Consider the following 115,343-nt stretch of genomic DNA (forward strand, 5'->3'; position numbering starts at 1 on the left):
GCCAGATGTCATTTGATTCCTATTCCTTTCCCACAACGCAAAAAACTCCTGAAGTCATCAGGAGTTTTTTTGTATGCCGTCAGTTATTAAAAATCAAAGTTATCCGGGTCTGGACCAACTCGGTGATTTTGGTTCAACGCATGAATCATTTCCATGTCCTCTTTCGACAGTTCGAAATCAAATACGGATGCATTCTCGACGATTCGATGCTCTTTGGTCGACTTTGGAATAGTTACGACGCCATTTTGCAAATCCCAGCGAATAATGATTTGGGCAATGGACTTCCCGTATTTTTCTGCAATTCCTTTTAGTACTGGATTCTCCAATAGTTGGCCTTGCATAAGCGGAGACCATGCTTCAAATTGAATCCCTTGATCCTTGCAGAAAGCACGCAGTTCATCTTGGGACAAGCGCGGATGGAATTCCACTTGGTTGACCATCGGCTTAATTTCAGCGTCTTTAAGCAGTTCCTCTAAATGATGAACGTGGAAATTACTTACCCCGATTGCTTTTACCAACCCTTTTTTGTACAGCGCCTCTAATGCTCTCCATGCTTCTTTGAACTTTCCTTCTACCGGCCAGTGAATGAGGTACAAGTCCAAGTATTCCAGTCCGAGTTTTTTCAGGCTTGTCTCATATGCTTGCAACGTGGATTCATACCCCAAATCCGCATTCCATACTTTCGAGGTAACAAAAAGATCTTCTCGAGTGATGCCCGCTTCCTGCAAACCTGCACGGATTCCACGGCCAACACCTTCTTCATTATTATAAATAGCAGCTGTATCGATACTGCGGTAGCCATGCTTGATTGCTGTTTTTACCGCTTGCTCGAGCTCCTGGCCTTCCTCTACTTTAAAAACACCTAGACCCAACCAAGGCATTTTTACTCCGTTGTACAGTGTAGTCGTATCTTGCAAATTTTTAGGCATAACTTGTCTCCTCCATTCTTGGACTCTATGTTAGTATGACTGTTTCCAGTCACCTAATGTGCTTCATGTCGTTTGACAAGTGTTATTATGAGATAGACTAACGAAAAGGAAAAGTACGCACTTTTTTGTGTGATAGGCACTAATAAGTACCTATCATTCAGGGGGAAATCAACAATGAAGAAGAAGTATAACATTTCAGTGGAAGCTACACTTGAGGTCATCGGCGGTAAATGGAAATGCGTTATTTTGTGTCACCTGACTCACGGAAAAAAACGTACAAGTGAATTGAAACGACTAATGCCAGGCATTACGCAGAAGATGCTGACGCAGCAACTTAGAGAGCTTGAAGAGGATGGCATCATCAACCGGATCATTTACAATCAAGTTCCGCCAAAAGTGGAATATGAGCTCAGCGAGTACGGCTGGACCTTGAAAAGTATTCTCGATTCGCTCTGCTTATGGGGCGAAAAGCATATCATTAAGGAATACGGAGACAAGTATGCTGTATTGGAAGAAAGTATCTTAAATCGATAATCGAACGGGAGTAGGTGGAGTGCCTTGGGAGCAATCGAAACGCCTGTCTTGCGAAAATTGGGAAGCTCAGACCTGATGCTTTCTCCTCTCGGCCTCGGCTGCTGGCAGTTCAGCAATGGACACGGAATGGTGGGGAAGTTTTGGCCTGTCATTGGACCTGACGATGTTTTAAAAATTGTGCAGACGAGTTTGCATGGGGGCATTAACTGGTTTGATACGGCAGAAGTATACGGCAAAGGTCAATCAGAACAGATGCTGGCAAAAGCCTTAAACGACGCCGGCCCACTAGCCGATTTCGCTCATATTGCGACGAAATGGTGGCCTGTACTGCGCACCGCCAAAAGCATCGGGAACACAATCGACGAGCGCATTCGTTTGCTCGACAACCGTACCATCCATTTGCATCAAGTCCACCAGCCCTACTCCTTGTCCTCGGTTGCAAGCGAAATGAATGAAATGGCCAAGCTCGTCAAGCAAGGCAAGATTCAGAACGTGGGCGTCAGTAATTTTTCCGCCAAAAGCATGCGAGAAGCCGATCGCGTATTGCGCGAGCATGGTCTGCGTCTCATCTCCAATCAAGTGAAATACAGCCTGCTGGACAGACGAATCGAACAAAACGGGATTCTGGATACAGCAAAAGAGTTGGGTATTGCAATTATCGCGTATTCTCCGCTTGAGCAAGGGATTCTAAGCGGCAAGTTTCATAAAAATCCTGCCCTTGTCCAGTCCATTACAGGACCCCGAAAATGGACAGCCCCCTTTCGTTCCACCGGACTCAAAAAATCCCAGCCGCTTATCACGGTCTTGGAGGAGCTTGCACGCAAATACGATGCATCCGCTACACAAATTGCTTTGAACTGGTTGATCCACGCTCATGACGAAACGGTCTTTGCGATTCCAGGCGCGTCCAAAGTCCATCATGCAAAGGAAAATGTCAAAGCCATGCGATTTTCTTTGACCTCGTCAGAATTGCAAGAGATCGATGAGGTTTCCAAACAAGTTCTGTCCTTCAACAAGTAAAAAAGCTGCCGATCTAATCGACAGCCAAAATGGTGTAGTCATACACAGCTCTTCCCAGTAATCCTAGTGTGTTCAGAGCGGATTGAGCGGTTACATCTTTGGATAAGGCCGTAATGGAAAAGCAGCGATTGTTCGTATACAGCAAGCCTACATCATGCTGTCTTCCGGTATCCCAGCCCGATTTACACGGCATTTCCCATGCAGGATAATTGGATTCTTCCTCATTTGGCAATTGGGACGGCAGACCATTACGGACTTGCTGCTTTTTCATAATGGCAATCATCTCTTTGCAGGCACGCTGAGACAGATAACTACCCGTTGCCAAATGACCTAGCATACTCGCAACATCCCCAGCGGTTATCTTATTGTTTTCTGTGATATCAAGTGGATAAATCATAAGTTTTCGTGAATAGCAGCTTTGGCGCATGTCCAAATCAATCATGGTCTGATCAATCTGCGCTTTTCCTACTAAATTAATCAGCATGTTTGTCGCCGTATTGTCGCTCTGAATAATCATGAGGGTCACCAAGTCGCGAATCGAAAGCTTCAAGCCTGGAGATAGCGCGTACAACACCCCTGATCCCCCCACCAGATCCTCTTGGCGTAAAACAAGCTGATCATCCAATTGAAAATGCCCCTGCTCACTTGCTGCGTAAACGGCAGCCATGATCGGCACTTTAATGACACTCTCCGCAATAAACAGCTCGTCCGGTGCATATTCAAAACGGATTCCTTTAGCTGAACCCTGTTCCTCCACAACGACGCCCCAAGTACCCTCCGCTTGTCTGATAATGGCCGACAACCTTTTTTCCAGCTCCACAGCTTTTCTTCCCTTCTCCCGTTGCTCGTAGTTTCTTGACGCTTCCTTATTATCATACTATTGCGAAAACAATTCAAACAAGAGACGGTACCAGCTTACGGTTCGTTTATCCATCCTGAACTTGGAAATAATACGTAAGATAAACCTACGGACAAGGTGAGGCATCATGCAGAACTCCGATAAGATTGGCAGCCGTCAATTTGTCATTCTCGTCACATTCATCACCATAGGCGACTCCATCTTGATCTTGCCTTCCGTACCTGCGACTGAAGCGAGTCACGATGGATGGCTATCAGGATTGATCGGCATGGTGCTGGGGCTGGCCATCGTATACTTGTTTTGTGTAGTCGGTCGCATCTACCCCGAACAAACGCTAATTGAAAAGAACAAGCTCATATTTGGACGGTGGATCGGCGCGTTCTTTTCTCTCTTCTTTTTGGGAGCTATATTAATAAACGGCGCTGTCTATATACGGACGATCGGAGAATTCATGACCACACACATAATGAAAGCAACACCCATCCACGCTGTCATGTTTTTACTCGTTGCCTGCGCCATATACGCCGTTCGATTAGGTCTTGAAGCTTTTGCGCGTACCAGCGAAATCTTTTTCCTCTGGTTTGTCCTTACGTTCGTTACATTTTTTCTTTTGTTAAGCCCTCAGTTTCAATTCGAGAATCTTTTCCCCTTCTTGGAAAATGGCTTTAAGCCCGTTATAAGAGGTGTATTATCCGTGACCGCTTTTCCCTTCTCGGAGCTGGTTATTATCCTCATGATTACTCCACTCCTGGATGCAAAGCAAAAGCTCACGTCTGCTTTTTTGCGAGGAGCTATATACGGTGGAGTTTGTCTGCTTGCCGTCATCTTCTTATCACTATTGGTACTCGGCCCGGAATTGGTTTCTCGTGAGACTTTTCCGAGCTACTCCCTCGCCAAACGAGTCCAAGTAGGAGAGTTCTTTCAAAGGCAGGAAGCGATGATGGCTCTCATGTGGTGGTTTGTCTCCATTTATTTCAAAGTCGTACTGTATATGTATGGTTTCTGTGTAGGTATAAAGCAGCTTCTCCATTTAAAGGAGCATCAGCCGCTCACCTTGCCCATATGCATCTTATTTGTCGCCATCGCGATTATCGTCGTTCCAAACGAAGCTTTTTTATACGAAACGTATACGTACTGGCCGTTCTTTGATTTAACAATAGGGTTCTTGTATCCGCTGATTCTCCTCGTCGGTTACTGGATACGAAAGCAAATGAACAACAAGCCGACTCCCCTCCAGAAGTAAGGTGTCGGCTTGTTTTATGCTTACAGTAGTTGTTTGATGGCTGCCACCCGCTCTGCATCGACGTATCGGAGAGCCTGTCCTTCTTCTCGTACTGCCGATCCAAAATGAACCTCTTTGACACCCGTACGTTTCACGAGGTCTCCCACGTTAGCCAGCGACAATCCGCTTCCTGCCAAAATCGTGAGCTGTGTGTTCTCTGTCAGCTTGACGAGCTGCTCGATGCAATCAGCTCCCTCAACAGCCGTTTTTTTGCCCCCAGAAGTAAGAATGGTACGGACCTGGGGATATTCCATGAGAATACGCGCTGCTTCCATTTGATCCACCGCATCATCAAACGCACGATGGAACGTCACATTCAACGCACCTGACTCTCCAAGCAACAGCTCCAACCCCCGCTGATCGAGCTTATTTTCTGGAGTCAGCATGCCGAATACGACACCTGTAGCGCCAAGTTCACGGATGATACGTACATCCTGTCGCATGACCGCAAGTTCTTCTGCTGTATAGCAAAACGATTGGCTATGCGGTCGTACCATGACGTTTACCGGGATAGAAACCGCCTTGACCACTGCCTCAATCAATCCCCAGCTCGGAGTAATACCTCCCTCCAAGATTCCCGAGATGAGCTCCAATCTGTCAGCCCCGCCTTGCTCTGCACGCTTTGCATCCTCAACTGAAGTCGCAATCACTTCCACTAGCATGATTCTTCGCCTCCGTTTTTAGCATTTGTTCAAAACAAAAACTGGTCGTTTCTCCCCAACCACCAACTGATTGTCGTTTTTAATGGCTTTTGGAGCCAGCGCATGCAGTCGGTCGATGGTTTCCAGATTTTCATACTGAATCTGCTCCAAGATCGATGCGATAATAAGCGGCCATACTAATTCAGAGCCATTCAGTACCTTAAGCGAGAAGCTGAGTCTCTCTTTTTTCAAAGCAAAGCCGTATACGCCCATCGCTCCGCCTTTGGCGATTATATTTTCATCCATTAAAAGCGCTGTACAGACGAAGTTGTGACTGGCTATGATCTCGGGACTGCTAGTCATCCAGCCCGTGACTCTCTCTACTGCCTCACGCGTCTCGTGATCCTCGATCAGATCCGGGCACGCCAGCTTTAGATATGCGATCGCCAGGTTCTTGAGCGGCAGCGCAAAAACCGGGAAGCCACAGCCGTCGACGCTTAGCTGAACCTGCTCTTTTGAATAGTCAGCCAGGTCGGCAAACACCTTCAATGCCTCCTGTTGCGCTGGATGCTCTGCCTTGAAGTAATCATGAGTGGAATATCCTTGATCCTTCGACAATGCCAAGTACCCCAAATGCTTTCCCGCACAGTTATGAAAGAGCCTACGCTTTTCTATGCCTTGGGACAAGCAAGCAGACTTCGGCTCCTCGTTGAGCGGATATGTCGGGCAAGTTAGCAATTCGTCTTCCTGAATGCCGGTCTTTCGTAAAATCGACTCCAAGCCTTCCATATGATAGACTTCACCACGATGTGAGGCCGCAAAGAGTGCTGCTTCGCTGTTATTCAGTCCGAATTTTTCATCAATTTTACGTTTGGCGATGGGAATGGCTTGAAAGGGCTTAGCTGCTGAGCGCAATAAGGTGATATGATTCACGTCGCCCGCCCGATAAGCCACCTCTCCTTTTTCATTCACGCCACACACGATGCCGTTATGTACGTTCTCCAGAATGCCACCGCGATATTCTTCCACTAATGGGACGTCTCTCATCAAAATTACCCGCTCCACTCCATGTTGATCGATTATGAAAAAAACACTAGCAGTAGCACCCTCCATCCGTCAATCTTTTTCCAAGCGATAATCCCCCACTTCGGCGCTGATTGTTGTATAATGTCTCAAGGCGCCCACTTGGGCTGCACAAATAAGAAATCCGTGCATCTGCACGGGAGAGGTTCGCGAACTCCCTCTATAAAAAACTAAGCCGGATAACAGTACCTTTCTTTGGTATTGTTATTGTTTTTTTGCAGGAAAGTTCAAGAACTCTCTTTCTTCGATACTTCAAAAGGAGATGGAGAGCAATGATGAAAAAGGAAAAAGCCGTTGTCGTCTTTAGCGGAGGTCAGGACAGCACTACCTGCCTGTTTTGGGCGAAAGAGCAATTCGGCGAAGTAGAAACCCTCACGTTTGACTACGGGCAGCGACACAAGCTGGAGATCGAGTGCGCCCAGCAAATTGCCGCAGAACTCGGCGTCAAAAACTCCGTATTGGACATGAGCCTGTTAAACCAGCTCGCGCCCAATGCACTCACCCGCACAGATATTGACATTACCCAGGAAGAAGGCCAATTGCCATCCACGTTCGTTGACGGACGCAACTTGTTGTTCCTTTCCTTTGCGGGCGTTTTCGCCAAGCAACGAGGAGCACGTCACTTGATTACCGGTGTATGCGAAACGGATTTTAGCGGTTATCCCGACTGCCGTGACGCCTTTATCAAATCACTCAATGTGACATTGAATTTGTCGATGGACTATCCGTTTGTGATTCATACGCCGCTGATGTGGCTGAACAAAGCACAAACGTGGAAACTGGCGGACGATCTGGGTGCCTTCTCTTATATTCGCGAAAATACCCTCACCTGCTATAACGGCATCAAAGGAGACGGCTGCGGCGAATGCCCTGCCTGCCACCTGCGAAAAGCCGGACTAGACACGTATCTTTCCGAGAAAAATCAACCTGGAGAACAAGCCTGATGAGCGCGAACTTTGATTTTCGTATCGTCGATCGCATGCAGGCACTGGGTACCCATATTCAAAAATCACAGCTTCGCTACCATAATAAACGCGTTTTGGTAAGCAAGGAATTTACTTTTGACGCTGCACATCATCTGCACGCCTATGAAGGAAAGTGTAAAAATCTCCACGGCCATACGTACACGGTCGTCTTCGGCATTAGCGGTTTTCCGGATGAGATTGGACTCGTGATCGACTTCGGTGACATCAAGCAAATCTGGAAAGAGCACATCGAAATCTATTTGGATCACCGCTATCTGAATGAAATGCTCCCACCGATGAATACCACTGCCGAAAACATGGTCGTGTGGATTTTTGAAGAGATGGAAAAGCAATTGCAGTCAGATGCCTACCGCGACCGCTACAATGGCGCTCGTGTGGAGTTCGTTCGCCTGTTTGAGACACCGACCAGCTATGCTGAGGCAAGACGGGAGTGGATGACGGAATGATCCCGGTCTTGGAAATATTCGGCCCTACGATTCAGGGCGAAGGAATGGTTATCGGACAAAAAACGATGTTTGTGCGAACAGCTGGCTGTGACTATCGTTGCAACTGGTGCGACTCCGCTTTTACATGGGATGGATCTGCCCGTGATGAAATCAGGCAAATGACGCCCGAGGCGATCTGGGAGGAGCTCACTCGCTTAGGCGGGGACCGTTTTTCTCATGTCACGATCTCCGGGGGAAATCCTGCGCTTTTGGCTGGCATTGGCGACTTAATTGCCCTGTTGAAGGAGCATGGCATTCGCACAGCAGTCGAAACACAAGGCAGCAAGTGGCAAGCATGGCTTCCACAGATTGACGACATTACAATTTCACCGAAGCCGCCAAGTTCCGGGATGGAAACAGATTTTCAAGCGCTTGATCGAATTGTACACGAGCTTTTGGAACAAAAACATCCAGGACTTAGCCTGAAAGTGGTTGTTTTCGACGACGCCGACTTTGCCTATGCACGCACCATCCATCAGCGTTTTCCAGAGGTTCCTTTCTACTTACAGCCAGGAAACAGTGATCTGTCTGACGCTGATACACCTCGGCTTCGGGATAAGCTTTTGGAGAGCTTTGAATGGCTGATCGATCAAGCGATGGCGACACCTGACATGAATGACGCGAAGGTTCTGCCCCAACTACATGCGCTTGTCTGGGGCAATAAACGAGGCGTTTAAACGATATTTTACTCTCATGGAAGAAAAGAGGATGTACTCATATGGCACATCAACAAGAACGCGATTTATCCTCCCTCACTCTTTTGGGGAATCAAGGCACAACATACAACTACTCCTATGACCCGAGCGTATTGGAGTCTTTTGACAACAAGCATCCGTACCGCGATTATTTCGTAAAGTTCAACTGCCCGGAATTCACCAGCCTGTGCCCGATTACCGGACAACCAGACTTTGCGACAATCTATATCAGCTACATTCCTGACATCAAAATGGTAGAGAGCAAATCGCTCAAGCTGTACCTTTTCAGCTTCCGCAATCACGGTGATTTTCACGAGGATTGCGTCAACGTCATCATGAACGACTTGATCAAGCTGATGGACCCGCGCTACATCGAGGTATGGGGCAAGTTCACTCCGCGCGGCGGCATCTCGATCGATCCGTATTGCAACTACGGGAAACCGGGGACGAAGTACGAGGAGATGGCGAGCCATCGGATGATGAATCATGATATGTATCCGGAGAAAGTCGACAATCGGTAGAGCGAATAGACTATGAAAAAGGAAAAGCCCTTATTTATTAAGGGTTTTTCTTATTTTTTCTTCGGATTCAAAGTAGTTACTTCCTCAACCAATTCGTAAAAAAGACTTGCTTTTAACCAAACAGGTGTTGTGTAAAAGAATGGTCCCTCCGCGGTATTTTCAAATCCGCAAATATAATGTCGGTCTGACTCGGTATCGTGTTCCTCCTTTATGGTAACGATACATTTTAGCTGATTGATAATAGGAGGAGATTCATACGACTGAGAAACATCGCATGTCCGTTAATGGCCTGCCTCCGAATGCGCATATTTCATTTCGTGAAAATGTGACGCAAACCGAACTACGTCAGGCCGCTGAGCGCTCTATTGCCACACTCATCGCAAGCTTCGAAAAGAAAATTGAACAAACCCTTGCCACTGATACATCGAAGTCGAAAGTACAGACAAGTGTCTATGCACAAGGTGATCGATCTAACCTACAGTCTATAGACCTGAACATTCCTGATACTGCCCACATTCGGACGCTGGCTATTGTCCCCCCTTTTGATTTCACATGGAGCTGGTTTCTCCCAGATGGAAGTCCTCCCACTTTCCAGAACCTCAATAACGAAACAGGTGAAGTCGGTTTAATCGCCAGATCAGGAGCTGTATCAGGAGAAGGTGGAATGGGTGCCCCAGGCTTCATAGCGGCACATGCGGGTTTTGGCATAATGCTCTCCACAGATCGCGAAGTGACCGCAACTGGATACGCCTCTCGACGTTTTGTGCCCAAGTGGCACCTGTCTAGCATTGAATCTGCGGATAGTGTTATGGTTGAGGCAGGCACAGAGCTGACCGTACTGAAGGACGGGCAACTGGTCAACAGTGCGAGTGGGAAGCTGTTCAGCGAAAGTGTACATGGAAACGGTGGCGGTCGTTACGAATCATCCGGTTACGTTGATGTGACCAATCCACCAAGCCTCAGCTTCGCAATGTCTCCCGGGCACCAGTACACCTTTAACGTTGGCATTTGGGTATTCTCGAATAAATCGGGTAGCCAACACGCTTTTGCGGAATCATGGTTAAGTGGAGCAGTGCTCTCGATGAGCGTCGTACGATGAGTACACCAGAACCCTTATTGTAAATAAGGGTTTTTTCCTTTTCCAATTGGAAATCAAAGTCTTGATCGTTGGTGTGATTCTACTCCTTCTGCTACGTTTTAGTGCGGAAGGAGGTGATTACCATGACCAAGCATCTGTATTTCTATGCAAGTTTCGAAGATGCGGCACGACTCAATCGGGAGTTGATTCAGCTCGGCTACAGGAATTACTATCTGGAGCCACATGAACATCTGGTTGCTTTTGTTTTTGAACCAGTGACCGACGTGAGTCATGCGATCTTGAGACACTTGTTTCATGCAGATGGTCCATCGCACCTAGACAACTAGCTTTGCAGTACTGGTGCTCCTCATGTGAGGGGCATCGGTACCTCCATCTACACGGTCGTTCATCTTATGTTCATGTTCAACGATTACACTTACAAGCGTAGTCAAAAGAAATGAACAGGAGATGATCTTACTTGTTAGCAGCAGCCGTGATTTTTATAAATCTTGCTCTCATTGCCTATACGATTGGGGTATGGAGCGAAAAACGTTCAGGAGAGCTAAAGAGGAAACACCTTATCTTTTTTGGTCTTGGCTTGGCATTTGATACTATCGGAACTACGTTTATGAAATTACTTGCTGACAACTCCAGTTTAAATTTGCATGGCATTACTGGGCTGATCGCTCTGATCTTGATGTTTCTCCATACAGTGTGGGCCTGTGTCGTCCTATGGAAAAAGAATGGACATCAAATCAAGCAGTTCCATAAATTTAGCTTGATCGTATGGATTTTATGGCTTGTACCTTATTCCATTGGCGTCGCTTTAAGCTTTATGAAATAGGATCCCACCTTACCTTAACCCTCTCAACCGATGAGAGGGTCATTTGCTTTTCTCGCGGCTGTTCAACCTATCGTCAACTTTGCCTAGCATTCGACAATATCTCCTAAAGTAATCAGAACAATAATCGTATAAAATGTAATAAATTAGTATTTTTAGAAATATACAACTTTCGACTGACTCGATGATCGTTTCCAAACAACTTTTATCATGAAAGGTTGATGCTCATGTTTAAAAAAACACTTATTATCCTGTCATTAAGTTCAGTCGTCGTTGTACCCTCTCTAGCCACACAAGTCCAAGCGGCAGCGCTCCCTACACAGGAAAAGGCAACCACCTACGCTTCCAATAAAAAAATCAGAAATGCCATGTCTGGTGAAGAAATCTGGGTATCACTTACCTCACCTATTCCAGCCGGATGGGTTATCGTTAGAACTTTAGGAACGCAGAACCTGATCAGGAATGTGAACGGTGCTTCTTATGGCACGGAGGTAGAGGTGCTGCTAGCTTCGCCCATCCCAACCGGATGGGTCATGGTTCGAGCCTTTAGAGGATCGAATGTAATCAAGAATATGAACGGTGCTTCTTATGGCACGGAGGTAGAGGTGATGCTCGCCTCGCCTATTCCTGAAGGATGGGTCATGGTTCGAGCCTTTGGAGGATCGAATGTAATCAGAAATGTTGATGGTGCTTCGTACGGCACAGAGGTAGAAGTAATGCTCGCTTCTCCTATCCCAAAAGGATGGATCATGGTTCGAACCTATGGGGGATCGAATGTGATCAGAAATGTCAATGGTGCTCCTAACGGAACACAGATTGAGGTAATACAAGCCTCGCCTATTCCTGAAGGATGGATCATTGTCAGTTCAGGTGGAAATTCGAAAGTGATCAGGAAAGTTGGCTAAAACAAAGCCCACATAGCACGCATCTAGTCCGCAGGCTGACGTCGAAACGCAATCGGCATCAGCTTGCGGGCTTTTCTTTAATAGGTTTCCAACAATGGAGGAATATATAAGAGAAGCAAACGTCCTAAGGAGGCCAATAATGAGCACGTTTTACGAGAAATATGGTGGCGAAGATACGGTCGCGAAAGTAGTGGACTACTTTTATGATTTAGTTTTAGCTGATGACACCGTGAACCACTTTTTCAAAAACACCGATATGGAAAAACAGCGTAAACACCAAACAAAGTTCATCAGCTATGCCCTTGGTGGTCCGAATCAATATTCTGGCCAGTCCATGGCAAAGGCTCACGAAGGAATGAATCTGCAACCCGTTCATTTTGATGCTATCGTTGGGCATCTGCGTGAGGCCTTGACTCACTTTGGTGTAAGCGAAGAAGATATTGCCGATGCTCTCGGCAAAGTAGGATCACTACGGGATGATATTTTGTATAAATAACCGCGTATCAAAGCGCCTGATGCAATGGTTCAGGGACCCCCTTCCGTTCCCGGATCAGTTCCTCTCAGTGGCCCTCGTTTTCGAGTGGCCATTTTTAGTTTGTTCATACACATTTTGTAAAACTCTTAGCAACTCTATATAATAGGAGCAATATTTCAACAATGGAGGCAGATTCGCAAATGGAAGATCAATATTTTGTTGGTTGGGGTACATTGGCCCTCATCAACGCTGGACTAGCTCAAGGAAAAAACCGTAGCGGTCTTAACTGGTTTTTTCTCTCTTTATTTATTGGCCCTATCGCAACGTTAATCATTGTAGTCTGGGAAAAACTGCCTGAGCAGAAAGACTTGTCTCAGTGAGGCATATTGATAAGGAGGCAATCATGTTGCAAATTCGAAATGTGCAAGAGCAAGACTACCTCAAAGTTATTACGGTCCTCAACGATTGGTGGGGTGGGCGACAAATGTCTGATATGTTACCCAAGCTGTTTTTTATCCATTTCCAGTCAACGAGCTTTATTGTTGAAGAGAATGGAGAAGTCATCGCTTTCCTCATTGGCTTCTTGTCCCAGACGTTGCCCGGCGAAGCTTACATTCACTTCGTTGGGGTACATCCGGACAAACGAAAGGATGGATGGGGCCGCGAATTATACCATCATTTCTTTCAAACCGTAAAACAAAAAGGATGCGATACGATTCGATGTATTACTTCTCCTGTTAATAAAGGCTCAATCTCCTTCCACACGAAGCTAGGTTTTGCCGTTGAAAAAGGGGATAAAATGGTGGATGGAATCCATGTGACTTCTAATTATGATGGAAAAGGAAACGACCGGGTTATTTTTGTAAAACAGATTTAAACTTACAGCCGTCTACTATTGGCTGATATTTGAGATTTTGAAACGTTTCGTCCCTTTACACGTAATTACAGTTAAAATATCCCAAAAGTAGGTAGTTACATGCTCAGAGCACTTGGTTTTGGCGTTGCTTTGCAGATTCTCTGTATGATCATAGCGATAACGACTGGGAACATCGATCAAGCTGGCAATTATGCTGAGTATCTTGCGTTTGGTCTCCTTACACTGGCTGGATTAATGGTCTATAACGCCCTTAGCAGTCCCTCAGCCTATTACAAAGAACATGAAGTGCAAGATTATAAAAGCAGATGGAAATGGACCTTTTATTTCCTGCTCGCCTCTGTTCCCAGTGGCATTTTTGCTGTCATCTTTTTCAGCTTTTTTGCTTAATTCCTTTTGTTTCACAAGCTTCTCTCTTCAATTACGTAACCAAAAAGCACCGTTTCACGTACTAACCAATAGCCACACCAAAGTAATCTTTCACGTGGAAGGATGCGGTCTGATTTGAAAAGCGCAAAAGAAATATGGGGCTGGACCAAAACATTGGGTATCTCCCTTTCACTCGCGATGCTAGTTAACATATTTGTCCTCCAACCTTTTAAAGTGAATGGACAATCGATGGAGCCTACACTGCAAAACGACGAACGCATCTACGTGTCGAAATTGTCCCACACATTCTCTTATCTCCCTGAGTACAACGACATTGTCGTGATCGACAGTCGTGTAAACCGAGATCGTACGTTAAAAGATGACGTTCTTGAAAATCCTCTGCTCATGCTCGCCATGGGGAAAAGCGAAGCCAAAACATTCTGGGTAAAAAGGGTCATCGGCAAACCTGGTGATACTTTGGAGTTTAAGAACGAGAGCCTATATCGGAATGGACAGCCGTTAAACGAGCCGTACATAAAAGAAAAAATGGTCGATGTACCTGATGCCAAAATCGTCATACCAGAAAACCATGTGTTTGTGATGGGAGATAATCGTAACAATAGCGATGATAGTAGAGTCATTGGCGTGATCCCACTCGATCATATCATGGGAAAAAAACTGTTCTAATCAGACGAGAGCCTTTTTCAATGAGGAAGGCTCTCGTTCTTTTTCAACGCATAGACGAATGTCCGTTTCGAAACGCCTGACAAACGCATTTACTAGTAATAAATGCATACAAAGGGGCGTTTCCTGATGAGCTCTCGGCACTCTCATTCATTACGCTTTATTCGATTTGCCGATCGGCCCGGGCATTTTCACGGGTATGACACACTGACAAGCATTTCGGATCGTCATCGTCACCGAATACGTGGCAGGACATCGCCTCCAGAAGGAATGAGAGATCGGCACGTCCATTACTACGAAGGTACCACCACGTTTGATGATGGACATGTGCATCACTACAGGGGATGGACGAGTCCGCCTATTCCGTTGCCAGACGGAAGTCATTACCACGAGTTTTCAGGGCAAACCACTTATGATGACGGGCACACTCACTATTACCGGGGTGTAACCAGTGAGGCCCTATCTTAAGCGAAAAAGGCTGTCCTTCTCCGGAACAGCCTCTCTTCCTCTTCTTATTTTTCCAACACGGACGCCAATGGACAGTCCAATGTATACAGGTTGCGATACCTTGGATTGTCCTCATATAACTGCTCATGTGTCCCTCGCATCGAGATGAGTCCCTGCTCCATAAAAATGACCTCGTCCATTTCCTCTACACCGCTCAAGTGGTGAGTCACCCAAATCAAGGTTTTCCCTTGTAAGACACGGAAGATCGTTGCCATCAAATCGCGTTCAGTCAACGGATCTAAACCCACTGTCGGTTCATCAAGGAGAACAATCGGTTTGTTTTGCAGCAAAATACGGGCGAGGGCTATGCGCTGCCTTTCTCCGCCAGAAAAGCGAAGACCGGTTTCCTGCATCCGTGTTTGATAACTGTCCGGCAGGGATTCAATTAGCTGATCCAAACCGACTTGAGCTGTCACAGAACGCACTTCTTCATCGGACGCATTAGGTCGACCGAGCCTGATGTTATTGGCTACCGTTGTGTCAAATAAATACGGCTGCTGATTCAATACGGAAAACAAACCAGCAGAAGCCTCCTCTGACTGGACAGGCTGCCCATTTACGGTCACCTGACCTGCCTCCGGCTGTATGGCACCTCGAATCAAGTTCAGTATCGTCGATTTACCCGCTCCGCTGCGACCGAGCAACGCAATTTTTCCCCCTTGAGGCACCTCAAAAGACACGTCCTGCACACTCCAATTGCTGGCTTGTGGGTAGCGAAAACGAACATGATCGAGCTTCAAACTGCCCCCAGCTTGATCTGCCACCGTTTCCTTCTGCGCTTCCACAATGGCTGGACGACTGCCCTCGATCTCCCGAAGCCGCCCCAGAGACTCCTTGTATTCTGGCATTCGCACAACAGCGTCAGAAATACGGGCAAACGCATCCATCAACGGAAATGCGACCAGCCCAATCGCAGCAATCAACGTAACGGGAATCTGATTCGCAGCGGCAAGTCCGCCCGCCCAGATGACCAGTAAGACTATGGCTCCACCGATTGCACACTGCGACATCCACTGTATTCGCCATTCTCCGCGGCGAATGGCGTTTTCGATCTGGGAAGCTGTCATTTGCCGTCTTGTAAACGACTGGAGAAACTCCTGCGTACGACCACTGAGAATCCAGTCACTCATGCCAAAAACAGCATCAGTCAGCTCTCGGTATGCGGCCTGTCTCTCCTGCTTGAACCGACGACTCTTGGCAATGGTTGACCACAAGACTACTGCCGGTGCAACAAACAGCAGAAAACCACAGTACAACGCCATCAAGAGCGCGAACATCCCGTCCATTCTCCCCAATGCCACAATACCTGCCCCGTAGAGGAGGACCGCCGAGACGGCTGGCAGCACTAAGCGCAGATAAACATTCTGTAGTTGTTCGATGTCATCCGCCAGTACGCCAAGCAAATCTCCCGTACGAAAACGAGTGCGGAGAAGCTGCACTTGCGGTTCGATGGCCTGGTACAATCGCACACGCATACGCGATAACACACGCAAAGCTGCATCGTGTCCGACCAGACGCTCCAGGTACTGAATGACTGCTTTGCTAAAGCCAAAAGCCCGGACAAGTACGATGGGAACATAGACCATTAAGACGTTTTCGGGCTTGAGTGCGGAGCGAGAAATTAGATACCCGGACGTATACAGCAGAGCACCCGCACATACCACTGCCAAGGTTCCCAGCAAAGCCGCTGCGGCAAACTGCCAGAAAAACTGGCGAAAGTATGGAAAAAACCACCCCTGATTGCCTTCTCGCGCTTCCTTCATCCTTTCTCCCCCTTGGCACCAGCTGTCAACAACCGATAAAATACGCTTTTTTGTGCAACGAGCTGTTCAAAGGTGCCCGCTTCTACCAGTCGACCCTGATCGATTACCCAAATCCAATCCATGTCTCGCATCCAATGCAAACGATGCGTGGCCAAAAATACGCGCCTGTCCCCCAACACCGACAACATGGTCTGTTTGAGCTCCCATTCCGTTTCAATATCCAAGTGAGCGGTCGGCTCGTCGAGCAAAATCACTGGTCGATTGCCAAGCAGCGCACGTCCCAACGCAACCCGCTGTGCCTGTCCGCCGCTTAACGTGCGCCCCCCTTCGCCAATGATTTCGTCACAGCCATTTGGCAAGCTGTCCACCAGCTCTCCCAGACCGACAGCACGAATCACCTGCTCCACCTGTTCCTGGGTCGCTTCCGGTTCATAGAAACGAATGTTATCCGCCAACGATTGATTGAATAAATACGGATGCTGCGGAATGTAAGCGATTTGCCGCTGCCACTCCCGCTTCGCATCCCCCGTAATGGGTTGCCCATCTACGTGTATCACGCCAGCTTCGGGATCAGAAAAACCGCCTAGCACTCCGAGAAGGGTTGATTTTCCTGCCCCGCTCGCCCCTACAATGCCCACTCTTCTCATGTTGCTGCCCAGTTCCGCAGATATCTCACCCAGTACCTGTCTGCCATCCTCACCGACGACCCGAATATCGGACAAGGTAATCGTTCCATTCCATACATCTTTCAGAGACGTCTGACTATCTGATGCTTGTGGTTCCGCCTTATGATCATCAGTGGCGGCATGATCGATAATGGAACGAATCGTCCCCAGCGCTTCCTTTCCATCCAATGAGGCGTGGTAATCCGATCCAAGCATCCGTACTGGCAAAAAGTACTCCGGTGCAAGAATCAGGATGACCAATGCCGTTTCAAAGCCAAAGCTCCCTTCAATCAGCCGCAATCCAAGACCAACCGCCACAAACGCGACAGACAGCATGCTAAAGAAGTCGAGTGCCAAAGAAGACAAGAAGGCCACGCGCAACGTACGCATCGTAGCGGATCGATATTGATCGCTCACTCTTCCGACAGTCTCCCCATGGTCTTTGCTGCGTCCCAAAAACCGGAGCGTCGCAAGCCCGCGAAGTGAATCGGTGAAATGATGGGACAGCATTCGATACGAACGCCATTGCTTGTCTGCCTGTTTACGCGCCGCCAGACCGAGAACGATAAAAAATCCGATGAGAACAGGCATCGTCACCGTCAGGATCAGTCCAGAAATAACATCTTGCGTGTAGACAAATGCCAGAAGCGGAAACGTAACAAAAACCATATCCAGCGTACGCGGAACAGACAACTCCAGGTAGGTACGTACACGATCTACACCTTCCAAGACAAGCGTAACAAGCTTTCCGCTTCCTTCACTGGCTGCAAAACGTGGACCACGCTCGAACAATCGGGATAAAACTCGCCCTTGCAAAGACTCACTGGAGGCTTCAGCAAAACGACCAGCGATTTTCTTTTGCAGCCAAACGATGGTATGACGAGCGGCTATCATGACCAAAAACAGGGCAAGCGACTGATACGCCATATGAACCGCTTGACCTTCAAACAAGATCGAGATCGACTTCGCCAAAAACACTGCCTGACCGATAATCGCCGCACTTTGCAGGAGGGAAAGACCGGCTAGCAGCAGCATAACCGGTCGGATTCCTTGTAATCGGAACAATTCCTTGTCCATTAATACTCCAAATGATCCTTTTCAGTGACTCGTTTGTGGAAAACGAAGTAGCTCCAAGCCTGATAGGCTAGCACGAACGGTAAAAGCACTGCTGCAACAATGGTCATTGCTTTTAACGTGTATGGACTCGAAGCTGCATTATAAAGGGTCAAATCAAACGCGCTATCAATCGTGCTGACCATCACCCGTGGGAACAAACCGATAAACATCGAGACGAATGTCAACAGGATCATCGCGCCTGTCATCCCGAAAGCCCAACCTTCCCTGCCTTGTCTCAGGTAGTGACGAGCCAGTACAAAGGCGATAACACCTAAGAGTGTGGCTGCTGTCAACAATACACCCTGACGTTCAAACAGATCGGTTACCATGAATGTCCACCCTACAAGCACTGCCATGAGAACCGCTTGCACAGGCAACAACTTTGCTGCCAGTACACGTGATTTTTCACGTAGCTCGCCTACTGTGCGCAGCGAGATAAAGTTCAGACCGTGTAGCAAGCATAATCCCGTGACTGTCACACCTGCCCACAACGAGTATCCATTCACAATATCAGAGAAGCCCGCAGTCATTTCCATATTTTGATCAATCGGCACACCCTTCACCAGGCTGGCAAACACCATTCCAAACAACATCGGCGGTACAAAGCTTCCAATCAGAATCGCTGCGTCCCACGTCTTTTTCCAAGCCTCGCCTTTCCCTTTGCCTCTAAATTCAAATGCTACCCCTCGCCCAATCAACGCAAGCAGAATTAGCGTAAGCACGAGATAATAGCCGCTAAACATCGTGGAATACCACTCTGGGAACGCTGCGAACATCGCACCAGCGGCTGTAATCAGCCACACTTCATTGGCATCCCAGAACGGGCCAATCGTATTGATCAGAACCCGGGTTTGCAAATCATTTCGTGAGAGCAGGCGCGTCGCCATGCCGACACCAAAGTCGAAGCCTTCGAGAAAGAAAAATCCGGTAAACAGAACGGCAATGAGCAGGAACCACAGTTCATTAAGCCCCATAACGTTCACTCCTTACACGATCAAATGGATCTTGAAGCTGTACATTCTCTACTTCCTCATGACTATCCAATTCCGGCCCTTTTTTGGCCACACGAGCAAACAGATAAGCCAAGAGGCACAGCAGGATAAGATAAATCGTCGTGAAGGCGATGAGAGAGAACCATACCGCTCCTGTGCTAATGCTTGGGGAAACCGAATCTTCAACACGCAACAGCCCGAATACCGTCCATGGCTGACGACCTACCTCCGTCATGATCCACCCAGCCGAGTTTGCGATGAATGGCAACGAGATACCCGCAACCATCAACTGCATGAACCGCTTGTTTGGCTGTTCCAGCTTTTTGCGCAAAGCGAGATATGCCCCGTACAAAGCCAGCAAAATCATGGCACTACCGCCCGCTACCATGATGCGGAAGCTCCAGAAGGTCGTCCGAACTGGGGGAATATAGTTTCCTGGACCGTAAGTTTTCTCATACTCCGCCTGCAACTCCAACATGCCCGGGACAGAACCTGAAAGTGAGTTGTACGTCAGAACACTAAGCAAATATGGAATTTTTATTTCAAAGCCGTTTTCTTGTTTTTCTGGATCAATCGTTGCAAAAACCGTCCAAGGAGCCGGGTCCGCGCTTGTTTCCCACAGCCCTTCGCTCGCTGCCATTTTCATCGGTTGGGTAGCAACCAAATATTGTGCCTGACCATGACCGAATTGAGCAATCGCAAGCGAGGAAATCAATGCTACCACGATCGCAATTTTGAAAGATTGCGCAAAGAATGTAACGTCTTGTTTTTTCAATAGCTTCCAAGCACTGATACCTGCTACCAGAAAGGCTCCTGTCGCAAATGCCGCAAATACGGTATGCGGGAATTCATATAGTAATTGTCCATTGGTAAGAAGAGCGAAGAAATCGACCATCTCTGCTCGTCCGTTATTGATTGCGAAGCCGACTGGCTGCTGCATGAACGAGTTGGCTGCAAGAATCCAAAGAGCCGAAAGAATCGTTCCAATGGATACGAGCCAAATACATGCGAGATGCACACCTTTGGACAAGCGATCCCAACCGAATACCCATAGTCCAATAAAAGTCGATTCGAGGAAGAATGCCAAGAGAGCCTCAATCGCTAGCGGTGTTCCAAATACGTCGCCGACGAATCGTGAGAAATCTGACCAGTTCATCCCAAATTGGAACTCCTGCATAATCCCTGTCACAATCCCGACAGCAAAATTTATGAGCAAAAAGGTTCCCCAAAACTTGGCCATTTTTTTGTACAAGTCATTCTTTTTTACCACATACATCGTTTCCATAATGGCTACTAATAAGGACAGCCCGATGGAAATCGGCACAAAAACAAAATGAAAGATCGTTGTTATCGCAAATTGAAGTCGTCCCAAATCCACTATATCCATGTACAAGATCCCTTTCTATTCGCGTTTTGGCCTTTATGTACCGGAATTATACCAGTGGGGAAATCCGCATTTATTACGACTTTGTGAAAAATATCACAAATATATGTGAAACAATTCACAAATAATTCTCTCTCCTGTAACCCCCTTTTCGCATTCACCTTCGTGAGAGAGTTTTTTGTTTTACCCTGTATATTTCCGGTCATGTGTAATTGTAGCAGGACTTTTGACCCTAGAGGGTGTCCGATTCGTTACATGATTTTTAACACTCTGTGACGGCACATACAAAAATGGGCCCCGTTACAAGGCCCATCTTGAGTTGAATACCCAGATGATCCCCGACCTCGAAAAATCGAAGTCGGTGTGCCTGGGTACGTGGTTAAGTGACAACTGCTTATTTTTTGACGGATTTCGTTGACAAGGATTCGATGATGTTGCCGATAGTCGCAGCATCGAAGCTCTTCTCTGCCATCTGGTACAACTCGTACGTGAATCCTTCATGTTCCCAAATCACGATCCCGTTGGCGAAATACACCTTTTTCCCGCCAATGGTTTCGATCTTGACACCCTCTGTCGTGCTGATGCCGTTTTCGCCACCGGTTGAAATCAGCAAGGAAATAAACTCTTTCTCTTTTTTATACTGAACTTCTACCATATGCTCGCCTTGAACGACCGCGTTCACATAGGAATAATGCTCTGATAACCATGTCGGTGCGGGAAAGTCCATTTTGCTGGCTGCGCGTGCTTCTTCCAATGTCATCTGTGGGGGGGCCTTGGGTTCTACAGGTATCTCGATTACTTGGGAATTGGACTGAGTAGCAGGCTGTTCTTTATCGTATTGGGTAATTTCCATGTTCCCGACCTGAAAGCGTGCCAAGATCGTCTGGAGCATTTCTTGGGCAAACGATGTAGTCGAAAATGCGCCTAAAAGGCAAACAACAGCAACAGCACTAACTGAGACAGCTTTCCATTTATTCGTTTTCATAGAGATCCCGTCCTTTTTCCTATCATGTAATTGTATGTTTCCTGATTCCAATTTGAATTTCAGCCGATTGTATATGCTGGCTTTTGGAGTGGCGTCATCTAATTCCAGATCAGTAAGCAAGTCGGTGAGTTCACGAAAATCGTTTAGATCTTGCTCACTCTTCATAGCGGAAGCCCCCTTTTTGCAATTCCATTTGCAGCTTTTTCAAGCATCTGTAGAGAACGACGCCAATATTTGAACCACTGACGCCAAGAAGTTCTGCAATTTCCGCGTTTTTAAGACCAGCCGCATATTTCATGGCGATGATATTGCGTTCCTTGTCACTCAGCTTGGCCAGTGCTTGAAATAAGGCTTGATGATTATCGTCGCGGATCACAATGTCCTCCGGTGACGACTTCGGCAAGACCAGATTCAGAATCGAATCCAATGAAAAGCTGATCCTTTTCTTCTGTAAGCGAAAGTAATCTGTTACTGCATTTCTGGCGATCGCAAACAACCAGACCTCAAAGTTTGATTTATCCGGCGAGAAGCTGCTGTATTTTGAAATCACCATTTCAAACACATGACTGCATATTTCTTCCGCTGTGTAGTGATTATTGATACGATAGCAAATATATTTGTAGACGCGCTTATAGTACGCACCATAAATTTGAGTAAAAGTTTCGGTCGACATGCTTTCCGCTTGCTTTTCGTGTTCTTCTTTATGGCAGATGCCTGTGTTCACTTGGGCAATCTCCAATTACTTCCCCTCCCTTCTGGATGGAATAAACAAATTGCGCAATTTGTTTGGTTGTGAGCCTCACGCTAGTTAATACGGCAAAAGTAGAATTGTATTAACAACCATTTTTAAAGAACGGAGGAAATGACATGTGGACACCCTATGAAGAAATAAGGAAGCATCCCGCTGATTTTCGAGTAAAATATCGATTTTACTCGGAAAATGAAGGCGGCAGAAAGGTGACACCGTTTCAAGGCTATCGAAGTGATTTTTCTTACGAGGGAGATGACATAAGCCTAACAGGCATCTTTGCCATCCATCCTGAATTTGAAGATGATCACGGAGAAATCATTTTAGATAACACAAGCCCTGTTCCTACAGAAGGAACTGCACGCATGTGGATTCTTTTCCCCCAGATGCGTAAAGAGGTCCACACAAAAAGAATGGAGCTTGGGGTGATCGGATATTTTATGGAAGGTTCGAGAAGAGTAGGAGTAGTCGAAGTAATAGAAATAGTTGGGTTGCATTCCAATCCAGACTCGTAATCTTGGAGGGAACCATATAACTTGAGAAAAAGCAGGCTGTCAACGAATGACACCCTGCTTTTGATTCTTTTATTTAGCCCAGTGCGGCGGACGCGTAAACAACGGTGGCAGCTTGGTGCTGGCATCACCCTTCGCCGCGTTGAGCTGAACCTGCGTGAGAAACAACGTTTCCGTCAAGTTCGCTCCGCTCACATCTGTATCGCGAAAATCTGCACCAATGAGGTCGGCTCCCCGCAAATCCGCTCCTCTCAGATCAGCAGCAATCAAATAAGCCCCGCGTAATTGGGTGCCTCGTAAATCAGCGCCTTTGAGCTTGGCACCAATGAGATCAGCTCCTCGACCATAGGATTTTCCTTGCTTGCCCCCTTTGTACTTGGTAACCGCGTCCTTGCGTACCAATTCACTTGTCTGTAGCAATAGTTCATTTACTTTTGCTCGATGAAGTGCGATGTCCAGCTTCAGGATATCCTCAGGACTCTGATCCGTCAGGCGCTGCGTCTCCTCCATTGCTTCCTTCAATGCAGGATGGAGCGGCTCGGCAGCTTGCTTGGTCAACGCATCCGTTATATACCAGAGCAGCTCGTGAAGCTGCCACATGATCGGAAATACTTCGTACATTTGCTTCGCTGATCCGGGTTCTTTCCGCCAATCTTGGCCGCCATAAGTGACTTGAGACACCTTTTGACCAGCTCCAAAGCAATCGTAGACCGTACAACCGCGAAAGCCGATGTCTCTCAGCTTTGTGTGAACACCGCACCGGAAGTCTGCCTGTAAGTTACTACAGGGCTTGCCTGCGTCTTTATTGATGGCAAAGTCAGAGGAAGCAGCAAAAGGCAATGCCACACAGCACAAGCCAAAGCAGCTTTCACAGTCACCTTGAAGATGACTGCGACTGTTATCGTAAGTCGATTGTATGTGTTCTTGATGCGTAGCCATATAAATGATCCTCCCGGAAAAAAACACGATTCTCTCGCGCGTGGCGATAAGAATCGTGCTACTTTTATTAACCGTTTAATTGAATGCGATTTGAGATTCGATCAGGTAATTCCCGAAAACTTCGGCAAAGGCTTCTGCTGTATTATAGCCTTCTTCCAAGGTGTTGTTCGTACCGCCGAATTCCAAAAGCAGGGCGCCCTCGGAAATGGACTGATTGTACACCCCGTTTCCTTGATTTGAACCTTTCAGGATAATCCCCCGCGACAATCCGGGATAAGAGGCTTCCAGACGGGCGTTCAGCTCTTCCGCCAGCTTTTTGTTCGCCAGATGGTTCGGGTTCGCTGTTCCGATTACAAACAGCATCCGGGAATAGGTTTTGCCATTGATCGTGATCGCTACCTTGCTGCGTGGCTCATCGCTGTCCCGGTGAATATCGAAAATGTACTGCAAGTGCGGACTGGTTGCAGCCGCTGCAGCTACCGCCTTGTACGACTCGGAATAAGACATCGAGTAGCTTTTATTTTGTTCCCTCAATCTCTGAGCGAAATCGTCCTGGCTCGCCATTGCCGAAATGCCTCTTGCTTGCAATAGCTCGCCCAGCCGTTTCCCAACAAGCGTGATGTTAATCTCTGGATCATCTACCGAGCTCCCTTGTTGGTTCCGTGCAACATTTCGCCAAGACTCACGGTTATGGGTGTGATAGATATACACTTTCTCGTTTCCAATCATCCCACTGTTGTACTCGTACGTTGCTCCTGTCGGTGGCAGAGTACCAGCTGGTTGAATTTTCTCTACGATCCACCCCGCGATGTAGGCGGTCGAATTGTCTGCCAGTCTGATGAGGTACCAGTCTCCTACTGTTTGCACAACCGGGAATACTTGTCCGGGTTGAACATTTCCAATTATGGCATGTTCGGTTGAGGGACCGTTGCGGATATTGGAATCAGGATTTTTGACACGAACCTGTAGTTCTTGTACAGAGGGCGGCGGTGTTGTTGGCAAAGTCGCTGGTACCCCCGGTGTTGAACTCGGCAGTGATGGAACTGTCCCAGTCTGTTCCATAGGTTTGAAAATATAGGCATAGGTACCGTTGAAGTTGATGGTATACCAACCATTTGCATATCCGTAATGGTTGATCGTCATCCCGCCATGGATTTGACCAATGACGGTACCAAGAATATCTGGCTGCGCATAAACTTCATAGCCTTCCGTCAATACGATTGTCCCTTGTTCGAATCCACTCCCCGTACTGGATGGGACTACAGGAGGGGGCGGTGCTGGAATTGTTGTCGGATCCGGGATTTGTGCTGGTACCTGTGGTGGTTTTGGTGGTGGTGGTGCCGCTGTCTCCGTCAAGTAATTGGCTCTCACCCAGCCGTTCTTTTGATCAGACAGCTTAATTTGTGCCCAATCCCCCTGCTTTCTCATTTGCAAAAACACACCGTTTTTGTCGATGATCTGCAAAATTTGTGCAGTGGCATTTGGTTCTGCCCGAACATTCAGCATATCCACATTGCTTTTGACATATTTGATCTGTGGAACTTCTATCATCTTCACATACTTATTATTGACCCATCCGGTATTGCCGTTCGGCAGCTTTACCTGGGTCCAATCTTTTTGCTGTTTGGTGATTGGCAACCGCGTCGCTTTTTTGAGGGTTGCGACGATCTGGGTAGTCGTACCTGGCTCGCTTCGAATATTTAACTGATCGACCGCCACTTCTACATGGGTGGCCGCTCGCGCAATGGACAGAGGCATCAGCAAAATCAGGAAGAAAACAGCTAGCAAGCTGACATTTACTCGTAAAAGCAAGTTCCTCGTTCCCCTCTGTTTTTCTCTTATTTTTGGAAAATCCAGCTAATAGAAAGAACTTCTCGATTCGTCCCCATATTCCTTCATGTTTTGACATCTTTTGCTGTCAAAACAGTAATAACGTCACGATTATTCTATCTCCTGAAAATATTGACGTTTTTGCTAGAAAAAAGTTACAGAAAAAAGGATGAAGCGAAAAGCTTCACCCTTCTATTTCCTCCCTACCATTTCGCTGCCCAAGCTTCTATCTCCACTTTGAGCGAAGGGACTGCCAATGCCGGGACGTAAGACATGGTCATCGCTGGCGGTGTCCCCCCGTGGAACTTCTCCCATACCTGATTAAAATGCTTCCAATCCATTTGCTCGGTTGCCCATATATTGATTTTGATGATATGGTCCGCGCTAACTGATTCACTTTCAAAATTGCGCAGTATGTTCTGTAGCGTGTTTTCTACTTGTTCTTTCATACCTGTCGGCAACTCTCCATGAATGTCCATTCCTACCTGCCCAGAAAGCACGAGCAAATCGGCTCCTTTTGGAACGACCGTCAGATGTGTATAGGCTCCCATAGGCGGAGCAACTGATCCAGGATTTTTACGTTGAACCTGGGGCTTCACCTGGTCGGTTTGTTCTTCCTTGACGATCGCCAGTGTTTGATGATCTTCCCACCGACCATTGATTTTCACGTTTTTCTTGGCAATCCCTTCCTTGTGGAAACCAGCTTTTAGCAGCACCTTGATCGAACCTATATTATGCGGCATCACGCCTGCTTCCAAACGGTGAAGGCCTAATGTCTCGAAGGCATAGGCCACGACGAGTTTTACTGCTTCAGTCATGTAGCCTTTTCCATTATGCGCTTTGTCCAGGAAGTAACCGATCCAGCAGCTTTGCAGATTCTCCCTTACGACCTCCGAAAGGATCACTTCCCCAATGATTTCATCCTGTCCTTTTTTCGCAATGACAAAAAAGTACCCTCTGTCCTCTTCTTTTAACGCCAACGCGCTCTTGATCCTGTCGATTTGTCCTTCCAGCGTGTAAAACGTCTCTTCTCTCGTCCCTGTGAAGTTTTGAAAGAAGTCTCTGTTTCTCATTTCAAGCGCCAAGAGGCTCTGTGCATCCGATTCTTGTACCAGTCTTACGTAAATGTTCTCTCCGTTTCCTTGCATACAATCCATCTCCCTTTTTCGAAATAAAAAAACACCACAGGAAATCCTGCGGTGCCCTAAAAAGAAAACCACAGGAATGCGACCTGTGGCGTTTTTCCACTGTATCCTGATGAATCCCACTACATCAAAGGATGGTCGCTATATCCGTTTTTGGACATACTTCTCCCGTGATGTAGCCAGATCAAAGAAAACAGCGGTGGAGTATCCAATTCCTTTTGGCAAAGACAGTAATGATCTTTTTTTCATGTGGATACCCTCCTTTCCGCTATTTTCTGCGCATACCATTCGATATAGAGACGGTCGTAGCAACAACCGTTACATTTTTATCCATAAAACTACTCCACAAGTATAGCGGCAAATGACATTCGTGGCAACAGCATCAGTGTCACTTTTTTCAAGAGGAATAGATCCATTTTTTTGTGGAACAATGAAAGGAGAGAAGATTGTCATCATTCATAATCCGATTGCAAGAAAGAAGGGAGCTACCTGTATGACGATTCAACGTTTTGTTCGGGAGTCGCGCACGTTTAAAGCAAGCCATGTGCTGCCCCCGGATACGAACAATCACAATACGCTGTTCGGCGGCAGGCTGATGGCGCATATCGACGATGTTGCTGCTATCTCTGCCATGAAGCATGCCCGGGGGCCAGTTGTGACAGCCTCCACAGATTCCGTCGACTTTTTGCAGCCAATCCGGGTGGACAATGAGGTTGCACTCGAAGCCTTCGTCACATGGACGCATAATACGTCGATGGAGGTCTTCGTCAAAATTGTTGCGGAGGATTTGCTAACGGGCGTTCGATGCGTCTGTGCCACATCATTTCTCACGTTTGTAGCGATTGGCGAGGATGGGCGGCCTACCCCTGTACCCAAGGTCGTGCCGGAGACGGAAGAGGAAGTATTCCTGCATAATGGTGCTGACGAGCGAGCGGCGGCACGAAAAATCAGGCGGAAGGATAACAAGCATCTCGCGGATATGCTTGGAACGAGACGTCCGTGGGAGCCATTATTGAACACCCCGTAACGCCCAAAAGTCCCCTTGCCTTTTTATAGGCAGGGGACTTTTGGCTGTAACTGCCTAATTCCTTCGTCCCTCCCAGCCACTAGCTCTTTAGACAACGCTCAAGCGATAGTGGAGAAAGTCATCCGTTGTTTCCGGCTCCATCTCATAGGGTTTGAATCCATTTTTCAGCAACACTTTTTGCGAGGAGATGTTATCCGGTGTTGTTTTCGCACAGATCATTCTGACATTCAAGTGGGGAGCATGCCCCTCCAAAAAGAGCTTCAGTGCCTGTGAAGCTACTCCTTTTCCAGCGGTATCTTCCCCGACTCGATAGCCGAGATGTCCGATTCCTTCATCTTTTTCGATGTCTACCAGATTCATTCTGCCCAAGATGTCACCTTGGCTGTTTTTGATGAGGCCAAAAAACGAGATTCCTTGCGCCTGCTCGTCGAGCAAGGCTTGCAGACCTCGTAAAAAATGGTCATATTGGTAGTAAGCATCTCCCCGACTGGGAACCGATTTTTCAAAAAAGGCGCGATTGCGCACTTCAAATTGAAACAAGCTGGCTGCATCCTGTATGCTTAATTTTTCGACAGCAATCCTCATGGGTACGTATCCTTTCTTGAATCGAGGTGGAATGAATATGGCAGTTGCTTATTTGGAAGAAGGCACGTTTATCGCCTTTATTGCCTTTACAATATTTTTCTTTGTTGCTTACAAGCTCGACCAGATTTCGTTTGTCTCCTTCATTGTCTCCTTGGCCGTCACGGCTTGCGTTCACGCTGCCTTCTATTGGTTAATTGTAAAATATTGGCCGTTTTTTTAATAGCGCAAAAAAGGCGCAGGATGGAACTCCCGCTCCTTTACGTTGATCTGCTCACAGCTTCGCTTCATAGGCTGCAAGCAATTGAGCTGCTTGCTTGTTGTACTGGTTGACCAAGCCTTGAATGGCTTTTTGCCACTCGGCTTGTGGGAGCGGCACTGGCAGTTGATTCGCCGACTTGCCGTTCACGATCAGGGCTGTTGTGAGCATTTGCTGTTGTGCGTCACTGAGTGATGTCGTCGTTAACACCTTTGGCTTGAGCACTTTTTTTCCTTTCAGGGAACGCATGAGCTCTGTCATCAAGATGTGCTGATACTCCGCGTACAAATTCATCGTCATGTAGTAGCTCATTCCCTCTCGAAACGGTACAATTCCCCGCTTCTGTGCCCATTCCAATACCTGTGGCGTCGTCATCGCTTGACTAGTTTTGCCCATCGCCATGAAATAAGCCACTCGGAACATATCTTCGTCGCTCATGACTGAACGATTCTCATCGGCTTTGATGATACCTTTGGACACCAATTCTGAAAGTACCGCCTGCTTGCCTGCATCCTTCGGCAGATTCAAATAAAGCGCCAGATTGGCAAAAAAATGGCTCTCGCTGTTGCCGCCAGCCGGCCAGCTATACGGTTTGCCGAAATCGATCAGCTCAAGCGGGCGTTGTCGCATTGTATCTGAGTAGGCCGTAAACGATTGGAACGTGATCGGACTATAGGAGACCACAGGTTTTTTCGTCAGGAATCTTGTCGCAAACTGCTCTTGCCCACCTTGATCGAGATAACCGAACTGGTCTTTGGTTGTGAATACATAAGGCGTCTGAACGTCTGCCTCGCTCCACACTTGTGGGAATACTTTGCTTGTTGGCAAAATCGCCTCGTATTTGGCCGCTGTCAGTACCTTTCCTTCCAGCGACATAAGGCCGTACAATCCCGTCTTCTTGTCCTGGTAGGCAATGGCACCCGTCTTGAGATCATATACGTGCATATACTTCATGGACTGATAATCGCCCGTGCTTAAGCGGAGCAACTGTGGTGAATAGACATCCCATCCTGTAGTTGACTGAATCAATACCCGATCAAAATAAGATTCCGTGTGAAAACCTTTCACGCTAGTGAGCTTGCTTACGAGCTGGTTCCCTTCTTGCGCCCATACATCCTGCGTGCCGTCCAACCGTGCTGTCATCACGATCTTTTGATTTTGTACTATCATTTGGTTTGCATCACGATACACAAAATCGCTCACGGCCTGGAGTTGCCCGTCATCGACCTTGATCATCGCCATTCCGACATTCCCCGCTCTCACACCCATCGTGTATACGGAATCAGCAACTTTGATCAAGGTAAGAGGCGGTCCGTCGTTGCCTGACTTCCACACCGCGACTTTGATCTCCGTAGTCAACAGCTTGCCATCAGGGGTATAAAGATCCGCCCAATCGTGATCCATTGCAACGATGAGATTGGTATCGGAATCCATATAGACATATTGGTAGAGCTTGCTGATTGGTTGGTTCGTCTTGCGGTCCACAATCATCTCGCCTTTTCCCGGCTCATACTTTTTCGTCAAATCATCGGACAACATATTGGGATTGACAGCTTCTATTTGTTTCCCACTGATGCTGTATCGCAGCACCCTTCCATCCGGCTCTGTTACCAGCACCTCCCCCGTTACTCCCTCGTGGCGAATGATTCGATTCTCAACAGGAGACAGGACCAAGCCTTCATCTTCAGAATAAAGTCCGATTTTGTTTCCGTCCTTAATGCTAAGCATGCTGTAGCTGCCCAAGGTCACATACGAGTCGAACCAAAAATCTGGCTCCTTGACATCTTTTCCCCAGCCTGGGAGGATCGCTTTTTTCCCATCGCTGCGGACGAGCAAGCGCGCCGCTGGCGGACCTTCTGCCCGCGGATACGCAAAGGGGATGACCGTCCCTCCCCCGACTTGGAGGACACCGTACAGATTTGTTTTCGGGTCCTGTCCCAGCACGTAGCTGCCATGCAAGTACTGGGCTCCTTTTTTCAATGGATGCGACGTACCTTTGGACTTGGAATGATACGTGATGACATCTCCAGAAACCGTGTAGTACACATCCGAATTGTTATGCTCGAACCCGACTTCTTTGTAAATGGGCTCTGCCAGCATCCGTCCGTCCTTCCACAGCCCTTGTCCCTTGGGGCCGATCACCTGAAAGTATCCATTGTTCCAAATATAGAGCGCATTGTATTTCGGCTCGAGTACGTACTTGCCATTGCGATCAATCAAGCCTTCTTTTCCACCGGATCGCACCTTGAGATATGCAGTGTCAGGACCGCCTTCGTTTGGAATCAATTCTGCTTTTGGCAGTGCAAACAGCTTTTTGCCGGAAGCAGGATCGTACATGATGAGCTCTTTGGGAGTAGTCGCGACGAAATAACGCTTTTTCTCCGCCTCTTTATTTTCCGTCTGATCAGGAGCAACGAGCTGTACCATCGTCAGCTTGCCTGCAACTGGCGGAATCAGCACCTTTCCATCTACATGGATCACCATCGATGATTTTCCTAAGAACATAATCGCTGTCCCTTGCTCATTGGATAAATAATACGGATGCGCCCCAGCAAACTTCATGGTCGACAGCTTGTTCGTCTTCAAATCGATATATTGGAACCAGCCGCCTTTTTGAACAATCGCAATATTTTTGGACTCCGGAATGTCAATATAATCCCAAATCGCGGGAGTTATTTCTTTCCCTGTCCGCGCGTCGAGAATTCCTTTTTTACCGCCCTTTGTTACGATCATGTTTTTGGATGATCGTTCAAAATCATCATAAATGGCCTGTGTGACCAGCTTGTTACCGTCCGTAAAACCGATTTTGTAGTCTGTTGTATACGGCTGAATCTGGGAAAACGTAGCCGCATGGACAGAAGAAGTCCATGTACTTGCCCCGAGTATGACCGCCGTAACCAGACTCGCGGTTTTTGTTATTATGTTCATTGGTGATTAGCCTCCCTTGTCAAACATTCCCTTCCTTTTGACGCTTCGCAGTGCGAAATAGTTTCGCTACACTTTTTCAAGCAACTGGAACCTTTTCTTTCCCTCCACTCGCTTTTAAGCGTGCTATAATTGTTCACACCGACGCAGTATAATCATCGTATACGGATGGGAGTGCTAAAAAGAGCACTTGGAAAGGATGTTCCCATGAATTTCTTTGCTGCCGCCTTACAAAAGCCGGATGTAAGACGATTTGGGATTTTAGCGTTGTTTTGTTTGTTGCTTTACTCCTTGGGAAGTATGCTGAACATGGTTTTGCTGACCTTTTTAGTTACCTATTTAATGAATCGGCTCCATCAATACCTCACGCGTCTCACACACAAAGTCGCGCCGATCCATCCCAAGCTGATTCTCATTTTTCTCTATATGTTGTTGACGTTCTTTCTCGTTGTGGGTGGGATGAAAGCCATTCCGGCTCTGATTCATCAAACCGGACAATTGTTCCATTCCATCGAGCAAGTGTACCACCAAAATCAGGACAATGAGTTTGCCCCCTATCTTATGTCTATTGTTGGGAAGCTAGATATGAAGGGCATCGTTCAAGGCAGCCTTGATTTTCTCGCAGTAGTCAGAAACGTTGGGTTCAATGTCTTTCTGGCGATTATCTTGAGCCTGTTTTTCCTGCTCGGCAAAGACAATGTGGTTACGTTTACTGCTCAATTCCGCACGAGCAAATTATCCTGGCTATACAACGAAATCGCCTACTTTAGCCAAAAATTTATCCTGACCTTTGGCAAAGTAATCGAAACACAGCTGTTGATCGCCTTATTTAATACGACCTTCACCGTCATCGGTCTATGGATCATGGGCTTTCCGAATCTATTGGGACTCGCAATCATGGTCTTCATACTGGGGCTCATCCCGGTTGCAGGTGTCGCCATTTCACTGATTCCGCTCAGTGCCATCGCCTTCAGTGTCGGTGGTCTCGCAACTGTCGTCTATTTGCTCATTTTCATCATGGTGATTCACGCGCTTGAAGCCTATGTGTTGAATCCTCGCTTGATGGCAACGAAGACTCACTTGCCGATTTTCTACACATTTGTCGTTCTGATCTTTTCCGAGCATTTCTTTGGAGTATGGGGACTGATTGTCGGGATTCCGTCCTTTGTTTTCTTGCTGGACATCTTGGAAGTGAAGAAAATGGAACAACCCCCAACCAAAAATAAAGCCGTCCCAAAAGATGTACGAGATGTACCAGTCAACACGTGACGGATAGACATAGAGAAGGAGCCCCTCGTGAAAAGGGCTCCTTTTGCCTTTACTTGCCTTCAAACCACTTAATCAAAGCTTGCGTGCCGCTATCTGCCTCGCCGTTTGCTGCCAGTTCTTCATAAAGCGATTTGGAGAGTGCGAGTCCTGGTGTCATCAGCCCCATTTCCTCCGCTGCTTCCAATGCGATTCCCATGTCCTTGATAAAATGTTTGACGTAAAAGCCAGGGGCGAAGTTGCCCGCGATCATGCGTGGCGCCAGATTCGACAGCGACCAGCTGCCTGCGGCCCCCGCTGCAATGCTCGTCAGCACTTTCTCCGGGTCCAGACCTGCTTTTTTCGCATACGCGATCGCTTCACATACACCAATCATGTTCGTCGCAATGCAAATCTGGTTGCACATTTTGGTATGCTGACCTGCACCTGGACCGCCCTGCAGCACGACGTTTGTCCCCATGATCCTAAACACAGGCTCCATCGCATCAAATACTTCCTGATCGCCACCAACCATGATGGTCAGTCGCGCTTCACGTGCGCCCACATCTCCACCGGAGACAGGAGCATCCAGGGAATGCAGCTCGTGCTTTTTGGCTTCCTCATAAATATGTTTCGCCAGCGACGGCTTCGAAGTCGTCATATCGATCAAATAAGTGCCTGGCTTCGCATTTGCCACAATTCCGTCCGCGCCGAGATACACTTCCTCAACATCGGATGGGTAGCCGACCATCGTGATGATGACGTTTGCCTCTTTTGCCAGCTCACTGATCTGTTCCTTCCAGATCGCACCGGCTGCCAGCAAGTCTGCTGCTTTTTCCTTTGTCCGCGTGTATACCAGTACTGTATATCCTGCTTGCAGAAAATGGTTTGCCATGCTTTTCCCCATGACACCCGTTCCTACAAATCCAATGATTCTTTCACCTACAGGCAAAGTCATGTGAACCACTCCTTCGTTTCTCTCTTTTCTATGATCTCGACAGTTGTACTTCTCGAATCTATCCGAATATTCCTGCTACGCGTCTTTTGTGTTTAATGGAAAAAAGGACATATGTCGTTTTTTTCGCACGCAAATACCTTTTACTAAAGAGGGTATAACCTGCAAGCAAACGAGCAGGAGGCTTGATACATGAAGGAACTTCACGACCGCACCCTTTTGCATACGCTGGTGCAAAACAGTCCCTTGCCCGATATTTTTGATGCCGCTACTTTCCATGAAATGCGCCTGTATCAGGCTGAGAAGGGTGATATCCTCTGTTCGAAGGGCGATCAGCTTCACCATATGTTCTTCATTTTGAAGGGAAAAATCAAAACTTTCACGACGCTTCCTAATGGAAAATCGTTGTTGCTGCGCTTTAACAATCCACTCGCGATTATCGGAGACGAGCTGTTGGGTACTAGCTACCGACATTTGAACCGGATCATCCGCAATCTTTGCGCAGCATCCGTGATCGAACACAAAAAAAGCGCACTGATTATCACAAATCGAGAAAAAATCAGTGAGCTTGCGAGCGGAAACATCTATGAGTGGTTCAACGCGCAAGCCAGTACAAAGCTCGGACTGTGGCAAACCAATGCGATTGTTCATGCGGTAGGCTTTCTTGTATCGTTCTCGATCTTTCTCTACGTTCGTGATGGCGATTGGAAAAGCATCGGGGAAGTGAACAAAGTATATTTGCTTGGAGGCGTTTTCGGGGCGCTGATCGTTTTTAGTGTGATGAAAGGCATTACGTCCATCGGGCCTGCATATGCCGTATCGATTCTGCTCATCTCCCAATTGCTCGTCGCTCTGCTCATTGATTCACTCGGCCTGTTCGGTGTGCAGAAGGTCCCGATCACCTTGAACAAGATCATCGGAATCGGCATCATGATCGCAGGCGTAGTCGTTTTCAAACTCAAATAAAGGAGGAGAGCATTATCGCCCTCCTCTACAGAATCAATTGCTCCGGATTCAGCCCCAGCAGCGCCTCATGCACAAACCTTCCGTCTTTTCGAATGAGTACATCGTCAAACCAGATTTCGCCGCCACCGTATTCCGGACGCTGAATGCAAATCAGGTCCCAATGAATCGCGCTGCGGTTGCCGTTATCCGCCTGATCATAGGCACGACCCGGTGTGAGATGGAAGCTGCCAGCGATTTTTTCATCAAACAAAGTATCGCCCATCGGGTGCAAAATGTACGGGTTAAACGCAATGGCGAATTCACCGATGTAGCGTGCCCCCTCATCCGTGTCCAATATTTCTATGAGCTTGTCTGTATGGTTCGCGTACGCCTCGACAATCTTTCCTTCCCGAAAAGTAAACTGGACGTTTTCAAACGTTGTACCTTTGAAGTTGCTGGGCGTATTGTAGCTGATCGTTCCGTGAATCGAATCGCGCACGGGAGAGGTGTACACTTCGCCATCGGGAATGTTGCGTTTGCCTACCGCTGTCCGCGTCCCAATTCCTTTGATCGAAAACGTCAGGTCTGTCCCTGGTCCGACAATGCGCACCTTGTCCGTTTTGTCCATGAGGTCGTACAACGGCTCGCACGCTTCGGCCATTTTCCGATAATCGAGTGAACATACGTTGAAATAAAAATCTTCAAATGCTTCTGTCGTCATATTGGCCTTTTGAGCAAGGGCCGAGGTTGGGTAGTTAATGCGCAGTCCTGTAATTTGATTGTCGACATGATGGAAAATAGAATCATACGCTTCTGCGTACAAGCGGTATTTTTCCTGCGGAACATCCTTCATCTCACTGTCATTTGTCTCGCCATGAATGCCGATATAGCCTTGTATGCCAAACCACAGGTCCTTTTCCCACTGAACGGTCTGGGCAAGCTGCTCATCCGTTACCCCTTTCAACCATTCCCGCTGGACCTTTGGCCGTACAAAGCGCAGGTGGGGATATGCTCCCTTCGCATACAGCCGCTTCACCAATTCCATTGCCAGCGCTTCTCCTTCATCCACGACCAAAATCATAATATGCTGCTTAGCTTGCACATCCAGGCTGTACGAAATTAAGTTGTCTGCTATTTTTCCTAATCTTTCATCTCGCATCGCGCTCGCGTCCTTTCCAGATTTTTATTACTCTTCCAGCATACCGCGCGTTTGTCAGAGGAATATCATCTAAAAACAAGTGATCACCACACTGTTGTGGTCGGGAGAAGCCCTACCACATGTTTTCCAGTCGCCTATATCCTCTCTTCGTTCGGGCGGTCTCCTTCCAAACATGTGGCAGGGCTTTCGTACAGCAGTAAATTCCTTCGTGTTATTAAAACATTTTGCAAGTTAACGCAAGGAAGCTTGTGAAAGCCAATTCAGTTGAAATAGAACATCTTAGAACCTCTTTCAACGAATGAACGAATAGCTACGTAGGAAGAAGCGAATTTCCAGTCCAAGCGCCTCTGGAGCCCAACCTAGCGTAGGTATAAATGGCGGGGAATTTAAGCTTCACTTATGAAATACTTCCTCGAAACTTCTACGTTTGAAGCGCTCCCGCCATTTATTCCGAAGCGGACAGTCTTACCTCCCCTTGCAGGGCGGAGGCCGAAGCGCAGACTGGAAATTCGCTTCTTTCTCCCACTACGGCTCCTGCAAAAAGTAAAAAGCGATGCTAATGCACCGCTTCTCCATGATTCACTTTCCTAACCGCTTGTGCTGGACATCCTCCACACGCTGACTGATCCGGGCAAGTACAAAGGAAATGATGACCGAGAATATCACAATGCCGTAAAATCCGGCTCCGATCCCTATGCCAATCCCTCCAGCGAAAAAGATCATGGCTGCGGAAGTCAGTCCTTTTACTTTCAAGCCGTCCTTCAAGATGACGCCTGCTCCCAAAAAGCCAAGACCTGTGACAATCTGTGCAGCCAAGCGCATCGGGTCCATCATCGTTCCGTTGCCAGGCGCACTGTATAGCTTTGTGCTGTAAATAGAAACCAGTGTGATCAGCGTGCAGGCTACGGACACGTACATATACGTTTTCAGCCCGGCAGGCTTATTTCTGTGCGAGCGATCCCACCCGATGAACAAACCGAGAATCGCGCTCACCACTACCCGCACATACATTTCCAAGTCATACTGCACATACAACCAGTGTAGAGTCTCCATCCTCGTCACCTTCTTATAGCGATAGAGACATGATATGTGCAGAATCAAAAAATAGACCGTCTTTTTCTAAAGCTTACTCCCTTTCTATCTTCACTTCCGGCCCGACAAAGACTTCAAACAACCGCTCCCAGGGAAGCCTGATCTTCCTATCCGTTAATTCGACGATTTCGCCTTCAAACGTATTCTTGCCTCTCTTTCCGATCATCAGCGATTGATTGGCAAAATAGTTTTCGTACCATTCTTCCGCATGTGGTGTCAGTGCATCCCTCACAAAATCATTGACTTCGTCGTAGTCATCTTCGAGGTTCCATTCATTTCCGTTTAACTGTTTTACGAGGTTTCGTGCTTCTGCCATGACTTCATTTCGGTAATGATGGTCATTTACAAACGAAGACAAGAGCAGATTGATATGGGTCTCTGCCGCATCTACTGTTAAGGGCACACCGAACTGATTTCCTTTTTCCAAAAAGGCTGATCGTTGCAACGCCTGTCCCAACGCGCTTCCCATATTATTTCCTGCCGTTCCCCATGCCGTGTATGCGAACAGCTCAGGCAGCTTTACCTCTTCTTGTAGTCGCTCGATCAGCTCAGGGTCAGCTTTGTTTGTAATCGTCACGTCTGTAATGGCGACCTGCTTTCCTTCCTCCAGAAGATCATTGATTTCTTCTACGAACTCATCCAGAGCTTCGCGTCTCTCTGCGTTGCTCTGTCCTTTTTTCTTCGGCGAGTTGATCATGAGTACGATATCTGCGTCGTCTTCATCCCGAACGGGCTTGCCGCCTGCTGCGATGATATGCTTCTCGACATTTACATCAAAGGTCGTGTCTTCAAACGGCGCTGTCCATTCATCGCCGTCTATACCCGAATACTCGACGGCTACTTTTGGATGGATGCGCAGTTCGTTCAAGGCAAATCTGCTCAACAAAACGGTCCCTACTTCGTCCGCTCCGGGGAAAATCGCTACACGTTCTTCAACATCCAGCTCCTTTGCTTTTTTGACCAAGGTCTCCCGCTCTGCTCGGTGAAGACCATGAGGAGCAGCATCATCCTGAGCCAGCACTAAATAATCAATGGTCCCATCCTCTACCCAGTCGATCAACAGGGAGTTAATCTTGTGATTCCGCTCGCGGGCATTCAAGTAATCTTCCAGCACAGACTCGGGAATCTCCCTTTCCAACTGATCGAGTCGATCCTCTTTTTCCGACATGCCGAGGTTGTGCACCTCATCGTATAAAATCGCCCATTCTCTGATTTGCTCATAGTATTTCAATGTTTCAGGATCAGTCGCCGTCACCGCCAGGCGTTGAATCGTATCGAAGACGTAGATCGGCTTTTTGGAATGTTTGTCTCTCAGTCTCTTAATGGCTTCGATATTCGACAGGGCATCTTCATAGGACTGTTGATCGGTACGGGACGCAACCAGCCCGCCATATGCCAGCATGCTGACAGAGATAACCGAGCCGTCCACTTTGCTTGCCTGTTTGATCAGCCAATCGCCAATTTCTTCCCCATCGCCCGGGGTCATAAAGTGACCGAGTATGTCTTCATCCGGTATAATCGCCTCCACCCCGCCTGCCCGTGCTGTCATTTGCGGAAAATACGTATTGACCGGGCGATCATCGAGGGGGACAAGGGCGACTTTGGCAATTGACTTGGGTGACGCTTTTTTCGCAGCATCAGCACTCGTCTGCGTAAATGGAACCATGCCTGTTACTAGTGCTGCCATAGCCAATGTCGAAATGACAACGCGCAACTTTTTCATAGATCCAATCTCCTTTCAAAATGAAAAGGTTTAATCGAGGACGGCATTCGCTAGACGCAATTGTTCCTGTAATTTACCCACGTGAATCAAACGCGGAATGGTCTTGTCGTGAAATGCGATAGCGGCTGCTGTACCTGCTGCTTGCCCTGTCGCCATACAGCTCGGGGTAAGCCTGGTCGTCGCCAGCGCTTCATGGGTCGTAGAGATACAACGCCCCGCCGCAAGCAAGTTGTCAATGGACGCAGGGATCAGACAGCGATACGGAATGTCATAAGCGCCCTCCCCTTCAATATCTGCTGCCACTACGCCTTTGCCAGAAGGATCGTGAATATCAACCGGATAGCCGCTACGTGCGATGACATCCGGAAAACGCCTGCCCGCGACCACATCTTTGATCGTCAAACTGTACTCTCCGACGATTCTGCGTGTCTCACGGATGCCAATTTGCGTTCCGACTGCGGAGACGGATGCTTTCGCGAAACCAGGAACTTTATTTTTTAAAAATTCAGACATCAATAAAACTTGACGTCTCCCTTCTTCCTCCGCTTCCGTCAAATCCTCGACATCTGTTCCATCCAGCCCCTGCACCCGCGTGCAATTGATCAGAACTTCATCGCTCTCAGGCCCTGTGAAAAACAGAACTTGATCCCGATTAATCGGAACACCTGACATCTTCCAATGCGTATAAAAGCCTTGGACACCCGTCAGTGGAATGGACGGCAGCTGTGCAAACGGTGTCTTATGATAAAACTCATCTGGATGGTCAAGCATGTACTGCTTCACCTGCTCCAGATCGACGCCGCGCATGCGGAACTTCATGGTCATCGGCTGTGTCAGCCCGTCTGCATCTCGCCCTTTGCTCGTCGGCGCTCCCGATAAATAAGCGAGATCTGCATCTCCTGTCGCATCGACGAACACCTTGGCCTTGATCTCGTATTTGCCCGATTTGCTGGTGAGCGTAACCGAAGTAATCTCAGTCCCTTCTACCTTCACCTGATCGACAAAGCTGTGGACAAACAGCTTGACGCCCGCTTCCTTGAGCATTTCCACAGCGACCAGCTTGTAAATTTCCGGATGATACGGCGTGACTGTGCTCACGAATCCTACCGTATCCTGCAAATGTCCAGGCGATCCCCCCTTTTCTTGCAAGCGGTCGACGATTTCCTGTGCAATTCCTTTGATGACTTGCTCGCCTTTTTCCGTATGAAACGTCATCCACGGATAAACAAGCGCAATCGTCGACATCCCTCCGAGAAAGCCGTACCGCTCGATCAGGATTGTCTTGGCTCCCAATCGTCCGCTGGCAAGAGCGGCACTAATTCCTGCCGGGCCCCCGCCTACCACGACTACATCTGCTTCCACTACTCGATTCATCTGCACTCACTCCTTGTAGAACTTCCTTCCCATCCATGCTTCCTCTAGTCTTTGAGGCCCGTCATCGATACGCCCTCGATAAACTGCTTTTGGGCGAAAAAGAACACAATCAAAAGCGGCAAGGTTGCCATGACGGATGCACTCATCAAATGATGCCATGCTGTCCCTACTTCATCGGTAAACAAGGACAAAGCGAGCGGCAGCGTCATCAGCTCTCTGTCGTTGATGAAAATGAGCGGATCATAAAACTCGTTCCAGCTCGTCAAAAACGTAAAAATCGTCAGCGTTGCGATGGCTGGCTTCGCCAGTGGCAGCATGATGCTCCAATAAATCCGCCAACGCGAGCAGCCATCAATCATTGCCGCCTCCTCCAGTTCCTTTGGAATCCCGAGGAAAAACTGGCGCATGACGAACACACCAAAAATTCCGCCTGCCCCGAAAATGGGAAGGACAATTAGCGGTACATGCGTATTGATAAATCCAAGCATGCGCATGAACAAAAACATTGGAATCGACGTCACTTCATGCGGGATCATCATTGTCGACAGCAGCACCAGAAAGACGATATTACGTCCCCGAAACGGGATTCTGGCAAACGCATAGCCTGCAATCGATGAAAATAAAACCGTTCCAACCGTGACCAGAATCGCAATGTACAGGCTGTTCCAATAGAACAGATGAAACGGCGTATTCGCCAAAACCTCTGTGTAGTTCTCCAAGCGAATCGACGAAGGGATAAACTCTGGCGGAAAGACGAATATTTTGGCCGGCTCTTTTAATGATGTAGAAAGCATCCACAAAAAAGGCACCAGCATCAGTAGGGAGATTGCTCCTAACGCGACATAGTGACTGCCAATCCCCAATAACTTGCCCGCTTGTAATCTGTGGCGATTACTCTTCATGGAACACCCACCTTTTTCTAAACTGCCACTGCAAGAGCGTAAATACTAAAATGATAAAGAAAAGCACAAAGGCAAGTGCAGACGCATAGCCGAATTCAAAGTTTTTGAAGGCACGCTCCCATATGTAATAGACAAGCACCTTTGTACTGTTATCAGGCCCCCCTTGGGTCATGACGTAAATCTGCCCAAACACCTTGAGCGAGCCGATGATCGTCAACAACGTGGTTAAAAAAACCGTCGGACTAATCATCGGGATCGTAATCTGAAACAATTGGCGCGTCCGACTGGCTCCATCAATGCGGGCCGCCTCGTATAAGTGAACAGGCACCTGCTGCAAAGCAGCGATGAACAGAACCATGTTCAAGCCCACATTTTTCAGGACACTCGTCACGATCACCACCGGCATCGCCAGCTTTGGATTGTACAGCCATGAAGGGCCTGTAATCCCAAACATCTGCAAGATCTGATTGATAAACCCCGTGTCTGTCGCAAACAAATACTTCCACACAATTGCCCAGACGATCAGCGATGTCATGACTGGCACAAAAATCGCTGTGCGGAATATCCCGATCCCCGGCAGCTTGCGCACGAGCAGTAAGGCCAACCCCAACGCCAACACGATGTTTAAGGGGACCAGTCCAGCCGAGAACGCAAATGTATTGCCCACGACCGTCCAAAATTCGGCATCTTGAAAAATCACTCTGTAATTTTCCAGCCCAATAAATTCGGCTTCCCCCAGTAATGGCCAATCCGTAAAGCTCATGTACAGCGCGAGTAAAAGCGGGCCTAACAACAGCACCACAAACCCGATAACCATTGGGCCGACAAACAGCCATCCTGCCAGATTCGCTTCTCGGTTGAAGGATTTTTTTCTTGTTCCACGTGTTCTCTTGTCAGGAGAGAGCGGGACATTCAACTTGCTCTCCATACGATCCCTCCTTAGTTGTCTATCGCATTCCGCAATGCATGGATGGAACGGCGTATTTCATCCTCGGTTCTCCCGATCGCCATCGCTCCAGCTAACAGGACGCGAACCCCCGTTTCACGTAGAGCTTCCACATCCTCCGCCACAATTTTTCGCTGTGTCGGGACGATGATGGGGATGCCTGCCTTCTCTACGATATACCGATAGGCGAGTAGATCGGCAAACGTAAGCCCCGTACCATACTCGTTCCCCGGAATAATCGACGCCTCTAATGCGGTCATGGAAAAATGCTTCACGGCTTCCAATCGGTTCAAATCGAACTGATCATCAATGGCAAACGTACTCGCCACTCCTTCTATTTTCAAAAGGGACGCTGGCAAATGATGACCATAGATGGAGATGAAGTCGATTCCCAGTGAATCGAACTGCCTGATTTCCTCGGGATTGAGCTCCTCCATTGACCCGCCAGGAACAATGCCAATCGGCCCTGCGAACTGGCTGCGTATCTTTTGGAGAAAGTCCGTATATTCAGCCAGAGGCCCGAACCGGTTGCCACTGGCACGATGGTACACATTGATATGCATCTTCAAGCCATCTGCGCCTTCCTCTATCGCAGCTCTGGCCAAGGTCTCATCGTTATGCGGGAGACTGACCATGAGCAGAAACGGCTTCTCTTCCAGTGCCTGTCGAAAACGATTCATCGTAACCTCCCTGTCAATTCACAACGGCCTGTATCCCAGACCGTTGTGACGAGCTTGCTTACTTTTTCATGATCGGATTAACTTTCTCTTCCAGCGACTTCACGATATCCGCAGGCTGTGCCGTTTGACCAAATAATTGATCAAAACCAGCCAGGATTGTCGTGTCGATTTTTTGCCAGTCCACATGGCCTGGTTGCAGATGTGCCTTAGGCATTTCATCGATAACGGCCTGCTTGATGTGTGCAGGGTCAGGGTTGCCTGGAACAATCAAGAACGGATCGGAATTCAATACAGACAAGCGCGGCGGGACAAAGTAAGTCGAGGTCTCCTGGACACCCTGCTCACTCGCGAGGAACTTGAGGAACAGCTTGGTCTCCTCCAAATGCTTGGTTCCTTTGAAAATCGAATACCCTGCCTGACCGAGCATCGGTGCCGAGCCTTGTGAACCCGCTGGCATCGGAGCAATGTCCCACTTGAAATCCTTGATCGTCCGCGCCTTCGAAACGTAGCTGTACACATCAAAGAACATGCCAATTTTGCCTGATTCAAAGCTGACCTGTTCACCTGCCTTCGGATGTGACCCATCTGTAAACATCATCCGTTGGAGCATGCTGAGTGTCTCCACTCCGTATTGGTCATTCCACGTAAACTGATTCATCTCTTTGTTGAACGGGCCGCTGCCATTTGACCATGAATAGGAAGACAGAATGATCCACGTTTTCCAATCGCGGAAGAAGTTGGCCCCGTAGATTTTGCTCGCCCCGGTTCCGCTCGAGATCGCCTGCGCTGACTTTTCGAATTCCTCCCACGTCCATTTTCCTTCCTTCGCTAGGTCGTTCGGCGATTTCAAGCCAGCCTTGTCAAACAAGTCTTTGTTGTAGAACATCACGGTAGGTGGGGTAGAAAACGGCAGTCCGTACAATTTGTCGTCTTTTTGGAACAACTCAAGCGTCGACGGGATAAAGTCATCCAGCTTAAATGCAGCGTCGTTCTTTACATCCGAGACATCTTCCAATATCCCATTCTCCATAAACTGCGGCACCATTCGCTCAGACACCCAACCGATGTCAGGCAGCTCCTGACCAGCAGCCAGCACCGTCACCTTTTGCTGGTAATCGGGGAATGGCACAGATTCCAGCTTCACCTTGATGGTCGGGTTTTGTTGCGTAAATTTTTCAGAGAGCTTCGTATACAGGTCCAAGTGGGCTTGGTTGCCCCATGTCAAAAACGTAAGCTCGACTGCTTCTTTCTTGCCCGTTGCGGAGTCACCGGGAGTCGTCGCGGTGTTGCTGCACCCAAATGTAAACGCTGTCAAAGCAGTAGACAATGCCAACAGGATTGCCTTTTTCATGGCGTACCTCCTTATCTGTTTTCCCTGTCACCAGTATAAAATTGAGTGAATAGTAAGATAAATCATGCAGGATTTAGATTTGGTATGAGATTTAAAGATCTTTACTGCCGACGAGATCTCGGTAGCTCCCAGGTGTCATCCCGACTTCCTTTTTAAATACCAGCATGAAATGCTTCGCGCTCTGATACCCCACTAAGCGCGCGATATCATATACCTTCAGGCTCGTCTCGTGTAAAAGCTGCTTGGCACGGTTCATCCTCACCTGCGTGATGTAGTCAGAGACATTTTCCCCCGTCTCGGTCTTGAACAATTGACTCAAATAAATCGGATTCAAATGAACACATTCCGCTAGTGTTTGGAGTCTCAGATCGCCGTCCAAATGATCGTGAATGAATGCTTTTACCTTGCGAATGATTTGTCTTTCTTCTCTATGGCTGCCGTCGACGGTGTTTTGTTCTTCCCGGACTTTCTTTTTACGATCCAGCACCTCCCTGATTTTTGCGAGCGTGCTCACCAGTTCTACTCGATCAATAGGCTTCAAAAGGTAGTCGGAGACTTTGTACTTCAATGCTTTCTGTGCGTAGTGAAAATCACCATAGCCACTAATAATCACAATGGGCAGCTCCTCGTACATCTCCCGAATTTTCCCGATCAGCGCCAAGCCATCCACTTCCCGCATGCGGATATCTGTCACAACCAAATCAGGCATTTCCGTGCGCAGATATTGCAAGGCGTCCTTTCCATTTTCCGCTTCTGCCATGACGGCAAAACCAGATGTTCCTTTTTCAATTAACGTTCTCAAGCCTTCCCGAATCATTCGTTCATCTTCCACCAGCAATACTTTGTACATGGCGTGATTCTCCCTTCTGAAAATCGAGTGGAATCTTCATCGTAATTTCCGTGCCCTGATCCGGTCTGCTCACAATCGTTAGCCCATACTCATCCCCGAACAATAAGGTCAGCCGCTGGGAAATGTTTCGCAAGGCTGTCCCATTGTGTGCGTTTCCTGTCATCTCATGCTGCTGCATAGGCGTACGCAGACTTGCGAGCAGACGACTCAAAGTTTGCTCGGACATTCCCTTGCCATTGTCTCTCACACTAATCTGCATCACACCCTCCTGACAAAGCGACGTGAGCCATATCGTCCCTCCCTGTTCCTGATGCTCAATCCCGTGTGCAATCGCATTTTCAAGCAATGGCTGTAGCAGCAGCTTCGGGATACGCTGATCCGACAGGCTCTCTTCTACGTCCATAAACACCTGAAGGCGCTCTCCCAGACGAATCTTTTGAATACGGACGTAGGATTCTAACGACATCAGTTCTTGCGTCAGCGTAACCTGCCCATCCTCTCGCGCGACCGTATAGCGCATGAGTTTTCCGAGCGAAGCAACCATATCGGACACATCGTAATTACCCGAGCGGATCGCCATCATATTGATCGATTCGAGTGTGTTGTAAATAAAATGCGGATTGATCTGACTCTGCAAGGCCGCCAGCTCCGCCTCCCGCTCACGCAAGCTGCTAAGATACACCTCATTGACAAGGCGGTTGATTTCCTCGACCATCTGATTAAATTGCTCGCTCAGCTTCCCGAGCTCGTCTTGGGAAGCGACAGGAACTCGTTCATGGAAGTTTCCCCGCTTTACTTGCATCATTTTCTCTTTCAACTGAACGAGCGGCTTGCTGAGTGAATAGGAAAAATAAATCGCAAGTCCGCCAGCGACGAGCAAAAACATCGCCGCAATCAACATCGTAAAACTGCGCAAGCTATTGGATTCTGCGAGCAGGATATCGAGCGGAATCAGACTAATCACCACAAGCCCCGTCTCTTTTGATTGATGATCCACGAAGAGATATGGCTGTCCCTGAATCACCTTCTGATTCGCATCCCCACGATTGATCGTAGGGGTTTCTTGCAGCAAAGTACGATAACCCGGCGAGCCTTCGCTCTCCCTCTTTTCATAAAACAGCTCGTTTCCCTCGTTGACGATGATCAAGCTCCCATCCTTGGTAAAAGGCATATCAGACAAGATCTGGTCAAACATGTCCATTTTCATATCGATTTTCATGATTCCAAGCGGTACTTTCGTATACGGCTCACGCAATAACCGAGCCACTGACATATAGCGCTCCCCAGAGGCATCCAAATAATAGCTGGGTCGATGCTGTGGAATAATGACGGCTGCTCCCTGTTCCTTGATCACGCGCGAATACCATCCCTCTTCCGCCAAATCTCCCTTGCTCTTCATGACAGAGGGGTCCAGATTGGAAAAAATCATGCCATTTCCCGCGATGATTTGAATACCTTTTACTTCCGGTCGGCTATAGGAAAGACTGGAGATAAACAGCGTCATCTTCTCCCTTTTTTCCATGGAGAGAAAAGAAGTAGCCGACGTATTTGTCTGAATTTCTTTTAAAATGGACAGGACTTCCGGATCGTAGAGCGGCATGAGTGATAAACGCTTCATCTCCCGTATATTGCGCTCCAGGTTGCGGTTGATCTGCCCCACAATCTGCCCCGTGTATTCAGCCGTTCTCAATTCCGTTGAAGCCGTAAACTTGCTGTACGTGATGACCCCTTGCAAGCTCAACGGGATTGCGATCAAGCAGAGAAAAAGCGTGAGAATCTTCGCACGCAGTGTTCCGTTTAAAAAAAGCGTCGAGACTTTCCTTTTCATGATGGCCCCTTTCCACTTGTTTGAATAATCAGTATTTTCCCCATCAAAAAATCCGTCAGGTCCAAAATCCTGACGGTCTGTTCCTCAGTCTATTTCGATGCCCATGTAGAGACAATCGTAGAATGTATCCCCAATCAAAAATTCTCTCGTCAACGTACCCATTTCCTTGAAGCCCAGCTTTTTGTACAAATGAATAGCAGAATCGTTGTCTGAACGGACTTTCAGATTGATTTTTCGTATGACTTTTGATTGCTTGGCCCATTCCAGCAAGGATTCGAGTAGAAGTCTCCCAACCCCTGATCCCCAAAATTCTTTCAAGACGCTAATCCCAAATTCACCTACATGCTGCGTCCGCGATCGGATACCCCCTCGAAATGTCATGTTCCCTACAATTCTCCCGTCAACCTCTGCAATCAAACAAAGTTGATTGTGAGCTTCCAGACATCTTTTGATGTTTTCTTTTTGCTCATCAGGGGTGACTGTCCATTCTTGCGGTCCAAATGACAAATTATCCGTCTCTCCTGATACGCAATGTATGAACGCAACCAAGGCTTCAGCATCTGCCAGCTCCGCTGATCGAATGATGACATTTTGCCCAGACTTCAATTTGGATCCCTTCATAAGAACCTCCTCGCATTGGAAACTTTTCATACTATTTAAACAGAAAAACGGACGCCTGTTAACCGTCCGCTTGTAACTGCACTCTAGGTTTTTAAGGTCGATATCCGTACATACTGAAAACAAACAGCAAGCATAGATAGATAATCGCCGCGGGTACAATGGTTAGAGAAATGAAAAACCGTTTCTTCACACTGTTGGCATCTCGAAACAGCCAAAAGTAGATGAACAACAGGAGGAGGAGAAATGGGACAAAATAAAAACCGAGCATGAGTCCCACCCAATCCGAGTTGGTTTTCCAGAACTGCTCCGGCACGGGCAGCCGATGATATTCACTATATATCTGTTCTTTACGAGAGATAAATAGGTAAGATAGCACGAGGTAGTAACCGAATATAACGAATTTCAGCCAAGGCTTAATCTGTTTCGCTGCGAGTGTTATGGAAAAGATGATCCCTAATATAAACCATAATGCCATGTATTCCATTTGGATCCCTCCTACGAAGGATTATAGGGATCGGATCTGTTGGAGATAAGTACCAACTTTTTTTGGTACCTCACCCTCACGTGATTGCAAGAGTCGACAAAATTTGGAATACTTCCTATAATAGACTTGTCAAACAACACGGTATGCGAGTATCTTTGCATATAGAAAGCTCACTACCTGTAGGAGATGGTCACGATAACGTACGCTCTTTCGTTTTTACTGTCGTTTTGTATCGTTATGGTGCTGATTCCGCCTCTGGCTAAATTGGCATTTCGCCTTGATTTTGTGGACAAGCCACGTAAAGACGTGGAAAGAAAAATTCACCGGGAGCCTATCCCATTGACAGCCAGCTACGCTATTTTTGTCGGCTTTGCTGCATCGTTTTTGCTCTTCTCGAAAGAATCGACCGGGCAAACGATCGCTGTACTGTCAGGTTCACTACTGCTGTTGATTATCGGTACCATTGATGACTGGTACAAGACGCAAGGCAAGGATTTTTCCGCCCTGCCCAAGCTGATCGTCCAAGTATCTGCCGCCGTGATTGTCTACTTGTCGGGTATTACTTTTTCCGGCTTTTACAATCCGTTGAGTGGCGAATACATCTTGCTCCCGCAATGGTTGCAGTTCATCCTGACCATCCTGTGGATTTTCGGAGTAACGACGGTCATCAACTTTTCGGATGGCATGGACGGTTTGGCTGGAGGGCTTTCCGCCATCTCCGCCGGCACGCTCTTCGTGGTCGCTTTGGTAAAAGGACAAAGCACCTCTGCCATTATGGCGATCAGTCTGATCGGTGTTGCCTTGGCTTATCTGCGGTACAACAAACCGCCGGCCAAAATTTTCATGGGAGATGCAGGCGCGACCTTCCTCGGCTTTATCTTGGCGGTTATCGCGTTGGATGGTGCTTTTAAGCAGGCAACTGTTCTCTCCTTGTTCATTCCGATTTTAGCACTCGGTGTACCGATTTTTGATAATCTGTTTGTGGTGACCAAGCGCTTCCTGCAAGGAAAGCCGATCTACCAAGCAGATGCCAGTCAGGTTCATTATCGCCTGCTGCGTTCTGGACTCAATCCAAAGCAGGTCGTCACCTTCCTGTGCTTGATCAGTGTTTGCTTTAGTCTGACGTCTATTATCCTGCTCCTGCTCGGAGTATAGTTATTATCGGTCACAATGAAAAATGCCGCTTGGGTCTAGTCCCTGCGGCATTTTTTTATGAGCGGATTACGCAAAGTCTCTCTCCCGCTAGCTCTGTTGGACGGTTGCTGCTTCTGCGGCATTTTCCAGCTTCTTGCGATGTTGCAGGCAAGCCTCGCACCTTCTGCTTTTTCGCCCAAAAGCCGTGTAATATTTGCTTTTTTTGCAAGACCGGCACGTAATGTACAACGAGCTCGACAAGTTGTAGTTCTCCACTGGCGTGTTTTCTTTGAGGTGCACCGTCTTGTTGTATTTCATGAGCAAATGAGCTGTGTGGATGGCATCGACCAAGGCCGAGTGCAGCCTGCCCTCCTGGATGATTCCTGCCGTGTCGATCGCTTCTTTTAGACTCATCTGTTTGCGATCAGCCAAAAGCATGCTAATTGGCGGTTGGATGTCATTGTAATTGCGCATCCAGTTGAAGTCCAAACCGAACCGCGCACAATGCTCGATCATCAGCCGCTTGTCGTCTTGCCCCCATGTGCACAGGTAGTATTCAGAATCGTTGCCGATCCACTTCATAAATTCTGCGAACGCCCGGCGAAACGGGATAAAGGTTGGCATGTTCTCTTTATCGAGACCGATGAACTTGCGCGTTCTCTCCGAGATTCTGCGTTCAATGGCTGGAAAGGTATAGCGCTGAAATGTGTCGACCTCCACGCCATTTTTTCCGGGCACGACTTTTGCCGCTCCGATCTCAATAATTTCCGGAATCTTGTCTCTCTGATATGTCAGTGTCGTTTCAAGGTCAAAAACAATGATCTGCAAGCGTAATCACATCCTGTATGTATTGTCTCTATTATGGCTCGAATCGGGCATAGAAAGCAAAACAAAGACCAAAGCGGCTGTGATTGAAACGAAAAAGGATAAGAACCCATCGGATTCCTATCCTTTTTTATTTGTTTAGTCTGGTGATTTTGTCGATTCCCTCGTCAATTGACGCAATCCGTAGCTCATCCTCGCTATTTGCCCGTCTTCATCCCGGAAAAATTCAATCCAGGGGATGGAGTCTCTTTTTTGGAAAATGAAGCTGTCTTTTTGTACCGGGATCAGCGGAAACGAGAGACCATCCACCTCCAGGAATAGCTTCCCTTCGCTTTTGGCAATCGATGCGCTTACCCATTCCTGCGAAGAGTAGCGACCCTCGTACAATGATAACTGCTCATCTGTGACCTCGTATGGATCATAGGCATAAACCGGGGCTTCAGCGGGCCTTGCAAAATAACTGTTCAAAAAGCCGAGGACCAACTCTCGGACGCTCACGCCATCGAGATTGACCAGAATCACGCCCGTAATCCCTTGAGCCGGAACCGAAAAAATGTGCGAGCAGATTCCCTTCAACGATCCGCCATGCTCTACCAGCAAGCCATCCGGAAAGGCAGGCGAGACCATCAGACCATAGCCGTAGGAGCGATGCCCGTCCACACGAGCAAAGGGGGTGAGCATTTGCCGGACGCTATCGGCAGACAAAATAGTTGTCGGGTTTCCCGTTGCCCCCAAACGAAAGACTTCCAAATAAGCGAGTAGATCATTCACAGTCGATTTGAGGAAACCGGCCGCCCGCATCGGTGGAGCATCGTGCCAGATGGGTGCTGCAATGATTTAATTTTCGTCATCAATTTTTTTGTTGGTATACAAGATCGTGACGTCAGCCTGGTCAGCCAACTCATCCACAGAAAAAACGGTTCTATTCATACCCAGTGGCTGCAAAATATGCGTCGCCATGTATTGCTCATACGTCTGGTTGCTGACCCGTTCAATGATCGCCCCCAAAAGCCCGTATGCATCGTTGTTGTAGCTAAAGGCACCCCCTGGCTCTGAGAGTGGCTTCCCTTCGAATCCAGCAATGGCTTCCATGACTTCTTCGTACGTATCCAGGTAAGGCACTGTCTTTAGTTCTTCCTCTGCCTTGGTTCCAATGACAGCAGGATCATTCTCCATACTCCGCCTCATTGCACCATCTAAGTAAGGCATGGGCGCTATTCCGGGCGTATGTGTCATGAAATGATGGATCGTCATGCGTGCTGTCAGTTCGTGATCGCCCGCCCGAAACTCAGGCAAATATTTCACGACGGGATCATGAACAGACAGCTTGCCTGCCTCCTGCAACTGCATGATCGCAACGCAGGTAAACGATTTGGTGATGGATGCGATGCCAAAAACGGTGTCGAGGGAAAGGGGCTGTTGCTGTTCTCTGTCACGAAACCCGAACGTCCCCTCGTACAAAAGCTCACCTTCACGTGCAACAGCTATAGCTGCACCCGGAGCATTCGCCTCGTCCAGCAGCTGCTGTGCATACGCCTGGAACTGTTCCTTCCATGCCGTCATTTTCATCAACTCCCTATCGCTTGCTCATAAATCGCTTTTGCAACACGGGCGATGGTATGCTCTGCGGCTTCTTTGTCAGTCACACCGCGTGATAGTGCCGTGATCGCAATCATTCCTTTTCCTTCGGGCAAATAAATGATGCCAGCATCATTGACGACAGCATTGACGGTCCCGGTCTTATGTGCGACCTTTGTTCCTTCTGGCAGCATGTACGGCAGACGGCTGTTGTAATGCTGACGTCGCATGATGTCCAGCATTAGCTCGCAGGAGGCTTCCGTGAGAATTTGTTTTCGCGCAATCAGAACGAGCAGGCGGTTCAGCTCGGCAGGTGTCGCTACGTTATTATCAAGCGTAGGCATCGAGACATCGTGGATCAATTCGTAATTGCCTGACTCTTCCCGTCGCATGAACTCATCGAACCCTGCCTCCGATGGTGCAGGCTCATTCATACCCACACAATGGTTGAGGAGCTCCCAGCAATTATGCCGCAAATGAATCTGCGAAAGCCCCAGCTCATGCATGTGCTCATTCACCTTGTCGATGCCGCCGATCAGCTCGAGAATTTGGTCTGTCGCATAGTTATCGCTGACAATCGTCATCAGTGTCGCCAAGTCTTTGACCGTTAAAGCCGCTCCGGCATCCAGCTCTTGCAAAATGCCCGACCCTGGGACGCGATCCTCCCATTTCAGTGTCACACGCTGATCGAGGCGGATTCGTCCTGCTTCCACCTCGCGCATCAAGGTGACCATGATCGGGATTTTGAATGCACTCGCCAGTTGAAACAACTCTTCCTCCAGATGTCCTGCTGTCTCTCCCGTTTCCAAATGCACAGCTGCGATTCCAAAAATACCGGGCGCTTCCTTCAATACGTTTTCTACCGCTTGTTGCCATGTCATCAAAATTCCTCCCCCATCTCGCGAAACGGCCCACACATGTATTTTCGTGTCGGCCATTTCTTTTTAGCGCTATTGTTCTTTGTATCCCCACTTGAAGTCGATGTAGCCCAATGGATCGACCGTGATGCCTTTTACTTTTTCATTTTGTACCCATGAATTGACGCTGGAATACACACCAGTGACCGGCATTTCTTCCATCAAGATGCTCTCCGCTTCGACCAGATACTGATTGCGTTTGGCCTCGTCCGGCTCGGCGTACGCCTTTTTCACCAGCTCTACGTATTTCTCGCTAAACCAGAAGGTAGAGTTATTGGAGCTGTACTTCTCCATCATCAGCTCCAGGAAGTTGACAGAGTCGTTGTAATCTCCCGTCCAGCCTGTTCGGGAAATCATGTACTTCCCTTGCTCCTGATCGTCAAACATGACCTTCAATTCTTTGTTGATCAGCTTGACGTCCACACCGAGAGCTTGCTTCCATTGAGCCTGCAATGCTTCGGCAATCTTCTTGTTGAGGTCGGAGGTATTGTAAAGATAGGTGATTTCGGGCAGCTTGGCGATACCAAGCTCCCTCATTCCTTCTGCCAATAACTGTTTCGCCGTCTCCACATCGTTATCCTTGAAATATCCTTCCGGCTTTAGAGAAGCGGAAAGCGGGACGAAGCCCATCAAGGGAGTCTGTCCGGCTTGACCGATGTTTTCTGCGATGTCACTGCGGTTGATCGCGTAGGCAAACGCTTTGCGGATTTTGCTATTCGTAAATGGCGGCTTCTGTGTCTGGAACAAGAGATAGTAGTTGGTGGCACGTTTCATGGTTTGCAGCTTGCCTTCATCGCGCAACGGTCCAATGGCATCTGCAGGCAGACCGCTAATCGGGCCGCCAGCCCAATCCAGCTCGCCGCTATTGAATAGCTCCAGCTCGGTATTCGTATCTTCTATCATGGAAAACTCGATTTCGTTAAACTTCACAACGTCTTTGTCCCAATAGTGCTCGTTTTTGACCAGCTCAATCTTGTTTTTATGCTCCCAATTTACGAGCTTGAACGGCCCATTGGTCACGATGGACTCGGGCTTTTTCGCCCAATCGGGATTGGCTTCTACTACCTTTTGGTTGACCGGATAGTAGAAGGTCGCAAGTGTCAGGAAGTATGGAGTCGGGTTTTCCAAGGTGACTTGCAGGGTCTTGTCATTGACGACCTTGATGCCGACATCCTCCGCTTTCGCCTTCCCTTCATAAAAGGCACGGGCATTTTTGATCGGATAATACTTGTAGGCGGACCCGCTGGCTGTCTTCGGATTGAGTACACGCATCCAGCCGTAGGCGAAGTCTTGAGCCGTAACCGGGTCGCCATTGCTCCACTTGCTGTCGCGCAATGTAAAGGTGTACACCTTTTTGTTCTCCGATACTTGAATGTCGGAGGCAACGGAATTGACTGGCTTGCCATCCTTGTCCAAACGAACGAGCCCGTCGTACAGCGAACGGATGAAAGCACCGGAAATCACATCGTTGGACATGCCTGAATCAAGTGTTTCGGGCTCTGCGGCATTCATGTGCAACGTCTGCTCGGCCGCAGTCTGCATAGTTGCCCGCTGCGCTGGCGCGGTTTGCTGCTGGTTGTCTGGTGCGGTTTGAGTCGGCGTATTGCCGCTGCTACAGCCTGCAAATAGTCCACTAAGCAAAACGAAGAGACTTGTCATGACAACTGGTCTTTTCATGCTGTACCCCCTGTTTGAGTCGGATATCTAATTATTGAATAAATATTCTGCAAATTTTATGCCATTCGTATTTTCCGTTGTTCTTTAGTTGATTTTATTCCCTGCTGAATACATTTACCCGGGTCGGTCCGACAAGTTTCTACCAGTAGTCTCTGTCACGCAAAAAAGAAGTATTCATCCTTGAATACTTCTATTCATTCGCGCATATGGGGCTGTCCTCTCTAGCTTATTGCTGGTTCATACATAGCTACCGCATCACATGACCGTCGGCAAAAAACGATCGGGACGTGCTTTTGCTTCGCCAGCTTCTTTATATTTTTACACAAGCTGTGACTCACGAAGTTAATAAAGACAAGAACAAGTTCCGTATCAGAAGGAATCGTCGCCTTCACATCGGATTTTTTGCGACCAGATACGTGATAGACATTGTGGAACCCTTTGTTCTGCAACAAGCTCTCGATTTCTCCTACCCGATCTCCTCCTACCACAAGAACGCCTGCCATAGTCCTTCCTCCTCGCTTTTTTCCACGCCTTTTCTTCTATTTTCCGGTGCGCGCTTGCGAAATCTTTGCCTCAGGTTTTTCCGCCGGGAGTCTGTATTTTTCCGTTCGCTCAATCTGAACGACCTGTGAATCGTGAACCACAATATGTATGGAGCCGTATTCCAAACCGTCCAGTGCGCGTGCGATTTTCTCTAATAAGAGATCGTCCAGGGGAATCTCATTCTTTGCCATGGGGATCACACTCCTGTTTCATCAAATTTAATGTATATTATTCCTACCTATTTAGTATGTTTTTTAATCTGATAATACCTCTTGAGCCCGATTGCTGTCAATGTCAAACAGTTTGGGCATCAAGAGGTCTCTCACCTCATTTTCCTTCGATTGACGAAAAGCTCCCTGCGCAACTAGACAGCTTGGTTGTCTTTGTCCTCGCGGGAGCTTTCGGTCGACCGATCAGCTAATCACATAAAAACCGATGCATTTACTCTGATATGAAAATATTACCATACAATTCTGTCATCGGTCAATGCCCCGCGTAATTCTTCATTCCCTCCATTGTTTCCCGTTACACCAAGTGACAGGCGACAAATCTGTCGGTACTGACTTCGCGGAAAGCAGGCACTTCCTGTCGGCAAATGTCTTTCACATACGGGCAGCGCGTGTGGAATTTGCACCCTGCCGGAGGATTCGCTGGACTTGGCATGTCTCCCTGCAGGACGATGCGTTCGCGCTTTTTCTTTGGGATCGGAAGCGGCACAGAGGAGAGCAATGCTTTGGTGTACGGATGGAGCGGCTCCAAAAACAATTCATCCCGAGGTGCCAGCTCCAGCAATGACCCCAGATACATGACCCCAATCCTCGTGCACAGATGCTCCACGACGCTCAAATCATGCGAAATAAATAAGTACGTCAGCTTCCTTTGCTCCTGCAACTCTGCGAACAAATTGATAATTTGCGCTTGGATTGACACATCCAGAGCAGATACTGGCTCATCCGCGACGATAAAATCAGGGTTCATCATAATGGCCCGTGCGATACCAATCCGTTGACGTTGACCACCCGAGAATTCATGCGGATACCGATCGACATGATACGATGCCAATCCACATAAAGCCATGACCTCTAAGACTCTTTCTCTGACCTCCGCTTGTGGGAGCAGCCCGTGATCAAGCAGCGCTTCACCCAGTGCTTCTCCGATTCGGACGCGCGGATTCAATGAGCTGTACGGGTCTTGAAAAATATATTGCATCCGGGGGCGCAAAGCTCGGAGCTCTTGGCGATTCAAGGCGTGCACATCGATACCCTGGAAGCGGACTTCTCCCTCTGTTTTTTCCAAAAGGCGCAAGATCGTGCGACCTGTCGTGCTTTTCCCGCTGCCGGATTCACCGACCAATCCGAACGTCTCTCCTTTTTGGATGGAAAAGCTGACGTCATCCACTGCTTTCACATGGCCGATCGTCCTGCCTAAAAGCCCTCCGGTAATCGGGTAATATTTTTTCAATCGGCGCACTTCCAGCAAATTACTGTCCACAGGTGATCTCCTCCTCATACAGCCAGCACGCGACCTTTCTGCCGTCTCCCCCATCACGCAAAGGTGGCTGCTTCACCCGGCAAATGTTCAAGCATTGATCGCATCGGTCAAGAAAATAGCACGATTCACCGAGCGTCGTCGGATTTGGTACTTGACCAGGGATGGAATACAGCTTGGCTCTGCGTTGATTCAGCACAGGCTTGGATCGAAGCAAGCCTTGTGTATACGGGTGCTTCGGCTCCTCGAACAGCTCGACGACAGGAGACACCTCTACCACTTTCCCTGCGTACATCACGACGACATGATCGGCCATTTCCGCTACGACCCCCAGATCGTGCGTGATAAAAAGAATCGCAGTTTGGGCTTCATCCTTGATTTTGCGCAGCAGATCGAGGATTTGCGCCTGAATGGTCACATCCAAAGCAGTCGTCGGCTCATCGGCGATCAGCAGGCGGGGATTGCAGGATATTGCAATGGCAATCATAATGCGCTGCAGCATGCCACCGCTCAATTCATGGGGGTACGATTTGGCGATTTCTTTTGCCCGGGGGATTCCGACCAGCTCGATCAGCTCGATGGCTCGCGCTTGGGCTGCTTTTTTGCTTAATCCCTGATGCTCCATGATCGGCTCCATGATCTGCTCACCGATGGTCAGTACGGGATTGAGTGACGACATCGGCTCCTGAAAAATCATGGCCAGCTCATTGCCGCGGAGCTTGCGCATTTCTTCTTTGCTGACTTTTCGCAGGTCACGGCCTGCAAACCATATCTCACCCGAAACGATACTGCCTACCGCCTCTGGGATTAGTCCCATCAATGACATGGCTGCCGCGCTTTTGCCGCAGCCTGACTCGCCTACGATGCATACGGTCTCTCCTTCATAGATGCGCAGATCGAGGGCATCGACTGCTTTGACCACGCCTTGTTCGGACTTGAAGTTGGTGCTTAGATTTTGGATTTCGACTAGAGCATTCATGCTTGGCTCACCTGCCTTTTCGTGTATTTGAAGGAGCTGTAGTGGAGAGGGAGAAGTGATTTCCAGTCTACGCTTCGGCCTACGCCCCGCAATGGGGTCATGACTGTCCGCTTCGGAACGCGCTTCAAACCCGAAAACGCGCAGGCGTTTTTGTATGTAATAAAAGCTGAAATTCCCCGCCATTTTTTCCTACGCTGGGGCGGGCTCCAGAGGCGCTTGGACTGGAAATCACTTCCCCTTGCGCTGCTTTAGCTATCCTCTTGAAAGTAAGTTCAAGAAGGTAAAAACAATTCAAAAGAACCCCTCAACGCTTCTGCTTCGGGTCCAAAGCATCCCGCAGTCCATCCCCTAGCAAATTAATCGAGATGACAGTAGCAAAAATAGCAATTCCAGGAGGAACCCACAGCCACGGTCTTTTCTGAAAATCGATCAAGGTATTTGCCGCATCCATCATGTTGCCCCATGTCGGCGTTGGCGGGACGACTCCGAGGCCGAAGTACGATAATACGGATTCGCTCAGGATCGCACCACCGACATTCAAAGTGGCAACGACAATCAAGAGCGGTGTGAGATTGGGCAGCAAATGGAAGAATAGCTTGCGTCTGTCGCGCAGACCGAGGACTTCTGCTGCTTGCATGAATTCACTTTCACGCAGGGTGAGCATCTGGCTGCGGACCATTCGCGCCAAGCCGGGCCAGCCGATCAAACTCAGCATGACCATGACGATGTAAATGCGGTAGTCGGTCGGGATTTTCCACTCGGAGAGGACTGCGCCCATAATAAACAAGAGCGGCAGACCAGGAATGGTCATGAGCACGTCTGCTACACGCATGATCACTTGATCGACCCACCCGCGGTAAAAGCCAGCCAGCGCACCAAGAAGGGCGCCAATGGAAACGGAGAGCACCATAGAGGCGATGCCGACTGTCAATGAGATTCGGCCAGCCTGCATCAACCGCGTCAAAATGTCTCTGCCCAAACTGTCCGTCCCAAGCCAATGGGCGAAGCTCGGCGGCTTGTTGATCATGGCCGTATTGATCTTGCCGGAGGCGTACGGAGAAAAAAACGGACCGATGAAACACATCACTGCCATGACGAGTAAAAACACAAGTCCAACCATGGCCAGACGCTTCTTTTTCAATCGCAAAAACGCCTCGTGCCACAAGGACGAACGCAACGCTACCTGCTCCGGTCTCGTCACCTCCGCTACTTCACTTACCGTTGATGCCATCGTTTTCCCTCCTATTTCAACCGAACCCGCGGGTCAGCCACTCTGTACAGCAAATCAGCAGATAAGTTTCCGATGACGGTGAGAATCGCCAGGAACATCGTAAAGCCCATCAAAAGCGGGTAGTCCCGTACAGAAAACGCCTGCATGTACAACTGTCCGACACCGGGCCAGTTAAATATTTTTTCCGTGATGATCGCCCCACCGAACAATGCTGGCAGCTCAAAGCCTAACAGTGTAATGGCGGGCAGGAGCGCATTGCGCAGCGCGTGCTTGTGCAGGACGACTTTTTCCTTCAGCCCTTTTGCCCGAGCCGTACGCACGAAGTCTTGTTGGATGACCTCCAGCATATTCGTGCGGAAATAGCGAGTCAGCGTCCCCACGCTCAGCAAAGTCAAAACAGTCACAGGCAAAAACATATGCTGAACCACGTCCCACGCATAGGCGAGCCCTGTTTCCTTGCTGCCGATCATCATCATGCCCCCTGCGGGAAACAGCTTGGCGTCGACGGCAAACAACTTGATAAACAGCAGTCCAACGAAAAAGACAGGCAGCGACATCGCAGCAAAAACACCGATCGTCACGAGCGCATCGAACCAGGAATGCTGCCTTGCAGCTGACAGAACTCCGATTGAGATCGCGATTACCCACGTAAAAAAAGTGGAGGTAATCGCCAGTAAAAACGAATTCCAGATGTAATCGTTCAACAGCGACATCACCGGCTGCTGGTATTGCAGAGAGTAACCAAAATCGCCTTGTATGGCGTTTTTCATCCAAATGAAATACCGTTCGACGACAGGCTTATCCAGCCCGTACATCGCTTTCAGCTCCAGCTTTCGTTCGGCTGTCAGCTTGGGACTCGTATCGACGAAATCACCTGGCGTTAGGGCATACAGGAAAAAAATCAAAATGGATGCGCCGAAGAGAGTCAACGCCATGTAAAAGACCCTTTTCAGGAAGTAGGACGTCATCGTTGGCCTCCTTTCATGCTTGGGGAAAAAAGAAAGCCCAGCCCCAGGGCCGGGCACAACATTCGTAAATCAGTTACTCGAACCTGTTACTCAATTCTGATACCAGGCAGGCTGGTCGAAATACCGGTGAACGGATTCGGTTCCAAGCCCTTGATCTTGCCGTTGTGCGCAGACAAAATTTTGCGGTAGCCGAGGAAGATGTATGGTGGGTCATCGCTCAACTCTTTGTACAGGTCTTTGTAGATTGCTTTGCGCTTCTCGATGTCCAGCGTAGATAGACCTGCTTCCAGCAATTCGTCTACTTTGGCATTGGAGTAGCCGTTCGTTCCGGTAAATCCGCTCTTGCCCTTTTTCGTGGAGAAGGCGTCTACACCGTCATCTGGATCGATCAGCATCGTGGTCGAGAACGAAGCGAGGTCGTGATCGCCTTTTTCCGTCCGTGCCAAAACGGCGTTGTAGTCCATCATTTCTGCTTCAAACTGGATGCCCAGCTCTTTGTAGTTTTCTTTGGCAATCGGGATCAGAACTTCTCCCAGCTTTCCTTTTGTCGTGTAGTAATGCACGATCAGCTTTTGTCCGTCTTTCTCGCGGATACCATCGGCGCCCGGCTTCCAGCCCGCTTCATCCAGGAGCTGCTTCGCCTTTTCCGGATTGTAGGCGTACGGATTGACATCCTCCGTATAGGCCCACGAAACAGGGCTAATCGGTACGTTGGCGACTTGCGCGTAGCCTTGATAGGTCAGGTCCAGAATCTTTTGGCGATCCAGTCCGTAGATGAAGGCTTGGCGGACGCGCTTGTCTTTAAAAAAGGGCTTGGAATGATTGAACTTGATGTACGAATAGGCACTGGAGGTGTACAGATTGATATTCACGTATCCCAGCTCTTGCAACTGCTCAATATTATCCGAGTTGACGGTAAAAGAGTTGTAATCCATTTCCCCTGTCTGGATAAACTGCAGAGCGTCGCCCTCTGTCGTCTTGTAGATAAAATGCTCGACTTGCGGCTTGCCCGCGTAATAGTGCTCGTTTGCGAGATAGCGGACTTCTTGACCAGGAATGTACGCCTCAAATTTGTAAGGTCCAGCTCCCAATGGCTTGCCGTGCAAGGTGCGGAGATACTCCAGATCGCCTGGTTTGTACTCCTTGCCGTAGTACGCCTTGGAGAGCACCTGCCCGCCTAACAGGACGAGAGACTTGGCGTTCACTTTCTCCGTCGTGATCTGGATCGTCTGTGGATCAATCACCTTGATCCCTTCGATCGTGTTCGCTTTGCCTTCCTTGTATTCACGACCACCCTTGATACTTGCTACGAAAATATCCGTTTCGCCGTCGTACGTTTTGTCGTGCAGAATCGTCAGTGTAAAGGCTACATCCTCTGCCGTCAGCGGTGAACCATCGCTGAATTTCAGATTCGGTCTCAGGTGGAATGTATACGTGAGCTGGTCAGGAGATACGTCCCATTTTTCCGCGAGCTTGGGTACTGGCTTTCCTGTCGCATCGACATCGACCAGTGATTCGAAAATCGCTGAGGTGACGTTGCCATCGTAGCCGTTGTGGTAAAAAAACGGGTTAAACACGCCGCCTGGCTCCGTCAGGCCAGCAATGAAGGTATCGGTCCTCTTGGCGGCTGCTTCCGGCAGCTTGGATAAATCCGTAGCCAAATTGATGCCGTCTTTTATGTCTTGCACCTTGCTGGCAGCAGGTGCTGATGCTTCTGTCGACGGAGTCGCCGTTTGTGTCGAGGTAGCCGGCGCACTGCCCTCGGAACTGCAACCTGTGACCAGTAGCGTCCCTAGCAGCAAAGTTGAAATGATTTGCGAAAGCCTTTTTTTCATGGTGATCCTCCTTCATATCCACTCACTCAGTGAAACCAGCTCCTCCGGTGGTCCGGTCGGATCAAAAAATATACCTTATAATTCTTACCTGTTTACTATGAATTAGATTATAGGTATCTACACCTGATCAAGTCAACATTTTTTTCCAAACAAAAAAAGCCCCGATTATTCGAGGCTCAAGTTAGTTGCATGTCGGTTATACGGAATGCCTAGTTTTTCACACGCCTGCATCACGAATAGAGCATGTCGCTCACGCATGGTTTTCTCTATCCTTTTTTCCAATCCCCAATCAGATAGATTCGAAGCTGGCCGCAGTGCGGCACACAAATCCCAATACGGAAGCTGGGTGTAATCGAGTGTCTTGCTGGCAGATTGATAGTGAAGGGTAAAATCATTCATAGCCTCCACGCCAAATGCCCACAAAATCTCCAATCTGGCATTGCCGAGATCAGACAAGGGGTCGCCGATCGCAGCGTCTTCCCAATCGATGACAGCAGCCAGTTTTTCTTCCTTCCACATCGTATTTCCCGGCCAGAAATCGCCATGCAAAAGTGATGCTGCATTCGCTTGGGGCAGCGGCCAAACGGACTCCAGCACTTCGCGAATGAGTCCCTCATCCAATGATTTGTCCAGAATCGCAGGTCTTTTGTGGAGCTTTTCTGTTAGCGCTTCTTCTTGTTTCGGCAAATAAGTGCCTGCCAGCCTAGAAGCTTCTATCGAATGGATGCGAGCCAGTACCTCAGCTACTTGCTGTAAATAGCTGAACAAGTCGGCTGGATTGGTGACTGTCTGGCCTTCTATGAATTCGATGACCAGGCACGGTGTGGGAAAAATCTCGCTAGATGCTTCGAGATGATAAGGCGTTGGAGTCGGCAAGCCAGCGGACTTTAGAATTTGCAAAAGTTTGAATTCATCCGATGCGATCTGCGGGTTGCGCTTGCGGTCAGCCTGACCGTGCTCGCGGACGACTACTTTTTTCTTTTTGCCGTCAGGGGTATCCATTTCAAGCGCGGTGACCTGTGCAGAAATCCCCCCTTTTAGCTCCCATGCACGAAGGAGCTTGGCTGAAGGGTGCATGTTATGTACCAGGCGTGTCCATTTCTCATCCATTGCTTTACCCCCTTTATGCTCCACTGTCTGATTGTTTGTACAGCCCTACTTTCATCATTTCCATATACGATTCTAATTCCGCAAAAAAGGATTGGACATGTGCAAAGCCTTTGTCGCTGGCTTCGTAGTTTTCGCGGACATACTTTTGCGTCAATGCCTCTACAGCCGACAGCAAAAAATGTAGCGCCTTCTGTGGATCAAACTGCGCTTTGATCATTGATGTATCGACATGATCCAAAAACAAGGGAAGATATCGCGCATTGAACTGGGCTTCTCTGTCTTCGATCTCAGCCCGGCATTCCTCGGGATAATCGAAAAAGGTCGCAACTGCCATTTGATAAATAGCTGGTTCCTCGGCGAAGAGCGCCATTTTCGCTTGATGGACGTGAAGAAATCGCGCAAAAAAGTCCTGCGGCTCTGCTTCCATTCGTGCTTGTATAGAGGCAAAAAAACGTTCGATACAAGCATCGACAATCGCTAGAAACAGTCCCTTTTTACTCCCGAAAAAGTGGAACAGCATCCCCTTTGATACGCCTGCGTTCTGCACGATTTGATTGGTGGAGCCTCGTTCATAGCCTTTCACGGAAAATTCAACAAGGGCCGCATCCAACAGCTTTCGCTTGTTCGGCTCCAAATTTTCGTCCTGCCAAATTCCTTGTATGTCCGTCACCTTCTCTCCGTTCTTCTTTTTCCTATCATAACGCTTATTGACCAGGTGGTCAAAGCGGAGTTATACTTTCCTCGAAGACTTCATCATCCCTATTCCACCACAAGGAAGTGATGCCTGATGACACGGACTTTGCCCGTATTCGCCCGTATCATCCTTGGATTGATTTTGCTTGGAGCAGGTGTGAATGGGTACATGGTCTTGTTTGGATTCGAGCCTATCTTTCCAACCAGTCCTGCTGCCATGAAGCTTTTGCAAGGGTACCTGCTCGTTTTGGTCAAAACCGTCGAAATCATCTGTGGATTGCTGTTCCTGACTAACCACTTCGTCCCACTGGCCCTTACCGCCACTGCTCCTCTTGCTGTCAACATCTTGACGTTCCACCTGTTTGTCGATTCCGATATGCTCGCTATGGGACTGATGGTCGCGATATTGGAAGTGTATTTGTTGTGGAGCTATCGTCGTAGTTTTCGTCAGTTGATGACGATGTAGACAAAAAGACACTATATTCCATCTGTTGTGGTCGGGAGAAGCCCTGCCACATGTTTTCCAGTCGCCTATATCCTCTCTACGTTCGGGCGGTCTCCTTCCAAACATGTGACAGGACTTTCGAACAGCAGTGGATTCCTTCGTGTGCTTAAAACGTTTTTCAAGTTAACGCACGGAAGCTTCTAAAAGAAAATTCGGTTGAAAATAAAACATCTTAGAACCACTTTCAACGATTTAACGAATAGCTACGCCGGAAGAAGCAAATTTCCAGTCCAAGCGCCTCTGGAGCCCGCCCCAGCGTAGGAAAAAATGGCGGGTAATTTCAGCTTTTATTACATACAAAAACGCCTGCGCGTTTTCAGGTTTGAAGCGCGTTCCGAAGCGGACAGTGATACCCCTTGCAGAGCATAGGCCGAAGCGTAGACTGGAAATTCGCTTCTTCCTCCCACTACAGCTACTTCATAAAAACGAAAAAAGCCGGTACCAAGAGGTGTACCGGCTTTACAAATATCATCTTTTCGGTAAATGAATCTGCCATGATATTCCGTAACGATCTTGAACCCATCCGAACTTTTCACTGAACGGATATTGTCCAAGCGGCATGAGTACTTGTCCATCCGAGGAAAGCTGTCCAAAAACCCTGTCAACCTCTTCCTCTGTATCGCAGTCCACAAACAACGAAATCGCCGGAGTAAAGGCATGATAGTCACCGTTCGTATTGTCGATACACATGAAGGTTTGGTCTTTTAAGGTGAAGGTGGCGTGCAGGACTTGTCCATTCTCGTGATGCATGATCTGCTTGATTTCGGAGCGATCAAAAATAGAAGTGTAAAACTTCATCGCTTCTTCCGCCTGTCCGTGGAACATGAAAAACGTAGTGATAGCTTGCACTGACAATCACTCCTTTTCGTGATGCTATACATCTCCATTCTTCCCGTTCCTCAAATATGCATAACCACTAGTTTCACACGCAGAGAAATGATGCGGCGACTCGCTATTGAGGCTTAGACTCGGTTACCTCCCCTTTTTCGGATATACTCGCCCCATAGGAAATGCGGTTGAGCTTGTCGATGATCCGCTGTTTGTTTTTCTCGTCCATCGGAGCAGGCTGACCATTCGTGAGCTTCACCGGGATCACGCGGCTCTTGCTCCCGTCTTTTGTAAACGTCAGTTGGACCATCATGGCTTCCCGACCTTTCGGATTGCGCGAGGTGGTAAACACAAAATTCCCTACGCTGTAGTAGATCGGCGCCTTTTTATAAAACTCAACGCCCATAATCGAATGGCTGTGCGACCCGACAATGGCATCCACACCGCTGTCGATCAGCTTTTTCGCCATCTCACGCGCATATGGTTCTGGGTAATCCTTATATTCCCGATTCCAGTGCATGACCGCAATTGTAATATCTGACTCCGCCACTGCCTTTTTTACATGGGACAGCATCGGCTCATACGAGTAGGCATGTGCCAGACCTGGCTTGTTTTTTCGCGCATACCAACGCTCATTTGGAAGGACTCGGCTGATCCCGATGACTGCCACGCGTTTTCCCTTGATTGTTTGGATATAGGGAGTGTATGCTTCTTCCTCGTTCTTCCCTGCCCCCACGTAACCGATCTTTGCCTTTTTCAGATGCTCCATTGTGTCAAAGAGCGCGTCCATTCCATAATCCAGCGAATGATTATTTGCCAGGTTGACCACGTCGAAGCCAGCGTTCACGAGCCCCTTCAACGACTCTGGCTTCGCACGATAAGTATATTCCTTTTTCTCTGGACGTCCACGCGTACTGACTGGTGTCTCCAGATTGCCAATTGTCAGGTCTGCCTGCTTGAGAAAATCCGCTGTTTTTTGAAACGGATAATCTACGCCGTGACGACCGATCTGATTCCCGACACTCTTATCCAAAATCATATCCCCGACAAACGCTACCTGAATGGAATCCTGGTCCTGCACATCCCCTGCGCCGTTCGCCTGGACGACGCCAGATTCTGTTCCCATCGCAACACAGAGCATCACTGCAGTTAGCACGATTACAGCGTGTTTCCATCGTCCAATCTTCATCCCTCTTTCGCCCACTTTTCTTTTTTGCTTCCATTCTAGAAGCCGCGGGATGTGAAGCCTGTTGAAGCATGTCTGGCTTCTGTGGAAAATTCTCGCCGAAAAGTGACGGGCACGCAAAAGATGACGGTTTGGGGCCTGCTCCTCGAGTCAAAATATTCCTTCTTTTTCCAAATGTCGATTATTGCCGATAACAAGTATAATGGTTACATTAGATTCTAATACATAGGACGGTACAAATATGCTCCATCATTCCATTATGCTGAAAACCAAAACAGCAATGCCCGCCGTTCGGCCGAATAGCGTTCATAGGAGCCGACTGCTGCAAAAAATGGACGCTGGTCTACAATGCAGACTAACCACACTATACGCCCCAGCCGGTTACGGAAAGACGACCCTGCTCAGTCAATGGGCTCATCAGTACGGCGGTTCCACCGTATGGCTCTCACTCGATGAGATGGATAATGACCTGATTCGCTTTTGGAGATACATCGTATTTACGCTGTCTGAATCTGGCTTCGCTGAACTCTCCGAGCGAATGGAACCAGCCATGAAGGCAACCAGTCATACCTCGATCTTTACCTTCATCGATTGTCTGCTCAATGAAATCGCTGCTACGACACAGCCCCTTGCTATCATTCTCGATGACTATCATGTGATCTCGGATGAGACGATTCACAACAGTCTTGCTTATTTTTTGGAATATGTCCCGAGCCACGTCCATCTGTACATCGCCAGTCGCAACACGCTGCCTTTTCCTACAGCCAAATGGACCGTACGCCATGAAGTATGTCACATTGAGGCGGGACAGTTCCTTTTCAGCCATCAAGAGACGGACAGCTTTTACCGGCAGGTTCACGATTTACCACTGACCGAAACACAAATAGAACAGCTGGTGAAAAGTACGGAGGGCTGGGTCGCCGGTTTGCAGCTCGCAGCCATTTCACTCGTGAATACGGAGAATCACGATCAATTTTTTGCCGGATTTACTGGGTCTCATCGGAATATTTCGGAGTATTTGTTTCATGAAGTGATCATGCGCCTTCCGGAAGAGGAGCGCAGCTTCTTGCTCAAAACCTCTGTGCTGGCGAGAATGGACGCTCACGTGTGCCACGCTCTGACCAGCCTGCCCCAGTGCCAACAAATGCTGACCCGCTTGCACCGTCAAAACATTTTTTTAATTCCGCTGGATGATTACGGGACATGGTATCGGTATCATCACTTGTTTGCCGATTTTTTGCGCAGTCAATTGGAGCAAACAGCTCCCGGAGAAGCACGTGAGTTGCACCGGCGAGCCAGTGAGAGCTATGCGGATCGTGGAATGATGGACGAAGCGATCGATCATGCGATTGCCGCTGCCGATTACATGCTGGCTGTAAGCTACCTTGCCCAACATATTCCGGTATTGCTCCAACGAGGCGAATTTTCCAGCTTTCTTAGAACGCTGGACAGCATCCCTGATCACACGAACCATTTCTCACCACTTTTTCGCCTGATTTATGTGTTCCTCTTGGTTGCTTGCGGTTATACGGATCGGGCAGAGCTTGCCCTCACCCAATTGGAGAAAAGCGCTGCGAACTTGGAAGACTCGACGGAGCATCAACAGTTTTTGAGCGGGCTGTTTTTTGTGCGAGCGAATCTAGTGTTTGCAACCGGAGATTTTGAGAGCTGGATTGCCAGTTCATCGCAGTTAAGCGTGCTGCCAGAGAGCCCGTTGTTTTACCATTTTAATTACAACACGACTGAGCCCTTTATTCGGCGTACGCGATTCGGCTTAAAAGGGATGCTGTCCGATCAGACAGAGGCTGTTGGCAAGCAGTTCTCCGACATACTCGAAGCACATGGCTGGAAGGATTCCTTGATCAATCTGTATGTCGTTCAAGCATTGGCGGAGGGGCTGTATGAGGAAAACAGGCTGGAAGAAAGCCTCGATCATCTTCAACGCGTTCGTTTGGTCGCACTGCAAAAGCAAATACCTGGCCTGCTCGTCCCCTATGCGCTGACATACTCCAAGCACAAGCTAGTGGAGGGGAATTTTGTTGCGGCTCGAAAAATCATTTCAGAGACACGGGAGACAGTTGCAAGCTGGGGTGCTTCGTATTGGATAAACCCATTACAAGCCTTTCTCGCACACATCGCGATTCAAGAAGGGGACATCGCTTTGGCGAAAATGGAATTGTCCAAGCTTCCTCCTTCCATTTTGAATCAGCCTAGCATTCAGAGAGAATTAGAGGTTTTGACCTATGTCCGTCTGCTGCTCGCCCAGCAGCAGGAACAGGAAGCCTTGCGTATTTTAGCGATCCTAAAGCCATCCAGTATTCGCGAGGAGCTATTGATCAGTCAGGTAGACATCGCCATTCTGCAAGCGCTCGCCCACCAGCAATGTGGCAACAAAAAAGAAGCGCTGGCTTTCCTCCACGAGGCACTCTTGATTGGCGGAAACAACTGCTACGTCCGAAGCTTTCTGGACGAAGGTACCGCGATGTCTCACCTCCTGCACGATTACCAGCTTCGCTTGAAAAAACGATCCCAACAGCCAGGTCCGTCCGTATCGGCTGCGTATGTCAATCAACTGCTATCCCTTTTCCCTAAGAAAATGGAGAAAAGAAAGGCTCCTTTGATCGAGCCGCTAACCGGAAAAGAAATCATCATCCTTTCCATGCTGGCCAAAGGAGCATCCAACAAGAAGATTGCCGATGAGCTAGGGAATACGCTTGGGACGGTCAAGGTGTATTTGCATCGGATATATGGCAAGCTAGGTGTCACCAATCGCACGCAAGCTCTTCTGAAAGCCCAGGAAATTTCGCTGCTAGAAAATAGCTCTGTTGATTAACGAAACTTTTCGATATGTTCATGGAGAAAAGCGTCCAGCTTGCGAGGTTCTCTGCCGAGGACACGCCATACGTCATCTGTCGGCTTTTCCGGGATCGCTACTGACATAGCTTGAATTTCAACGACATGACTGGCGAGCCACTCCGGCATGTTTCCGTACTCCATCAGATCACGCCGGAGTGCTTCGCTATCCTTGTTGATGTACATAATCGGGCGGTCGAGCAGCTCGGACAGCTTGCTCGCCATTTGCGGGTAGCTAAAAACTTCAGAACCTGTCAGTGTGTAGACACGACCTGCCTTTTCAGGATGGGTCAATGCCTTTGCAGCAACATCGGCGATATCCCGGCAATCGATAAAATTGCAGGCAGTTTCGCCCATCGTGCCGAAGAAAACATGTTGCGACTGGATCGTCGGTGCGAAACGGAGTAGATTCTGCATAAAGGCGTACGGTCGCAATACAGTACTTTTTATACCCGATTCTGATAAAACTCTCTCGATTTCCTGGTGCCATCCCGCTACGGCGACTGGCGCCTTTTCGTCGTAGGCTGGACTGGATATTTTCACAACGTGTTGGATTCCAGCCTCAACTGCTATGCGAATGATCGCTGTTTCCAGCTCGACCTGATTGGGACTGTTCGAAAGGGAAAGGAAGAGCTGATTCGCACCTGCAAACGCCCGGCGCAACGATTCAGGGTCAGAAGCTTCCGCTGCTGCGACTTCCACCGTATCTCCCATTCGCATCTGAAGTTTTTCTGGCGTTCTGCTCAATGCCCGAGTTGGGACACCGATCTCTATCAATCGTTTCAAAAGTGCACTCCCTATGGTTCCTGTCGCTCCCATGACTACGATCATATTCTATCTCCTCCGTCATTCATTCCATCTTATGATTGCTACTACGCCACCGCCATGTGATTAACGTACTTGCGATTATCGCTGATAGCGGGAAGTCGATCCAGACACGACCTAGCCAAGCCAACGCTTCACCGGGAGCAAAGATGACGAGTAACTCCGTTGTTAGCCATGCTGCCAGTAGACCGATCACTGCCATTGTCATCCCCATAACCGCTACCAGCGCAAAATGAGGCGTGCGGGTGACCCAGCTCTTATGTACACCACGGCTCTGTAACCATCGTCCAAGGAGCGCGGCAATGAATGCGGATGTTCCGCCAATCGTGGTGAATGCACCTATTTGCAACCCATTGTCAGCGGTAATCCATCCTCCAATACTCGCCATGATCGCAGGAGACAAATAAGCCATGATTACCTCTCTCCATAAAACAAACCCCGATTTTGCAGGATTACGCATGTTTTTCACCTCCTTTCCCCTGTTTCAAAAAATAATTAGGAACCTAACTATATAAGGATGAAAATGGGCTAGTTGCCTAGCCCGTTTTACTGCCTGCTGCTTGCTATTCTTCTGTCAGTGCCAAGATGCCTTGTGTCACGCGGCCCAGCAGGTCGAGAAACACACTGCGCTCCTCGGTATTGAGCAATCCGACCATCGCTTCCAACCTCGCAAAGTGCTCAGGCGCCATTTCACGCAGCTTGCTAGCTCCGAGCTCCGTTAAAATGACTGATTTTTGCCTGCCATCTTTTGCGCTCGCTCGTCGTGAGACTAGGCCATCGCGCTCGAGGATGTCGATCAGACCGGTAACAGTAGCGCGTGTTACCCCCAGGTGCTCTGCCAATTGTGACGGCAGTACTTCCCCTCCGTTATCTTCAAGGTCTGCCAATAACCGATATCGTCCCGTTGATAAGCCGAATCTGGCAAAATGCATTTCGGCCGCATGCCCAAGCTTGGCTCCTGCCTCCATCAGCCTGGCGGCGACGAGTACAGCTTGTGCATCAACATCGAGACCATACCGATCAATCTGGCGCTGCGATTGAATTAGCGATGGGATCGCGTCTTCTTGTTTTCTTCCGTTTAAATGGTTTGTCATGGACATAGTATGGCACCTAACTATTTTCCTGTCAACACGTCTTCTCTATTTCGGTGCCATCCTGATTGCCCCATCCAGCCGGATCGTTTCTCCATTCAACATCGGATTGGTGATAATGCTGTTCACGAGCATCGCATATTCTTGCGGGTCACCCATGCGAGCGGGAAAAGGGACAGTTGCACCCAACGCAGCTTTTTCAGAGCGCGGGAGCTGATCGAACATTGGCGTGTCAAATAGACCCGGAGCAATCGCCATCACGCGTATGCCATACCAAGCCAGATCTCTTGCTAGCGGCAGGGTCATGCTTACAATTCCGCCTTTGGAGGCGCTATAGGCAACCTGCCCCACCTGCCCTTCAAAAGCCGCCACCGATGCGGTATTGATGATGACACCCCGCTCCCCCTGTTGGTTCGGCTCGTTTCCTGCCATTTGTTCCACCGCCAATCGAATAACATTAAAAGTACCGATCAAATTGACTGAAATAACTTTGCTGAAAGATTCCAGTGGATGTGGCCCGCTTCGCGACAGCGTTTTTTGTGCCAAACTGATGCCCGCACAGTTGACCACAGCGTGAATCGTTCCGAATGTGCCAGCAGCCTGATCGATTGCCTCCCTAACACTCACTCCACTCATGACATCCGTATGCACGAACAAAGCATTTTCGCGCCCCAGCTCATTCACCAGTGCTTGCCCCTTCTCTACCGTCAAATCAAGAATGGCTACTTTTCCCCCGTGTTGAACTACATTCCTCACAGCGGCTTCTCCCAAACCGGAAGCACCACCCGTTACAATGGCAACCACTTCCCGCATATCCAAGCCATTCTCTCCCTTCCTCTGCACTTGCATCCGCATTCAGAAAAAAGCTCTGCAAGTTGGATACCAACCGAGTTCCCCCTTATCGTACGTGGTTTTTGCGAGTGACAATCAAGTCTGCACGTTCTCAAATCCAGACAGGTATGAGACATATGTGTCCGGGCAAAGGACAGTTGGGCTTATCCATCTCCAACATTTTAGGGCTTGCTATTTCCAATCCATCCCACTATATTTTACTTACCGGTAAGTAAATAAAAGTGGAGAGGAAAGAACCCGGATGAAAGTGTCTTCTACCAGAGTCATTGGTCTTGATTTTGCGAGGGCGTGGGCCATGCTGGGGATGATGATCGTCAACTACGTCGTCATCTTGAACGCAGAGCATAACGGACCCGACTGGCTTATCGCTTTATCCAGTTTGTTTCAAGGCAGAGCATCTACTGTATTCGTTGTTTTAGCGGGAATTGGCATTGCGTTTATGACAAAAAAAGCGAGGACCTCAGGCGACCCGGCCCTCTTGCAGGCTAACCGCCACGTCCTTTGGAAGCGCTCCTTGTTTTTATTTGTAACCGGGATGTTGCTTTATCTCGGTGGTTGGAGCGGCGACATCCTGCATTACTACGGTGTCTATATGCTTATCGCCTCCTTCCTCCTCATCGTATCGGGGAAAACACTTCTTGTCGCCTGTAGCGGCATCCTGCTCACAGCTCAAACGCTACAATTGTCGCTTAACTATTTGCAAGGGTGGGACCCGCGGCAACCATTTATCCAGTACCTTGATTTTTGGACAGTCGAGGGATTCCTGCGCAACCTGCTGTACAATGGCTATCACCCGGTTTTTCCATGGATGTGCTTTTTCCTTCTCGGCCTGTGGCTTGGTCGACGAAACCTGCTTGATCGATCTGTACGCAAAAAAATGTTGGGCTGGGCAACTGCCCTGTTCGTCAGCTTGGAAGTTTTATCGTATGGGTTGATCAAGCTCTTTATTCCGGTTGTCGGAAGCGAGAGCGCCCTATTTTTATGGGGAACAAAACCAGTTCCACCCAACCTGTTTTATGTGCTGTCCAGCTCAAGCACCGCTGTTATCATCATCCTGTTGTGCGTCAGCTTTGCGGAAAAATTCGCAAACAGCTGGTTTACACAGACATGCGTAAAAACAGGTCAGCTAACACTGACACACTACGTCAGTCATATCATTGTCGGACTCAGTTTCCTTGCCTTGATTGGCAGACTCGAAAATCAATCGCTCGCTTTTGCGATGCTCTACGCCGTAGGATTCTTCCTCTTTTCCATTGTGCTCTCGCTTTTATGGAGACGTTGGTTCGAGCGGGGACCGTTGGAGTGCTTCATGAGAAAAATAAGTGGGTAACCATTCTGTGGGTTCATCCGTCTGCTATATAGGAGAATTTTTCTAATCATTCATACACCAAATTCGAAGTAGTCAGACGAACTGGAGATGATCTCATGAGTCCTATGGTTTTTTTCAAAAAGGCTGTCCCCGCGAACGCAGAGCAACTCACCCAAATTGCTATTCGCTGCTTCGCAGATGACGTCCAAAAGTACGGAGAGGGCCCTGCCGGACATGACCAGCCTGACCAGCATATTTTGTTCATGCAAAAGGCCCATTACTATACGATCTTGCTGGATGACCAGATCGTCGGCGGTTTTTGCCTCATTCCAGTCGATCATGAGCATTTGGAGCTGGGGATCATCTATGTCGATCCTGATAAACAAAATTTGCGTATCGGCACCCAAACTATGCAGTTCATGGAGGCCGCATATCCACACATCAAGAAATGGACGCTCGATACTGGCTATGAAGCGGTACGCAACCAACACTTTTACGAGAAATGCGGTTACAAAAAAGTCGGCGAGACTGAGCCGAACGCAGCGAATGGGTTTTATAAATTCAAGTACGAAAAACGGATACCTAAATAGATAGATGGAAAAGGGAGAACAGCTACTGGCCATTCTCCCCTTTTTCTTTTGTCGCCCTTATTTTCGAATGCCCTTCTTGGTCGCCAATTCCAAGTAGTACGTCGTTTCTGCCTGTGTTTCCTTTGTAAATGCTTCACTTGCCGCATATGCCGGCTCCACTTGGATTTCACTCAGCTTTTGCAAAAAGGCCGGGTCCTTATCCATCTTGGCAATCGCTTCTTCCCATTTGCGGATAACCGACTCTGGCGTTCCTTTAGCAAAAGACACTCCGGTCCACCAGAAAACCGACAAGCCTTGTATGCCTTGCTCTTCCGCAGTCGGGACATCAGGAAGGAACGGACTTCGCGTATCACCGGATACGGCGAGGATTTTGACCTTGCCCGCTTGCAGCATCGGCATGATCTCTCCTACTGTATGTACCGCCAAAATCGCGTGCCCTCCAGCGACTTTCGGGACGGAATCAGAGGCTCCTTTCGTCACGATCATTCTCGTCTTGGCGAAGTCAGCCCCGATCACATCCAGCCATTCTGCTACCCCAAAAGCGGAAAAACCTGCTGGCCCTACAGAAGTCCATGTTAACTGCTCCGGATTCGCACGCACCCACGCGGAAAATTCAGCGAAATCTTTCCAAGGCGCGTCGGCTTTCACAGCAAAAGCAAGCGTCCCTTTGCCAATCCTGGCTGTATAGACTTGATCTTCGTTTGTAATCGGCGGTGTTTTCATCCCGGCAGCGAGCATCGTCGTATTGGATACATTGACAGCAAGAGCTGTGTAGCCATCGCTTTTGGCTTGCTTTAAAGCATACTCCGCTCCTACCGCCCCACCACCTCCCGCCTTGTTGACGACGACGATGGGCTGCCCCCATTCCTTGCTCAAATAATCTGCTGCCGCTCTGGCCACGAGATCGACTCCGCCCCCGGCAGAATACGGCACGATATACTCCACCTGCTTCGATGGATAGGCCGACTCGGCTGTACCTTGATTTCCACATGCGCTAACGGTTGCCGCCAAAAGCAACGACATCATGACAGCCGCCCATTGTTTATATCCTTTCAAATGACTCTTCCTCCCTACGCAACATCTACTCCCCGGTCTCGCTCTTCTTTTAGCCGTTGCTGTGTCCGGCGGTTCAGCATCATGGAGATGATCAAGAGTGCTCCAGCTACCAGTAAGATGGTCAACGATAGGGGCCGAAACAAAACAATACTGAGATCACCCGCGCCCATCGCCATCGTTTGAATGAAGGATTCTTCCAGAAGAGGTCCCAGAATGAAGCATAAAACCAGCGGAACAACTGGCCATTTATACTTGGAAAAAACATACCCAAGTCCGCCAAACAGAAACGCTACCCACACATCAAACATGCTGTTCCGCACACTGTATGCCCCAATCGTGCAGAACATCAGGATGATTGGAGCCATGATGCCATACGGTACCCTCGTTAATTTGACCCACACCCACACCATCGGGAGGTTCAGTACGAGAAGCATCGCATTCCCCACGAACATCGAGGCGATGACCGTCCAGACAAAGCTCGCATTTTGTTCAAACAAAACAGGGCCTGGCGTCAACCCGTAGATCATCAAGCCTGCCAACAAAATCGCCAGTGGCGGTGAGGATGGAATTCCGAGCGAAAACAGAGGAATGAAGCCAGCACTGCTGGTCGCATTATTCGCTGCTTCTGGTGCCGCTACCCCTTCGATCGTTCCCTGACCGAACTTCTCGGGATGCTTCGATAGCTTTTTTTCCATATCGTACGCCAAAAACGACGTGATCGCAGCCGAACAGCCCGGCAGCAATCCAAGAAAAAAACCGACAATCCCGCCCCTCAGCATAGGCCCGGCACTTACTCTCAGGTCTTCCTTTTTCGGGTAGACACTGCCTGGCTTGCCAACCAGAGTAGCTGCGCGTTTTTCATCAATTCCTTTGAGGACTTCTGTAATCGCAAACAACCCGATAATGATACTAATCATGTCAAAACCGCCTACCAATGCGGGGACGCCGTAATCAAAGCGCGGCATTCCTGAGGATGGTCCCAGCCCAACTAAAGCGAGCGTATAGCCGAGTGCCCCCATCAAAAACGATTTGACCAATGATCCTCCTGATAGACTGACCATCAGCGTGAGAGCCAAAATCATCAGCGCAAAATATTCAGGCGGTCCGAATTTTAATGCTTGATCTGCCAGAATCGGAGCGAAAAAGACGAGACCGATTACCCCCAGTACCCCTGCACCAAACGAAGCCAGTGCAGATATCCCCAATGCCGGTCCACCTCTCCCTTTTCTCGCGAGCGGATAGCCGTCCAGACACGTCGGGACTGACGATAGCTCCCCCGGGATATTGAGCAGAATCGCTGTCGTCGAACCACCGTACATGGCACCGTAATAAATCCCTGCAAGCATGATCATCCCTTGTGTCGGCTCCAGTACGGCTGTCACCGGAAGCAGAATCGCGATGGCAGAAGTGGGACCGAGACCGGGCAATACGCCTACAAAGGTGCCAATAAGAGCGCCGAGTGCTGCCATGAGCAGATGCTCCGGCGTGAGGGCTGAAGCAAAACCAGCCAGTAGTAATTGGAACGTCTCGATGATCAGCACCTCCTTATCATGCTTGCTCTAAAACCAATCGCCTCCAGGCAGTGTGATATGCAGCGAGTAGATGAACACCACATACAGTCCCCCTGTCAAAAGGACGGAGTACACGATGGACGTACGCCACCGATAGCTGCCGATCAGTATAAAAAAGGCAAAGGAGACAAAGAGCGTCGCCAGTGTGTAGCCGATCGCGCCGAGCAGCCAGACATACAGCAACAGGAATAAAAAGCAAAGCAACAGGCGCAGCCTTTTTCCAGGAAAAAGCGGTCCGGGGTTTGGCGAAGAGGCTTCCTCCGTCACACGGAATGATTGGACCAGCAACACACCTCCTAGCAAGAAAAACAATAAGCCGAGAATCGCAGGCAGCGTGTGATCCCCTACGTACAAGGACGTCGAAAATGCCTCCAGACGATAGGCCTCGAATGATAGGACGACTCCAAGAAACATACTTAGGAGGGCACCGATAAAATCTGGCTGATTATCCGGGCGTCTCATGTGTATCACCTCAGCAAAAAAGCTACCACCAGCCTATGGCACATGCGCCCATTGTGTGCGAAAGCATAAAAAAACTACCATAGCCAGTCCGCACGGGACACAGCATATGGTAGACGTTAGATTTCGATTTGGCTGCTTAGACGAATTATGGCATGGGCGACTTTCGCTTCATACGTCTCATTGCTTTCGAACTCGCTCCAGAGCTCTTTGTTATCGTCGTTCGAAACATCGTGGATCATGAGCATTTTCAAAAGCTTCTCCATATTGGCTTGATTGCGGATCAAATGAGGCTCCATCCGCTTAACTACCATCCATAATTTTTGCGAATTGACCATCGTCGTCGTTCCCATCTGCATCCGCTACCTCCACACCAATTATAACTATATATAACTAGTTATAATTAATTATAACGAATTACTCAAGTAAAAATGTTGTCTTCCGACTGTTGTGGCAAGCGGAAGCCCTGTCACAGGGCTTCTGTACAGCTTTGGATTTCATTTTGTACGTATAAGAAATGCCCTCCAATTGGAGGGCATTGATTGTATGGTTCAGTATGTTGCTTATGTTTCTACTATCAGAGAAAAAAGATAATTACCAAGGCTCCGGCCAGCCATATTGTATAATCAGATTAGACTGCTTGGCTGGTTGTTCTACTAAAACTGGCATTGTAATGAAGGCGGTTAACATACACAAAGACAATATCCATTTCTTCATGACCTATACCTCCTGTTTGGATCTATGATTACTTCCATTATACACGTTTACCAATTTATGGAGTATACCAAAAGGAAGATTTTTTTTCTGTGACACATAGAATTCAAAAAGAACACTCAGACTCTTATCCGCCTGTTTTATCTCATTGATTGCGCGATAGTAATTCACGCTCTCCACAAGACTATCGATTCCTAAGTCTGCTTCGTTTTTTTGAATGTAAAAGATGCCCTTCGTTCGGAAATACTGTCCCATTTGATTGTATTGATTCGGAGTAGTTAAATTTTCTGGCAAGATCGATGCTTCTGCCAAAAATAGTTCACGGATTTTCTCGTCTTCTCCTACCTGGATATAAATCTCCAGCAAATCATTCGCGATCACAATTTTGTCATCCTGTGCTTGTTGCGCCAGACACTCTTGTAATACCGGAATGGCTTTATCAAATTTCCCCGTCTTTCCGTATAGTTTCCCCCGAATATGTCTGGCATGTTTATGCACCTCGGGATAATCGAACATTTCGTATCTCTCCAGATAAAAATGTCCCAATGTATAGTCTTCCAGTTCAAAATAGGAAATGATGATCGCAAGGATCGCTGCTGCTTTTTGCTCACTCTGACTATGATCGATCTCAAGTCCTTGTTTACACAGATGAATACAATCTGAATAGAATCCAAGACGCAATGCATGGAAGGAAAATTTATAGTAGGCCAAAATCCGCTCATTGATATGCAGATAGGATGTATAGTGTAATAGCTCCTTGCCTTCTACATAGGTTTGATCTAGCTGACTTAGATTTTCACGTCGAATCATGTATCGTTGGAAAAGCGATCTTGCCAGATACAAAGGAATTCCATTCTCACGCGAGTAGTCACAGATCACGTCATAAAGAGCCAAGCGCAGTTCTTCATTCGCTTCCGTTCCAGCGGTTTGATACAGATAGTCTAAAGAAAGAAATGTATTGCTTTTGGGGCAATTTAACAATTGCAAAGCGACTTTGTTGGTAAGTACCACATTCTTCTCTTGCATCACTGCCTCTAATAGAGTCCGAAGTGTCGCTTCGCGCTTAATTTTATGTAAATAGGGTACGATCGCTGTATATAGTGGAATATCTAGTTCTTTTGCCAGTTTCATAACATGCTGCATGTTTGGTAAAGTAAAGGCATCGGATTCTATCTTACTAATGGTTCCAGAAGCTACACCTGTTCTTTCTGATAACTCAGTCAGTGTTAAGTTTGCTCTATTTCGATATACTCGTAATATGCCCCCAAAGGTCTTTCCCTCTGAAATCACAGCAAATACACCCTCCTGATGATTCCTTTTTATGGATATGATAGCACAATAAACCACGATTGATATAATCGATTTGAATCATTTTTTAAATAGATTACACTTTTTACTGATTCAGTGTTACTACCATTATGCAGACAGCTTTTCTTGGCATTCAAGGGATTGCTTAATCATATCAGGATTTTTGTGTCTATTGGATTTAAAAGTGAAGAAGCGGGAACGGGTAATTGCTTTAATAGTTCTATCAGTAGACTCCCAGGTTCACTTGCAAAAATAAACAAAAGCTACGTAGGAAGAAGTGAATTTCCAGTCCAAGCGCCTCTGGAGCCCGCCCCAGCTCCGGAATAAATGGCGGGGAATTTCAGCTTCACCTATGGATTACCTCATCGAAATATCTACGTTTGAAGCGCTCCCGCCATTTATTTCGGAGCGGACAGTCTTAGCCCCCTAGCAGGGCGTAGGCCGAAGCGTAGACTGGAAATTCGCTTCTTCCCCACACTGCAGCTTCTTTTATAAAAAGAAAGCTGTCGCCCAGCCCATGCTTACGAAAAGCATAACCCGACAACAGCTTCATCTATCCTTCCATTACTCCATCGTCAAAACAACCCGACCGTTGATTTGACCTTTTTCCAAACGCTCCAATACATCGTTGATCTGATCAAGCGGCTGCGTCTCGATGATCGCCCGAACCTTGCCGCGTGCTGCAAAATCAAGCGCTTCTTGCATGTCCTTGCGTGTCCCCACGATGGAGCCTTTCACCGTCACGCCATTCAACACCGTGTCAAAGATCGGGATGGGCAACTCTGCATTCGGCAAGCCAACAACAACGAGAGAGCCGCCGCGTCGAACGGATTTGTAGGCTTGTTCAAAAGCCTTCTTGGTAACTGCCACGCTGATCGCACCGTGGACACCGCCCACCTGCTCTTGAATGGCTTGTACCGGATCAACCTCACTGCCGTTTACTGTCACATCTGCCCCTAGTTCTTTGGCCAAGTCCAGTTTTTCCTTGTGAATATCGACCGCTACGACATTGTACCCCATCGCCTTGGCATATTGGAGAGCCACATGACCCAAGCCGCCGATGCCGTAGATCGCCACCCATTCACCCGGCTTCACGTTTGCTACCTTCAATGCTTTGTACGTGGTTACCCCAGCGCACAGGATTGGCGCTGCTTCCACATCGCCCAGCTCGTCAGGAATGCGTGCCACGTAAGCAGCAGGCGCTACGCAATATTCGGCATAAGCACCGTCGGCGGAATAGCCCCCGTTTAACTGCTGCAAGCACAGTGTCTCCCACCCTGTCAGGCAGTAGTCGCATTCGCCGCAAGCGGAGAAGAGCCACGGAATGCCTACCCGATCACCAATTTTTAGCGAGGTAACGCCTTCCCCGAGCTTTTCGACAACACCTACGCCCTCATGTCCAGGAATCAAAGGCAGCTTTGGCTTCACAGGCCAATCCCCATGTGCCGCATGCAGGTCCGTATGGCAGACACCACACGTCTTGATTTTTACCAGAACTTCACCGTGTCCGACCTCTGGAATGGCGACTTCCTTTACTTCCAGCTTTTGATGGAACTCGTTGACTACTGCTGCTTTCATCTTGACCTTCCTCCTCTTTTTTCCCCTTCAGGCATGTGCGCAAAGGGCAGGTGTTCTTCCCGCCTCCTACTACTTGCAAGCAGTATGCCAAAATGAAAGCGCTTCAAAAATGAGTCATTACGCGGATTCTTTTCTTTCAAGCAGCCGATATTGCGGCACATGAGCCGAAAAAACGGCCCACCTGCCAACCTTTTGGCCGAAAAAGGGTATTCCTCCCTGCCTGCTGTATTACTACGTAGTGGAAAAAGGAGGCGAACGCATGCAAATATCCAAGTTCATGACACCGGAAATTATTTTTGGGAATCACTCTCTCGGACAGGTAGGGGAAAGCTTGCGCCGATTAGGAGCTTCTCGGGTCTTTCTTGTCAGTGATCCTGGTGTCGCAAACGCAGGCTGGGTCGAGCGGATCATCTCTTACTTACAGCAGCAAAAGCTCGATTACCATCTATGGACAAACGTGACAGCCAATCCGAAAGATTACGAGATTCATGCCGGGATTGCTGAATATCGCGCCAAGGAGTGCAATGCCATTCTCGGTGTTGGCGGGGGCAGTGCCATCGATGCAGCCAAGGCAATTGCACTGTTGGCTACCAACGAGGGCAGCATCGTCCAATATGAAGGCGTCGATAATATCCAGCATCCTCTTCCTCCCATGGTAATGGTACCGACGACAGCCGGCTCCGGTTCGGAGGTTTCGCAATTTTCCATTATTGTGGATAGTGCACGCAAAGTGAAAATGACGATTATCTCCAAATCGCTCATACCCGATATCGCTATCATCGACCCGCAAACCTTGATGACCAAGGACAAGCTGCTCACTGCCAATACAGGCATAGATGTGCTGACACATGCTATTGAATCGTATATTTCGCTTGCCGCAACGCCGCTGACCGAAGTGCATTCGCTGCAAGCTATGCGTCTCATCGCCCAGCATTTGCGCCCATCTGTCGCCAGTCAATACAATACAGAGGCCAAGCAAGCGATGGCCATGGCGAGTCTTCAAGCCGGAATCGCTTTTTCCAACGCCATACTCGGTGCTGTGCATGCCATGTCCCATCAGCTCGGGGGATTCCTCGACGCTCCACATGGCGAGGTGAATGCCATTCTGCTCCCCCACGTACTTGAGTACAACTACATCGCGGCCCCGGAAAAATACAGGCAAATCGCAGAATGTCTCGGTGAAAACACGGTGGGCTTGAGCACACATGCCGCCTCTCGACTCACATTAAAAGCCGTCAAGGAGCTGGTAAGCGATCTGGAGGTGCCCCAATCCTTGTCGGCCATTGGGCTACATCCAGAGCAAATCGACCTGCTCAGTTCTCTCGCTGTACTGGACGTGTGCATGACGACCAATCCCCGCGACATGACCGTCCACGATGTCGCGACGCTGTTTCGCCAAGCCTTGTAGGAGGTCCGTCATGCATACCAAACAAGAGATTTTAGAAAAATTGACCGGGATTCAATCCTCGCGAAAAAGCTATTACAGCGAGCTCGTCTATCTGATCGAGGAGATGAAAAAGAAAAACAAGCAGCTCGCCGTCATTAACCAGCTGACACAAATCCAGATCAACGCCACCTGGCAACAAACGACGAGTTATATCGCTGCACAGCTCTCGCAAATTCTCATATTCGAGCACTTTGCCCTGACCATCGTGAAGGGGGGCATGCTTTCCTCCTATCTCGCCACGTGGAATGACGGGGATTGGCAATGCCATACGCTGACACAGACCGTTGCAGTGGAAGCCCCTGTGCTCACCGGGCAGGTTCATCTTACCCTTGCCGAAGTGCTGCCGGAGCATCATGCCACCTCTGTTCCACTGCGCAGCCAGTTGAATCAGACCTTTGGTTTTCTGACACTCTTACGCCAAACAAAGCAGCCAGTCGATCGGGACGAACCCGAATTAATCCAGCTCATCGCCAGCCATGTCGGTGTCGTCGTAGAAAACAGCCTGCTTTTTCAAGACGTGAATGAAAAGATCAAAATCGAAGCCCAACTGATTCAATCCGCAAAAATGGCGGCGATTGGCGAGATGGCTGCTGGCATTGCCCATGAGCTGAACAGTCCGCTCACAGCCATCCTCGGAAACTCTCAATTACTCATGCGCGAGATGACAGATGCAGATGCACCAGAGGCTCCTTTGATGAAAGACATCTTTCAATGCGGGGTGCGCTGCAAAAAGATCATTCAAAACCTGCTCACCTTCTCGCGGCAGGAAGAGTACTTGTTTTCCACTACCTCTATTGACGAGGTCGTAGAGGATGTACTGGGGCTGATTGGCTACCAGCTGTCTGTTTCCGGATTGACCATAACCCGGGAAATGTCTGTGCCACCCCTGCTGTTTCATGGGAGTCGTCATCAGATCGAGCAAATTGTGATCAATCTCCTGTTAAATGCACGGGACGCTGTGGCAGACAGGGAATCTCCACACATCGCCATTCGTTCCTTCCTCACACAAGAGAACAACAGCTCTTACGTTGGCTTATCCGTTTACGATAACGGCACAGGGATTTGTGCAGAACAGCTTTCGCAGATTTTTCAGCCCTTCTTCTCGACGAAGGAACGGACAAAAGGGACTGGTCTCGGGCTTTCCGTCAGTCTTGGAATTGCAGAAGCACACGGCGGGAAGCTGTTTGCCGAAAGCGTAGAGGGAGAGTACAGCAAGTTTACGATGCTTTTGCCACTGTTAGCTGACGAGGAGGACAACGATGGAGAAAAAACGGATTTTGATCGTGGATGATGAAACAGAAGTGACTACCTTTTTCACCTATCTCCTCAAGAAAAAAGACTGCGATATCGTCGTCGCCAATTCTGGCAAGGACGTGGAACGGCTGCTTCATTCGGATTCTACCGGATTTCACGCTGCACTCGTGGATCTGAAGCTGCCAGATGCCGACGGCTTGACGCTACTCAAACAGATCAAGGCCGTATTTCCCGCCTGCGAAGTCTTGATTATGACGGGCTTCAGTACGATTAAATCGGCTGTGACAGCGATGCAATGGGGCGCGCGCGATTACTTGGAGAAGCCGTTCGACGATCTGAACAGTCTGGAGCAGGTCATCGACGCGGTGCTCTCCTCTTCCAGCAAACACAGCGATCACCTATCCCAAGAAGCCGCCCAATATGGTATCGTGTATTCATCTGACAGTCCGATGGCCAATGTGACCGCAATTGCCAAAAAATTAGCAAAAAAGGCGATCCACGTGCTTATAGAGGGCGAAACGGGTACAGGCAAGGAGCTGATGGCCCGTTTTCTCCACGGAGCAAGCAATCGCGCCCAACAGCCTTTTGTCGCTTTTAACTGCGGGGCCGTGCCGGAATCCTTGCTGGAAAGTGAGCTGTTTGGCTATGAAAAGGGCGCTTTTACCGGAGCGCTCAAATCCCGCAAAGGCTTGTTCGAGCAGGCTCATAACGGAACACTGTTTCTTGACGAGATCGGGGAGGCTCCCCCTTCCATCCAAGTGAAGCTCTTGCGGACATTAGAGACGGGAGAGTTCATGCGCGTCGGTGGCGAGCAGATCGGTCAGAGCAATATTCGCTTTATTTCTGCTACCAATCGCGATTTGGAGCATGAAGTCGAAATGAATCGTTTCCGAAGTGACCTGTTGTATCGTCTGGAAGGGATCAAGCTGTCGATTCCACCTCTTCGCGAACGGATTCAGGATATCCCGACAATCGCGCACTACTACTTGCAAAAGCGCAGTGGAGGGCCATGTGAAATCGACCAGGATGCCATTGAGCTCTTGCAGCGCTACGATTGGCCCGGCAATGTCCGCCAACTGATCAACGTACTGAATCAAACCATCGCGTTGCACGAATGCGAACGACTGCGTGCCGAGCATTTGCCAGCGAATTTGCGGAGCCGTACGGTACAAGCGCATCCACCCACTGTCGCCAAACGGATCGAGCAGGTCATCGATCATGAATGCGAGCGCTTTGTCGATACGATCAGTCGCCTTGTCACCTCTGTAGACGGGATCGACTTCGACTATTTGATCAAGCGGGTTAAACAGCTCGAAGGCGAGATCGGGCGAACGATTATCGAAAAGGGCTTGACCGAAACGAATGGAAACAGGCAGCTTTTGAGCAAAAAATTAAACATCACCAAACGGACGATTCGCTACATTTTGAACGAAAAAGCATAACGTCTGCATTGGCGCATCTAGGAGGCATTCACGTCGTGGTTCCCGAAAAACCTTTCTCGACCCTGAAAAAAATCCCTGCTGACTTCTCTCTATCTGCCGTTATTGTTGGACTCATCGCCACGATGGTTTCCTATGCGGGACCATTGCTAATCGTCTTTCAAGCAGCCAAGGGTGCAGGACTCAGTGATGCTGTCCTCGCTTCTTGGATTTGGGCCATCTCGATTGGGAGCGGCTTGACGTGCATTGTGCTAAGCATCTGGTTTCGCACCCCGGTCATCACGGCTTGGTCGACGCCGGGGGCAGTCCTTTTGGTCACCAGTTTGACCGTATACTCCTTCCCCGACGCGATTGGCGCATATATTTTTTCAGCCGTAGTCATTACGCTTGTCGGCGTTTCCGGTTTGTTTTCCGTCTTGATGAAATACGTCCCGCAGTCGATTACGACCGCCATGCTCGCGGGGATTCTCCTGTCTTTTGGCGTAGAAGTCTTTGTTTCCATGCAGCACCTGCCTGCCTTGGCTCTGCCGATGATCTTTTGCTATTTATTCGCAAAACGCTGGTCTCCGCGGTATGCTGTCGTGCTTACACTTTTGGTCGGCTTGGGTGTCGCCTTTCTTTTGGGGCGTTTGCAAATGGACAATGTTCAGATGTCCCTTGTCCAGCCTGTCTTTACGATGCCGACGTTTTCTCTCGATGCGATCATCGGCTTGGGAATTCCATTGTGCATCGTTGCGCTCGCCTCTCAGAACGCCCCAGGAATTAGCGTTTTAAAAGCAGACGGGTACGATACACCTGCTGGACCGCTCGTAACGACTACTGGCATCGCGTCGCTGTTGCTCGCTCCTTTTGGTTCACCGGGAATCAATCTGGCAGCGATTACGGCGGCCATTTGCACAGGAAAAGAAGCTCATCCGGATCATACCAAGCGCTACATTGCCGGGATTGCCTGCGGAGGTTTTTACTTAATCTTCGGGATGTTTGGGGCTACGATGGCTTCGGTATTCGCTGCCTTGCCCAAAGAATTGATCGCCGTCATTGCGGGCTTGGCGCTATTTGCCTCACTCAGTTCCAGCCTCGCACAGGCGATGGCAGAAGCGAAGGAACGGGAATGCGCCTTGGTTACGTTTCTCGTCACGATTTCCGGCATCTCCATTGGCGGAATCGGCGCTGCCTTCTGGGGCTTGATTGCAGGGGTGATCACCCATCTGATTTTGAATGGCAACGTGAAAAGCTGGTTGGGGAAAAAGAATAATAAGCAGCCGTTGGCATAGCTGCCTGAACGTGAGGATAGAGTCCCGTGAGAAGATGGTTGGGTATCATCACTCTTTCAGCTTTCCTTTTAACGATCGGCTCTGCTTGCACGACGAAGGAGTCTACACACTCCTCAATGGCGGGAGATACGATCAAGCTGTACCGCATCGTAGGTTTCAACCTGATAAAGATAAAGAGATCGCTCTGATTGCGGACCATAAGTAGACTGAAATTCCAGAAGGCGAGTATCTTCTGTTTCTCAACGGTGGTTATGATGAAGAAGTTGGTCACGTGAGATGGTTTCCAAATACCCCCAACCAGTTATTTAAGGCGACAGGTGGGGACAGCGACACCGCGTATAAGAACGTGTTTGTGTCAGACAAGATTCCCTCTATTACGGAAGAGGATGTACTGGATGCAATTTAAGAAACGGCTCCTCGAATGAATCTGAGGAGCCGTTTGGTATGTTCCCTGAAACTAGCGGTAAAACCCTTGTTCCTCGGCGTAATTTCCCCAATGCGGGCGACTGCCGTCTCGATCCGTGAAGGGGTACTCGTCCGACAAGCCCCATGTACTGAGCGTTTTCCCTGTTTTTTCTGCGACAGCCGGGTCCGATGCCAGCGCAACCACCGCTCGACCGATATACGCGGGTGTTTCCGACATGAGGAAGTGCTTATCTTGCTTCGTTGCCTCTCTCCACGTCTCTTCTGTCACGCCAAAATGATCGAGCATCGCTTCTGAGCGCAGGAAGCCTGGTGTTAAAGCCAACGCGGTAACCCCGTGTGGGCGCAGGTCCTCTGCCATCGACACCGCTAAATGAATTGTCGAGATTTTTGCCAAGCTGTAGTACAGATTGCCGCGGTACCGATAGTCGATTCCGTCGGTTATTTCGACGATCAACCCTTTTTTCTGCGCCACCATGAGTGGAACCGCATAGTGACTGGTGATCATATGCGTACGAATGGCGCGCTCTTGCATCAATAGGCCGTCTGCCAATGGCTGCTCCCAAAACGGCGTCCCCCAGTGAGTCAACGGATCTCCACCCCAGATGTCATTGACCAAAAGATCGAGTTGACCATTTTGCTCCGCTTTTACACGCTCAAAGAACGTTTTTACCTCATCTTCCTGCGTATGGTCGACTCGAACAGCGATCCCGTTTCCTCCGCTTGCCGTCACGAGCTCTGCTGTCTCTTCAATCGTCTCCTGTCGTGCCATATCAGAGTGTTGACCTCGAACCGTTCGTCCCGTCACATATACCGTCGCCCCTGCTTCTCCCAGACTGACCGCAATCCCCCGTCCTGCTCCTCTTGTGCCGCCTGCTACCACCGCAACTTTGCCTTGTAATGGTTTCATTCGTCATGCCTCCTCATCGATTCATGCATCAAGAATAACGAAGTAAATATGACAACCGCTGTCATATTCGTTACGATACAATCAAAGTAATGTTGTTCTTACTCTAGGAGGGAATTTTATGCGGGCAGATCGACTCCTTACGATCCTGTTACTCTTGCAAAACCACGGTCGCATGACATCCAAGCAATTAGCAGAAAGGCTGGAGGTGTCCGAGCGAACTGTTCACCGTGATATGGAAGCTTTGAGTGCGTCAGGTGTTCCCGTCTATGCGCTTCGCGGTGCAGATGGGGGCTGGGCTTTGGCAGAAGGGTATCGCAGTAATTTGACCGGAATGAAAATAGATGAGCTGCAATCACTGCTTGTAGCGTCCCCCGCTGCCTTGTTGAATGATCTCGGGCTGCATGAAAACTATGAAGCTGCATTTCTCAAGCTGCTGTCCGCACTGCCAAAACCTGTTCAGCAGGATGCCATCCACGTGCGCCAGCTCCTGCATATCGATGGGGCTGGCTGGCACGAATCGACAGAGACGTTTCCTTTCTTGTCAGTGGTTCAAGATGCCGTATGGTTTTCCCGCAAGCTGTTCATTCGTTACATGCGCGAGGATGTGGCCGTAGAGCGAATTGTCTGCCCGCTCGGACTCGTCGCCAAGCGCAGCATTTGGTATTTGGTCGCACAAGTGGACGAGGACATGCGGACGTACCGGATTTCACGACTGTTGGATGCACATCTGTTAGACGATGGCTTCATCCGCCCAAGTGAGTTCGACCTCGCTTCCTATTGGGAACAATCCACCTTGGACTTCAAATCCAGCCTCCCACGTTATCCTGCGCGGTTACTCGTCAAAAAAGGGACGTTGCCTGCCGTAAAACAGGAGCGTTATATAAAAATAGCTTCCACCCAAGCCGCAACAGACGACTGGATGGAAGCAGAGGTTGAATTTCACACACTTGCGTCAGCATGCTCGCTAGTGCTCAGCTTCGGCCCGCACATTCAAGTGCTGGAGCCGCAAGAGCTGAAACATGAGGTCATAGCGCAGGCGCATGCTATACTTGGCCAGTACGAGAACCAGAATTAGCAAGGACTTTTGTTTCTCGTCCGTACATGAGCAGTACGATTGCTCCCACGATCAGCACCGCGGTAAATACACTAAAAATGAACGTGTAGCTGTAATGATGTGACGAGTAGTAACCGACGAGATACGGCGCGATAATACTGCCGATTCTTCCGACACCGGATGCCATACCAGAACCCGTAGCGCGCAGCGGTGTCGGATAATTTTCCGGCGTGTATGCGTACAAAGCACCCCAAGCCCCCAGATTAAAGAAGGACAAGAAGGCTCCTGTCACCAACAGCTCCATGGTGCCACTGCTTTGTCCAAAAGCGAAGGCCATCACTCCGGTCATGAACAAGAAGGTCGCCAGCGTCCATTTCCGTCCCCATTTTTCCACGAAGTAGGCTGCCGCGAAATAGCCTGGCAGTTGGGCCAACGTCATGATCAATACGTACTGGAAGCTTTTGATCATCGTAAAGCCTTTGTCAACCAAAACAGATGGCATCCATAAAAACATGCCGTAGTACGAGAAAGCAATCGCAAACCAGACGACCCACAGCGTAATCGTCTCTGTGCGATGGGACGTTAACAGCTTTCCAACCGGAATCTTTTCCGCCTGCTTTTGAAACTGCGGAGATTCAGGAATGCTCCTCCGAGCGAACCAGGCGTACACGACGGGCAACGCCCCGATCATGACAGCCACGCGCCAGCCGTAGTCCGGAATGATGAAATACGATATGACGGCTGCCGCGATCCAACCGACCGCCCAAAAGCTCTCCAGCAGCACAACCGTACTTCCTCGCTTCTCCGGTGGCGCAAATTCGTTTACCAGCGTCGAGGCTACCGGCAGCTCGGCACCCAAACCGAGTCCCATCAGGAAGCGGAACAGCAGCATGGTCGCAAAACCAGTTGCGAAAGCGCTCGCAAAGCTCGCCAAGCCAAACAAGATCAAAGTCAGCAAAAACACTGGTTTGCGGCCAATCCGGTCAGCCAAATAACCACCTGCAATCGCCCCAATCGCCATGCCGACGAGATTGCCCGTCCCGAGCAACCCGGCCTCTTCCCCCGTCAAACCCCATTCTTGTCGTAATGCCACCATAATAAAAGATAAAAGTGCAACATCCATGGCATCAAACATCCAGCCAAAACCGGCTGCCCAAAAAACTTTTTTGTAAGGCTTTGACATTCTCGTTCCCTGCTTTCCTTTCTTTTGCGCATGGTATTCACGCCTAGTTATCATTTCGCTTTTCCGTCCAATATCCTGCTCGCGGAAAAAAGTTCGACTATTGTGATAGTAGGCTTTCCCAAGAAGCTCTATTCTAACCAAACCACGCTGAAAAGGCAGTCCAAGGGATTCTTGTTCTTATTGAGGAAGCCGCTGAATGAATCTGTTCATGAGCAAAGAAAGAGAGATCAAGATGGGAGGGTCGTCCGGATGGGGCACATGAAGAGTAACTTGCTGATGAGGGACGATCATAGTTGGTGTGACAATGATTGGTTTCTTGGAACGTGTACGCAAGGTCTCGTACGGCAAGAGAAAATCCATCGCCTGCATGCCCCAGGCAACAGACGTCGCCATCAAGTAATACGTGCCTGGCCTGACATTGGTAAAACAAAAATTGCCTAGCGAGGGCAGCAATGTTCCGTATAAAGGAAGACCTTCCGGAATCGGCTTGGCAAACAATCCAATCAAAATGACGCCTTGAAAAGGCTCTGTGGACTCGATTGTCCCTGCAATGGTCATCGGTCGCTCGGGGGCAGGATGTAACCGAGTCCACTCTGTCAACTGCTGCAAGGAACGGAGGCGGTCTTCCGCTAACTGGGCCGTTTCCCGAAATTCGCTAGGCGAAACTCCGACACGCTCCGTAAAACGGGTAGAGAACGTACCTAGACTCTGCTGGCCAATTTCCAGACCAATGTCGCGGACACTCATGTTCGTGCGCAGCAGTAAATCTTTTGCCCGTTGGAGTCGCATGGTCGATACGTAATAAAGAGGTGGGAGACCGATTCTTTCTTTAAAAATCCGCGCAAAATGATACTGACTATACGCAACATGATTCGCCAGCCGGGAAAGTGGCAACGGCTCGTCTAAATGCCGATGTATATAAGCGATCACTTCGTCAATTTCAGTATACCTGTCCATCAATCGAACTGCTCCCTCCCTCTTCTGCACAGCAAAATACAGAACATCTGTTCTGAAATAAAATTTACCATATTTTTCTGAACGATGGAAGAAGTAAATTGCAGGAGTTACGCTTTCGTTTTCTGCAAACGGATTTCGTTTAGAAACGCTTGCATCGTGTTCGTTACAAAGGAATCTTTTCGACGAATAAAAACGGTTGTCACCTCATGATAAGGCTCCGGGATGCGATGAATATGAACCGTTCCGCTCTCGACCAAGTGATGTACGGCCGACTTCGGCAAAATGGTAATGCCGATCCCCGCTGCTACGCCCCCGATAATGGTCTCAAACGTACCGAACTCCATCACTTTTTTGGGAATCAAGCCCTCAACCTTCATCCAGGTCTCTAACCGTTCTCGATACCCGCACCCCTTTTTGTAGAGCAAAAGAGCTTTTCCTGTGATATCACTGGCAGTGAAGGAACTTTTTTTCGTTACTAACACCAGCTCCTCTTGAAACACTTGCTCCTGCTCGATCAAAGGATGGTTGATCGGCCCACTCACGAACGCTCCATCCAGCGCGAGATCCAATACCTTCTGCAGCAATTGCTCTGTCACGCCTGCCTTCAAGGAAATATCCACATGCGGATACTGGCTGCAATACGAGGATAGCAACCTTGGAAGGGCATTAATCGTCTCGACCATCCCGACCTCCAGCACTCCAGACGGCTCGGAAGCTCGATGGAAGTACTTTTGCATTTCTTCGAATTTGGCAATGATCTCCCGCGAATATTCAAGCAGGCGCTTCCCTTCTGTATTTAAGGTCATGCCTCGCTTGTTGCGATAAAACAAAGGTGTCCCCAGCTCTTTTTCGAGCAGCTTGATCCGTGCTGTCACATTCGACTGAACGTAGCTCAGCTCGGCTGCGGTCTTGCTCACGCTGCCCAATGTGGCGACCATCTGGAATATTTTCAAATCATTGATCTCCACGTTTCTCTCCCTCTTTTCATCTATCACTGAAAATGATACATAAAGTTATTATCAATCATTATACTAACATATTTCCATCCAGTATGATGTGGTAAGTCAACATCTAAGAGGAAGTTCAAAAAAAGGGAGAAATCGCATAATGAACAAGCAACTACTTTTGGGGTCTATTTTCTGCATGGTCGCCAGTATGTCATGGGGGGCGATGTTTCCGGTTGCGCACATCGCACTGCAAGAGATCGATCCATTTTACTTCTCATTTCTTCGCTATTTTTTCGTAACAGTCATTTTGTGCGGTTTGCTCTGGGCAAAAGAAGGCTTGTCTGCTTTTCGGTTTGAGGGGCGCGGGAAGTCTCTGCTGTTTTTTGGAACAATGGCGTTTACCGTCTACAATATGGGAGTATTTCTCGGGCAGGATTCGATGGGAGAGCCAGGCACGATTGCCGCATCCATTATGGAAGTGCTCATGCCGATGATCTCAATTGTACTTTTATCCATTACCACTAGAAAGCTGCCGCCGTACTATACCTTGGCGACGATTCTGGTTGCTTTGGTCGGCGCTGTCCTTGTGATTACCAATGGCAATCTTACCTTCTTTACTACAGCAAGTGAGCATTTGATCCCGTTGTTCTTCATTTTCATCGGCGTTGTGGGTTGGGTTGTCTACTCGATCGGCGGCGGGCGTTTTAACACGTGGTCTACACTTCGCTACTCCACGTTGACGTGTCTCTTGGGAACAGGAGTGAATTTCGTGATTGTCACGACTTCCTCACTCTTTCAATGGCTTCCGGTTCCTACCGTCGAAACGGTGATGTCCATCAAATACGAAATGGCATTCATGGTTCTTTTACCCGGCTTTGTAGCTCTTTTAAGCTGGAATGCAGGCATCAAGCTGCTCACTCCGCTCAACGGCATTTTGTTTATCAACCTGGTTCCGATCACGACCTTTGCTATGATGGCGTTTCAAGGTTATGAGATCAGCCGTTACGAATTGTGCGGCACCTTGCTCGTGATCCTGGCCCTGATCGGGAACAACCACTTCCAAAGAAAGCAACTGCCATACCGTTCAATCGCCAAGCAACAGCCAAGTGGAAGAAAAGTTCCGTCCATGTAGTCTAAAAAAGTAAGGATAGAAATTCAGGAAGCCCTGAATCTCTATCCTTTTTTATATCGATAGTCGCCGCTCCCCTTGCGTGACAAGCATACAATTTTAACAGAAGTGATCCGAATATTGTCCGACTAGTACCTTCGTCGTTTCAATCCAGAGCTTCCGTTGCAAAATCGTCGGACCCAGCCTTCTTTCCATAAACCGCAGCATAGGCTCGTTGTCATGCTCGACAAAACACATGCCAAAGGGAAACGTCGGCTGCGCGTGTTCAATGGTTTTCATCAAAAGCGTAATTCCTCTTGCCTGCTTCTGATACTTCTCCTGGACAAACATCGTTTTGTACAAAAGCAGATTACCGGCCATTCGCTGTACGATCACCCAGCCAATGACTTTCCCTTGATAGCGCAAGCCTGTACTGTATTCGGGATCGAATTTTCCTTCTTCAAAAAACGGAGACAACAGTGACGGGTACCATTGGCCTTCCCCTTGCTCAATTTCCAGTCGCTCTGCTGGCGTCAGGTCTTTCCAGGGAAAAAGGGTAAAACCTTCGGGGAGAGCCAGCCTCTGCACCCACTGGCATTCACCCAACCGCATCGAGCTGAGTGTGTACAAATAGGTTTTCACCTTCGGCAACTGCCAGTCTTCCCTGATCGCAATTTTGGAGAGCCATGGAAAATCTTGCGCTTTGATGAAGCCTGCAAACTGTCCATCGCTGATGCCTTGTTCTCTCATTTTTTGCTCAGCGTGCCACAACAACTTCATTCCTATTCCCCGCCGTTGATGCCCCTCTGCTACCACAAGCTCGATGATCTTGGCCTGTCCTTCGTTTACAGCGGATCGCCCCAACACGATGCCCGCAGGCTGATTGTTGTTAGAAGCCCCAAATCCCCAAACAGATGAGCCGTTGATCTGGTCCAGCCACTCCATGTGCTTGGGGTGCACCAACGATTTATACGCCCGTGCAGTGCTAGCAGTCAGTTCCTCTAGTTGCAATGTTCGTACCTCCTCGATGGACTTTGGCTTTCTCATTGCTTGGGTTTTACTGGTGCTGTTGCTGTACCTTGTATAAGGTTCCCGGCCTTATCCCTTATAAAGCCTGGTTCAAAGGAAACCTTGCTCTGTTCCGTGATGAGAGACCCGAACGTGTTGTAGAACGTATCCTGGAACGTTACGCGAATAGTGCTTCCTGACACCTGGAATCTGGCATACCCCGTCACTTCTCTCTTGTCGTCAAAATTCCCGGAAGGTGAGAATAACAACCGCAAATTCGGATTTGGGTCATTACGAAGTGGCTCTGACGCCGACAATGTATAGGTTGCTCCCTCTTCAGTAACGTCTGGGGACAATTGTGGGTTTGTAGCATCAAACCCGACACCGATCTCTTCTGTATCCAGCAAATCTTGGCCGCGATACAGCTTGAACACTGCATAAGAGTTGTCATCTTCTGTAACCGCTGGTTTGGCCTTAAACGTTACTCCATAATCTCCATGGGTCATCTCCAGTAAAGACTCGTCGACCTCAACGGTGATGTACTCCTTTTCGTTGATTACAAAACGATCCAACTGGTTGTCATAGTTGTACGAGAGAGGCTGGTTTTTTACAGATACCTCCAGATATTCGCTCAATGCCCTTTTGTCCATTGCCGGCTCCCATTTGTCGCCAATCGTAACTTGACGGGTCTGGGTCGGAGCAATCGGTAGCTCGATCTTTGCATCCGGCAAACGATCTACTCGTGGATTGTTGAACAACATTTGTGCTTTTTCTACATAGGACATCCAGTGTGTTTTTTCTGGACCTTCACGCAGAAGCTCGACCTTGGAATAGGCTGCATCGATCATTTCCTGCGTGACCTTGGGCCTTAGTTCGATCATATCATTCGTTGTAAAAAGTCCCTCAACTGCTCGCTTCACTTCCTCCGGGAGATTATTCCCTAGATCAAATAGCTCCTGTGCTTTTTGGATGTCTGCCAACAGCAATACCTTTGCCTCCGAACCATCCTTTAGCTTATCTACCTTTGCCTTCGCTGCATCGATTGTGCTTTGTGTCACTTCCGGTTTTAGCGCAGTATGGTTTTCATCGGTGAACAGGTCACGAACGGCTTTTTTGGCTTCAACTAGCAGCAAGTCGTCATATTGGTCCTGTGCCTTCTCGATATCGGCAAGCAGACCAGGCTTTTCCTGCACGCTATTATCCAGACCTTCGACCAGCTTCTTGGCATCATCGATCTGTTTCTGGGTCGTTCCTTCCCGCAGCTCCTCTTTCTTCCCATCCGTAAACAGCTCTTCGACAGCTCTCTTCGCTTTTAGCAGAGCCGGGATCGGTGGAGGATCGCTTGGGGATGGAATCACAATGACGGGGTCTCTGAAACGGATGGAAAAACTGTCACTTGTGACATCTTTCTGTGCGCGCTTGATGTTTCGCTTGTCGATCGTGAAGCTGACCTCTTTCACAGTGTCCGCGACTGTATGCTTTCTGGCTTGTCCCGTAAACCAAATCGTGAGCTCGTCGTCGCTCTCTTGTTTGACCTCAATATCCAGTCCGTCAGGCAGATTATGTATTTCGATATCATCGGCAGAAAGTTCACCAAGGAACTTGCCATTAGACAGCTTGATCGTTTGTTTTGCCGTGATGCTGCCATCATTTGCTCCTGCCTCTTCTATCACCGTCTCGCTAACGGAAAGCGCGGGCAAATCAGGCAACTCGGCTCCATCTACGGCGATCTCAAAGACGGCTTCTGCATCGTCCATTTTTGCCGTAATTTCTACCAATCCTTCGTTTTTGGCTGTTACCTTGCCCTCGATGTTGACGAAGGCAATTCGTCTATTGCTAGAGCTCCACAGCAGCTCCCGTCCAGTAACGATGCGATCATTTTCATCGAATGCAACGGCGATTAGCATCAACGATTTATCTGTATGATCTTTGGTAGATAGCTGGGCATCCTCTGCGACCGTTACCAGCTCGATCCGCTCTGCTTTTGTCCCTCTTTCGGCAATGACGAATGGTTCAAATTCCTCTTCTTCACCGTCATACTGCAAGCGCAGGGAAACCGTCTGTTCTTTTTTCGCGGCACGAATCGGTGAAAAACTGAGCAATACAAGCTGCTCTTTCTCTAGCCAAATAAAGTTTTTGATTTTGATCCGTGTAGGATTTCGATCATCTATGGCGGCCGTCAAACGGAAATTCTTTGCAGCAGGTGCCTTGTCTGGAGCATTCTCCAATCGATAGGCAATAAATCCATTCGTCGCTATGTGCCCCTCTGACTCTAGCAAGGACTCCTTTGACTGGTTATCTTCTTCTACTGCTTCCTCTGAAGCCTCTCGGACTTCCTCATCCATTTGCTCTTCTGTTACTGATGCGCTGGCTGTCCCGATTGTCTGGATTTCTTTAATCGGATAGGAAACCGCTGCATAGGCATTGCCGACAAAAGAAAGCAAAAAACCCGTGGATACAACCGCTGTTAGGATTGTTTTGGCTTTTGGCTGCTGTTTGCCCATATGTAAATACCCCCTCTTTTTCTTTTGTATGACAAAATCATGCAAACTAATGCTATCAGAGGAGGAAATGAAAAAAACCTAACAAAAGTTAGGTTTTTTGACGTTCTTTTTTAGACGAGTAACAGATCGACAAAAGATGCTTGATCCAGCTTTCCGAAAAACTCCTGAAGATTGATGTCGGCGAGTCGCTCACTGATGGACGAGCGATCGTACGGCGTATCTCGCAACACCGCTTCAAGCTCCGCTACATCACGTACACCGAAGAAATCTCCGTATATCTTTACTTCTTTCATTTTGCCTTTTTCAATATCAAGCTGGATCTCCACGGTGCCGATATCGAAACGTTTCGATTGACGGTAATTGCTTTTCGGTGACTTGCCGTAGTTCCACTCCCAAGTCTGGTAACGGGAACGGGAAAGCTCGTGAATGTTCTCCCAATCCTTTTCACTCAGCTTGTATTCTTCGATCTCCCCTTCTCCAAAAATCGAACGGAGAATCGCCAGACGGAACTCTTCAATAGTCATCTTCGTCTCCAAAAACTCCGAGATGTTAGCGACACGGCTGCGAATCGATTTGATCCCTTTGGACTGGATCTTCTCTGCGTTTACCCTCAGCGCAGATACGACATTTTCCATCTCCGAATCAAAAAGGAGCGTGCCGTGGCTGAACATGCGTCCTTTGGTCGAATACTGCGCGTTGCCAGAAATTTTCCGTTCCCCGACCTGTATGTCATTTCGTCCTGTCAGCTCTGCTTCTACCCCTAATGTTTTCAAGGCTTGTACCACAGGCGCCGTGAATTTGCGAAAATTGTGGAAGGACTCACCGTCATCATTCGTAATAAAGCTGAAGTTGAGATTGCCCAGATCGTGATAAACAGCGCCGCCTCCAGACAGTCTCCGAACGACATGAATATGATTTTCCTCTACATAAGTTGCATTAATCTCCTCAATAGTGTTTTGGTTTTTTCCGATAATAATAGAAGGTTCATTGATATAAAACAGCAAGTAGTCGTCACTATTGGGCAAATGCTTCAGGGCGTACTCCTCAATCGCCAAATTGATGCGGGGATCTGTAATCCCTTGATTATCGATGAATTTCATGAGATAGCCTCCATCCGTAAACGTTCTATCTTCCTAATCATACCATTTCCTGCTTGTCTGTACTGTTTTCGAATCTGCTCATGTTAAGAAGCATTGTTTCCTAATCTAATATTTTTTGTTGATTTACTGAAAATCCTCTATAAATACGTTTCCATATTGTCGATAATTGACGTAATCTAGGGGCAATCATCTTGGTGTTTTCTTTTTTAGATAAAATACTATGGATCAACGAGGTGTTCTTTATGAAAACAGCCAAGTTCTCCCGTTCAAGATCTCTGCGAACCAAGCTCGTCCTGCTATGTCTCCTGCTATTGGCGCTTCCTTGCCTTAACATCGGAATTCAGGGCTATTATTCTGCGAGCTACAGCTTGGACGACTTGGGCAGCCGCATCTTAAAAAACAACGTGAATTTGACGATTGAAATGATTGATGTTCTCCAGAAACAGGTCGAAGCTGGAAAAATCAGCAAAGAAGATGCACAAGAGCAAGTAAAGCTTCACATCCTCGGCCCCAAGCAGTCGGATGGAACCCGCTCGATTAACAAAAATGTCGATTCCGGTGCCAGTGGATACATGTTCGTTCTGGATGAGAAAGGTGTCATGCTCGCCTCTCCTACCATTGAGGGGAAGAATCAGTGGGATGCAAAAGATCCTGACGGTATCTTTTTTACCCAAGAAATGATTAAGCGCGGTCAGGAAGGCGGCGGCTTTACATACTATCAGTGGTCAAAGCCAGCGGAGCCAGATATTCTCTATCCGAAAATCGCCTATTCCAAGCTAGACCCTCACTGGGGATGGATCGTTAGCGCAAGCAGCTACATGGAAGACTTCAATGCCGCTGCTGAAGGTGTACTGTCTGATTTAATGATCGTGCTGGGAATCTCCTTGATCGTCGGATTCGTCGTCTCGTGGTATGCCTCCGGGTTCATTTCCAGACCTATTGCCCTGGTTGCCGAGCGCGTGAAAGAAATTGCCGGTGGTGATCTGTCCGGGAAAGACATCGTCGTAAAAAACCGTGATGAAATCGGACAATTGGTCCATGACGTGACCCATATGACAGAGAATTTGCGCGAGCTCATCTCTCGTGTCCGCACCAGCTCTCTGCATGTCGCTTCTACCTCTGAGGAGTTGACGGCGAGTGCAGAACAGACGAGTAAGGCAACCGAGCAAATTGCCGTCACGATGCAAGAGATCGCCGTTGGAGCAGAAGATCAGTCCAAAACGATCGATGGAACGGTCAAGACGATCAACGACATGTCCTCGAGTTTGCAACAAATTGCGTCCAGTTCCGAACAAGTCTCTTTGACAGTCGATACAACGAACATGCTGGTCTCAAACGGCAATGAAGCAATTGTCGGTGCCATCGCTCAAATGAATTCCATCAACACAACTGTCCAAGAGCTGGCAGAATCAATCAAAATGCTTGGTCACCGCTCTTCGGAGATCAGCAATATTGTCGAGGTCATCACCTCGATTGCCGAACAAACGAACCTGTTGGCGCTAAATGCTGCAATCGAAGCGGCCCGTGCTGGAGAGCATGGACGTGGATTTGCTGTCGTCGCCAATGAAGTACGTATCTTGGCTGAGCAATCAGCAAAATCTACCCAGCAGATTAAAGACCTCATTAGCGCGATTCAGGTCGATACAAACAAAGCCGTATACGTAATGCAGACGACGACTTCTGAGGTTTCGGCTGGAATCGAAGTCGTACATGAAGCCAGCAAGGCCTTCCAGGAAATTTTGTCTGGAACGACAGAAGTAGCACGTCAGATTCAGCAAGTTACCACTGCCACTCATCACATGACAACCGGAGCAGAACAAGCCGTCCATTCCATTGAAGCGATTGCCACGACTGCGGAGACAACGGCTTTCGGAACACAGAACATTTCCGCTGCCGCTGAACAGCAATTAGCCTCTATGGAGGAAATTTCGTCCTCTGCTGCTTCCTTGTCAAAAATGGCGGACGAGCTGCATGAATCGATTCAACAGTTTAAGGTGTAACCATAAACACTCAAACGAAAAAAGGCTGCGTTTGCTAGTCACCTTTGACCTCGCAAACGCAGCCTTTTCCTCTCCCTATCAGCCTATTTAAACTCGAGGCGGTTGCTCTGCTTCCCACGTAATCGAAATCGTCGTCCCCTGCCCGACAGCTGTTTTCACTTCGATTGAACCACCAAACGCTTCCACCAATGCTTTTGTAATGACCATCCCAAGTCCAGAGCCTTCCGTCCGAGACTCGGTGTCTGTGCCACGATAATACCTCTCGAAAAGCCGATCTGCTGTTTCTTCATCCATCCCGCTACCATTGTCGCTAAAAATGAGTAAAGCTGTAGCTGGCTCGAGTGCCTGTACGCTGATGGACACAATCGTACCGCTCTCGTTGTGAATCAAGGCATTGGCAACCAGATTATCCACGATACGCTGAAACCAAGGCTTGTAGACGAGCATGTAAACAGGTTCGACAGAGGGGGTAAACCGGATGCAGCCTTCCGGGTACAATGGATGTTTTGCTGCTTCCGTAATGGCATTAGCTGTGCAAACATTCAAGTCAACGAGCTCGACTGTAGGGGCACCTTGTCCGTTCCGCAATCGATACGTCAGCGCCAAATCGTTAATCAAGTCTTCCATATACGCTGACTTGTCCAAAATAATGTTGGCGAAAGCATGTACTTCTTCTGTCGTCCACGTATACTCGGCATTTCCTAACAGATGCGCGTACCCTTTGACAGAGGAAAGCGGCGTTTTCAGATCATGGGAAACGCCTGCGATCCACTCATTTCTCAATTGCTCCGTTTCTTGGCGAAGCTTTTCGTTGCGGTAAAGCGTTTGCGACAAGGAGTCCATCGAATCGATTACATCTTGGTAGATACGGTATTTTCGCTTTCTCTTCCCTCGCTTGTCTTGGCTGAGCGGAACACCTTCCGCATTGGCAGGCTCCTCGTACTTTCCTCCACGCAAAAAGGTCAGCCACCTTAATACGTGAACAATCGGTGCACCAAATCGCTGTCCGAACAAGTAGGACACAATCCCGAAGACGAGCATCGCCGACAAGAGCAACATGCCCATCCCGATAAAAAGGGCCTTACTTTCCGGTGTCAAAAGCGGCTCTTCCCCAGGAGTCGTTCCTGGCAACGGATAACTGAGTACCCATGTTTGGCCGCTTTTTTGATCATAATGCGATACGATTGTTGCTCCGTAGCGATCCGGGTATACCGAGCGCAGCGCTAGTTCTTCCACGGTGAAATCCTTGATCGCTTTTGCAGGCTTATTAAAGGAAGCCAGCTCTGCTCCTTTCGGGTCCAAGAGCTGCACCCAACCCGCTTTACTCTTCAATTGATTTTGGATACTTGGCGGAAGCATGATCTCGCTATTTTTATGATCAGCCTCCTTAATCACCTGTTGCAAGAAATCGTGATCGCGGTTCGTCATGCCATACAACAAGGTGTGTACCACGCCATCTTTTTCCTGTATCCATAACGATAGCTGATAGGGAAACGGGCTTTTACGGAGCCAATAAGCCGTTAATTGGCCAGGACCGTAGTAGCTGGGTACGTCAGGCGGGGTAAAGAAAGAGTCGGTGACATAGCCCTTTTCATCAATCCGCTGAAGCCACCCACCGCTATCTCGCACCTCCTCCAGCAGCTCCGGGTCAAAGCGGACATCCTCTCCCTCTACTTCTATGGTCTGGATCAGCCGCTGCAAGCCGACACTCTCAAATTGACGTGAGGACTGCACTTTTGACATTTCTTCAAGTGTCCAATATAACGTAAACCCGGCTAGCACAAAGAGAATGAGGCCAACCAGCACCAACCACATGACCAGATGGAGGGCGATTCTGCTCTTAATATTCATAAGGAAGGCCCTTTTTCACCAATTTGTACCCGAGTCCCCTGACGTTCACCAAGAACTCTGGCTGCGCTGGATCAGGCTCGATGCGCTCCCGAATCCGGTGGATATGTACCATGATGGTGTTGTCGTCACGTAAGCTATTCACACCCCATACTCGTTCGTACAGCTCGCTTTTCGAAAATATTCGATTCGGATTTTTGCACAAAAATAGCAAGAGTTGAAAAACAAGGGACGGACAAGGAACGGTTTTTCCCTCCACATAGAGCTCCCCTGCAGCTTCATAGACTTGAAAACGTCCAAAATCATAGACCCCCTGAACGGGTGCAATCGGGACAACCGAGTCCGGTTTACGCGTACGACGGAGCAACGCCTTGATGCGCGCGACGATTTCCATCGGGTTAAACGGCTTCGTCACGTAATCATCCCCGCCAACGGCAAATCCGGTTAGCTTGTCAAAATCGGTATCTCTCGCACTCAAGAATAAAATCGGCGCATCCGTTAGACGGCGGATGAATGGACAAGCTTCTGTGCCGCTCATGTTCGGAAGCGTTACGTCCAGGACGATCAGGTCATAGCTTTTGCGTTCGCATGCACAGAGCGCCTCCTCCGATGTTTTCACCTTGTCGATCGAGTGGAATCCTTCTTTGTGCAGTACGGTCTCAAGCAATTGGAGAATAGCTTGCTCATCGTCTACGAGAAGGATAGCTGCATCTTTCACGATCACTTCGCTCCTTTTGCGCTTTTGCGTTATCCTCCATTTTATCATGCGTAGTGTCGGCACGCGTCCGCAACAACCTTAACGGAATCATAATTTTGCCGCGACAGATTTAAGTATCCTGTAAGCCAGCGTTTCATATCTGATAAGAGTGGCTTTCTATAATGAAACTAGCGCGAAGAACAGGATAGGAGTGGCGACATGAAAAAAGTTTGGATTTCACTCGGTGTAGGAGCGATTCTTTTGACAGGATGTGCTGCGCAATCAGAAGCAACCGCAATCCCCTCTACTACTGAATCCCCTACAAAGAAAGAAGAAGGTGGAAAGACGATGACGGTTCAAGCGGAATCTATTGTGCAAGCTCTCCTTCACGGAAAAATAGAGGAGGTCTATGAGCAAACAAGCCCGTCATTCAAACAGCAGGTTTCAAAAGCGCAGTTTGTAGAAGGGTATACTGCTTTTAGCGCGGGGTTGAAGTCGTGGAATCACCATTCCCACACGTCCGTAAACGGCAGCTATTATGGCACCTGGGTGGATCAGGACGCCAAACGGGGCCTTGTCCTTACGATGGATGAAAAAGGGATCATCACAGGCGTTTTATTAAAGCCGCTGCAAAGCTACCCCGACACCGACAATGCTTTGACAAAGCTGGCGTACAGTGCACCGTTTACAGGTGAGTGGTATGTGTTCTGGGGAGGTCAGAATGTCCTTTCGAATTATCACTACGAGGTAGAGAGCCAACGCTATGCATACGATCTGATTCAGGTCAAAGACGGACTATCCTACAAGGGTGATCCTGCGAAAAACGAAAGCTACTTCGCATTCGGGCAAGAAATACACGCCCCCCAGGCTGGAACCGTCGTGCATGTCGTCCATGATATCAAGGATAATGTCCCTGTCGGAGCAATGAACGCACAGCAGCCCGCTGGCAACGTCGTCATTCTCGATCATGGTAACGGAGAATACAGCTACTTCTCCCATCTGAAGGAAGGCTCCGCCGAGGTAAAGGTTGGCGATCGTGTGGAGAAAGGGGATTTGCTTGGGCTATGCGGCAACTCTGGCAATTCCAGCGAGCCTCATCTGCATTATCAGGTCTCTGACGGCAAGGATTTGTTCCATAGCAAATCCATTCGCGTGCAGTGGGAGAACGGATTAAATCCGCGTCAAGGTGACAGCATTCCTGCGAAATAAATAGTGTAGCTGTTAAACAGCGGTAGTCCATCCTTTTGTCTTGTATCCAAAGAGATGGACTGCCGCTTCCTTTTAGAGGACAATATCATACTTCATTATCTTGGCAGTTTGTTCTGCTACTTCCGCACCTACTAATCGTTTGATGAAAGGACATATTGATACCCGCTAAGATTCCAGCAGATGTCACGATATTTCCTTCATCCACGAATTTTACTCCTTTTTGCACAACGACTTCTGGAAAATCCTTTTCCATTCGCTCGAGACTGGCCCAATGAGTCGTTGCCCTTTTGCCTGTTAATAAGCCTGCTTTTGCAAGTAAAAAGGCTCCTGTGCAGACAGAGGCCATCAGCTCCACCTGCTGCATTTGCTCACGAATCCATTGGATCACCTGCTCATTATGGACTTCTCGTTCCCTCGCACCTATCCCACCTGGAATGATGAGAATATCAAAAGCAGGCATATTGGTCATTTTCCATAGATGTTACCGAGAATACTTCAAACGGACCTGCAAAATCCAACACCTCCACATCGTCAAACAAAAAAATTCCTACTCGCCATTGCTTGGTTTCCATATGGATCTCCCCTCTTTCATGTTTGGATATATTTTACAACGCCTTATTGGGAACATCTCTAGTTTTTTTAGCTGTAAGATTCTGCTAGAGTCATTAATAGAAGGTACAAAATGCTGGAGGAGGTCCGCTGTCTGATGAGTACCAGCCCGAATATTATAGAGGTCGCGTCCCTCATAGGAGAGCCATCCCGCGTCTCCATCCTGATCAGCCTGATGAACGGCAAGGCACTCCCCGCCAGTGAACTCGCACGAAACGCAAAAGTCACCCCCCAAACGGCAAGCACGCATTTGGCAAAGCTGGTGGAAGGAGGTCTGTTGATCAGCGAGTCACACGGCCGACATCGTTACTATCGCCTAGCCAGCCCTGATGTCGCCCATGCCCTTGAATCGTTAATGACGATCGCAGCACCTAAGCCGGTTCGTTCCTTGCGCGAGTCTGACCAATTGCGAGCCATACGCTATGCTCGTACCTGCTACGACCATCTCGCAGGAGAAGTGGGCGTTGCCCTGACGCAGAAAATGCTGGAAATGCGGTTGATCGAGGCATCCGATCAAGACTACGTGCTCAGTGAAGCTGGGAAAACCAAGCTGCAATCACTCGGCGTAGACCTTGTGGCCAAACCAAAGAGCAGACGTCGCTTTGCCCGTCCCTGTTTGGACTGGAGCGAGCGTCGCCATCACTTGGCAGGTAGCCTAGGAGCCTCACTCACCAACCGATTTTTTGAGCTTGGCTGGATCGAGCGAGTGCCAGGAGGGAGGGCAGTCCGTGTAACGCCGTTAGGCAGCTCTGGTTTTATGACCGAGTTCGGACTGCATGTAGATGAATGCAAAAAGCACAGCTAGCTACTCTGCCAGCTGTGCTTTTTCACTGACTTGCCTGCGTGGGGCAAACGTCCAGTTCACCAGGAAAATCCCTGCGAAAATCAACAATCCTCCCACATACACATGCCATTGCACTACCTCCCCCAGCAACACCCAACCCGACAAAACACCGAAGAACGGAGCGAGGAACAAAAAAGCACTCGTCCTGCCCGGATCGCCGTGATTCAGCAAGTAAAACCACGTCGCAAACTGCACAATGGAAGCCATGATCGCGAGCCAGAGGACGACGAACACAGCGGTCGGTGTCACAATGAGCTTCGGCGTTTCCAACGTGAACCCCATCACGAGGAGAAGAATTCCTCCGAACAGCATCTGATAGGCTGTCATCACCCACACATTGAAGCGGACTCCCCACTTTTTAACGAGAATCGTAGCCATTGACCACGCAAATGCGGACCCGATACCAAACAGCGTTCCCGTCTCCCATTGCAGATGGAAGCCAAGCGTGATGAACACCCCAGCCAGTCCAATCAGAACCCCCATCCATTGCGTCAGCCGATAGGATATTCCTAGAAACACCGTTCCCCATATGACCACGAGCAGTGGGTTCATAAACGTCAGGATCGAGGATTCACCCGCTGTGATCGTACGCAGACTCAAAAAGATACACCCCATGACAGCAGCCGTCTGCAAAAATCCGATCAAACACAGCTTCCCCCAGTCACCCGCCGACTTCGGGAGCGGCTTTTTCCATACCCACGCTCCCATGATCAGTCCTGCCAGCGTAAAACGCAGTCCTACCAGCAGCAATGGTGAAAAATAGGCCAATCCAATCTTTCCTACCGCAAAAGACGAGCCCATCAATGATGTCGTCACGACGACAAGTATCCCGAACAAAATTTGATTCATCGCATTGTTCCCCCCGTTTCAGGCAAGCTACTTGTTTCTTCTTACATGTAGTGTACCTGACGGTTAGTTCGATGAGGGTCGAAGTGTGCATATGGTTTACAGCCGGTACTTTTCCACCATCTTAATCCCGATTTGATTCAGCAAGGCGGCGAGCACCTTCCAGACCGCCTGACGATAAAACGGCAAATGTTTGACATACACCGCTGTAAATTCTGGTTCTCCCTCCGCTCCCCTGTCCGCTTTGAATGCGCCTACGCCCGCACTTTGATGGAGCAGGATGCCTTTGCTCTGTGCTTCTAGCACCAAGAGGCACGACAGCATCCGATACAGCCCGGTCTCTTTGGGAAGCGTCGTATCATACCCGAATAGCGGTGTCGTCATCACACCATTTCGTTCAAAATAGCCAAGAATGCCGTCCAGCCGTCCGTCTTTTTCCAAGCCGATGAGGGTCAATGTCCTCTTTTGCATCGCCAGTCGGACGAACTCCATCGAAAACTGCGGATTATGCTGGGAGTATTTATCCAGATACAGCGCGTTATATAAAGCAACGATTCTCTCGACATGCTGTTCTCCCAGTTCCTCATGACGCAGGATGCGATAGCCGGATTTGGCAAGCATTTTTCGATCGCGATTGAGTGTATTGCGGACCCGCCACTTTCCCTGCGCTGGCCAATCGGGGTGAAAAAGGTAGACGTAACGACTGGGAACCATGAGATAGCCCTTCTCGATGAGCCCCTTGTGGAAATCCGGATACAGCCTGCGACAAACAGATCGAAACGTGATGATATGGCCAGGGAACTTTTGAATGCAGCTTTCCGTGATGTCCTTTACTTCATCTGCACGCACATCATGGTACAGATTCGTTGATAGCAGCCAGTTGTTGACGATGACCATTTGGTTGCATTGGCTTTTTTTCATCCAGCGTCCAAGGCCTGTGAGTACGGTCGACAATGCCCGCCTCAACACCGCAGAATCGAGCATGCCTAGCTCTTCCTTCGCATACGTCACGTAATGGGTAAACACCGAACTGACATACGAATTGTCGTACTCGGTATCGTTCACCGTTACGGGCATGATCCAATCGCCTACACGGAGTGCATGCATCTGTGTCTGGACATTTTGCACATAGCGGGATGGCTGTTCCGTCATCATGGGCAGCAAGTAGCTTTTGACGTAGTCTGCATCCTGCGCCTGTTCCCAAGGGATTTGCCCCGCTGAGGTCCCTTCATACCATTCAATCAATGGCCTACTCACCTGGAACAAACATCCTCTCTACCCGCCGCAATTTTTTCGTACCCAGATTCAACCCGTACGGCACAAAAACAATCGCAGGCACTTTTCCTTGTTGATCGGCAATGGCTCGCTCAAGACTTTGGCGTACTCGTTCCTGCTCTTGCGTCGACGGTCCTTCCCCATCCTTCATGAGCAGCGCTACCTCAACTTGCTCGTAGCTTAGCTGCCGTACCGTATACTCTTCTATCGCATCAGACGAGGTAATGACAGCCCGACGGATGAAATCAGGAAAGACCGATATCCATCGCGCTTCGTGTTCATGGCGAAAAACAAACAGATCATCTGCCCTGCCCTCAATCGATTCCAGTGCCATAAACACCGAGCCACATGGACAAGGCGTACGCTTTTCCCTCAAAATGTCGTTCAATCGATAACGGATAATCGGCTGTGTCGTCCGGGAAAAGTCTGTGATGATCGGAAAGAATCGCTCCTTTTGCTCATCGAGATATTCCTTTTCCACCACCACGAGGTCTTCATTGACATGCAACGTCCCGTGTGAGCAGCTCACCGCAAGCAGCCCTTCTGTGCATTGATAAATTTGATGCACGATCTGCCCGAACACTTCTGCGATGTACGCTTGATCCAACGGGTCCAGCACTTCAGCCACCGAGATCACCTTGATCGGAGATATCCGCAGCTTCCCTTGACGCTGGGCGGTCGCGAGCATTCTCAACATCGAGGCTGGCGCAACCAACACCGTCGGCTGATACTGATTCAGGTGATCAAGATGCTGATCGAGCGGTATTTGCAGATCAAAGAACGAAAATTGAATGCGACGCCTGTTGACCGCCGTATACAGATTGCTATTCGCTCGCAAGAAAAAAGCAATCCGATGTGTCGACCATAGCTGGCCAGGCAGTGCTTTCGCCAAAATCACACCTGCCCATTTCGCCTGCTCCTGCGGTCCCACGAGAAAAAGCCCGCGATTGCCAGATGTCCCAGAAGATAAGCCCACGGTCACGCCGTTTAATTGGGGAGTGAAATCGCGTGTCGTTTCTGCTTTCAGTGCAATCGCAAATGCTTCTTCTTTCTTGACCCCGCACGTATTCAGCTCGTCAAAATGGTCCATCATGCGCTTTTTATCAATCGGCTCCATCTGTCTCCATTGTTCTGGCATTCCCAATCTCTTTCGGTAAAAAGGAGAGGTTGGCAAAATGCGTGACAGCATCGCTCTGACCTGCGCGTCTTGCCATTTCACCAGCTGCTCGCGCGAGGAAAACCGACGGGCAAGCCACTTCGTTTTTACATACTGCTTCAAGAGCGTCATGATCTCCATGTGAATGCTCCTCTGCTGGCCTGCCAGACTTCCCCGCAGTGAGTCGGCATGATTTTTATGTCGGGACATTGGCGGGATAGTACATGCAGCTTGTGCAAATGCTCGCGATACGCCTGTCGATCCGCCATGATCAACATAGCCAACAGATGAGGCAACAGGTTGCCGCGGTAGGCTTCACTCGACCAAGCCGCATCCGCGCACAAAAATACATCCCCATGATCCCAATCGCGCAGGAACACACCAAACTGCCCGATTGCATGTCCGTTCAGATCGACGATGTACAGACTCTGATCGGCGAACAAATCGTAGCCTTCGGTGTAAGGCGCGTAAGCTTCAGGCAATGCCACCAGCGCTCCTCGATCAATGAAAGTCACCCGTTCTTCAAAATCGTCCGGCATCAAATCAGGCAAATACGCCTCCCGCAGCGCGGCCCAACCCGTCTTTCCCTTTACGTGGTTGTAGGCACTCTCGAAGCAGTATAGTCGCGCATGCGGAAAATCACGCAAACCGCCGATATGGTCGGCATGAAAATGGGAAATGAGAATACCCGCAATGTCTGTCGTTTTGATTCCGCGTGCCGCGAGCTGCTCAGCAATACTCTCATGTGCTTCTGAGAATACGGGCGTTATTTTGCCGTACAGCGAATAAGGAAGCTTGCTCGTGGCTTCAAAAAAGCGCTGTGAATAGCCCGTATCAAAGAGGAGCAAGCCGTGGACGGGATGCTCGATAAGCCCTGCGATGGCGTGAAACGGAATATTTTTCATCCGACCGCCCTTTCGTGAAAACATCTCGAGCTGCTGGCAGTAGCCTGTGTCCATCAGCGTCAGTTTAACGTCCTTCATGCGTTCTCCACCAATCTGTAAACGTCTCGATGCCCTCGGCAATGCTCACCCGGGGTTCATAGCCCAGATCGCGCTTCGCCTTTGAGATATCCAAGGTTTGTGATTTGGCGAGCACACCGACCGAGTAACGCGTCAAAATCGGCTCGCGATAGCCCAAAACGGTCTTGGAGAGTGCCTCAAGCACCCATGCTGCCGCATACGCCTTCCAATATGGCAACTCGCGCGTTTTCAGAGGAACTCCCAAGCGACGAAACACATCTGACAACACCTCGATCATCGTCACTGGCTCCCCATTTGTAATGTTGTAAGCCTGCCCCAATGTGTGCGCTTGAGAATCCATGCACAAGATCAGCGCATCCACGACATTTTCCACATACGTCAAATCAATGATCGCCTTGCCTCCATTGATCAGCGGAACGAACTTCTTTTCATTGGCGCGGATCAATCTGGGAAGGATTGCATTGTCCCCAGGACCAAACAAGGCACGAGGACGAATCGTAATCGTCGGAAGCCCTGCAAGATACGCCTTGTCGACCTCCAGCTCCGCCTGGTATTTGGTCTGTGCGTATGTATTGGCAAACCGTACGGGCATCGGTTCATCTTCGCGGATTCCCAGCTTGTCTTCAAAAGCAAAATAAATACTCGGCGTCGATACATGGATCAGACGCCGGATACCGTGCTGCTTGCAACCCTCGATGACATGAATGGTTCCTGTCACATTCGTCTCGTACATGTCATGGTACGTCCCCCACGGGGAGGAAAAAGCAGCCGCGTGATGCACGATATCCTGATCGCGGCAAGCCTTCACCACGGCTTCTCTGTCTCTTAGGTCTGCCCGAAGGAATCGAATGCCTCGATCCTGCAATTGTCGGCCGACTCGCTCATCTCGTCCTTGCGCTGTTACGTCATAGCCCATTTCATGCAGTCGTGTAGCCAGCTTCTGTCCGAGAAACCCCGTCGCCCCTGTTACTAGAACCCGCTTGTTCATTTCTTCCTCACTTCCTTACGCCTCTTCTCCGTTCCATTCGATATCGCTCGTACTGCAAGCGATCATGCTTTTTCCCGTTCGAAAACTCTGCCAAGCCAAATCAGCCAGCATGGAAAACTGATCAAAAAAAGGCCGTGGATCCTCCCATCTAAACAGAACATCCCTTGCAGAAAGCAAGTCGCTCACCCAACGCTTTGCCTTCATTCCATTCTTCATGCCAAGAAGGCCGTATGTCAGCATCGCCATCCCTAGCATGCTCGCTTGTTTTCCAGCAGGAACAACGGTTTTTCCCCGATCAGACAAATAGGCAGTAGCAGCTTCCTCCTGTCCTGCAAACAAATGCACACCGCTTGTCAGGCGTGGATTGCACTCGAGCACGTACAGCTCTCCCTGCTCATTCTCAATGAAATCAAATGCGATTTGTCCGCTAAACGCATGCCGTTGCACGAAACGACTAACAAAATCTCTTACTTGTGGATGATCTGAATAGGCGAAGTAAATCGAGGCACCCTGTCCTGCTGTATGTGTTGTTTCGTAATCGGCGTACAAGGTGAGCTGTCCATCCCGAGCAACCGCGTAGCTGCACACCTGTTTCCCTTTTATAAACTGTTGGACTAGCCATGGTTCCCTGACCGTCGGCTCGGGCAGCGTGGACTGCCCTGCCGCTGATGATGGGTCTGCGACGATTTTTACATGAGCGGCGAAACGAGAATAGACGGGCTTCAGCACCACAGGTCCCCTTGCTTGCAGCATGGCCTCCCGCAACTGAGCCGAAGATTGTACCCGAACTGTCTGTGGGACCAGTCCTCCCACCTCGCACGCCATTTCGGCAAAAAGCCATTTGTCATGCAGCGAACGCAGTACCTCGATTCCTTCCACGAGCACTTCACCATAGTCAAGCAATTGATCCCGCCCCCGCGATACGTAAAAGATCTCCTCGCAAGTCGGGATCAACAGATCGATGCCCTCATGCTGCATGATTTCACATAGCTTTTCGATATAAGCACCGGACTGCTGTCGGGGGGAGGGTACTTGGTAGGAGCGCTCTACATAACGAGAGTGCTGGCATAAATGTCGCCGCGCACTCTCCGCTACAATGACTCGATGTCCCGCAGAACCCAGCAAGCGCGCCAACTCCAACGTAGCTGGCGCTCGTCCTCCTGTCAGCAAGACTGATTGTTTAGTATTCAAGCACAATTCCTCCGAGAGACAAGCCAGCAGATGTACCAAGCAGCATCAGGTAGTCGCCTCGCTGTACCCGCTTCTGCCCAATCGCTTCATGCAGCGCCATCGGGATTGAAGCTGCGATGACATTGCCGTGCTCTGCCAAAATGTTCACCATTTGCTGGTCGCTAAACCCGAGCTTGCCTGCCATGATCCGCATCGCCATCCCACTGGCCTGATGAGGAATGACGGTACGGATTTGCTCCTTGGTTACGGAGGCAGAGGACAGCAAACGATCCACAAATCCGGTAATCAACTGCGAGGTCAGGCGAAAAATTTTCCGTCCGTCCATATCAAATGCAAAGTCTGCTTCTCTTCCTTGCGCAAATTGGCTTGGGTGGATCAGCGTACCGCCACCCCTTATTTCGGAATAGTGCGCGCCTTCACTGTATGTCTTCATGCTTGAACCCAAGATACGGGAGCTTTCTGTTTCTGGCGTCCTGCCGATGACAACAGCCGCAGCCCCATCTCCGAACAGCACGCAGCTCTCTTTCTGCTCCCAATTCAAACCTCCCGAGGATATCTCTGATGAAATGATCAAGACTCGCTCGTAAATACCAACTGCCATTTGGCACGACATCACATCCAGCGCAGTGACAAAGCTTAGGCATGTCGCATTTATATCAAAGCAAGGAATCCCTGATTTGCTTAGTTGAAGCTCTTCTTGTATCAAAGCAGCCGTGCATGGGATTTCCTGCTGGGCCGTCCCGCTTGCACATACGATACAATCGATATCGTGAAGGGACAGTCCCGCCGCTTCCAAGGCACGCCTAGCAGCGATGGCTCCCATCTGTGCTGCCGTTTCGTTCGTCACAAAATGCCTGACGCTAACCCCGGACTTTTTCTCTACCCATCCTGCCGCAAGTCCCAGCTTTTCTTCCAGTTCTGCCGCTGTCACTTGCCGAGTGGGCAAGTATTTCCCTGTTCCGAGGATTTTGATTTTTCTCTCCATAATCTGTGTCTCCCTTAGCTCGCTCGCATTACTCACACACTTTTCGACATCTGCCATTTATTTTACCTAAGTTTGTCGATTTATGGTAAACAGAATAAACACTTGGTACGAAATACCCAAGTGTTTATGTATGCCGCATTTCTTCTGTTCGTTTCCATCTGCTATAGTAAAAAGCGATAACCGACACCCCACACCGTCTCGATGTATTGCGGCTTAGCCGGATCACTTTCTATTTTTTCCCGCAGCTTGCTGATATGCACGGTCACCGTCGCGATATCCCCGTACGAATCGAGACCCCAAATTTTTTCAAACAGCTCAGTTTTACTAAATACCCAGTTGGGATGGGTCACCAAAAAGAGCAGGAGGTCGTATTCCTTGGAAGTGAACGCCACTTCGTTTCCGTTGATATAAACTCTCCTCGCCAGCTTGTCGATGCGAATCCCACGAAGCCTGATCTCCTCTTTTGCCGTATGCGGTTTGGAATCGGAGACAAGACGGTCGTAACGGGCCAAATGGGCTTTGACCCTCGCTACCAGTTCTCCCAAACTAAAAGGCTTGCTTATATGATCATCGGCGCCCAGACCCAGTCCACGGATCTTGTCGATGTCTTCCTTTTTCGCGGAGACGAGCAGGATCGGAATATTTTTGGCTTTCCGTACTTGCTTGCAGATTTCGAAGCCATCCACGATCGGGAGCATCAGGTCAAGAATCAGGAGGTCATACTCCTCTTGCAGCGCCTTTTCCAAGCCCATATCGCCGGAAGTAGCAACATCGACCGAGTAGCCGTTTGCCTCCAAGTAATCCTTTTGCACCTCTGCAATCACCGTGTCATCTTCAATGATTAAAATGTGCTTCATTTCGTGTCACCCCCGACTCTCTTCAAATCTGGCAAGGTAAAACAAATGCGGGTCCCGCGTCCGCTCTCACTCTCCGCCCATACACGACCACCGTGCCCCTCCACAATTTGTTTGACGATGGCGAGTCCGAGACCGGTGCCGCCCATGGCCGAATTACGTGAAGGGTCCGCCCGATAAAAGCGGTCAAAAATATGGGGAATTACTTCTTTTTCAATCCCGGTCCCATTGTCGGAGATCGCCACGATCACTTCACCGTCGGCTTTCTCCACCTCCAATCGGATCAGCTTCTCGTCCTTGTTCAAGTACTTCAGGCTATTGTCTACCATATTCATGAGCACGCGATGGAGTTTTTCCTGATCAGCCATGACTGGAATCGGACTCGTATTCTCCTCGTCATAGCGAATAGAAACGTCGTTCATCCGCGGGTCTAGCCGCAGCTCATCGGCAAACTGAGCCATATATGCTCGCACATCGACTTCTTCAAAGTGAAAGGGAAGCTTGTTCAAATCCAGTCTCGAGAATAAAAACAGCTCATCAATCAGGCGGTCCATCTGCTCTGATTTGATGGCAATCATCTTCATATATTTTTCCCGCTTCGCTTCCGTATCGGCAATCCCTTCCTGCACCGCTTCCACACATGCTTTGATTCCTGTTATGGGTGTTTTTAGATCATGCGAAATACTGGAAATCAGTTGTTTACGATTTTCCTCATACTGTAGCTGCAAGTGAATAGAAGCATGCAATCTGCCGCGCATTTCTTCAAATGCTTCTCCCAGCTCCCCCAGCTCATCCTTGCGATGGAGTTGAACAGGACGCTCCAGATTGCCTTCTTTGATTTCGTTCGCTGCCTGCTTTAAAGCGTACAAAGGTCGAATGATACTTCGTGAAACAAGAAACGTTAATACACCGTTCGTCAGCGCCACAATCGTTAGAAGACTGAGAATTAATGCGATGAAAAAATAAATGCCAGTCTGCATAAAGGGGAAAGAATTCGCAAGGAAGTAAAGCATTCCTTTACTTTGATCAGCAAAAGTGAACTCGTACGTATCAAACGTGTAGCCGTCTTGTTTAAACTGCTTCCAGCTATGCATGCGCCCCTGATCCGGTTGTTCCTGCAAATAATCAGGCACGTCAGCGCTATCAATCGACGGGGAAACAAATAGCACATGATCGCCCTTTGTCAGAATCAATGCTCCGCCAACTGCTTGTAGCTGCTCATCCGTCTCTGTCAGCATCTTCTGGTTCGTCAATTCGTTGGGAGCGTATTTGGCCATGAATGAGACACCAGCAAATAACTCGTCTCGTTTATTGAGCGTATCACGAATGAATGGTTTGCCTGCCTCCCGTTCCTCCCAAAAGTAATTCGCCAATCCTGATGCCACCAATCCAAACAAAACAAGGGGGATGATAATCATGGCAATATAGGAGAGCAAAAGTCTTGTTTTGATCGACATGGTTACTTACCCCCTTGCAGTCATGGTTTACTCGGAATCGGAATGCTTCATCCAGCCTTTTCTCCATTTGTTCTTCATGTCCTCACGGGAAACCTTCTCGACTTGCTTGCCAGTAAGTTCGATGCGGTCAGGTGTGGTCGTACCCAAATCAGACAGGCGGATATCCAAAGAAAGCTGGAGCTTGTGCTCTTTTCCAGACGCATCCGTTCCCGAGAGGTGTATCACAGCGGTTTGCTGTTCGATTTGATTTTTTTCGTTGATCTCGGCGTTCAGTAATACTTGGTCCACTTGAAAATCCTCTTGCAAACGTGGAAGCTTGACAGCTAGATCGCTTTCAGAGGAAGACGCTTCTTGACTATGCTCAGCAAGCTTATCGTAGAAAATAGGCCCCGCTGCCTGAATAAATGCCGGAATTTGCTCTTTGGAGAGCTGAAGCGACGTACGCTTGCCTCCATCCGGTAGATTTTCAACGGTCGCGTTTTTTCCGAGATCGCCGAATACCGTAGCAAACAGCTTGTGCATCATGGCCCCGCGTTTGTTATCGGCATTATTTTCTGGTTGTTGTCTACTATCCATTTTTTCCATGACCCGATAAACGTTACTATCCCCTTTTTTAACCACAACTTTATCCTTTTCCAAAAAGGCTTGCATGCTTTTCTCGCCCAGCGAGTCTGTAAAAGTCGCATTCACATTTCCGATGTGCTGGTTGTGATCGATCTTTGCGACTCCCTCGAATGTGAGCAGCTTCGCTCCGTTGTCTGTGAGCGCTAGCTGCGCGTGGGCCGTCATGCTCTTCGCTTCCTTCGTTTGATGCAGGGCTGATTCATACACGTCCATCGTCGTGCTATCCGCACTCGCTGAAGCCCCGTATCCCCATATCAATGCCCCTGTGATTCCAACCGACAAGCCGATACCCAGCCATTTTTTTCGCATGATGATCCCTCCTATTTCATCGAAAGCAACTGTCATCGCTTTCTATACTCGTGATGATAAAGAGAGGGTCTAAACACGCTCTAAATCAATTCTAAAAAAAGTGTAAAAACGATTCCATATGCTATATTGAAAGGAAGAAAAATCAGTCTGAACCTGAAGTGGAGGCATTATCGATGAGTATGCAAGAAGGCTATATTGACGTTCCTGGTGGAAGAGTATGGTACAGTCGCGTCGGCGAGGGGGAGAAAACGCCTCTGATCGTCCTTCACGGCGGACCTGGCAATACGCATGACCCGCTCAAATCAACGCTCCATGTCTTAGGCAACGACAGACCCGTCATTTTCTACGATCAGCTGGGTTCAGGAAATTCCGATCGCCCGACTGATCTGACTCTTTGGAAAACCGAACGCTTTGTGGAGGAGCTCGCTTACATCAGACAAGCCCTTGACTTAAAAGAGGTTCACATTCTGGGGCATTCGTGGGGTACGATGCTGGCAGCAGCTTATTTGGTAGATGCCAAGCCGGAAGGGTTACAAAGTATCATCTTCTCCAGCCCATGCCTGAGCGCAGAGCGTTGGAAACAGGACGCAGATCGTTTAATCGAGCAATTGCCAGTGGATGTGCAACAAACCATCGCCACACACGAGGAGCAGGGTACCACTGATTCACAAGAATATCAGGATGCCATGAAGGAATACTACAAGCGCCATGTGTGCCGCCTTGATCCAATGCCAACAGTCATGATAGAAAGCCGTCCAAAAGCGAACAAAGAAGTGTACATGACGATGTGGGGACCGTCTGAGTTTTGTCCAACAGGGAATCTGAAAACATTCGACTACACACCCCAGCTGCATCAAATCAACATCCCTTCCCTGTTCGTTTGCGGCCGTTTTGATGAAGCGACGCCAGAATCGACAGGTTATTATCAGTCTCTGGTGCCAAACGCCGAGCTCCATGTCTTTGAAAACAGCTCGCATGTCGGCTATTTGGAAGAGACAGACGAATACGTGCAAGTGATCCGCCGTTTTTTGCAAAAAGCAGATACAAAATAAAAAAACGGAAAAACTTCGTATCGCCGACGATGCGAGTTTTTCCGAACCCTCATTCTTTTTTTAAGTAAAGAAGGAAATTAAGGATGTTTAGCCCTACAATGATTAAAAACATATAGGTAGACATAGCGTCTCCACCTAGGTTCAATTCATCAGCTATATAACCCATCATCATAAGATTCGTTCCAGAAACGGTTACGGAAATTGCTGAAATCATGCTCAGTGTGAATCCATTGACAAGATTACCTTGTTTCTTTTGAAGCAACAAAGCAACGGAAATAACTGCTAAACTTATGATAAAAGTAATCAAAAC

113 protein-coding genes, 3 pseudogenes and 1 riboswitch (2 of these 117 only partly in view) are annotated in these 115,343 nt (G+C 48.8%); of the genes and pseudogenes, 40 read left to right on the forward strand and 76 right to left on the reverse strand.

Annotation, left to right across the window (positions count from 1 at the left end; translation table 11 throughout):
• A protein-coding gene (locus tag FO446_RS22400; protein WP_232774645.1) for a Fur family transcriptional regulator crosses the window boundary here: on the forward strand, positions 1–16 show its 3' end. The gene continues 281 nt to the left of window position 1, outside the view; 16 of the gene's 297 nt are visible here — the last part of the coding sequence; its start codon lies off the left edge, out of view; the stop codon is at positions 14–16.
• Positions 17–86: 70 nt separating this feature from the next.
• Here FO446_RS22400 and FO446_RS22405 read toward each other — a convergent pair whose 3' ends face one another.
• Positions 87–929, reverse strand: a complete 843-nt coding sequence (locus tag FO446_RS22405; RefSeq protein ID WP_237899107.1) for an aldo/keto reductase — start codon at positions 927–929, stop codon at positions 87–89.
• 174 nt (positions 930–1,103) lie between these two features.
• Between FO446_RS22405 and FO446_RS22410 the strand changes: the two genes are divergently transcribed.
• The gene (locus FO446_RS22410) at positions 1,104–1,463 is read left to right on the forward strand and encodes a winged helix-turn-helix transcriptional regulator (protein ID WP_173610230.1); all 360 of its coding nucleotides are present in this window, start codon (positions 1,104–1,106) and stop codon (positions 1,461–1,463) included.
• 75 nt (positions 1,464–1,538) lie between these two features.
• Positions 1,539–2,483 (forward strand): aldo/keto reductase, encoded by a 945-nt coding sequence (locus FO446_RS22415; RefSeq protein ID WP_232774647.1) that lies wholly within the window; start codon positions 1,539–1,541, stop codon positions 2,481–2,483.
• Between the two features lie 13 nt (positions 2,484–2,496).
• On the opposite strand, the gene FO446_RS22420 is transcribed toward FO446_RS22415, so the two are convergent.
• Entirely contained in the window at positions 2,497–3,303 is an 807-nt protein-coding gene (locus FO446_RS22420) for a serine hydrolase (RefSeq protein ID WP_237899109.1), read from the reverse strand.
• Between the two features lie 166 nt (positions 3,304–3,469).
• Here FO446_RS22420 and FO446_RS22425 point away from each other — a divergent pair, with 166 nt between their 5' ends.
• On the forward strand, positions 3,470–4,585 hold the full coding sequence (locus tag FO446_RS22425) for a GerAB/ArcD/ProY family transporter (protein ID WP_237899111.1): 1,116 nt from the start codon (positions 3,470–3,472) through the stop codon (positions 4,583–4,585).
• Positions 4,586–4,605: 20 nt separating this feature from the next.
• On the opposite strand, the gene FO446_RS22430 is transcribed toward FO446_RS22425, so the two are convergent.
• Together FO446_RS22430 and FO446_RS22435 are read right to left on the reverse strand one after the other, a co-directional pair.
• Positions 4,606–5,286: a copper homeostasis protein CutC gene (locus tag FO446_RS22430; RefSeq protein WP_173610227.1), complete on the reverse strand. Its 681-nt coding sequence runs from the start codon at positions 5,284–5,286 to the stop codon at positions 4,606–4,608.
• Positions 5,287–5,304: 18 nt separating this feature from the next.
• Positions 5,305–6,312, reverse strand: a complete 1,008-nt coding sequence (locus tag FO446_RS22435) for an asparaginase (protein ID WP_173610226.1) — start codon at positions 6,310–6,312, stop codon at positions 5,305–5,307.
• 172 nt (positions 6,313–6,484) lie between these two features.
• A riboswitch (PreQ1 riboswitch) is annotated at positions 6,485–6,528 on the forward strand.
• Between the two features lie 95 nt (positions 6,529–6,623).
• Between FO446_RS22435 and queC the strand changes: the two genes are divergently transcribed.
• From queC to FO446_RS22505, 14 genes are all read left to right on the forward strand, one after another.
• Positions 6,624–7,292, forward strand: coding sequence for a 7-cyano-7-deazaguanine synthase QueC (queC, locus tag FO446_RS22440; protein WP_173610257.1), 669 nt, complete (start codon positions 6,624–6,626; stop codon positions 7,290–7,292).
• Positions 7,292–7,780: a 6-carboxytetrahydropterin synthase QueD gene (gene queD, locus FO446_RS22445; RefSeq protein ID WP_007729718.1), complete on the forward strand. Its 489-nt coding sequence runs from the start codon at positions 7,292–7,294 to the stop codon at positions 7,778–7,780. Before queC ends, queD begins: the two co-directional genes overlap by 1 nt.
• The gene (gene queE, locus FO446_RS22450) at positions 7,777–8,496 is read left to right on the forward strand and encodes a 7-carboxy-7-deazaguanine synthase QueE (RefSeq protein ID WP_173610225.1); all 720 of its coding nucleotides are present in this window, start codon (positions 7,777–7,779) and stop codon (positions 8,494–8,496) included. Before queD ends, queE begins: the two co-directional genes overlap by 4 nt.
• A 41-nt stretch (positions 8,497–8,537) precedes the next feature.
• Complete coding sequence (gene queF, locus FO446_RS22455) at positions 8,538–9,035, forward strand: preQ(1) synthase (protein WP_007729714.1); 498 nt, start codon at positions 8,538–8,540, stop codon at positions 9,033–9,035.
• A gap of 274 nt (positions 9,036–9,309) precedes the next feature.
• Positions 9,310–10,134, forward strand: coding sequence for a hypothetical protein (locus FO446_RS22460; protein WP_173610224.1), 825 nt, complete (start codon positions 9,310–9,312; stop codon positions 10,132–10,134).
• A 122-nt stretch (positions 10,135–10,256) separates the two neighbouring features.
• On the forward strand, positions 10,257–10,460 hold the full coding sequence (locus tag FO446_RS22465; RefSeq protein ID WP_173610223.1) for a hypothetical protein: 204 nt from the start codon (positions 10,257–10,259) through the stop codon (positions 10,458–10,460).
• Positions 10,461–10,591: 131 nt separating this feature from the next.
• Positions 10,592–10,957 carry an HsmA family protein gene (locus FO446_RS22470; protein WP_106785620.1) on the forward strand — a complete coding sequence of 122 codons (366 nt, stop codon included), beginning with the start codon at positions 10,592–10,594 and terminating at the stop codon, positions 10,955–10,957.
• Between the two features lie 224 nt (positions 10,958–11,181).
• Positions 11,182–11,859 (forward strand): hypothetical protein, encoded by a 678-nt coding sequence (locus tag FO446_RS22475; protein WP_237899113.1) that lies wholly within the window; start codon positions 11,182–11,184, stop codon positions 11,857–11,859.
• A 139-nt stretch (positions 11,860–11,998) separates the two neighbouring features.
• A complete protein-coding gene (locus FO446_RS22480; protein ID WP_173610221.1) occupies positions 11,999–12,355 on the forward strand; it encodes a group I truncated hemoglobin in 357 nt (118 codons plus the stop codon).
• A 179-nt stretch (positions 12,356–12,534) separates the two neighbouring features.
• On the forward strand, positions 12,535–12,714 hold the full coding sequence (locus FO446_RS22485) for a hypothetical protein (RefSeq protein ID WP_173610220.1): 180 nt from the start codon (positions 12,535–12,537) through the stop codon (positions 12,712–12,714).
• Between the two features lie 26 nt (positions 12,715–12,740).
• Positions 12,741–13,211 (forward strand): GNAT family N-acetyltransferase, encoded by a 471-nt coding sequence (locus tag FO446_RS22490; RefSeq protein WP_173610256.1) that lies wholly within the window; start codon positions 12,741–12,743, stop codon positions 13,209–13,211.
• Between the two features lie 99 nt (positions 13,212–13,310).
• On the forward strand, positions 13,311–13,598 hold the full coding sequence (locus FO446_RS22495) for a hypothetical protein (protein WP_173610219.1): 288 nt from the start codon (positions 13,311–13,313) through the stop codon (positions 13,596–13,598).
• Between the two features lie 102 nt (positions 13,599–13,700).
• Entirely contained in the window at positions 13,701–14,264 is a 564-nt protein-coding gene (lepB, locus tag FO446_RS22500) for a signal peptidase I (RefSeq protein ID WP_173610218.1), read from the forward strand.
• 126 nt (positions 14,265–14,390) lie between these two features.
• Entirely contained in the window at positions 14,391–14,729 is a 339-nt protein-coding gene (locus tag FO446_RS22505) for a YmaF family protein (RefSeq protein ID WP_106785624.1), read from the forward strand.
• A 44-nt stretch (positions 14,730–14,773) separates the two neighbouring features.
• On the opposite strand, the gene cydC is transcribed toward FO446_RS22505, so the two are convergent.
• From cydC to FO446_RS22535, 6 genes are all read right to left on the reverse strand, one after another.
• Positions 14,774–16,531 (reverse strand): thiol reductant ABC exporter subunit CydC, encoded by a 1,758-nt coding sequence (gene cydC / locus FO446_RS22510; RefSeq protein WP_237899115.1) that lies wholly within the window; start codon positions 16,529–16,531, stop codon positions 14,774–14,776.
• Positions 16,528–18,273, reverse strand: a complete 1,746-nt coding sequence (gene cydD, locus FO446_RS22515; RefSeq protein WP_237899119.1) for a thiol reductant ABC exporter subunit CydD — start codon at positions 18,271–18,273, stop codon at positions 16,528–16,530. The genes cydC and cydD overlap by 4 nt, the downstream gene beginning before the upstream one ends.
• Entirely contained in the window at positions 18,273–19,286 is a 1,014-nt protein-coding gene (gene cydB / locus FO446_RS22520) for a cytochrome d ubiquinol oxidase subunit II (protein WP_173610215.1), read from the reverse strand. Before cydB ends, cydD begins: the two co-directional genes overlap by 1 nt.
• Positions 19,276–20,691: a cytochrome ubiquinol oxidase subunit I gene (locus tag FO446_RS22525; protein WP_232774635.1), complete on the reverse strand. Its 1,416-nt coding sequence runs from the start codon at positions 20,689–20,691 to the stop codon at positions 19,276–19,278. Before FO446_RS22525 ends, cydB begins: the two co-directional genes overlap by 11 nt.
• A 391-nt stretch (positions 20,692–21,082) precedes the next feature.
• Positions 21,083–21,838, reverse strand: coding sequence for a hypothetical protein (locus FO446_RS22530; protein ID WP_237899120.1), 756 nt, complete (start codon positions 21,836–21,838; stop codon positions 21,083–21,085).
• Entirely contained in the window at positions 21,828–22,412 is a 585-nt protein-coding gene (locus FO446_RS22535; RefSeq protein ID WP_232774633.1) for a sigma-70 family RNA polymerase sigma factor, read from the reverse strand. The genes FO446_RS22530 and FO446_RS22535 overlap by 11 nt, the downstream gene beginning before the upstream one ends.
• A 128-nt stretch (positions 22,413–22,540) precedes the next feature.
• On the opposite strand from FO446_RS22535, the gene FO446_RS22540 reads away from it, so the two are divergent.
• Complete coding sequence (locus tag FO446_RS22540) at positions 22,541–22,936, forward strand: hypothetical protein (RefSeq protein WP_221867993.1); 396 nt, start codon at positions 22,541–22,543, stop codon at positions 22,934–22,936.
• 69 nt (positions 22,937–23,005) lie between these two features.
• On the opposite strand, the gene FO446_RS22545 is transcribed toward FO446_RS22540, so the two are convergent.
• The 3 genes from FO446_RS22545 to FO446_RS22555 form a co-directional block, all read right to left on the reverse strand.
• Positions 23,006–23,872 carry a pentapeptide repeat-containing protein gene (locus tag FO446_RS22545; RefSeq protein ID WP_221867992.1) on the reverse strand — a complete coding sequence of 289 codons (867 nt, stop codon included), beginning with the start codon at positions 23,870–23,872 and terminating at the stop codon, positions 23,006–23,008.
• A gap of 75 nt (positions 23,873–23,947) precedes the next feature.
• Complete coding sequence (spoIIP, locus tag FO446_RS22550) at positions 23,948–25,684, reverse strand: stage II sporulation protein P (protein WP_173610209.1); 1,737 nt, start codon at positions 25,682–25,684, stop codon at positions 23,948–23,950.
• 221 nt (positions 25,685–25,905) lie between these two features.
• Positions 25,906–26,850 (reverse strand): GNAT family N-acetyltransferase, encoded by a 945-nt coding sequence (locus FO446_RS22555; RefSeq protein ID WP_221867990.1) that lies wholly within the window; start codon positions 26,848–26,850, stop codon positions 25,906–25,908.
• Between the two features lie 490 nt (positions 26,851–27,340).
• Here FO446_RS22555 and FO446_RS22560 point away from each other — a divergent pair, with 490 nt between their 5' ends.
• On the forward strand, positions 27,341–27,874 hold the full coding sequence (locus FO446_RS22560; RefSeq protein WP_221867989.1) for an acyl-CoA thioesterase: 534 nt from the start codon (positions 27,341–27,343) through the stop codon (positions 27,872–27,874).
• Positions 27,875–27,961: 87 nt separating this feature from the next.
• Here FO446_RS22560 and FO446_RS22565 read toward each other — a convergent pair whose 3' ends face one another.
• A complete protein-coding gene (locus FO446_RS22565) occupies positions 27,962–28,459 on the reverse strand; it encodes a GNAT family N-acetyltransferase (protein ID WP_173610206.1) in 498 nt (165 codons plus the stop codon).
• 37 nt (positions 28,460–28,496) lie between these two features.
• Between FO446_RS22565 and FO446_RS22570 the strand changes: the two genes are divergently transcribed.
• Positions 28,497–28,679 carry a hypothetical protein gene (locus FO446_RS22570; RefSeq protein WP_047074121.1) on the forward strand — a complete coding sequence of 61 codons (183 nt, stop codon included), beginning with the start codon at positions 28,497–28,499 and terminating at the stop codon, positions 28,677–28,679.
• Between the two features lie 51 nt (positions 28,680–28,730).
• On the opposite strand, the gene FO446_RS22575 is transcribed toward FO446_RS22570, so the two are convergent.
• Positions 28,731–31,643, reverse strand: a complete 2,913-nt coding sequence (locus FO446_RS22575; protein WP_237899121.1) for a WG repeat-containing protein — start codon at positions 31,641–31,643, stop codon at positions 28,731–28,733.
• 204 nt (positions 31,644–31,847) lie between these two features.
• Between FO446_RS22575 and FO446_RS22580 the strand changes: the two genes are divergently transcribed.
• Complete coding sequence (locus tag FO446_RS22580; RefSeq protein WP_173610204.1) at positions 31,848–32,909, forward strand: AI-2E family transporter; 1,062 nt, start codon at positions 31,848–31,850, stop codon at positions 32,907–32,909.
• 49 nt (positions 32,910–32,958) lie between these two features.
• Here FO446_RS22580 and FO446_RS22585 read toward each other — a convergent pair whose 3' ends face one another.
• Positions 32,959–33,843 carry an NAD(P)-dependent oxidoreductase gene (locus FO446_RS22585; RefSeq protein WP_173610203.1) on the reverse strand — a complete coding sequence of 295 codons (885 nt, stop codon included), beginning with the start codon at positions 33,841–33,843 and terminating at the stop codon, positions 32,959–32,961.
• Between the two features lie 342 nt (positions 33,844–34,185).
• On the opposite strand from FO446_RS22585, the pseudogene FO446_RS29040 reads away from it, so the two are divergent.
• Together FO446_RS29040 and FO446_RS29045 are read left to right on the forward strand one after the other, a co-directional pair.
• Positions 34,186–34,245: pseudogene (locus FO446_RS29040) on the forward strand (hypothetical protein); the annotation flags it as partial.
• Positions 34,246–34,377: 132 nt separating this feature from the next.
• Positions 34,378–34,806 (forward strand): DMT family transporter, encoded by a 429-nt coding sequence (locus FO446_RS29045; protein WP_330873258.1) that lies wholly within the window; start codon positions 34,378–34,380, stop codon positions 34,804–34,806.
• Positions 34,807–34,831: 25 nt separating this feature from the next.
• On the opposite strand, the gene FO446_RS22595 is transcribed toward FO446_RS29045, so the two are convergent.
• From FO446_RS22595 to FO446_RS22650, 12 genes are all read right to left on the reverse strand, one after another.
• Positions 34,832–35,944, reverse strand: a complete 1,113-nt coding sequence (locus FO446_RS22595; protein ID WP_237899123.1) for an aminopeptidase — start codon at positions 35,942–35,944, stop codon at positions 34,832–34,834.
• Positions 35,945–36,523: 579 nt separating this feature from the next.
• On the reverse strand, positions 36,524–36,997 hold the full coding sequence (locus tag FO446_RS22600; RefSeq protein WP_173610201.1) for an MgtC/SapB family protein: 474 nt from the start codon (positions 36,995–36,997) through the stop codon (positions 36,524–36,526).
• Positions 36,998–37,070: 73 nt separating this feature from the next.
• Positions 37,071–38,759 (reverse strand): DUF4127 family protein, encoded by a 1,689-nt coding sequence (locus FO446_RS22605; RefSeq protein ID WP_221867984.1) that lies wholly within the window; start codon positions 38,757–38,759, stop codon positions 37,071–37,073.
• Positions 38,760–38,789: 30 nt separating this feature from the next.
• Positions 38,790–40,133, reverse strand: coding sequence for an FAD-dependent oxidoreductase (locus FO446_RS22610; RefSeq protein ID WP_232774625.1), 1,344 nt, complete (start codon positions 40,131–40,133; stop codon positions 38,790–38,792).
• Positions 40,134–40,177: 44 nt separating this feature from the next.
• A complete protein-coding gene (locus FO446_RS22615) occupies positions 40,178–41,035 on the reverse strand; it encodes a carbohydrate ABC transporter permease (protein ID WP_173610198.1) in 858 nt (285 codons plus the stop codon).
• On the reverse strand, positions 41,025–41,963 hold the full coding sequence (locus FO446_RS22620; RefSeq protein WP_232774623.1) for a carbohydrate ABC transporter permease: 939 nt from the start codon (positions 41,961–41,963) through the stop codon (positions 41,025–41,027). Before FO446_RS22620 ends, FO446_RS22615 begins: the two co-directional genes overlap by 11 nt.
• Positions 41,964–41,974: 11 nt before the next feature.
• Positions 41,975–42,661 (reverse strand): hypothetical protein, encoded by a 687-nt coding sequence (locus FO446_RS22625; protein ID WP_232774622.1) that lies wholly within the window; start codon positions 42,659–42,661, stop codon positions 41,975–41,977.
• Positions 42,662–42,719: 58 nt separating this feature from the next.
• On the reverse strand, positions 42,720–44,012 hold the full coding sequence (locus FO446_RS22630; RefSeq protein ID WP_232774621.1) for an ABC transporter substrate-binding protein: 1,293 nt from the start codon (positions 44,010–44,012) through the stop codon (positions 42,720–42,722).
• A 91-nt stretch (positions 44,013–44,103) separates the two neighbouring features.
• Positions 44,104–44,862, reverse strand: a complete 759-nt coding sequence (locus FO446_RS22635; RefSeq protein WP_173610194.1) for a response regulator transcription factor — start codon at positions 44,860–44,862, stop codon at positions 44,104–44,106.
• Entirely contained in the window at positions 44,834–46,690 is a 1,857-nt protein-coding gene (locus FO446_RS22640) for a sensor histidine kinase (RefSeq protein WP_237899125.1), read from the reverse strand. Before FO446_RS22640 ends, FO446_RS22635 begins: the two co-directional genes overlap by 29 nt.
• 84 nt (positions 46,691–46,774) lie before the next feature.
• Positions 46,775–47,311: a GNAT family N-acetyltransferase gene (locus FO446_RS22645; RefSeq protein WP_064203098.1), complete on the reverse strand. Its 537-nt coding sequence runs from the start codon at positions 47,309–47,311 to the stop codon at positions 46,775–46,777.
• Positions 47,312–47,402: 91 nt separating this feature from the next.
• A complete protein-coding gene (locus FO446_RS22650; RefSeq protein ID WP_173610192.1) occupies positions 47,403–47,795 on the reverse strand; it encodes a hypothetical protein in 393 nt (130 codons plus the stop codon).
• Between the two features lie 186 nt (positions 47,796–47,981).
• Between FO446_RS22650 and FO446_RS22655 the strand changes: the two genes are divergently transcribed.
• On the forward strand, positions 47,982–48,950 hold the full coding sequence (locus FO446_RS22655; RefSeq protein ID WP_047074138.1) for an MraY family glycosyltransferase: 969 nt from the start codon (positions 47,982–47,984) through the stop codon (positions 48,948–48,950).
• An 87-nt stretch (positions 48,951–49,037) separates the two neighbouring features.
• Here the strand turns inward: FO446_RS22655 and FO446_RS22660 are convergent, their stop codons facing one another.
• From FO446_RS22660 to FO446_RS22725, 14 genes and pseudogenes are all read right to left on the reverse strand, one after another.
• Entirely contained in the window at positions 49,038–49,757 is a 720-nt protein-coding gene (locus FO446_RS22660; RefSeq protein WP_173610190.1) for a 3'-5' exonuclease, read from the reverse strand.
• A gap of 135 nt (positions 49,758–49,892) precedes the next feature.
• The gene (locus FO446_RS29120) at positions 49,893–50,276 is read right to left on the reverse strand and encodes a DUF3471 domain-containing protein (RefSeq protein ID WP_237901084.1); all 384 of its coding nucleotides are present in this window, start codon (positions 50,274–50,276) and stop codon (positions 49,893–49,895) included.
• A pseudogene (locus FO446_RS22670) lies at positions 50,265–51,323 on the reverse strand (serine hydrolase domain-containing protein); the annotation flags it as partial. The pseudogene FO446_RS22670 and the gene FO446_RS29120, both read right to left, overlap by 12 nt.
• Positions 51,323–52,213: a serine hydrolase gene (locus FO446_RS22675; RefSeq protein WP_173610188.1), complete on the reverse strand. Its 891-nt coding sequence runs from the start codon at positions 52,211–52,213 to the stop codon at positions 51,323–51,325. The gene FO446_RS22675 and the pseudogene FO446_RS22670, both read right to left, overlap by 1 nt.
• 69 nt (positions 52,214–52,282) lie before the next feature.
• Positions 52,283–53,926 carry a peptide ABC transporter substrate-binding protein gene (locus FO446_RS22680; RefSeq protein WP_237899127.1) on the reverse strand — a complete coding sequence of 548 codons (1,644 nt, stop codon included), beginning with the start codon at positions 53,924–53,926 and terminating at the stop codon, positions 52,283–52,285.
• A gap of 221 nt (positions 53,927–54,147) precedes the next feature.
• Positions 54,148–54,429: a DUF2325 domain-containing protein gene (locus FO446_RS22685; RefSeq protein WP_237899129.1), complete on the reverse strand. Its 282-nt coding sequence runs from the start codon at positions 54,427–54,429 to the stop codon at positions 54,148–54,150.
• 36 nt (positions 54,430–54,465) lie between these two features.
• Positions 54,466–54,660 (reverse strand): YezD family protein, encoded by a 195-nt coding sequence (locus FO446_RS22690; RefSeq protein WP_173610185.1) that lies wholly within the window; start codon positions 54,658–54,660, stop codon positions 54,466–54,468.
• A 334-nt stretch (positions 54,661–54,994) separates the two neighbouring features.
• Entirely contained in the window at positions 54,995–55,960 is a 966-nt protein-coding gene (locus FO446_RS22695; RefSeq protein WP_312027533.1) for an ABC transporter ATP-binding protein, read from the reverse strand.
• Positions 55,950–56,936, reverse strand: a complete 987-nt coding sequence (locus FO446_RS22700; protein WP_221867972.1) for an ABC transporter ATP-binding protein — start codon at positions 56,934–56,936, stop codon at positions 55,950–55,952. The genes FO446_RS22695 and FO446_RS22700 overlap by 11 nt, the downstream gene beginning before the upstream one ends.
• A 304-nt stretch (positions 56,937–57,240) precedes the next feature.
• A complete protein-coding gene (gene opp4C, locus FO446_RS22705) occupies positions 57,241–58,167 on the reverse strand; it encodes an oligopeptide ABC transporter permease (RefSeq protein ID WP_173610182.1) in 927 nt (308 codons plus the stop codon).
• Between the two features lie 11 nt (positions 58,168–58,178).
• Entirely contained in the window at positions 58,179–59,135 is a 957-nt protein-coding gene (locus FO446_RS22710; RefSeq protein WP_237899130.1) for an ABC transporter permease, read from the reverse strand.
• 86 nt (positions 59,136–59,221) lie between these two features.
• On the reverse strand, positions 59,222–60,970 hold the full coding sequence (locus FO446_RS22715; protein ID WP_173610180.1) for an ABC transporter substrate-binding protein: 1,749 nt from the start codon (positions 60,968–60,970) through the stop codon (positions 59,222–59,224).
• Positions 60,971–61,135: 165 nt separating this feature from the next.
• Complete coding sequence (locus FO446_RS22720) at positions 61,136–62,080, reverse strand: phosphotransferase family protein (protein WP_237899134.1); 945 nt, start codon at positions 62,078–62,080, stop codon at positions 61,136–61,138.
• Between the two features lie 13 nt (positions 62,081–62,093).
• Positions 62,094–62,750, reverse strand: coding sequence for a TetR/AcrR family transcriptional regulator (locus tag FO446_RS22725; RefSeq protein ID WP_237899136.1), 657 nt, complete (start codon positions 62,748–62,750; stop codon positions 62,094–62,096).
• A 117-nt stretch (positions 62,751–62,867) separates the two neighbouring features.
• Here FO446_RS22725 and FO446_RS22730 point away from each other — a divergent pair, with 117 nt between their 5' ends.
• Positions 62,868–63,239: a hypothetical protein gene (locus tag FO446_RS22730; protein WP_237899139.1), complete on the forward strand. Its 372-nt coding sequence runs from the start codon at positions 62,868–62,870 to the stop codon at positions 63,237–63,239.
• Positions 63,240–63,746: 507 nt separating this feature from the next.
• Here the strand turns inward: FO446_RS22730 and FO446_RS22735 are convergent.
• Both FO446_RS22735 and FO446_RS22740 read right to left on the reverse strand, forming a co-directional pair.
• Positions 63,747–64,133, reverse strand: coding sequence for a VOC family protein (locus FO446_RS22735; protein ID WP_173610176.1), 387 nt, complete (start codon positions 64,131–64,133; stop codon positions 63,747–63,749).
• A 97-nt stretch (positions 64,134–64,230) separates the two neighbouring features.
• A complete protein-coding gene (locus FO446_RS22740) occupies positions 64,231–65,295 on the reverse strand; it encodes a CapA family protein (protein ID WP_173610175.1) in 1,065 nt (354 codons plus the stop codon).
• 238 nt (positions 65,296–65,533) lie between these two features.
• On the opposite strand from FO446_RS22740, the gene FO446_RS22745 reads away from it, so the two are divergent.
• Positions 65,534–68,125 (forward strand): winged helix-turn-helix domain-containing protein, encoded by a 2,592-nt coding sequence (locus tag FO446_RS22745; protein WP_173610174.1) that lies wholly within the window; start codon positions 65,534–65,536, stop codon positions 68,123–68,125.
• On the opposite strand, the gene FO446_RS22750 is transcribed toward FO446_RS22745, so the two are convergent.
• From FO446_RS22750 to FO446_RS22765, 4 genes are all read right to left on the reverse strand, one after another.
• On the reverse strand, positions 68,122–68,976 hold the full coding sequence (locus FO446_RS22750) for an SDR family oxidoreductase (RefSeq protein ID WP_173610173.1): 855 nt from the start codon (positions 68,974–68,976) through the stop codon (positions 68,122–68,124). The two genes, FO446_RS22745 and FO446_RS22750, sit on opposite strands and share 4 nt — an antisense overlap.
• 19 nt (positions 68,977–68,995) lie before the next feature.
• Positions 68,996–69,430 carry a hypothetical protein gene (locus tag FO446_RS22755; protein ID WP_237899140.1) on the reverse strand — a complete coding sequence of 145 codons (435 nt, stop codon included), beginning with the start codon at positions 69,428–69,430 and terminating at the stop codon, positions 68,996–68,998.
• Between the two features lie 103 nt (positions 69,431–69,533).
• Positions 69,534–70,064, reverse strand: a complete 531-nt coding sequence (locus FO446_RS22760) for a MarR family winged helix-turn-helix transcriptional regulator (protein ID WP_237901085.1) — start codon at positions 70,062–70,064, stop codon at positions 69,534–69,536.
• 45 nt (positions 70,065–70,109) lie between these two features.
• Positions 70,110–70,880 carry a 3-hydroxyacyl-CoA dehydrogenase gene (locus FO446_RS22765; RefSeq protein ID WP_221867966.1) on the reverse strand — a complete coding sequence of 257 codons (771 nt, stop codon included), beginning with the start codon at positions 70,878–70,880 and terminating at the stop codon, positions 70,110–70,112.
• Positions 70,881–71,154: 274 nt separating this feature from the next.
• On the opposite strand from FO446_RS22765, the gene FO446_RS22770 reads away from it, so the two are divergent.
• Together FO446_RS22770 and FO446_RS22775 are read left to right on the forward strand one after the other, a co-directional pair.
• A complete protein-coding gene (locus FO446_RS22770) occupies positions 71,155–72,243 on the forward strand; it encodes a DUF418 domain-containing protein (RefSeq protein WP_237899143.1) in 1,089 nt (362 codons plus the stop codon).
• Positions 72,244–72,338: 95 nt separating this feature from the next.
• Positions 72,339–72,812, forward strand: coding sequence for a GNAT family N-acetyltransferase (locus FO446_RS22775; protein WP_221867964.1), 474 nt, complete (start codon positions 72,339–72,341; stop codon positions 72,810–72,812).
• Between the two features lie 57 nt (positions 72,813–72,869).
• Here FO446_RS22775 and FO446_RS22780 read toward each other — a convergent pair whose 3' ends face one another.
• The 7 genes from FO446_RS22780 to adhP form a co-directional block, all read right to left on the reverse strand.
• Entirely contained in the window at positions 72,870–73,868 is a 999-nt protein-coding gene (locus FO446_RS22780; RefSeq protein WP_237899144.1) for a tripartite tricarboxylate transporter substrate binding protein, read from the reverse strand.
• Positions 73,869–73,882: 14 nt separating this feature from the next.
• Positions 73,883–75,409: a tripartite tricarboxylate transporter permease gene (locus tag FO446_RS22785; RefSeq protein ID WP_237899145.1), complete on the reverse strand. Its 1,527-nt coding sequence runs from the start codon at positions 75,407–75,409 to the stop codon at positions 73,883–73,885.
• An 18-nt stretch (positions 75,410–75,427) separates the two neighbouring features.
• The gene (locus tag FO446_RS22790; protein WP_237899147.1) at positions 75,428–75,901 is read right to left on the reverse strand and encodes a tripartite tricarboxylate transporter TctB family protein; all 474 of its coding nucleotides are present in this window, start codon (positions 75,899–75,901) and stop codon (positions 75,428–75,430) included.
• A 116-nt stretch (positions 75,902–76,017) separates the two neighbouring features.
• Positions 76,018–76,257 (reverse strand): HD domain-containing protein, encoded by a 240-nt coding sequence (locus tag FO446_RS22795; RefSeq protein WP_173610165.1) that lies wholly within the window; start codon positions 76,255–76,257, stop codon positions 76,018–76,020.
• Positions 76,258–76,492: 235 nt separating this feature from the next.
• Entirely contained in the window at positions 76,493–76,615 is a 123-nt protein-coding gene (locus FO446_RS28960) for a hypothetical protein (protein ID WP_016742160.1), read from the reverse strand.
• A 3-nt stretch (positions 76,616–76,618) separates the two neighbouring features.
• On the reverse strand, positions 76,619–77,902 hold the full coding sequence (locus FO446_RS22800; protein WP_173610164.1) for a helix-turn-helix domain-containing protein: 1,284 nt from the start codon (positions 77,900–77,902) through the stop codon (positions 76,619–76,621).
• Positions 77,903–78,484: 582 nt separating this feature from the next.
• Complete coding sequence (gene adhP / locus FO446_RS22805) at positions 78,485–79,498, reverse strand: alcohol dehydrogenase AdhP (protein WP_047074185.1); 1,014 nt, start codon at positions 79,496–79,498, stop codon at positions 78,485–78,487.
• A 259-nt stretch (positions 79,499–79,757) separates the two neighbouring features.
• Between adhP and FO446_RS22810 the strand changes: the two genes are divergently transcribed.
• From FO446_RS22810 to FO446_RS28965, 5 genes are all read left to right on the forward strand, one after another.
• Positions 79,758–80,906, forward strand: coding sequence for an iron-containing alcohol dehydrogenase (locus tag FO446_RS22810; RefSeq protein ID WP_237899148.1), 1,149 nt, complete (start codon positions 79,758–79,760; stop codon positions 80,904–80,906).
• Between the two features lie 10 nt (positions 80,907–80,916).
• Positions 80,917–82,236 carry a sensor histidine kinase gene (locus FO446_RS22815; RefSeq protein WP_232773560.1) on the forward strand — a complete coding sequence of 440 codons (1,320 nt, stop codon included), beginning with the start codon at positions 80,917–80,919 and terminating at the stop codon, positions 82,234–82,236.
• Entirely contained in the window at positions 82,205–83,641 is a 1,437-nt protein-coding gene (locus FO446_RS22820; protein ID WP_173610160.1) for a sigma-54-dependent transcriptional regulator, read from the forward strand. The genes FO446_RS22815 and FO446_RS22820 overlap by 32 nt, the downstream gene beginning before the upstream one ends.
• 35 nt (positions 83,642–83,676) lie before the next feature.
• Positions 83,677–84,912, forward strand: coding sequence for a benzoate/H(+) symporter BenE family transporter (locus tag FO446_RS22825; RefSeq protein WP_173610159.1), 1,236 nt, complete (start codon positions 83,677–83,679; stop codon positions 84,910–84,912).
• 271 nt (positions 84,913–85,183) lie between these two features.
• Positions 85,184–85,318: a hypothetical protein gene (locus FO446_RS28965; RefSeq protein WP_255675942.1), complete on the forward strand. Its 135-nt coding sequence runs from the start codon at positions 85,184–85,186 to the stop codon at positions 85,316–85,318.
• Between the two features lie 51 nt (positions 85,319–85,369).
• Here FO446_RS28965 and FO446_RS22830 read toward each other — a convergent pair whose 3' ends face one another.
• Positions 85,370–86,245, reverse strand: a complete 876-nt coding sequence (locus FO446_RS22830; protein ID WP_173610158.1) for an SDR family oxidoreductase — start codon at positions 86,243–86,245, stop codon at positions 85,370–85,372.
• 118 nt (positions 86,246–86,363) lie between these two features.
• Here FO446_RS22830 and FO446_RS22835 point away from each other — a divergent pair, with 118 nt between their 5' ends.
• The gene (locus tag FO446_RS22835) at positions 86,364–87,320 is read left to right on the forward strand and encodes a helix-turn-helix transcriptional regulator (RefSeq protein WP_237899149.1); all 957 of its coding nucleotides are present in this window, start codon (positions 86,364–86,366) and stop codon (positions 87,318–87,320) included.
• Here the strand turns inward: FO446_RS22835 and FO446_RS22840 are convergent.
• The 3 genes from FO446_RS22840 to FO446_RS22850 all read right to left on the reverse strand — a co-directional run bounded on the left by FO446_RS22840 (position 87,289) and on the right by FO446_RS22850 (position 90,407).
• A complete protein-coding gene (locus FO446_RS22840) occupies positions 87,289–88,482 on the reverse strand; it encodes an MFS transporter (RefSeq protein ID WP_221867956.1) in 1,194 nt (397 codons plus the stop codon). The two genes, FO446_RS22835 and FO446_RS22840, sit on opposite strands and share 32 nt — an antisense overlap.
• A gap of 177 nt (positions 88,483–88,659) precedes the next feature.
• A complete protein-coding gene (locus tag FO446_RS22845) occupies positions 88,660–89,439 on the reverse strand; it encodes a helix-turn-helix domain-containing protein (protein ID WP_232773555.1) in 780 nt (259 codons plus the stop codon).
• Between the two features lie 107 nt (positions 89,440–89,546).
• On the reverse strand, positions 89,547–90,407 hold the full coding sequence (locus FO446_RS22850) for a LysR family transcriptional regulator (protein ID WP_221867955.1): 861 nt from the start codon (positions 90,405–90,407) through the stop codon (positions 89,547–89,549).
• A 139-nt stretch (positions 90,408–90,546) separates the two neighbouring features.
• Between FO446_RS22850 and FO446_RS22855 the strand changes: the two genes are divergently transcribed.
• The gene (locus tag FO446_RS22855; RefSeq protein WP_221867954.1) at positions 90,547–91,518 is read left to right on the forward strand and encodes a DMT family transporter; all 972 of its coding nucleotides are present in this window, start codon (positions 90,547–90,549) and stop codon (positions 91,516–91,518) included.
• A 96-nt stretch (positions 91,519–91,614) separates the two neighbouring features.
• Here FO446_RS22855 and FO446_RS22860 read toward each other — a convergent pair whose 3' ends face one another.
• The 3 genes from FO446_RS22860 to FO446_RS22870 all read right to left on the reverse strand — a co-directional run bounded on the left by FO446_RS22860 (position 91,615) and on the right by FO446_RS22870 (position 96,106).
• The gene (locus FO446_RS22860; RefSeq protein WP_237899151.1) at positions 91,615–92,505 is read right to left on the reverse strand and encodes a GNAT family N-acetyltransferase; all 891 of its coding nucleotides are present in this window, start codon (positions 92,503–92,505) and stop codon (positions 91,615–91,617) included.
• Positions 92,506–92,537: 32 nt separating this feature from the next.
• Entirely contained in the window at positions 92,538–95,006 is a 2,469-nt protein-coding gene (locus FO446_RS22865) for a toxin Cry1Ac domain D-VI-related protein (protein ID WP_237899153.1), read from the reverse strand.
• A gap of 110 nt (positions 95,007–95,116) precedes the next feature.
• Complete coding sequence (locus FO446_RS22870) at positions 95,117–96,106, reverse strand: lipoate--protein ligase (RefSeq protein WP_237899156.1); 990 nt, start codon at positions 96,104–96,106, stop codon at positions 95,117–95,119.
• A 242-nt stretch (positions 96,107–96,348) separates the two neighbouring features.
• On the opposite strand from FO446_RS22870, the gene FO446_RS22875 reads away from it, so the two are divergent.
• Complete coding sequence (locus FO446_RS22875) at positions 96,349–98,106, forward strand: methyl-accepting chemotaxis protein (protein WP_237899161.1); 1,758 nt, start codon at positions 96,349–96,351, stop codon at positions 98,104–98,106.
• Positions 98,107–98,193: 87 nt separating this feature from the next.
• On the opposite strand, the gene FO446_RS22880 is transcribed toward FO446_RS22875, so the two are convergent.
• Positions 98,194–99,957, reverse strand: coding sequence for a sensor histidine kinase (locus FO446_RS22880; RefSeq protein WP_173610148.1), 1,764 nt, complete (start codon positions 99,955–99,957; stop codon positions 98,194–98,196).
• On the reverse strand, positions 99,947–100,672 hold the full coding sequence (locus FO446_RS22885; RefSeq protein ID WP_237899163.1) for a response regulator transcription factor: 726 nt from the start codon (positions 100,670–100,672) through the stop codon (positions 99,947–99,949). The genes FO446_RS22880 and FO446_RS22885 overlap by 11 nt, the downstream gene beginning before the upstream one ends.
• A gap of 198 nt (positions 100,673–100,870) precedes the next feature.
• On the opposite strand from FO446_RS22885, the gene FO446_RS22890 reads away from it, so the two are divergent.
• A complete protein-coding gene (locus FO446_RS22890; RefSeq protein ID WP_237899164.1) occupies positions 100,871–101,860 on the forward strand; it encodes a M23 family metallopeptidase in 990 nt (329 codons plus the stop codon).
• A 72-nt stretch (positions 101,861–101,932) separates the two neighbouring features.
• Here the strand turns inward: FO446_RS22890 and FO446_RS22895 are convergent.
• Positions 101,933–102,432 (reverse strand): annotated as a pseudogene (locus tag FO446_RS22895) (DJ-1/PfpI family protein).
• Between the two features lie 134 nt (positions 102,433–102,566).
• On the opposite strand from FO446_RS22895, the gene FO446_RS22900 reads away from it, so the two are divergent.
• Positions 102,567–103,274 (forward strand): ArsR/SmtB family transcription factor, encoded by a 708-nt coding sequence (locus FO446_RS22900; protein WP_173610145.1) that lies wholly within the window; start codon positions 102,567–102,569, stop codon positions 103,272–103,274.
• Here the strand turns inward: FO446_RS22900 and FO446_RS22905 are convergent, their stop codons facing one another.
• The 10 genes from FO446_RS22905 to FO446_RS22950 all read right to left on the reverse strand — a co-directional run bounded on the left by FO446_RS22905 (position 103,275) and on the right by FO446_RS22950 (position 113,981).
• The gene (locus tag FO446_RS22905) at positions 103,275–104,162 is read right to left on the reverse strand and encodes a DMT family transporter (RefSeq protein ID WP_237899165.1); all 888 of its coding nucleotides are present in this window, start codon (positions 104,160–104,162) and stop codon (positions 103,275–103,277) included.
• Between the two features lie 96 nt (positions 104,163–104,258).
• On the reverse strand, positions 104,259–105,404 hold the full coding sequence (locus FO446_RS22910; RefSeq protein WP_330873259.1) for a GNAT family N-acetyltransferase: 1,146 nt from the start codon (positions 105,402–105,404) through the stop codon (positions 104,259–104,261).
• A 4-nt stretch (positions 105,405–105,408) separates the two neighbouring features.
• The gene (locus FO446_RS22915) at positions 105,409–106,731 is read right to left on the reverse strand and encodes a F390 synthetase-related protein (protein ID WP_237899168.1); all 1,323 of its coding nucleotides are present in this window, start codon (positions 106,729–106,731) and stop codon (positions 105,409–105,411) included.
• Positions 106,719–107,573 carry an MBL fold metallo-hydrolase gene (locus FO446_RS22920; RefSeq protein WP_173610142.1) on the reverse strand — a complete coding sequence of 285 codons (855 nt, stop codon included), beginning with the start codon at positions 107,571–107,573 and terminating at the stop codon, positions 106,719–106,721. Before FO446_RS22920 ends, FO446_RS22915 begins: the two co-directional genes overlap by 13 nt.
• Entirely contained in the window at positions 107,560–108,561 is a 1,002-nt protein-coding gene (locus FO446_RS22925) for an NAD-dependent epimerase/dehydratase family protein (protein WP_237899169.1), read from the reverse strand. Before FO446_RS22925 ends, FO446_RS22920 begins: the two co-directional genes overlap by 14 nt.
• Positions 108,562–108,576: 15 nt before the next feature.
• A complete protein-coding gene (locus FO446_RS22930) occupies positions 108,577–109,752 on the reverse strand; it encodes an ATP-grasp domain-containing protein (protein WP_237899170.1) in 1,176 nt (391 codons plus the stop codon).
• Positions 109,742–110,737, reverse strand: coding sequence for a beta-ketoacyl-ACP synthase III (locus tag FO446_RS22935; protein ID WP_221867942.1), 996 nt, complete (start codon positions 110,735–110,737; stop codon positions 109,742–109,744). Before FO446_RS22935 ends, FO446_RS22930 begins: the two co-directional genes overlap by 11 nt.
• A 161-nt stretch (positions 110,738–110,898) precedes the next feature.
• Positions 110,899–111,594 carry a response regulator transcription factor gene (locus FO446_RS22940; protein ID WP_221867941.1) on the reverse strand — a complete coding sequence of 232 codons (696 nt, stop codon included), beginning with the start codon at positions 111,592–111,594 and terminating at the stop codon, positions 110,899–110,901.
• Positions 111,591–113,048 (reverse strand): sensor histidine kinase, encoded by a 1,458-nt coding sequence (locus FO446_RS22945; protein ID WP_237899172.1) that lies wholly within the window; start codon positions 113,046–113,048, stop codon positions 111,591–111,593. Before FO446_RS22945 ends, FO446_RS22940 begins: the two co-directional genes overlap by 4 nt.
• Before the next feature lie 27 nt (positions 113,049–113,075).
• Positions 113,076–113,981: a hypothetical protein gene (locus tag FO446_RS22950; RefSeq protein WP_232773544.1), complete on the reverse strand. Its 906-nt coding sequence runs from the start codon at positions 113,979–113,981 to the stop codon at positions 113,076–113,078.
• A gap of 173 nt (positions 113,982–114,154) precedes the next feature.
• Between FO446_RS22950 and FO446_RS22955 the strand changes: the two genes are divergently transcribed.
• Positions 114,155–115,033, forward strand: coding sequence for a proline iminopeptidase-family hydrolase (locus FO446_RS22955; protein WP_237899178.1), 879 nt, complete (start codon positions 114,155–114,157; stop codon positions 115,031–115,033).
• A 49-nt stretch (positions 115,034–115,082) separates the two neighbouring features.
• Here FO446_RS22955 and FO446_RS22960 read toward each other — a convergent pair whose 3' ends face one another.
• Positions 115,083–115,343, reverse strand: partial view of a hypothetical protein gene (locus tag FO446_RS22960; protein ID WP_173610134.1) — the 3' portion only. Its footprint extends 36 nt past the window's final position; 261 of the gene's 297 nt are visible here — the last part of the coding sequence; its start codon lies beyond the right edge, outside the window — the gene reads right to left on this strand; the stop codon is at positions 115,083–115,085.

It is taken from the genome of Brevibacillus brevis (genome assembly GCF_022026395.1).
Taxonomy (GTDB): domain Bacteria; phylum Bacillota; class Bacilli; order Brevibacillales; family Brevibacillaceae; genus Brevibacillus.

Excerpts from the sequence above, each read along its gene's own strand:
- FO446_RS22640 (WP_237899125.1), bottom strand. The coding sequence starts at position 46,690 with ATGAAAAGGAAAGTCTCGACGCTTTTTTTAAACGGAACACTGCGTGCG.
- FO446_RS22480 (WP_173610221.1), top strand. The coding sequence starts at position 11,999 with ATGAGCACGTTTTACGAGAAATATGGTGGCGAAGATACGGTCGCGAAA.
- FO446_RS22595 (WP_237899123.1), bottom strand. The coding sequence starts at position 35,944 with ATGCGAGATGAAAGATTAGGAAAAATAGCAGACAACTTAATTTCGTAC.
- FO446_RS22845 (WP_232773555.1), bottom strand. The coding sequence starts at position 89,439 with ATGGACAGGTATACTGAAATTGACGAAGTGATCGCTTATATACATCGG.
- cydD (WP_237899119.1), bottom strand. The coding sequence starts at position 18,273 with ATGGACAAGGAATTGTTCCGATTACAAGGAATCCGACCGGTTATGCTG.
- FO446_RS22775 (WP_221867964.1), top strand. The coding sequence starts at position 72,339 with ATGAGTCCTATGGTTTTTTTCAAAAAGGCTGTCCCCGCGAACGCAGAG.
- FO446_RS22815 (WP_232773560.1), top strand. The coding sequence starts at position 80,917 with ATGCATACCAAACAAGAGATTTTAGAAAAATTGACCGGGATTCAATCC.
- FO446_RS22680 (WP_237899127.1), bottom strand. The coding sequence starts at position 53,926 with ATGAAAAGACCAGTTGTCATGACAAGTCTCTTCGTTTTGCTTAGTGGA.
- FO446_RS22465 (WP_173610223.1), top strand. The coding sequence starts at position 10,257 with ATGACCAAGCATCTGTATTTCTATGCAAGTTTCGAAGATGCGGCACGA.
- FO446_RS22475 (WP_237899113.1), top strand. The coding sequence starts at position 11,182 with ATGTTTAAAAAAACACTTATTATCCTGTCATTAAGTTCAGTCGTCGTT.
- FO446_RS22810 (WP_237899148.1), top strand. The coding sequence starts at position 79,758 with ATGCAAATATCCAAGTTCATGACACCGGAAATTATTTTTGGGAATCAC.
- FO446_RS22745 (WP_173610174.1), top strand. The coding sequence starts at position 65,534 with ATGCTCCATCATTCCATTATGCTGAAAACCAAAACAGCAATGCCCGCC.
- FO446_RS22700 (WP_221867972.1), bottom strand. The coding sequence starts at position 56,936 with ATGAATGCTCTAGTCGAAATCCAAAATCTAAGCACCAACTTCAAGTCC.
- FO446_RS22425 (WP_237899111.1), top strand. The coding sequence starts at position 3,470 with ATGCAGAACTCCGATAAGATTGGCAGCCGTCAATTTGTCATTCTCGTC.
- FO446_RS22925 (WP_237899169.1), bottom strand. The coding sequence starts at position 108,561 with ATGAACAAGCGGGTTCTAGTAACAGGGGCGACGGGGTTTCTCGGACAG.
- FO446_RS22950 (WP_232773544.1), bottom strand. The coding sequence starts at position 113,981 with ATGCGAAAAAAATGGCTGGGTATCGGCTTGTCGGTTGGAATCACAGGG.
- FO446_RS22830 (WP_173610158.1), bottom strand. The coding sequence starts at position 86,245 with ATGAAACCATTACAAGGCAAAGTTGCGGTGGTAGCAGGCGGCACAAGA.
- FO446_RS22615 (WP_173610198.1), bottom strand. The coding sequence starts at position 41,035 with ATGAAGAGTAATCGCCACAGATTACAAGCGGGCAAGTTATTGGGGATT.
- FO446_RS22430 (WP_173610227.1), bottom strand. The coding sequence starts at position 5,286 with ATGCTAGTGGAAGTGATTGCGACTTCAGTTGAGGATGCAAAGCGTGCA.
- FO446_RS22570 (WP_047074121.1), top strand. The coding sequence starts at position 28,497 with ATGGCAGTTGCTTATTTGGAAGAAGGCACGTTTATCGCCTTTATTGCC.
- FO446_RS22600 (WP_173610201.1), bottom strand. The coding sequence starts at position 36,997 with ATGGAGACTCTACACTGGTTGTATGTGCAGTATGACTTGGAAATGTAT.
- FO446_RS22900 (WP_173610145.1), top strand. The coding sequence starts at position 102,567 with ATGAGTACCAGCCCGAATATTATAGAGGTCGCGTCCCTCATAGGAGAG.
- FO446_RS22685 (WP_237899129.1), bottom strand. The coding sequence starts at position 54,429 with ATGGCAGGCGTTCTTGTGGTAGGAGGAGATCGGGTAGGAGAAATCGAG.
- FO446_RS22645 (WP_064203098.1), bottom strand. The coding sequence starts at position 47,311 with ATGAAGGGATCCAAATTGAAGTCTGGGCAAAATGTCATCATTCGATCA.
- FO446_RS22750 (WP_173610173.1), bottom strand. The coding sequence starts at position 68,976 with ATGATCGTAGTCATGGGAGCGACAGGAACCATAGGGAGTGCACTTTTG.
- FO446_RS22840 (WP_221867956.1), bottom strand. The coding sequence starts at position 88,482 with ATGTCAAAGCCTTACAAAAAAGTTTTTTGGGCAGCCGGTTTTGGCTGG.
- FO446_RS22920 (WP_173610142.1), bottom strand. The coding sequence starts at position 107,573 with ATGAAGGACGTTAAACTGACGCTGATGGACACAGGCTACTGCCAGCAG.
- FO446_RS22865 (WP_237899153.1), bottom strand. The coding sequence starts at position 95,006 with ATGGGCAAACAGCAGCCAAAAGCCAAAACAATCCTAACAGCGGTTGTA.
- FO446_RS22580 (WP_173610204.1), top strand. The coding sequence starts at position 31,848 with ATGAATTTCTTTGCTGCCGCCTTACAAAAGCCGGATGTAAGACGATTT.
- opp4C (WP_173610182.1), bottom strand. The coding sequence starts at position 58,167 with ATGGCATCAACGGTAAGTGAAGTAGCGGAGGTGACGAGACCGGAGCAG.
- FO446_RS22835 (WP_237899149.1), top strand. The coding sequence starts at position 86,364 with ATGCGGGCAGATCGACTCCTTACGATCCTGTTACTCTTGCAAAACCAC.
- FO446_RS22655 (WP_047074138.1), top strand. The coding sequence starts at position 47,982 with ATGGTCACGATAACGTACGCTCTTTCGTTTTTACTGTCGTTTTGTATC.
- FO446_RS22585 (WP_173610203.1), bottom strand. The coding sequence starts at position 33,843 with ATGACTTTGCCTGTAGGTGAAAGAATCATTGGATTTGTAGGAACGGGT.
- FO446_RS22435 (WP_173610226.1), bottom strand. The coding sequence starts at position 6,312 with ATGAGAGACGTCCCATTAGTGGAAGAATATCGCGGTGGCATTCTGGAG.
- queF (WP_007729714.1), top strand. The coding sequence starts at position 8,538 with ATGGCACATCAACAAGAACGCGATTTATCCTCCCTCACTCTTTTGGGG.
- queC (WP_173610257.1), top strand. The coding sequence starts at position 6,624 with ATGAAAAAGGAAAAAGCCGTTGTCGTCTTTAGCGGAGGTCAGGACAGC.
- FO446_RS22890 (WP_237899164.1), top strand. The coding sequence starts at position 100,871 with ATGAAAAAAGTTTGGATTTCACTCGGTGTAGGAGCGATTCTTTTGACA.
- FO446_RS22410 (WP_173610230.1), top strand. The coding sequence starts at position 1,104 with ATGAAGAAGAAGTATAACATTTCAGTGGAAGCTACACTTGAGGTCATC.
- FO446_RS22855 (WP_221867954.1), top strand. The coding sequence starts at position 90,547 with ATGAACAAGCAACTACTTTTGGGGTCTATTTTCTGCATGGTCGCCAGT.
- FO446_RS22715 (WP_173610180.1), bottom strand. The coding sequence starts at position 60,970 with ATGAAAAAAAGGCTTTCGCAAATCATTTCAACTTTGCTGCTAGGGACG.
- lepB (WP_173610218.1), top strand. The coding sequence starts at position 13,701 with ATGCGGTCTGATTTGAAAAGCGCAAAAGAAATATGGGGCTGGACCAAA.
- FO446_RS22540 (WP_221867993.1), top strand. The coding sequence starts at position 22,541 with ATGTGGACACCCTATGAAGAAATAAGGAAGCATCCCGCTGATTTTCGA.
- FO446_RS22755 (WP_237899140.1), bottom strand. The coding sequence starts at position 69,430 with ATGCGTAATCCTGCAAAATCGGGGTTTGTTTTATGGAGAGAGGTAATC.
- FO446_RS22795 (WP_173610165.1), bottom strand. The coding sequence starts at position 76,257 with ATGCAGATGGGAACGACGACGATGGTCAATTCGCAAAAATTATGGATG.
- FO446_RS22575 (WP_237899121.1), bottom strand. The coding sequence starts at position 31,643 with ATGAACATAATAACAAAAACCGCGAGTCTGGTTACGGCGGTCATACTC.
- FO446_RS22870 (WP_237899156.1), bottom strand. The coding sequence starts at position 96,106 with ATGAAATTCATCGATAATCAAGGGATTACAGATCCCCGCATCAATTTG.
- FO446_RS22460 (WP_173610224.1), top strand. The coding sequence starts at position 9,310 with ATGTCCGTTAATGGCCTGCCTCCGAATGCGCATATTTCATTTCGTGAA.
- FO446_RS22905 (WP_237899165.1), bottom strand. The coding sequence starts at position 104,162 with ATGAATCAAATTTTGTTCGGGATACTTGTCGTCGTGACGACATCATTG.
- FO446_RS22740 (WP_173610175.1), bottom strand. The coding sequence starts at position 65,295 with ATGAAGATTGGACGATGGAAACACGCTGTAATCGTGCTAACTGCAGTG.
- FO446_RS22525 (WP_232774635.1), bottom strand. The coding sequence starts at position 20,691 with ATGGATATAGTGGATTTGGGACGACTTCAATTTGCGATAACAACGATC.
- FO446_RS22620 (WP_232774623.1), bottom strand. The coding sequence starts at position 41,963 with ATGGAGAGCAAGTTGAATGTCCCGCTCTCTCCTGACAAGAGAACACGT.
- FO446_RS22630 (WP_232774621.1), bottom strand. The coding sequence starts at position 44,012 with ATGAAAAAGGCAATCCTGTTGGCATTGTCTACTGCTTTGACAGCGTTT.
- cydC (WP_237899115.1), bottom strand. The coding sequence starts at position 16,531 with ATGAAGGAAGCGCGAGAAGGCAATCAGGGGTGGTTTTTTCCATACTTT.
- queE (WP_173610225.1), top strand. The coding sequence starts at position 7,777 with ATGATCCCGGTCTTGGAAATATTCGGCCCTACGATTCAGGGCGAAGGA.
- FO446_RS22635 (WP_173610194.1), bottom strand. The coding sequence starts at position 44,862 with ATGTACAAAGTATTGCTGGTGGAAGATGAACGAATGATTCGGGAAGGC.
- FO446_RS22555 (WP_221867990.1), bottom strand. The coding sequence starts at position 26,850 with ATGCAAGGAAACGGAGAGAACATTTACGTAAGACTGGTACAAGAATCG.
- FO446_RS22605 (WP_221867984.1), bottom strand. The coding sequence starts at position 38,759 with ATGAAAAAGTTGCGCGTTGTCATTTCGACATTGGCTATGGCAGCACTA.
- FO446_RS22875 (WP_237899161.1), top strand. The coding sequence starts at position 96,349 with ATGAAAACAGCCAAGTTCTCCCGTTCAAGATCTCTGCGAACCAAGCTC.
- FO446_RS22675 (WP_173610188.1), bottom strand. The coding sequence starts at position 52,213 with ATGACATGGCAACAAGCGGTAGAAAACGTATTGAAGGAAGCGCCCGGT.
- FO446_RS22935 (WP_221867942.1), bottom strand. The coding sequence starts at position 110,737 with ATGGAGAGAAAAATCAAAATCCTCGGAACAGGGAAATACTTGCCCACT.
- FO446_RS22880 (WP_173610148.1), bottom strand. The coding sequence starts at position 99,957 with ATGAATATTAAGAGCAGAATCGCCCTCCATCTGGTCATGTGGTTGGTG.
- FO446_RS22710 (WP_237899130.1), bottom strand. The coding sequence starts at position 59,135 with ATGACGTCCTACTTCCTGAAAAGGGTCTTTTACATGGCGTTGACTCTC.
- FO446_RS22530 (WP_237899120.1), bottom strand. The coding sequence starts at position 21,838 with ATGAAGAGTGAGCAAGATCTAAACGATTTTCGTGAACTCACCGACTTG.
- FO446_RS22560 (WP_221867989.1), top strand. The coding sequence starts at position 27,341 with ATGACGATTCAACGTTTTGTTCGGGAGTCGCGCACGTTTAAAGCAAGC.
- FO446_RS22495 (WP_173610219.1), top strand. The coding sequence starts at position 13,311 with ATGCTCAGAGCACTTGGTTTTGGCGTTGCTTTGCAGATTCTCTGTATG.
- queD (WP_007729718.1), top strand. The coding sequence starts at position 7,292 with ATGAGCGCGAACTTTGATTTTCGTATCGTCGATCGCATGCAGGCACTG.
- FO446_RS22485 (WP_173610220.1), top strand. The coding sequence starts at position 12,535 with ATGGAAGATCAATATTTTGTTGGTTGGGGTACATTGGCCCTCATCAAC.
- FO446_RS22650 (WP_173610192.1), bottom strand. The coding sequence starts at position 47,795 with ATGGAATACATGGCATTATGGTTTATATTAGGGATCATCTTTTCCATA.
- FO446_RS22945 (WP_237899172.1), bottom strand. The coding sequence starts at position 113,048 with ATGTCGATCAAAACAAGACTTTTGCTCTCCTATATTGCCATGATTATC.
- FO446_RS28960 (WP_016742160.1), bottom strand. The coding sequence starts at position 76,615 with ATGAAGAAATGGATATTGTCTTTGTGTATGTTAACCGCCTTCATTACA.
- FO446_RS22790 (WP_237899147.1), bottom strand. The coding sequence starts at position 75,901 with ATGAGACGCCCGGATAATCAGCCAGATTTTATCGGTGCCCTCCTAAGT.
- FO446_RS22610 (WP_232774625.1), bottom strand. The coding sequence starts at position 40,133 with ATGAATCGAGTAGTGGAAGCAGATGTAGTCGTGGTAGGCGGGGGCCCG.
- FO446_RS22820 (WP_173610160.1), top strand. The coding sequence starts at position 82,205 with ATGGAGAAAAAACGGATTTTGATCGTGGATGATGAAACAGAAGTGACT.
- cydB (WP_173610215.1), bottom strand. The coding sequence starts at position 19,286 with ATGGGGCTTAATGAACTGTGGTTCCTGCTCATTGCCGTTCTGTTTACC.
- FO446_RS22545 (WP_221867992.1), bottom strand. The coding sequence starts at position 23,872 with ATGGCTACGCATCAAGAACACATACAATCGACTTACGATAACAGTCGC.
- adhP (WP_047074185.1), bottom strand. The coding sequence starts at position 79,498 with ATGAAAGCAGCAGTAGTCAACGAGTTCCATCAAAAGCTGGAAGTAAAG.
- FO446_RS22690 (WP_173610185.1), bottom strand. The coding sequence starts at position 54,660 with ATGGCAAAGAATGAGATTCCCCTGGACGATCTCTTATTAGAGAAAATC.
- FO446_RS22915 (WP_237899168.1), bottom strand. The coding sequence starts at position 106,731 with ATGGAGATCATGACGCTCTTGAAGCAGTATGTAAAAACGAAGTGGCTT.
- FO446_RS22770 (WP_237899143.1), top strand. The coding sequence starts at position 71,155 with ATGAAAGTGTCTTCTACCAGAGTCATTGGTCTTGATTTTGCGAGGGCG.
- FO446_RS22760 (WP_237901085.1), bottom strand. The coding sequence starts at position 70,064 with ATGACAAACCATTTAAACGGAAGAAAACAAGAAGACGCGATCCCATCG.
- FO446_RS22415 (WP_232774647.1), top strand. The coding sequence starts at position 1,539 with ATGCTTTCTCCTCTCGGCCTCGGCTGCTGGCAGTTCAGCAATGGACAC.
- FO446_RS22565 (WP_173610206.1), bottom strand. The coding sequence starts at position 28,459 with ATGAGGATTGCTGTCGAAAAATTAAGCATACAGGATGCAGCCAGCTTG.
- FO446_RS22625 (WP_232774622.1), bottom strand. The coding sequence starts at position 42,661 with ATGAATCGTTTTCGACAGGCACTGGAAGAGAAGCCGTTTCTGCTCATG.
- FO446_RS22505 (WP_106785624.1), top strand. The coding sequence starts at position 14,391 with ATGAGCTCTCGGCACTCTCATTCATTACGCTTTATTCGATTTGCCGAT.
- FO446_RS22940 (WP_221867941.1), bottom strand. The coding sequence starts at position 111,594 with ATGAAGCACATTTTAATCATTGAAGATGACACGGTGATTGCAGAGGTG.
- FO446_RS22955 (WP_237899178.1), top strand. The coding sequence starts at position 114,155 with ATGAGTATGCAAGAAGGCTATATTGACGTTCCTGGTGGAAGAGTATGG.
- FO446_RS22720 (WP_237899134.1), bottom strand. The coding sequence starts at position 62,080 with ATGGATGAGAAATGGACACGCCTGGTACATAACATGCACCCTTCAGCC.
- FO446_RS22730 (WP_237899139.1), top strand. The coding sequence starts at position 62,868 with ATGACACGGACTTTGCCCGTATTCGCCCGTATCATCCTTGGATTGATT.
- FO446_RS22405 (WP_237899107.1), bottom strand. The coding sequence starts at position 929 with ATGCCTAAAAATTTGCAAGATACGACTACACTGTACAACGGAGTAAAA.